Annotated in this window: 120 protein-coding genes, 4 pseudogenes and 1 riboswitch (2 of these 125 only partly in view); of the genes and pseudogenes, 66 read left to right on the forward strand and 58 right to left on the reverse strand. The window is 44.3% G+C overall.

From position 1 onward, the window contains the following. The 5 genes from LYZ37_RS17345 to LYZ37_RS17365 form a co-directional block, all read right to left on the reverse strand. Positions 1 to 740, reverse strand: the 5' portion of a protein-coding gene (locus LYZ37_RS17345; RefSeq protein WP_272788100.1) for a GGDEF domain-containing protein. It extends 370 nt beyond the left edge of the window; the window shows 740 of its 1110 coding nt (coding positions 1-740); it begins with the start codon at positions 738 to 740; its stop codon lies beyond the left edge, outside the window. Beyond that, positions 724 to 1206 (reverse strand): molybdopterin-dependent oxidoreductase, encoded by a 483-nt coding sequence (locus LYZ37_RS17350; RefSeq protein ID WP_272788101.1) that lies wholly within the window; start codon positions 1204 to 1206, stop codon positions 724 to 726. Before LYZ37_RS17350 ends, LYZ37_RS17345 begins: the two co-directional genes overlap by 17 nt. 160 nt (positions 1207 to 1366) lie before the next feature. Continuing rightward, a complete protein-coding gene (locus tag LYZ37_RS17355; RefSeq protein ID WP_272788102.1) occupies positions 1367 to 2737 on the reverse strand; it encodes a YjiH family protein in 1371 nt (456 codons plus the stop codon). A gap of 237 nt (positions 2738 to 2974) precedes the next feature. Then, the gene (locus tag LYZ37_RS17360; protein ID WP_272788103.1) at positions 2975 to 3640 is read right to left on the reverse strand and encodes a YoaK family protein; all 666 of its coding nucleotides are present in this window, start codon (positions 3638 to 3640) and stop codon (positions 2975 to 2977) included. Positions 3641 to 3742: 102 nt separating this feature from the next. Then, on the reverse strand, positions 3743 to 4150 hold the full coding sequence (locus tag LYZ37_RS17365; RefSeq protein WP_272788104.1) for a GFA family protein: 408 nt from the start codon (positions 4148 to 4150) through the stop codon (positions 3743 to 3745). A gap of 70 nt (positions 4151 to 4220) precedes the next feature. Between LYZ37_RS17365 and LYZ37_RS17370 the strand changes: the two genes are divergently transcribed. From LYZ37_RS17370 to ompW, 4 genes are all read left to right on the forward strand, one after another. Continuing rightward, the gene (locus LYZ37_RS17370) at positions 4221 to 4832 is read left to right on the forward strand and encodes a hypothetical protein (RefSeq protein ID WP_272788105.1); all 612 of its coding nucleotides are present in this window, start codon (positions 4221 to 4223) and stop codon (positions 4830 to 4832) included. A gap of 117 nt (positions 4833 to 4949) precedes the next feature. Then, positions 4950 to 5249: an isoamylase early set domain-containing protein gene (locus LYZ37_RS17375; protein ID WP_004745615.1), complete on the forward strand. Its 300-nt coding sequence runs from the start codon at positions 4950 to 4952 to the stop codon at positions 5247 to 5249. 204 nt (positions 5250 to 5453) lie between these two features. Continuing rightward, the gene (locus tag LYZ37_RS17380; protein WP_272788381.1) at positions 5454 to 6707 is read left to right on the forward strand and encodes a peptidoglycan DD-metalloendopeptidase family protein; all 1254 of its coding nucleotides are present in this window, start codon (positions 5454 to 5456) and stop codon (positions 6705 to 6707) included. Between the two features lie 237 nt (positions 6708 to 6944). Then, positions 6945 to 7589 carry an outer membrane protein OmpW gene (ompW, locus tag LYZ37_RS17385; protein ID WP_272788106.1) on the forward strand — a complete coding sequence of 215 codons (645 nt, stop codon included), beginning with the start codon at positions 6945 to 6947 and terminating at the stop codon, positions 7587 to 7589. A gap of 63 nt (positions 7590 to 7652) precedes the next feature. On the opposite strand, the gene ppsA is transcribed toward ompW, so the two are convergent. Then, positions 7653 to 10040, reverse strand: coding sequence for a phosphoenolpyruvate synthase (ppsA, locus tag LYZ37_RS17390; RefSeq protein ID WP_272788107.1), 2388 nt, complete (start codon positions 10038 to 10040; stop codon positions 7653 to 7655). Positions 10041 to 10196: 156 nt separating this feature from the next. Between ppsA and ppsR the strand changes: the two genes are divergently transcribed. Next, a complete protein-coding gene (gene ppsR / locus LYZ37_RS17395; RefSeq protein ID WP_272788108.1) occupies positions 10197 to 11030 on the forward strand; it encodes a posphoenolpyruvate synthetase regulatory kinase/phosphorylase PpsR in 834 nt (277 codons plus the stop codon). Positions 11031 to 11033: 3 nt separating this feature from the next. On the opposite strand, the gene LYZ37_RS17400 is transcribed toward ppsR, so the two are convergent. The 7 genes from LYZ37_RS17400 to LYZ37_RS17430 form a co-directional block, all read right to left on the reverse strand. After that, positions 11034 to 11771 (reverse strand): substrate-binding periplasmic protein, encoded by a 738-nt coding sequence (locus LYZ37_RS17400; RefSeq protein WP_272788109.1) that lies wholly within the window; start codon positions 11769 to 11771, stop codon positions 11034 to 11036. Between the two features lie 65 nt (positions 11772 to 11836). Then, positions 11837 to 12619, reverse strand: coding sequence for a heme ABC transporter ATP-binding protein (locus LYZ37_RS17405; RefSeq protein ID WP_272788110.1), 783 nt, complete (start codon positions 12617 to 12619; stop codon positions 11837 to 11839). After that, positions 12619 to 13656, reverse strand: a complete 1038-nt coding sequence (locus LYZ37_RS17410; RefSeq protein ID WP_272788111.1) for a FecCD family ABC transporter permease — start codon at positions 13654 to 13656, stop codon at positions 12619 to 12621. Before LYZ37_RS17410 ends, LYZ37_RS17405 begins: the two co-directional genes overlap by 1 nt. A 12-nt stretch (positions 13657 to 13668) precedes the next feature. After that, a complete protein-coding gene (locus LYZ37_RS17415; protein WP_272788112.1) occupies positions 13669 to 14514 on the reverse strand; it encodes a heme/hemin ABC transporter substrate-binding protein in 846 nt (281 codons plus the stop codon). 11 nt (positions 14515 to 14525) lie between these two features. Beyond that, positions 14526 to 14939, reverse strand: coding sequence for an ExbD/TolR family protein (locus tag LYZ37_RS17420; RefSeq protein ID WP_272788113.1), 414 nt, complete (start codon positions 14937 to 14939; stop codon positions 14526 to 14528). Then, entirely contained in the window at positions 14936 to 15637 is a 702-nt protein-coding gene (locus tag LYZ37_RS17425) for a MotA/TolQ/ExbB proton channel family protein (protein WP_272788114.1), read from the reverse strand. The genes LYZ37_RS17420 and LYZ37_RS17425 overlap by 4 nt, the downstream gene beginning before the upstream one ends. Continuing rightward, positions 15637 to 16389: an energy transducer TonB gene (locus LYZ37_RS17430; RefSeq protein ID WP_272788115.1), complete on the reverse strand. Its 753-nt coding sequence runs from the start codon at positions 16387 to 16389 to the stop codon at positions 15637 to 15639. Before LYZ37_RS17430 ends, LYZ37_RS17425 begins: the two co-directional genes overlap by 1 nt. Positions 16390 to 16559: 170 nt before the next feature. On the opposite strand from LYZ37_RS17430, the gene hutW reads away from it, so the two are divergent. The 4 genes from hutW (at position 16560) to LYZ37_RS17450 (ending at position 19616) form a co-directional block, all read left to right on the forward strand. Next, the gene (gene hutW, locus LYZ37_RS17435; protein WP_272788116.1) at positions 16560 to 17930 is read left to right on the forward strand and encodes a heme anaerobic degradation radical SAM methyltransferase ChuW/HutW; all 1371 of its coding nucleotides are present in this window, start codon (positions 16560 to 16562) and stop codon (positions 17928 to 17930) included. An 11-nt stretch (positions 17931 to 17941) separates the two neighbouring features. Further along, positions 17942 to 18445 carry a heme utilization cystosolic carrier protein HutX gene (hutX, locus tag LYZ37_RS17440; RefSeq protein ID WP_272788117.1) on the forward strand — a complete coding sequence of 168 codons (504 nt, stop codon included), beginning with the start codon at positions 17942 to 17944 and terminating at the stop codon, positions 18443 to 18445. Between the two features lie 34 nt (positions 18446 to 18479). Further along, entirely contained in the window at positions 18480 to 19010 is a 531-nt protein-coding gene (gene hutZ, locus LYZ37_RS17445; RefSeq protein ID WP_004745628.1) for a heme utilization protein HutZ, read from the forward strand. Positions 19011 to 19094: 84 nt separating this feature from the next. Further along, positions 19095 to 19616, forward strand: a complete 522-nt coding sequence (locus LYZ37_RS17450; protein WP_272788118.1) for an ATP:cob(I)alamin adenosyltransferase — start codon at positions 19095 to 19097, stop codon at positions 19614 to 19616. Between the two features lie 48 nt (positions 19617 to 19664). Here the strand turns inward: LYZ37_RS17450 and LYZ37_RS17455 are convergent, their stop codons facing one another. Together LYZ37_RS17455 and LYZ37_RS17460 are read right to left on the reverse strand one after the other, a co-directional pair. Further along, entirely contained in the window at positions 19665 to 20216 is a 552-nt protein-coding gene (locus tag LYZ37_RS17455) for a DUF924 family protein (protein WP_272788119.1), read from the reverse strand. Positions 20217 to 20220: 4 nt separating this feature from the next. Further along, entirely contained in the window at positions 20221 to 21648 is a 1428-nt protein-coding gene (locus tag LYZ37_RS17460; RefSeq protein ID WP_272788120.1) for an aminotransferase-like domain-containing protein, read from the reverse strand. A 99-nt stretch (positions 21649 to 21747) separates the two neighbouring features. Here LYZ37_RS17460 and LYZ37_RS17465 point away from each other — a divergent pair, with 99 nt between their 5' ends. The 3 genes from LYZ37_RS17465 (at position 21748) to LYZ37_RS17475 (ending at position 23857) form a co-directional block, all read left to right on the forward strand. Next, the gene (locus tag LYZ37_RS17465; protein ID WP_272788121.1) at positions 21748 to 22662 is read left to right on the forward strand and encodes a DMT family transporter; all 915 of its coding nucleotides are present in this window, start codon (positions 21748 to 21750) and stop codon (positions 22660 to 22662) included. A gap of 98 nt (positions 22663 to 22760) precedes the next feature. Further along, positions 22761 to 23006 carry a hypothetical protein gene (locus LYZ37_RS17470; RefSeq protein WP_069669160.1) on the forward strand — a complete coding sequence of 82 codons (246 nt, stop codon included), beginning with the start codon at positions 22761 to 22763 and terminating at the stop codon, positions 23004 to 23006. Between the two features lie 74 nt (positions 23007 to 23080). Next, complete coding sequence (locus tag LYZ37_RS17475) at positions 23081 to 23857, forward strand: substrate-binding periplasmic protein (RefSeq protein ID WP_272788122.1); 777 nt, start codon at positions 23081 to 23083, stop codon at positions 23855 to 23857. Between the two features lie 29 nt (positions 23858 to 23886). Here LYZ37_RS17475 and LYZ37_RS17480 read toward each other — a convergent pair whose 3' ends face one another. The 3 genes from LYZ37_RS17480 to LYZ37_RS17490 form a co-directional block, all read right to left on the reverse strand. Continuing rightward, positions 23887 to 24435, reverse strand: coding sequence for an MSHA operon transcriptional regulator (locus LYZ37_RS17480; RefSeq protein ID WP_171320750.1), 549 nt, complete (start codon positions 24433 to 24435; stop codon positions 23887 to 23889). Positions 24436 to 24720: 285 nt separating this feature from the next. Then, positions 24721 to 25287 carry a hypothetical protein gene (locus tag LYZ37_RS17485; RefSeq protein ID WP_272788382.1) on the reverse strand — a complete coding sequence of 189 codons (567 nt, stop codon included), beginning with the start codon at positions 25285 to 25287 and terminating at the stop codon, positions 24721 to 24723. Between the two features lie 159 nt (positions 25288 to 25446). Then, on the reverse strand, positions 25447 to 25740 hold the full coding sequence (locus tag LYZ37_RS17490; RefSeq protein ID WP_004748556.1) for a YfcZ/YiiS family protein: 294 nt from the start codon (positions 25738 to 25740) through the stop codon (positions 25447 to 25449). Positions 25741 to 26224: 484 nt separating this feature from the next. On the opposite strand from LYZ37_RS17490, the gene LYZ37_RS17495 reads away from it, so the two are divergent. After that, positions 26225 to 26686: a TetR/AcrR family transcriptional regulator gene (locus LYZ37_RS17495; protein ID WP_004748557.1), complete on the forward strand. Its 462-nt coding sequence runs from the start codon at positions 26225 to 26227 to the stop codon at positions 26684 to 26686. Positions 26687 to 26744: 58 nt separating this feature from the next. On the opposite strand, the gene LYZ37_RS17500 is transcribed toward LYZ37_RS17495, so the two are convergent. After that, positions 26745 to 28301, reverse strand: a complete 1557-nt coding sequence (locus tag LYZ37_RS17500) for a methyl-accepting chemotaxis protein (protein ID WP_272788123.1) — start codon at positions 28299 to 28301, stop codon at positions 26745 to 26747. A gap of 225 nt (positions 28302 to 28526) precedes the next feature. On the opposite strand from LYZ37_RS17500, the gene LYZ37_RS17505 reads away from it, so the two are divergent. From LYZ37_RS17505 to LYZ37_RS17600, 20 genes are all read left to right on the forward strand, one after another. After that, a complete protein-coding gene (locus LYZ37_RS17505) occupies positions 28527 to 29441 on the forward strand; it encodes a protoglobin domain-containing protein (RefSeq protein ID WP_272788124.1) in 915 nt (304 codons plus the stop codon). A gap of 19 nt (positions 29442 to 29460) precedes the next feature. Continuing rightward, positions 29461 to 29820 carry an STAS domain-containing protein gene (locus LYZ37_RS17510; RefSeq protein ID WP_272788125.1) on the forward strand — a complete coding sequence of 120 codons (360 nt, stop codon included), beginning with the start codon at positions 29461 to 29463 and terminating at the stop codon, positions 29818 to 29820. Next, positions 29813 to 30235 carry an anti-sigma regulatory factor gene (locus tag LYZ37_RS17515; protein WP_272788126.1) on the forward strand — a complete coding sequence of 141 codons (423 nt, stop codon included), beginning with the start codon at positions 29813 to 29815 and terminating at the stop codon, positions 30233 to 30235. The genes LYZ37_RS17510 and LYZ37_RS17515 overlap by 8 nt, the downstream gene beginning before the upstream one ends. 1 nt (position 30236) lies before the next feature. Further along, positions 30237 to 30821 (forward strand): SpoIIE family protein phosphatase, encoded by a 585-nt coding sequence (locus LYZ37_RS17520; protein WP_272788127.1) that lies wholly within the window; start codon positions 30237 to 30239, stop codon positions 30819 to 30821. Continuing rightward, complete coding sequence (locus LYZ37_RS17525) at positions 30814 to 33963, forward strand: hybrid sensor histidine kinase/response regulator (protein WP_272788128.1); 3150 nt, start codon at positions 30814 to 30816, stop codon at positions 33961 to 33963. The genes LYZ37_RS17520 and LYZ37_RS17525 overlap by 8 nt, the downstream gene beginning before the upstream one ends. After that, positions 33956 to 35086, forward strand: a complete 1131-nt coding sequence (locus tag LYZ37_RS17530) for a response regulator (RefSeq protein ID WP_272788129.1) — start codon at positions 33956 to 33958, stop codon at positions 35084 to 35086. The genes LYZ37_RS17525 and LYZ37_RS17530 overlap by 8 nt, the downstream gene beginning before the upstream one ends. 127 nt (positions 35087 to 35213) lie before the next feature. After that, on the forward strand, positions 35214 to 36218 hold the full coding sequence (locus LYZ37_RS17535) for a response regulator (protein WP_272788130.1): 1005 nt from the start codon (positions 35214 to 35216) through the stop codon (positions 36216 to 36218). Next, on the forward strand, positions 36218 to 36658 hold the full coding sequence (locus LYZ37_RS17540; RefSeq protein ID WP_272788131.1) for a PAS domain-containing protein: 441 nt from the start codon (positions 36218 to 36220) through the stop codon (positions 36656 to 36658). Before LYZ37_RS17535 ends, LYZ37_RS17540 begins: the two co-directional genes overlap by 1 nt. 85 nt (positions 36659 to 36743) lie before the next feature. Further along, positions 36744 to 38243, forward strand: a complete 1500-nt coding sequence (locus LYZ37_RS17545; RefSeq protein WP_272788132.1) for an NAD(P)H-hydrate dehydratase — start codon at positions 36744 to 36746, stop codon at positions 38241 to 38243. Positions 38244 to 38456: 213 nt separating this feature from the next. Beyond that, complete coding sequence (gene thrS, locus LYZ37_RS17550) at positions 38457 to 40385, forward strand: threonine--tRNA ligase (RefSeq protein ID WP_272788133.1); 1929 nt, start codon at positions 38457 to 38459, stop codon at positions 40383 to 40385. 3 nt (positions 40386 to 40388) lie between these two features. After that, entirely contained in the window at positions 40389 to 40940 is a 552-nt protein-coding gene (gene infC / locus LYZ37_RS17555; RefSeq protein WP_071881323.1) for a translation initiation factor IF-3, read from the forward strand. Positions 40941 to 41046: 106 nt separating this feature from the next. Next, the gene (gene rpmI, locus LYZ37_RS17560) at positions 41047 to 41241 is read left to right on the forward strand and encodes a 50S ribosomal protein L35 (protein WP_004411425.1); all 195 of its coding nucleotides are present in this window, start codon (positions 41047 to 41049) and stop codon (positions 41239 to 41241) included. A gap of 41 nt (positions 41242 to 41282) precedes the next feature. After that, positions 41283 to 41636 carry a 50S ribosomal protein L20 gene (gene rplT / locus LYZ37_RS17565; RefSeq protein ID WP_004401084.1) on the forward strand — a complete coding sequence of 118 codons (354 nt, stop codon included), beginning with the start codon at positions 41283 to 41285 and terminating at the stop codon, positions 41634 to 41636. Between the two features lie 211 nt (positions 41637 to 41847). Beyond that, on the forward strand, positions 41848 to 42312 hold the full coding sequence (locus tag LYZ37_RS17570) for a hypothetical protein (RefSeq protein ID WP_272788134.1): 465 nt from the start codon (positions 41848 to 41850) through the stop codon (positions 42310 to 42312). Positions 42313 to 42336: 24 nt separating this feature from the next. Continuing rightward, complete coding sequence (locus LYZ37_RS17575) at positions 42337 to 42711, forward strand: nuclear transport factor 2 family protein (RefSeq protein WP_272788135.1); 375 nt, start codon at positions 42337 to 42339, stop codon at positions 42709 to 42711. A gap of 61 nt (positions 42712 to 42772) precedes the next feature. Further along, entirely contained in the window at positions 42773 to 43264 is a 492-nt protein-coding gene (locus LYZ37_RS17580; RefSeq protein ID WP_272788136.1) for a GNAT family N-acetyltransferase, read from the forward strand. Between the two features lie 56 nt (positions 43265 to 43320). After that, positions 43321 to 43935: a class I SAM-dependent methyltransferase gene (locus LYZ37_RS17585; protein ID WP_272788137.1), complete on the forward strand. Its 615-nt coding sequence runs from the start codon at positions 43321 to 43323 to the stop codon at positions 43933 to 43935. Beyond that, on the forward strand, positions 43932 to 44378 hold the full coding sequence (locus LYZ37_RS17590) for a GNAT family N-acetyltransferase (protein ID WP_272788138.1): 447 nt from the start codon (positions 43932 to 43934) through the stop codon (positions 44376 to 44378). The genes LYZ37_RS17585 and LYZ37_RS17590 overlap by 4 nt, the downstream gene beginning before the upstream one ends. Before the next feature lie 24 nt (positions 44379 to 44402). Continuing rightward, entirely contained in the window at positions 44403 to 44885 is a 483-nt protein-coding gene (locus LYZ37_RS17595; RefSeq protein ID WP_272788139.1) for a YbaK/EbsC family protein, read from the forward strand. A gap of 31 nt (positions 44886 to 44916) precedes the next feature. Next, entirely contained in the window at positions 44917 to 45717 is an 801-nt protein-coding gene (locus LYZ37_RS17600) for a PhzF family phenazine biosynthesis protein (protein ID WP_272788140.1), read from the forward strand. A 22-nt stretch (positions 45718 to 45739) separates the two neighbouring features. Here LYZ37_RS17600 and LYZ37_RS17605 read toward each other — a convergent pair whose 3' ends face one another. Next, complete coding sequence (locus tag LYZ37_RS17605) at positions 45740 to 46633, reverse strand: cation diffusion facilitator family transporter (protein ID WP_272788141.1); 894 nt, start codon at positions 46631 to 46633, stop codon at positions 45740 to 45742. Between the two features lie 187 nt (positions 46634 to 46820). After that, complete coding sequence (locus LYZ37_RS17610) at positions 46821 to 47699, reverse strand: LysR family transcriptional regulator (RefSeq protein ID WP_272788142.1); 879 nt, start codon at positions 47697 to 47699, stop codon at positions 46821 to 46823. A gap of 144 nt (positions 47700 to 47843) precedes the next feature. On the opposite strand from LYZ37_RS17610, the gene LYZ37_RS17615 reads away from it, so the two are divergent. Next, positions 47844 to 48422: a class I SAM-dependent DNA methyltransferase gene (locus tag LYZ37_RS17615; RefSeq protein ID WP_272788143.1), complete on the forward strand. Its 579-nt coding sequence runs from the start codon at positions 47844 to 47846 to the stop codon at positions 48420 to 48422. Between the two features lie 62 nt (positions 48423 to 48484). On the opposite strand, the gene LYZ37_RS17620 is transcribed toward LYZ37_RS17615, so the two are convergent. Next, positions 48485 to 50485, reverse strand: a complete 2001-nt coding sequence (locus LYZ37_RS17620) for an acetoacetate--CoA ligase (RefSeq protein ID WP_272788144.1) — start codon at positions 50483 to 50485, stop codon at positions 48485 to 48487. A gap of 225 nt (positions 50486 to 50710) precedes the next feature. On the opposite strand from LYZ37_RS17620, the gene phhA reads away from it, so the two are divergent. Both phhA and LYZ37_RS17630 read left to right on the forward strand, forming a co-directional pair. Further along, the gene (gene phhA, locus LYZ37_RS17625; protein WP_272788145.1) at positions 50711 to 51502 is read left to right on the forward strand and encodes a phenylalanine 4-monooxygenase; all 792 of its coding nucleotides are present in this window, start codon (positions 50711 to 50713) and stop codon (positions 51500 to 51502) included. Next, positions 51495 to 51824: a 4a-hydroxytetrahydrobiopterin dehydratase gene (locus LYZ37_RS17630; protein ID WP_272788146.1), complete on the forward strand. Its 330-nt coding sequence runs from the start codon at positions 51495 to 51497 to the stop codon at positions 51822 to 51824. The genes phhA and LYZ37_RS17630 overlap by 8 nt, the downstream gene beginning before the upstream one ends. Positions 51825 to 51896: 72 nt before the next feature. Here LYZ37_RS17630 and LYZ37_RS17635 read toward each other — a convergent pair whose 3' ends face one another. Beyond that, positions 51897 to 52211: a hypothetical protein gene (locus tag LYZ37_RS17635; protein ID WP_272788147.1), complete on the reverse strand. Its 315-nt coding sequence runs from the start codon at positions 52209 to 52211 to the stop codon at positions 51897 to 51899. 137 nt (positions 52212 to 52348) lie between these two features. Further along, the gene (locus tag LYZ37_RS17640) at positions 52349 to 54676 is read right to left on the reverse strand and encodes a bifunctional diguanylate cyclase/phosphodiesterase (RefSeq protein ID WP_272788148.1); all 2328 of its coding nucleotides are present in this window, start codon (positions 54674 to 54676) and stop codon (positions 52349 to 52351) included. A 204-nt stretch (positions 54677 to 54880) separates the two neighbouring features. Further along, positions 54881 to 54946: riboswitch (Fluoride riboswitch) on the forward strand. A gap of 114 nt (positions 54947 to 55060) precedes the next feature. On the opposite strand from LYZ37_RS17640, the gene LYZ37_RS17645 reads away from it, so the two are divergent. Together LYZ37_RS17645 and LYZ37_RS17650 are read left to right on the forward strand one after the other, a co-directional pair. After that, entirely contained in the window at positions 55061 to 55753 is a 693-nt protein-coding gene (locus LYZ37_RS17645) for an iron-sulfur cluster assembly scaffold protein (RefSeq protein ID WP_272788149.1), read from the forward strand. 15 nt (positions 55754 to 55768) lie between these two features. Further along, positions 55769 to 56743, forward strand: a complete 975-nt coding sequence (locus tag LYZ37_RS17650; RefSeq protein WP_272788150.1) for a GGGtGRT protein — start codon at positions 55769 to 55771, stop codon at positions 56741 to 56743. A 13-nt stretch (positions 56744 to 56756) separates the two neighbouring features. On the opposite strand, the gene LYZ37_RS17655 is transcribed toward LYZ37_RS17650, so the two are convergent. Then, positions 56757 to 57323, reverse strand: coding sequence for a hypothetical protein (locus LYZ37_RS17655; protein WP_272788151.1), 567 nt, complete (start codon positions 57321 to 57323; stop codon positions 56757 to 56759). Between the two features lie 55 nt (positions 57324 to 57378). Between LYZ37_RS17655 and LYZ37_RS17660 the strand changes: the two genes are divergently transcribed. The 5 genes from LYZ37_RS17660 to LYZ37_RS17680 all read left to right on the forward strand — a co-directional run bounded on the left by LYZ37_RS17660 (position 57379) and on the right by LYZ37_RS17680 (position 63223). Then, positions 57379 to 58047 (forward strand): hypothetical protein, encoded by a 669-nt coding sequence (locus LYZ37_RS17660; protein WP_171320779.1) that lies wholly within the window; start codon positions 57379 to 57381, stop codon positions 58045 to 58047. Positions 58048 to 58146: 99 nt separating this feature from the next. Next, the gene (locus LYZ37_RS17665) at positions 58147 to 58629 is read left to right on the forward strand and encodes a hypothetical protein (protein ID WP_171320780.1); all 483 of its coding nucleotides are present in this window, start codon (positions 58147 to 58149) and stop codon (positions 58627 to 58629) included. Between the two features lie 79 nt (positions 58630 to 58708). Continuing rightward, positions 58709 to 60556 carry a protein translocase subunit SecD gene (secD, locus tag LYZ37_RS17670; protein ID WP_272788152.1) on the forward strand — a complete coding sequence of 616 codons (1848 nt, stop codon included), beginning with the start codon at positions 58709 to 58711 and terminating at the stop codon, positions 60554 to 60556. Positions 60557 to 60558: 2 nt separating this feature from the next. After that, positions 60559 to 61461 (forward strand): protein translocase subunit SecF, encoded by a 903-nt coding sequence (gene secF / locus LYZ37_RS17675; protein ID WP_004746032.1) that lies wholly within the window; start codon positions 60559 to 60561, stop codon positions 61459 to 61461. Between the two features lie 496 nt (positions 61462 to 61957). Beyond that, positions 61958 to 63223, forward strand: a complete 1266-nt coding sequence (locus tag LYZ37_RS17680; RefSeq protein WP_272788153.1) for a RidA family protein — start codon at positions 61958 to 61960, stop codon at positions 63221 to 63223. A gap of 231 nt (positions 63224 to 63454) precedes the next feature. Here LYZ37_RS17680 and LYZ37_RS17685 read toward each other — a convergent pair whose 3' ends face one another. Beyond that, positions 63455 to 63703 carry a hypothetical protein gene (locus LYZ37_RS17685; RefSeq protein ID WP_004746029.1) on the reverse strand — a complete coding sequence of 83 codons (249 nt, stop codon included), beginning with the start codon at positions 63701 to 63703 and terminating at the stop codon, positions 63455 to 63457. A 250-nt stretch (positions 63704 to 63953) separates the two neighbouring features. On the opposite strand from LYZ37_RS17685, the gene LYZ37_RS17690 reads away from it, so the two are divergent. The 8 genes from LYZ37_RS17690 (at position 63954) to LYZ37_RS17725 (ending at position 71094) form a co-directional block, all read left to right on the forward strand. Further along, complete coding sequence (locus tag LYZ37_RS17690; protein WP_272788154.1) at positions 63954 to 64598, forward strand: hypothetical protein; 645 nt, start codon at positions 63954 to 63956, stop codon at positions 64596 to 64598. Positions 64599 to 64607: 9 nt separating this feature from the next. Continuing rightward, positions 64608 to 65291 carry an ABC transporter ATP-binding protein gene (locus LYZ37_RS17695; RefSeq protein WP_272788155.1) on the forward strand — a complete coding sequence of 228 codons (684 nt, stop codon included), beginning with the start codon at positions 64608 to 64610 and terminating at the stop codon, positions 65289 to 65291. Then, positions 65279 to 66538, forward strand: coding sequence for an ABC transporter permease (locus LYZ37_RS17700; protein WP_272788156.1), 1260 nt, complete (start codon positions 65279 to 65281; stop codon positions 66536 to 66538). Before LYZ37_RS17695 ends, LYZ37_RS17700 begins: the two co-directional genes overlap by 13 nt. Continuing rightward, entirely contained in the window at positions 66531 to 67289 is a 759-nt protein-coding gene (locus LYZ37_RS17705) for an outer membrane lipoprotein-sorting protein (RefSeq protein WP_272788157.1), read from the forward strand. Before LYZ37_RS17700 ends, LYZ37_RS17705 begins: the two co-directional genes overlap by 8 nt. Then, the gene (locus LYZ37_RS17710; protein WP_272788158.1) at positions 67290 to 68558 is read left to right on the forward strand and encodes a hypothetical protein; all 1269 of its coding nucleotides are present in this window, start codon (positions 67290 to 67292) and stop codon (positions 68556 to 68558) included. Continuing rightward, complete coding sequence (locus tag LYZ37_RS17715) at positions 68558 to 69592, forward strand: sensor histidine kinase (RefSeq protein WP_272788159.1); 1035 nt, start codon at positions 68558 to 68560, stop codon at positions 69590 to 69592. Before LYZ37_RS17710 ends, LYZ37_RS17715 begins: the two co-directional genes overlap by 1 nt. Positions 69593 to 69605: 13 nt before the next feature. Then, entirely contained in the window at positions 69606 to 70391 is a 786-nt protein-coding gene (locus LYZ37_RS17720; protein WP_272788160.1) for a LytR/AlgR family response regulator transcription factor, read from the forward strand. A 91-nt stretch (positions 70392 to 70482) separates the two neighbouring features. After that, positions 70483 to 71094 carry a DsbA family protein gene (locus tag LYZ37_RS17725; RefSeq protein ID WP_272788161.1) on the forward strand — a complete coding sequence of 204 codons (612 nt, stop codon included), beginning with the start codon at positions 70483 to 70485 and terminating at the stop codon, positions 71092 to 71094. Between the two features lie 60 nt (positions 71095 to 71154). On the opposite strand, the pseudogene LYZ37_RS17730 reads toward LYZ37_RS17725, so the two are convergent. From LYZ37_RS17730 to LYZ37_RS17760, 7 genes and pseudogenes are all read right to left on the reverse strand, one after another. Continuing rightward, positions 71155 to 71376: pseudogene (locus LYZ37_RS17730) on the reverse strand (transposase); the annotation flags it as partial. A gap of 54 nt (positions 71377 to 71430) precedes the next feature. Then, positions 71431 to 72036 (reverse strand): annotated as a pseudogene (locus LYZ37_RS17735) (IS3 family transposase); the annotation flags it as partial. Then, the gene (locus LYZ37_RS17740; RefSeq protein ID WP_336314497.1) at positions 71994 to 72353 is read right to left on the reverse strand and encodes a helix-turn-helix domain-containing protein; all 360 of its coding nucleotides are present in this window, start codon (positions 72351 to 72353) and stop codon (positions 71994 to 71996) included. The gene LYZ37_RS17740 and the pseudogene LYZ37_RS17735, both read right to left, overlap by 43 nt. Further along, complete coding sequence (locus tag LYZ37_RS17745; RefSeq protein WP_272788163.1) at positions 72313 to 72492, reverse strand: transposase; 180 nt, start codon at positions 72490 to 72492, stop codon at positions 72313 to 72315. The genes LYZ37_RS17740 and LYZ37_RS17745 overlap by 41 nt, the downstream gene beginning before the upstream one ends. 85 nt (positions 72493 to 72577) lie before the next feature. After that, positions 72578 to 73060, reverse strand: a pseudogene (locus LYZ37_RS17750) (extracellular solute-binding protein); the annotation flags it as partial. Between the two features lie 186 nt (positions 73061 to 73246). Next, positions 73247 to 75096 (reverse strand): annotated as a pseudogene (gene malZ, locus LYZ37_RS17755) (maltodextrin glucosidase). Position 75097: 1 nt separating this feature from the next. After that, positions 75098 to 76888 carry an alpha-amylase family glycosyl hydrolase gene (locus LYZ37_RS17760; protein ID WP_272788164.1) on the reverse strand — a complete coding sequence of 597 codons (1791 nt, stop codon included), beginning with the start codon at positions 76886 to 76888 and terminating at the stop codon, positions 75098 to 75100. A 433-nt stretch (positions 76889 to 77321) separates the two neighbouring features. On the opposite strand from LYZ37_RS17760, the gene LYZ37_RS17765 reads away from it, so the two are divergent. Beyond that, positions 77322 to 77516, forward strand: a complete 195-nt coding sequence (locus tag LYZ37_RS17765) for a hypothetical protein (protein WP_004749433.1) — start codon at positions 77322 to 77324, stop codon at positions 77514 to 77516. A gap of 48 nt (positions 77517 to 77564) precedes the next feature. On the opposite strand, the gene dgcA is transcribed toward LYZ37_RS17765, so the two are convergent. The 3 genes from dgcA to LYZ37_RS17780 form a co-directional block, all read right to left on the reverse strand. Further along, positions 77565 to 78533 carry an N-acetyl-D-Glu racemase DgcA gene (dgcA, locus tag LYZ37_RS17770; RefSeq protein ID WP_272788165.1) on the reverse strand — a complete coding sequence of 323 codons (969 nt, stop codon included), beginning with the start codon at positions 78531 to 78533 and terminating at the stop codon, positions 77565 to 77567. Between the two features lie 11 nt (positions 78534 to 78544). Then, positions 78545 to 79549, reverse strand: a complete 1005-nt coding sequence (gene dgcN, locus LYZ37_RS17775) for an N-acetyltransferase DgcN (RefSeq protein ID WP_272788166.1) — start codon at positions 79547 to 79549, stop codon at positions 78545 to 78547. Between the two features lie 96 nt (positions 79550 to 79645). Further along, positions 79646 to 80512, reverse strand: a complete 867-nt coding sequence (locus LYZ37_RS17780) for a LysR family transcriptional regulator (protein WP_272788167.1) — start codon at positions 80510 to 80512, stop codon at positions 79646 to 79648. Between the two features lie 156 nt (positions 80513 to 80668). On the opposite strand from LYZ37_RS17780, the gene yegD reads away from it, so the two are divergent. Then, on the forward strand, positions 80669 to 82021 hold the full coding sequence (gene yegD / locus LYZ37_RS17785; RefSeq protein WP_272788168.1) for a molecular chaperone: 1353 nt from the start codon (positions 80669 to 80671) through the stop codon (positions 82019 to 82021). Between the two features lie 221 nt (positions 82022 to 82242). Beyond that, complete coding sequence (locus LYZ37_RS17790) at positions 82243 to 84153, forward strand: methyl-accepting chemotaxis protein (protein ID WP_272788169.1); 1911 nt, start codon at positions 82243 to 82245, stop codon at positions 84151 to 84153. Positions 84154 to 84203: 50 nt separating this feature from the next. On the opposite strand, the gene LYZ37_RS17795 is transcribed toward LYZ37_RS17790, so the two are convergent. Continuing rightward, on the reverse strand, positions 84204 to 84845 hold the full coding sequence (locus tag LYZ37_RS17795; RefSeq protein WP_272788170.1) for a helix-turn-helix domain-containing protein: 642 nt from the start codon (positions 84843 to 84845) through the stop codon (positions 84204 to 84206). 331 nt (positions 84846 to 85176) lie between these two features. On the opposite strand from LYZ37_RS17795, the gene LYZ37_RS17800 reads away from it, so the two are divergent. Beyond that, on the forward strand, positions 85177 to 86088 hold the full coding sequence (locus LYZ37_RS17800) for a cation transporter (protein WP_272788171.1): 912 nt from the start codon (positions 85177 to 85179) through the stop codon (positions 86086 to 86088). A 22-nt stretch (positions 86089 to 86110) separates the two neighbouring features. On the opposite strand, the gene LYZ37_RS17805 is transcribed toward LYZ37_RS17800, so the two are convergent. Continuing rightward, the gene (locus LYZ37_RS17805; RefSeq protein ID WP_272788172.1) at positions 86111 to 87316 is read right to left on the reverse strand and encodes an MFS transporter; all 1206 of its coding nucleotides are present in this window, start codon (positions 87314 to 87316) and stop codon (positions 86111 to 86113) included. A gap of 97 nt (positions 87317 to 87413) precedes the next feature. Between LYZ37_RS17805 and soxR the strand changes: the two genes are divergently transcribed. Further along, positions 87414 to 87878 carry a redox-sensitive transcriptional activator SoxR gene (gene soxR, locus LYZ37_RS17810; protein ID WP_272788173.1) on the forward strand — a complete coding sequence of 155 codons (465 nt, stop codon included), beginning with the start codon at positions 87414 to 87416 and terminating at the stop codon, positions 87876 to 87878. Here soxR and LYZ37_RS17815 read toward each other — a convergent pair. Next, the gene (locus tag LYZ37_RS17815) at positions 87852 to 88727 is read right to left on the reverse strand and encodes an AEC family transporter (protein WP_272788174.1); all 876 of its coding nucleotides are present in this window, start codon (positions 88725 to 88727) and stop codon (positions 87852 to 87854) included. The genes soxR and LYZ37_RS17815 overlap by 27 nt on opposite strands. 194 nt (positions 88728 to 88921) lie before the next feature. Here LYZ37_RS17815 and LYZ37_RS17820 point away from each other — a divergent pair, with 194 nt between their 5' ends. Next, positions 88922 to 89422: a fasciclin domain-containing protein gene (locus tag LYZ37_RS17820; RefSeq protein WP_272788175.1), complete on the forward strand. Its 501-nt coding sequence runs from the start codon at positions 88922 to 88924 to the stop codon at positions 89420 to 89422. 85 nt (positions 89423 to 89507) lie between these two features. After that, positions 89508 to 90200: a flavin reductase family protein gene (locus LYZ37_RS17825; protein ID WP_272788176.1), complete on the forward strand. Its 693-nt coding sequence runs from the start codon at positions 89508 to 89510 to the stop codon at positions 90198 to 90200. A 38-nt stretch (positions 90201 to 90238) separates the two neighbouring features. Here LYZ37_RS17825 and LYZ37_RS17830 read toward each other — a convergent pair whose 3' ends face one another. After that, positions 90239 to 90724: a peptide-methionine (S)-S-oxide reductase gene (locus tag LYZ37_RS17830; RefSeq protein WP_272788177.1), complete on the reverse strand. Its 486-nt coding sequence runs from the start codon at positions 90722 to 90724 to the stop codon at positions 90239 to 90241. A gap of 279 nt (positions 90725 to 91003) precedes the next feature. Between LYZ37_RS17830 and LYZ37_RS17835 the strand changes: the two genes are divergently transcribed. Then, positions 91004 to 91654 (forward strand): Qnr family pentapeptide repeat protein, encoded by a 651-nt coding sequence (locus LYZ37_RS17835; protein ID WP_272788178.1) that lies wholly within the window; start codon positions 91004 to 91006, stop codon positions 91652 to 91654. Positions 91655 to 91723: 69 nt separating this feature from the next. On the opposite strand, the gene LYZ37_RS17840 is transcribed toward LYZ37_RS17835, so the two are convergent. The 15 genes from LYZ37_RS17840 to LYZ37_RS17910 form a co-directional block, all read right to left on the reverse strand. Further along, a complete protein-coding gene (locus LYZ37_RS17840) occupies positions 91724 to 92527 on the reverse strand; it encodes a nickel/cobalt transporter (RefSeq protein ID WP_272788179.1) in 804 nt (267 codons plus the stop codon). Next, positions 92520 to 93131 (reverse strand): DUF1007 family protein, encoded by a 612-nt coding sequence (locus tag LYZ37_RS17845; protein ID WP_272788180.1) that lies wholly within the window; start codon positions 93129 to 93131, stop codon positions 92520 to 92522. The genes LYZ37_RS17840 and LYZ37_RS17845 overlap by 8 nt, the downstream gene beginning before the upstream one ends. A gap of 51 nt (positions 93132 to 93182) precedes the next feature. After that, the gene (locus LYZ37_RS17850) at positions 93183 to 94064 is read right to left on the reverse strand and encodes a zinc ABC transporter substrate-binding protein (RefSeq protein WP_420794637.1); all 882 of its coding nucleotides are present in this window, start codon (positions 94062 to 94064) and stop codon (positions 93183 to 93185) included. Between the two features lie 183 nt (positions 94065 to 94247). Beyond that, positions 94248 to 94781 (reverse strand): type IV pilin protein, encoded by a 534-nt coding sequence (locus LYZ37_RS17855; protein WP_272788182.1) that lies wholly within the window; start codon positions 94779 to 94781, stop codon positions 94248 to 94250. Between the two features lie 75 nt (positions 94782 to 94856). Continuing rightward, a complete protein-coding gene (locus LYZ37_RS17860; RefSeq protein ID WP_272788183.1) occupies positions 94857 to 95486 on the reverse strand; it encodes a disulfide bond formation protein DsbA in 630 nt (209 codons plus the stop codon). A gap of 86 nt (positions 95487 to 95572) precedes the next feature. Beyond that, the gene (locus LYZ37_RS17865; protein ID WP_272788184.1) at positions 95573 to 96616 is read right to left on the reverse strand and encodes a YadA-like family protein; all 1044 of its coding nucleotides are present in this window, start codon (positions 96614 to 96616) and stop codon (positions 95573 to 95575) included. Between the two features lie 84 nt (positions 96617 to 96700). Next, positions 96701 to 97552 (reverse strand): hypothetical protein, encoded by an 852-nt coding sequence (locus LYZ37_RS17870; protein ID WP_272788185.1) that lies wholly within the window; start codon positions 97550 to 97552, stop codon positions 96701 to 96703. Between the two features lie 586 nt (positions 97553 to 98138). Next, complete coding sequence (locus LYZ37_RS17875) at positions 98139 to 98687, reverse strand: hypothetical protein (RefSeq protein WP_272788186.1); 549 nt, start codon at positions 98685 to 98687, stop codon at positions 98139 to 98141. 153 nt (positions 98688 to 98840) lie between these two features. Further along, positions 98841 to 99146, reverse strand: coding sequence for a hypothetical protein (locus LYZ37_RS17880; protein WP_272788187.1), 306 nt, complete (start codon positions 99144 to 99146; stop codon positions 98841 to 98843). Beyond that, on the reverse strand, positions 99146 to 99616 hold the full coding sequence (locus LYZ37_RS17885; protein ID WP_272788188.1) for a hypothetical protein: 471 nt from the start codon (positions 99614 to 99616) through the stop codon (positions 99146 to 99148). The genes LYZ37_RS17880 and LYZ37_RS17885 overlap by 1 nt, the downstream gene beginning before the upstream one ends. Positions 99617 to 99650: 34 nt before the next feature. Next, the gene (locus LYZ37_RS17890; protein ID WP_272788189.1) at positions 99651 to 99887 is read right to left on the reverse strand and encodes a hypothetical protein; all 237 of its coding nucleotides are present in this window, start codon (positions 99885 to 99887) and stop codon (positions 99651 to 99653) included. Then, positions 99881 to 100297: a hypothetical protein gene (locus LYZ37_RS17895; protein WP_272788190.1), complete on the reverse strand. Its 417-nt coding sequence runs from the start codon at positions 100295 to 100297 to the stop codon at positions 99881 to 99883. The genes LYZ37_RS17890 and LYZ37_RS17895 overlap by 7 nt, the downstream gene beginning before the upstream one ends. A gap of 14 nt (positions 100298 to 100311) precedes the next feature. Continuing rightward, entirely contained in the window at positions 100312 to 100476 is a 165-nt protein-coding gene (locus tag LYZ37_RS17900) for a hypothetical protein (RefSeq protein ID WP_272788191.1), read from the reverse strand. 348 nt (positions 100477 to 100824) lie between these two features. Continuing rightward, positions 100825 to 101823, reverse strand: a complete 999-nt coding sequence (gene cydB, locus LYZ37_RS17905) for a cytochrome d ubiquinol oxidase subunit II (RefSeq protein WP_272788192.1) — start codon at positions 101821 to 101823, stop codon at positions 100825 to 100827. A gap of 9 nt (positions 101824 to 101832) precedes the next feature. Next, a complete protein-coding gene (locus LYZ37_RS17910; RefSeq protein ID WP_272788193.1) occupies positions 101833 to 103221 on the reverse strand; it encodes a cytochrome ubiquinol oxidase subunit I in 1389 nt (462 codons plus the stop codon). 134 nt (positions 103222 to 103355) lie between these two features. Between LYZ37_RS17910 and LYZ37_RS17915 the strand changes: the two genes are divergently transcribed. Both LYZ37_RS17915 and LYZ37_RS17920 read left to right on the forward strand, forming a co-directional pair. Beyond that, complete coding sequence (locus LYZ37_RS17915) at positions 103356 to 104597, forward strand: NADH:ubiquinone reductase (Na(+)-transporting) subunit B (RefSeq protein WP_272788194.1); 1242 nt, start codon at positions 103356 to 103358, stop codon at positions 104595 to 104597. Next, positions 104587 to 104727 (forward strand): DUF2256 domain-containing protein, encoded by a 141-nt coding sequence (locus LYZ37_RS17920; protein ID WP_420794638.1) that lies wholly within the window; start codon positions 104587 to 104589, stop codon positions 104725 to 104727. The genes LYZ37_RS17915 and LYZ37_RS17920 overlap by 11 nt, the downstream gene beginning before the upstream one ends. A 14-nt stretch (positions 104728 to 104741) precedes the next feature. Here the strand turns inward: LYZ37_RS17920 and LYZ37_RS17925 are convergent, their stop codons facing one another. Beyond that, positions 104742 to 105449, reverse strand: a complete 708-nt coding sequence (locus tag LYZ37_RS17925) for an SDR family oxidoreductase (RefSeq protein WP_272788195.1) — start codon at positions 105447 to 105449, stop codon at positions 104742 to 104744. Positions 105450 to 105707: 258 nt separating this feature from the next. On the opposite strand from LYZ37_RS17925, the gene LYZ37_RS17930 reads away from it, so the two are divergent. The 3 genes from LYZ37_RS17930 to LYZ37_RS17940 all read left to right on the forward strand — a co-directional run bounded on the left by LYZ37_RS17930 (position 105708) and on the right by LYZ37_RS17940 (position 108827). After that, positions 105708 to 106706 carry an ABC transporter substrate-binding protein gene (locus tag LYZ37_RS17930; protein WP_272788196.1) on the forward strand — a complete coding sequence of 333 codons (999 nt, stop codon included), beginning with the start codon at positions 105708 to 105710 and terminating at the stop codon, positions 106704 to 106706. Positions 106707 to 106709: 3 nt separating this feature from the next. Beyond that, positions 106710 to 108080: a diguanylate cyclase domain-containing protein gene (locus LYZ37_RS17935; protein WP_272788197.1), complete on the forward strand. Its 1371-nt coding sequence runs from the start codon at positions 106710 to 106712 to the stop codon at positions 108078 to 108080. 138 nt (positions 108081 to 108218) lie between these two features. Next, entirely contained in the window at positions 108219 to 108827 is a 609-nt protein-coding gene (locus LYZ37_RS17940; RefSeq protein WP_171320830.1) for a YitT family protein, read from the forward strand. Between the two features lie 50 nt (positions 108828 to 108877). On the opposite strand, the gene LYZ37_RS17945 is transcribed toward LYZ37_RS17940, so the two are convergent. Both LYZ37_RS17945 and LYZ37_RS17950 read right to left on the reverse strand, forming a co-directional pair. Then, positions 108878 to 109384: a flavodoxin family protein gene (locus tag LYZ37_RS17945; RefSeq protein WP_272788198.1), complete on the reverse strand. Its 507-nt coding sequence runs from the start codon at positions 109382 to 109384 to the stop codon at positions 108878 to 108880. Positions 109385 to 109479: 95 nt separating this feature from the next. Further along, positions 109480 to 109953: an HAD family hydrolase gene (locus LYZ37_RS17950; protein ID WP_272788199.1), complete on the reverse strand. Its 474-nt coding sequence runs from the start codon at positions 109951 to 109953 to the stop codon at positions 109480 to 109482. 320 nt (positions 109954 to 110273) lie between these two features. Between LYZ37_RS17950 and LYZ37_RS17955 the strand changes: the two genes are divergently transcribed. Beyond that, positions 110274 to 111419, forward strand: coding sequence for an efflux RND transporter periplasmic adaptor subunit (locus LYZ37_RS17955; RefSeq protein WP_272788200.1), 1146 nt, complete (start codon positions 110274 to 110276; stop codon positions 111417 to 111419). A 9-nt stretch (positions 111420 to 111428) separates the two neighbouring features. After that, on the forward strand, positions 111429 to 113446 hold the 5' portion of the coding sequence (locus tag LYZ37_RS17960; protein ID WP_272788201.1) for an efflux RND transporter permease subunit. 1108 nt of this gene lie beyond the right edge of the window; 2018 of the gene's 3126 nt are visible here — the first part of the coding sequence; it begins with the start codon at positions 111429 to 111431; its stop codon lies beyond the right edge, outside the window.

Raw genomic sequence — 113446 nt, forward strand, 5'->3', positions numbered from 1 at the left:
AGGTCAAGCAAGAACAAGTGAAACGGTTGATCCGACGCGATTTTTCGCCTTAGATCCGTAAACAGCGCGAGTCGGTTGGGAATGCCGGTTAGTGAGTCAGTTAAAGATTGCTGTTTATGATACTCCGTTTCCTTGTGCAGTATATAGGTGGCAAGAGCAACACAGATTATCAATAAAAATAGCGAGGCGAGTTGCATCTGGTGTAACTCGCTTGCTGCGGTTTGTTGGTGTTCATAGAGCGGGCTTTTAACCCGAAAGTTGGTGTTTACATAACGAATCATCGACCGATATATATGATCAAATTCTTGACCGAGTAATTGAGCTTGTTGCTTGGTTTGAAGTTGCTCAAGTTTAGGCTCAAGAGATTGAAATTGCGTAAACAAACTGGTGAAAAAAGCCCGTGCCCCTGGCAAAGCGACAAAGGAGTCTGCTTCATTGCTTGTAAGGAGTAAATCGAAACGCGACCAAGTTAACTCGTACTTTAACAGCACCTTATCGTGATAGTTTTGGTCATCAGCGGCAAAAGGAGTAATGGTATTTAATTCAGTAAACTCTTTAGTGAGTTGCAATAAGAACCATGTTGCTTGGTTTTGCTGCTCGCTGTACGACTGTGCATGTTGTCGAGTACCCGCAAGAAAATGGAGATTGGCGATGATCAATACAACGCAGAGCACAAGCAGCAGGTATTTTGCAAACTTCAATAAAGAAAAAGGGTCGTTCTCGCTAGTTAGTTTCCACATCTTGTTTTCTATGTACCATTATCTCGTCGATTTGCCATACCATCTGTGAATGAAAAACGGCGTTATCGATCTCTGGGTTCTCATCTAAGTTAAAGACCAACCAATACGGGCCTTTATTTCGAACCTTCATATTTTTGTCATTCATTTTATAGGCAACAATGGGTTGATATTTCAGAATGTCCTCAATTTGGGAGCTTGCTGCATAATCGTTGAGGGCGATAAAAGAGACAGAGAATGCATCGTCTATTGAGAGGTAGTTCAATAGTTCAGATACTTTAAACCCGGTGTACTTATTCGTATTGGCATACCAAGGAAGCTTGGTGGTAAATGAGCTTGCAGAGAGTTTAGTTGTAACGTCAGTATGTGATAGATGAACGACTTGCTCTTCGCCGACTCGAACTACCAATTGTGAAGAGGTAGCTTGAAAACTGAGTAAAAGTGATACGAATACTAGTGTCCACCTCATAAGCACTCCTTGCGAGTATGGCTATTATGTAATGTATCATTAATTATATGATGAGATGATTATTAAGGGAATTTTAATTCCTTGAGGACATGATAACTAACCACAAAGTGGTAATTAATAGCTAATAAAAAAGCCCCCGAAGGGGCTTAGTCACTCTATTTTAGAATATGAGATGCGCAACGCCCGCAATCACTGGCAGGGTAATTAAGGTACGCAAGATAAATATTGCGAACAGCTCAAAGATATTGACTGGGATGCGGCTACCTAGAAGCAGAGCACCAACCTCAGACATGTAGATAAGCTGGGTTACCGACATAGCTGCAATCACAAAGCGGGTCATTTCGTTATCAATTGACGCCGCTAAAATGGCTGGAATAAACATATCCGCAAAGCCAACCACGATGGTTTCAGATGCCGCCGCCGCTTCAGGCACGCCAAGCAGTTCAAGGAATGGGATGAAAGGCTGGCCGAGAATGCTGAAAATAGACGTGTATTCTGCAATCACAAGCGCAATCGTACCTAATCCCATCACTACTGGGAGCACGCCAAACACCATGTCGACGGCGTTACGTACACCTTCGCCAAATACACCTTTAACCGATTTCACCTGAGCGGCTTTTTTCAGTGCTAGATCCAGACCCCAAGAGAAAGCGGTATGGCCTTGAGGAATCGCATCGGCATCTTTAGCAGGCTCAGAACCATCAATAAATGTGTTCTTCTTAAAGCTCAATGGAGGAAGGCGTGGAATGATGATCGCCGCAACCAAGCCAGCCAAACAAATCGCACCATAGAACGGCAGGAACAGATGCTCCAACTCAACTTGCGCGATTACAACAAGGCTGAAAGTAATCGATACCGCAGAGAAGGTAGTACCAACGACGGCCGCTTCACGCTGGGTATAGAATTTGTTTTCGTACTGCTTACTTGTCAGAAGGATACCGACAGAACCATCACCTAACCATGAAGCCATACAGTCAATGGCGCTGCGTCCTGGTAAGTTGAACACTGGACGCATGATTTTACTCAGCAAAGTACCAAACAGTTCCAGTAGACCAAAGTTCAGTAGAAGTGGCAGCAACAAACCCGCGAAGATGAATACAGAGAATAACGTCGGTAGCAGTCCTTCTAGCACTAAACCACCGGTATTTTCTTCCCATACCGCATTCGGACCGACTTGGAAGAAAGTCATAACAACGGCTGCACCACCAATCAATCGTACCGCTAACCACAGTGGGCTTGGATTGAACAATCCGTTTAAGAATTCGCTATTAGCAATAAAAGTCGGCGTTTTGATACGACATAAGGCAGACGCAATGGCCATAAAGGCGATGATCGCTGTCACCATGCCTACTAGGTGGTCGCCAAAAATCGCTTGGATAGATTTCGCTAGTACTGCGACAGGGATAGTAATATCACCTTCGTAGCTGATCGGAGCCATAAAAAGGAACAAACCGATCAAAGAAGGGATAAAGAACATCCAAAAGTTGCCTTTAGTTTTTGGTTGTTCTGTTGATTGAGCGCTATTTTGCATACGTTTCTCGGGTTACAACTAGATAAATAGTATAGCCACAGGGTGGCATAGTTATTCACTAAACGTCCATATATTATCAAATTGGCGCAAGATTAATGGCTTTTATGCATCCTTGCAATACTATTCAATAAATATCGCTAAATATTCAAGATAAAGCGTTGGGTATTTATCATTTAGTGGTTAAATGTGTCGAGAATGTTAAATTGTTTGTTTGTCTGTTTCAAGTTTAGTGGCACATTATCTGTGTGCGCTACGGTTTGATAAGAAGCGCCAGTAGGTGATCGCAAGTAGGAAGGCTAAAGCTACAGGCAGCAGCAATGCGGCTATTGAGTAGATAGAAAATACCTTGGCGCCAACGATACCACCGAATAAAAATCCGCAGAAAATAAACATAAACAGTTTGGCTTTACGATAGTCAAAGCTTTCTCCCCGTAACTTTGCCCCGATCATTAATCCAAGATCAGTAATGATTCCTGTCATATGCGTAGTGCGAACAATAGCTCCACTAAATGTCGTGATCATGGCGTTTTGTAATCCACAAGCCGCAGAAGCTAAGTACTGCCCGGCAAGGTAGTTGTTATCAAGCAGCCAATAAGCGCCAAGCAACAAAAAGCCTTCAACGCACAAGGCAATACCATATCGGCGGCCCAACTTCAGTGCTGTACTTTCTATAAACAACCCACTGAGAATCGCACCAAATAGGAAGCTAAACAGGATTAGAAATAGATGACCGGTTTGCGCATTGAGGGCTTCGATTGACGTGCCTAAGAGAGTGACTGTGCCGGATATATGTGAAACGGCTTGGTGCTGGAAGCCGAGTAGACCAATTGCGTTTACGGTGCCAGCGAGTAAAGCGAGTAGAAAAGCGCCATATTCTACCCAGCGAGGGAGTTTGGTGATCAAAGTTGACTCCTTAGATTAGGGCGCAATTATAGAGCGAGTATGCAGAGTTCGGTAGGAGAAAAATGCGGAGAACATTGATCCGAAACAATGAGTCGAGAAGATCTAATCGTAGTGCTCCATTTGGCAATCAAATTTGACCCAACCATGTTTCCTCTCTTCATAAACTGAAAAGCTTGGTGAGGGTAAGTCATGTTCGTTAAATACGCCTACGGGCACAACAATAGCATCAGGTGCCGCTTGCAGTCGGAGCAACATCGTTGTGCTGCATTTAGGGCAAAACGAATAGGTCACTTCATTGCCAGAATCACTTATCCTGGTGTACTCAATCAACTCGCCGCTAAAAGAAACTTGCTGTTTTTCGAATCGCGCTTGTACGCCAAAGACACTGCCCGTTCTTTTTTGACACTCAAAGCAGTGACAAACTGAAGTACGAGAGGGTTCTCCTCGACAAACTAAGCTAACTTGGCCGCAGCTACAATCTGCGATTCGAACTTTCTTCTGATGTTCCATTTTAACTCCTAATAGTGTCCTGCTAACATGGAGGCGAATAACGTATCGCTTTTATAAGACCTTAACTCACATGAAAAAACGCATTTTACCTGTCCCACTTATCCTTTTGATTCCAATCGTATTGCTAATCATAGTCGCTGTGGCAGGGATTTATCGGTTCAGTCTTACTGATGAAGAAATATTAGCCAAATTTCCTAACCAAGTCTCTCAGTCAGATCGAGTAATGCAAAGCCTGTTTTCGATTAAAACGGTCAACCCTTGGACGATTAGAATCCCAGAAAGTAGTGCCTTTACATTTATAGATGATATGGAGCAACCACAGATTGTTAAAGGTACCTACGAAGACGGGGCTGAGCGTGGTGAGGTGTCGATAGATACTCGCTTTATCACGCAGGTAAATGAGACCACCTACGTGTCGCCATTAGTAGTAAGTAACCAAGGTTCAGGTGTTTTTCACTACTTAATCGTGTCTAAATACGATGACTTTAGGCAGCGCATGGTGACAAAAGGCTCTGCATTTTTGGGAGATAGAGTTCGAATCAAAGATATTTCTGCCATTGAAAATCAAGTGACGGTGAAACTCTTACAACGTGATGAACATCAAGCAATGTCAGAAGAACCTTCTCAATTAACCACTATACTTTTCAAGGTAACTGAGCAAGATAGCTTAGCAAAGCAATAGGTTTAAAGACCCAAGTTATCCGCATTGAATTCAGTATTGAGTATGTGTGATAGATTGCTTATGATTTGACCTAACAAGTTATGAGATGGAAATTAATTGTCGTTAACGGAGTAAACTATGATCAATAAACGTTTTTTCAAAACGAAAAATGAAGTTGAAGTTACCTTTGAGCTTGCAGCGGAAGAAGTAGGTCAATCTGTCGCTATCGTTGCTGATTTTTTGGATTGGCAGCCAACGGAAATGAAAAAAGTGGCAAAATCGAAGTCATACAAGTTTAAGACTCGTTTGCCAAAAGACAGTCAGTTCGAATTTAGGTATTTGGTAGATAAAGAAAAATGGATCAATGATCCAAACGCAGACCAATATCGACCGAATGGGTTTGGTGAAGATAACGGCCTAGTGTCGACTTATCAGTAACAGCGATAACTTTAGAAGTAACTGCTAATTTAGACCAATAAAGGCGCAATCTGCGCCTTTTTTAGTTTAAATCTGACATTTCGAAGGTGACAACTTCTAGATAAATTCGTAACCTTATGCCTTTGTTTATATCAGGTAATAGGTCAAATTGTGCTAACTAGAAGTTTGAAGACCCGCTTCCAACAGCTGTCTAGACCAAAAAAAATGATGGTGGTGAGTTTACCTCTCTTAGCTGCAGTCGCGATATCTAGCGCACCTAAGCATGATAAGTACCATCGCACTATTGATCTTTCTCTCCCTGAATCTTCTCTTGTATCCGATTTCTTACTCGACAATGAAGTTGTACGTGACGTCCCTGACTACGAATACGTAATCCAATCTGGCGATAACCTAAGCACCATCTTTGATCAGTTAGGTTTTGGTTATAGCGAGCTCATGAAGATCATGGAAACCGATCTTAACTTCCTTGCTTTAGATACTCTTAAACCTGGAAACACATTGAGGTTCTGGCGTAACGAAGAGACGGGCAATTTGAGCAAAATGGAGCTTGAATTTAGCTTAGTTGAACGCGCGGTCTATAGCCGACTCGATGACGGTAGCTATGAGTTTGCCGATGTTAAAATCCCCGGGGTGTGGAAATCCTTCCCTATGGTTGGGGAAATTAATGGCAGCTTCTCCCAGTCAGTTAATGCACTTGGCTTAGGAAAGAGTGAAATCGAACAAGTTGTCAGCTTATTAAAAGATAAGATCAATTTTGCCCGAGATTTGCGTTCGGGCGATAAGTTTGAAGTGGTTCAGTCACGCCAGTTTGTTGGAGAGCAGCTTACCGGTAATCGAGAGCTTCAGGCGATTAAAATCTATAATCGTGGACGAGTTCTTTCCGCTTATCTCCATAGTGATGGTCAGTATTACGATTACAATGGTGATAGCTTACAACGGGCTTTCCAACGTAAACCGGTTAATGGTCGATACCGTCTAAGCTCCAACTTTAATCCAACTCGTAAGCACCCGGTAACTGGGCGCGTTTCACCACACAATGGTACAGACTGGGCAACTCCAACTGGCACGCCGATTGTCTCTACGGGTGATGGGGTAGTGATCATGACGCGTAAACACCCTTACGCTGGTAACTACGTAGTGATCCAACATGGAAGTCGCTACAAAACGCGTTACCTTCACTTGAGTAAGATTTTGGTACGTAAAGGTCAGAAGATTTCTCGCGGACAGCGCATTGGTTTATCAGGTGCAACCGGGCGTGTCACTGGCCCTCATATTCACTATGAGTTGATTGACCGTGGCAGACCTGTCAATGCAATGAAAGCCAATATCCCAATGGCAAGTTCAGTGCCGAAGAAGCAGATGGCATCATTCCAGTCTCATCGAGATGAAATGGATAAGATGCTTAAGCAAAGGGAAATCGAACTCGCTAAGCAACCAAATAGTGCGAGTACCAGTTAAGTTTAAAGCTCCTTCGGGAGCTTTTTTAGTGGGTGATGAACATAAAAGTTGCATTACATAAATGTCATCAATGTTACATCTTTTAGTGATCGTCTCGATAAAAAAGTAACTGCATACTCAATAATTTTCACAAATTGATTTCCCTCAATTTTGTATGGTTTTTATGTGCTACTTTGCGACGCAAATAACAATGATTCCTTCAATCAATAAAACAAAACCCTACAAAAGGAAATCAAAATGAAAAAAACACTTTTAAGCCTAACTGTTCTAGCAACACTCGCTTCAGCAAACGCGTTTGCTCATAAAGAGGGTGACTTTATTCTTCGTGTAGGCGCAGCCACTGTTTCGCCTAACGACAGCAGTGGTGCTGTGCTAGACAACCCTGCGCTTAAATTCTCGGTTAACTCAGACACTCAGTTGGGCTTAACATTAGGCTACATGTTCACAGACAACATTAGCTTTGAAGTGTTAGCTGCAACGCCGTTCTCGCACAATATTTCTGTAAATGGTGTTGGTGAGTTGGCAGAAACTAAGCACTTACCACCAACATTTATGGTTCAATACTATTTCGGCGAGTCGAACAGTAAGTTCCGCCCTTATCTAGGTGCCGGTATTAACTACACTGTGTTCTTCAGTGAAGAACTAAATAGCAAAGCGAAAAATGATGTTGGCCTGAGCGACCTATCTCTAAAAGACTCATGGGGCTTAGCGGCTAATGTGGGCCTGGACTACTCATTAAACGAAGATTGGTTCTTAAATGCTTCAGTTTGGTATGCAGATATCGATACAACTGCTTCATATAAAGCTGGCGGCAAGCAGTACTCAACTAAAGTAGAAATCGACCCTTGGGTATTTATGATTGGCGGTGGCTACAAGTTTTAAACTCGCTTAAACCACAAAGTAAAAAGGCTTCCAATTGGAAGCCTTTCTTCATATCAAGCAAGCTTATTTGCTTACGTTACCTAACTTCAACCAAGTATCGATAACCGTATCAGGGTTGAGTGAAACAGAGCTAATGCCCTGAGCCATCAGCCATTCCGCTAGGTCGTCATGATCCGATGGACCTTGTCCACAGATGCCGACGTATTTACCCGCTTTGGTTGCCGCATCGATGGCCATTTGAAGCATGGCCTTCACCGCTGGGTTACGCTCGTCAAATAGATGTGCAACATCACCTGAGTCACGGTCAAGACCAAGCGTAAGCTGAGTCATGTCGTTTGAACCAATAGAGAAGCCATCAAAGTATTTTAGGAACTCATCAGCGAGTACCGCATTCGATGGTAATTCGCACATCATAATCACTTTCAAGCCTTGGTCGCCACGGCGTAGGTCAAACTTAGCTAGAAGGTCGATAACCGATGCGGCTTCGCTTGGTGTACGAACGAATGGGATCATGATCTCGACGTTTTTCAGACCCATCTCATTGCGAACGCGTTTAATTGCCTGTGTTTCAAGCTCAAAACAGTCTTCAAACACTGGTGAGATATAACGCGATGCACCACGGAAACCTAGCATCGGGTTCTCTTCGTGCGGTTCAAAGCTCTTACCACCAACTAGATTGCTGTACTCGTTAGACTTAAAATCTGACATACGAACAATCACACGCTTTGGCCAGAATGCAGCACCAATCGTGGCAATACCTTCTGTTAGCTTACTCACGTAGAAATCGATAGGGTCTTTGTAGCCACGAATACGCTGACTGATTTCGGCTTTTAGCTCGTCACTTTGTTCGTCAAAGTTCAATAGTGCTTTCGGGTGAATACCAATCATCTTGTTGATGATGAACTCTAAGCGCGCAAGGCCTACACCTTCGTTAGGAAGTTGTGCGAAATCGAAGGCGCGATCTGGGTTACCTACGTTCATCATCACTTTAGTTGGTAGCAATGGCAGCTCGTCGACTGAAGAGCGCTTAACTTCAAACTCAAGTTCACCTTGATAAACGTAACCAGTTTCACCTTCAGCACAAGAGACTGTCACGGTAGCGCCATCTTGAAGGCTAGTCGTTGCAGTGCCACAACCTACGATCGCTGGGATGCCAAGTTCGCGGGCGATGATTGCAGCATGACAAGTACGACCGCCTCGGTTAGTCACAATCGCAGAAGCCTTCTTCATCACAGGTTCCCAGTCTGGATCTGTCATGTCTGTGACAAGCACATCACCATCTTGAACCAAAGACATTTGGTCTAGCGAGTCTACTAAACGGACTGGGCCAGAACCAATGCGTTGACCGATTGCTCGACCTTCAACAAGCACGTCAGCCTTATTGTTTAGCTCATAGCGCTCAATAACATTTTGCTCGCTTTGAGAACATACGGTCTCTGGACGTGCTTGAACAATGTACAGTTTGCCGTCAATGCCATCTTTGGCCCACTCAATATCCATAGGACGTTGGTAGTGCTTCTCGATGATCATTGCTTGCTTCGCTAGCTCTTTGATCTCTTCATCGTTTAAAGAGAACGCTTGGCGCTCTTGTTCTGAGGTATCGATGATGTCTACCTGTTTGCCAATTTCTTGGTTGGTTGAGTAGATCATTTTGATCAGTTTAGAACCAAAGGTTTTCTTAACGATTGGGTAATGACCCGCTTCAAGCATTGGCTTGTGGACATAAAACTCGTCAGGGTTAACCGCACCTTGAACAACCATTTCGCCAAGGCCCCAAGAAGAAGTAATAAATACAACTTGGTCGAAGCCTGACTCAGTATCTAGGGTGAACATAACACCTGAAGACGCTTTGTCTGAGCGAACCATGCGTTGAATGCCCGCTGAAAGCGAGATTCCGCGGTGGTCGAAACCTTGGTGAACACGGTACGAAATCGCACGGTCGTTAAACAGTGATGCGTAAACGTGTTTTGTTGCTTCAAGGACAGCATCGATACCTTTCACATTAAGGAAAGTCTCTTGCTGACCAGCGAAAGAAGCGTCTGGTAAGTCTTCAGCGGTGGCTGATGAACGAACAGCAACTGAAAGCTCATCATTACCGCCAATAAGTTCTTGGTAGTTTTCACGTATATCCTGCTCTAGATCAGCAGGGAAGGGGGCTTCTAAAACCCATTGACGGATGGTAGCACCTGTCTTACGCAGAGCGTCTACATCATCAACGTCCAGTTCATCCAGCAATTGGTGAATGCGATCATCCAGTCCTTCAAAATCTAGGAACTGGTTAAACGCGTAGGAAGTGGTCGCAAAACCGTTGGGTACTGAAACGCCAGCATTGGATAGGTTAGAAACCATTTCACCAAGTGAGGCATTCTTACCGCCGACTTTGTCGACATCTTCCATGGATAGGCCATCGAACCAGAGGGTGTTCTTTTGCATGTCTTTCTCCAGAAACATTGCAGCTTTGTAGGGATTGGGCAAACGATTACGTAAAAGCTTAAAAAAATTCACAAGGAATTTTCAAAGCTGTGGGGGCCGTAACAGCAACCCGGGTTTTATTGTCGATATTATGGCTACTATCCTACTCAAAAGAATTTTAAAGTTTAAAAAAAAATGCAAATTGATATTCAAAGTCGTGATGTATTCTATGTTTCTGACGGAACGGCTATAACATGTGAAACATTAGGGCACGTTGTTCTGGGTCAATTCCCGTTTAAAGCTAATGAGAAAACCTTTCCTTTCATTGAAAGCGAAGACAAATTATCTGACCTGATAAAAGAAATTGAAACTTCATACCAAAGAAGTGGCATAAAACCGTTGGTGTTTTTCTCCATCGTTATTCCTGAGTTTCGTCAGCGCTTGCTAGATTCGAACTCATATGGCTACGACGTGTTAGAGAGTATTGTTCAGAAAGTACAAGATGATATTCAGATGCAGCCGAAACCGAAGTTGCAGCGTTCGCGCAGTGTAGGACGCGATTCTGATAAGTACTTTGACCGAATCGCCGCGATTGAATATACCTTGGCGCATGATGATGGAATTACCCTAAAGGGGCTGGAAGAGGCGGACATCATCTTACTGGGGGTTTCTCGAAGTGGTAAGACACCTACCAGCTTATATATGGCGATGCAGTTTGGTTTACGCGTGGTCAATTATCCATTTATCGATGACGACTTGAAGCGCATGAGGCTATTGCCCGAGTTTGAGATTCATCGTCACAAGCTATTTGGATTAACTATTAATCCAGAGAGATTGACAGAAATACGCGAAAACCGATTAGCCGGTAGTGAATACGCTAGTAACGAACAATGTTTACACGAGCTGCAAACGGTAGAGTCTTTGTTCCGCCGTGAGGCGATTCCTTATATCAATACCTCTTCTCTATCGGTCGAAGAGATCTCGACTAGGGTGCTAGAGAAAACAGGGCTAAGAAGAAGACTTTTATAGCGATTACTCTCGTTGTCGAATAGTGCGAAGGTGTTGATCTAAATACTGTTTTAGCTCATGCCTTTGCTCTAATTTACGTGATATAAGCATGTAGAACTTGTGTGGTTTCATTTCAGGAACGGCGACAGAAACTAACTCATCCGTTATTAGGTCTATCCCCCACATCTCTTTAATTGCGTATAGGATTTCCTCCCAGTTGAGGTAGATATCGCATTCGCCTTGCTTTACCTTTTCTATACATTCATTTATAGAGTTTCCTACACGTTTTATATCTCCTAACCCAAAGTCGGAGTAATTGTAACCATGATTTCCGCAGACTTTGAACTGGGTAAGCTCCTGGACATCAGAGATTCTCAAACCGTCAGGAAAACGTGTTTTGGAATAGACATAGTGAGGCGTAATGGAGTAGTACCAATCTGTGTAAAGATAGTCTTTATTTCTCTGCTCATTAAAAGAGGCACTAAGGGCTAAGTCGAATTCCCCATTTTTTGCCCCGCGTAGGCATCGTGACCAAGAGGTCATGGTGATATCGTAGCTTAAACCTTGCTGGGTAAAGACTTCTTCCAATATGTCGACATCATAGCCTCGTGCTTTGTCGTTCAGTACATAGGTATAAGGCGGCCAGTCGATGGCATCTCCACAGACACGGATATGAGGAAGGTTATCTTGAGGGGCAGCGAGTCCCCCAAAACTGAGTAACAAGCTAACAACAATAATCAAAGGGCCAGTGATCCGAACCATCTTATAGCGCCTCTCAAGCACGATAACTTGAGTATAGCCAAGGTTCTCTGACCCTTCTAAATTACCTAAGCGGCTGGATAAATGAGAGGGAAGTCGAGCGTAGGGTGCGGTGCAACAATGGAGTCATAACCGTAAACACGTTTAATCATCTCCGGTTGCAGAGCTTTCCACGGCGCGTCATCGCAAACTAACTTGCCATCATGAAGCACGATTAATCGATCTGAGTATTGAGCGGCTAAGTTCAAATCATGCAGCACGACAATAATGGCAGTATCGTGTTCATCGGCTAATTTGCGCGCAATCTTCAACGTATTGTGCTGGTGGGCTAAGTCTAACGCGGAGGTTGGCTCATCAAGCATTAAGATCTTATTTTCGCCTGCCTGATCAAGCTGAACAAGAACGCGAGCCAAATGAAGACGCTGTTTCTCACCGCCAGACAGTGATGGGTACAAACGGTCACTTAAGTGAGTGACGTCCGTCATCTCCATATACTTATTCGCGAGCTTTTGTGCAGACTTGTTTGGCACATTTAAAGGAATCGCCCCAAGCTCAACCACTTCATGGGCAAGAAATGGGAAACTCAATGTACTGTGTTGTGGCAGCATTCCGAGGTGCTTAGCCAAGTCCGCTGTTTTCCATTGCTCTCGCGGCTGGTTGAAATAGTGAATGTTACAGCGTGACGGTATTTCTCCGCAAAGCAGTTTAAGCAATGTACTTTTGCCTGCACCATTAGGACCTAGAAGTGTAGTGACTTCTCCGGCTCGAATATCGACATTAATATCATCCAGTACCTTGCGAGCGCCGAACTTCATGGAAATATGCTTACCTGATAAAACGACTTTACTCATCAGATGATTTTTCCTTTTTGCTTGAAGAGTAGATAGATGAAGAAAGGCGCACCGATGAGTGCTGTAACAATACCTACAGGCAACTCTGCAGGAGCGACGGCAACACGAGAGAACATATCGGCAAACGTAAGCAATAAAGCGCCCATCAGTGCCGAGATTGGTAATAGGGTTCGGTGATCTGGGCCCGATAGCATTCTACCTAAGTGAGGGATGACCAAGCCGATAAAGCCAATCATGCCAGAAACACTCACAGTGACACCAACGCCAACAGCGGTTAACAGAATCAGCTGACGCTTCAAGCGCTGTACAGGAATGCCCAGATGGTTGGCTTCCGCTTCGCCTAGCAAAAGAGCGTTCAGTGACATCGCCTTACGCACAAATATGATCATCAATAAAACCAGCGTGATCGCACATAAGATGATGCTGGTCCAATTTGCACCTGCTAACGAGCCCATTGACCAGAGGGATAAGTCGCGCAGCATTTGGTCATCAGCTCTAAAGTTCATGTAACCGATTCCCGCACCCGATAGAGCACTAATCGCCACACCGGCTAACAGCATGATAGTCACAGACGTGCCCATCTTGCTTGTGCCTAACTTATAGACAAGAACAGTCGTCAATGCACCACCAAGAAAGGCGAATATAGGCACAGCGGCTAAGTTCATAAATTGAGGGTATTGTTCGCTAAGGTCAGCAAACAGAACGATAGCTAACGCAGCCCCTAATGATGCACCTGCTGAGACACCGATAATACCGGGTTCAGCAAGGGGGTTGCGAAACAAACCTTGCATCACAGTGCCACAGATAGCGAGTATTGCGCCTACCAACATGCATAAGATAGTGCGTGGAAAGCGTATTTCATGGATAACCAAATTCACATGTGGGGCTAACTGTTCTGAACGAAACATAAGGCTTTGGACACTTTCCCAAAAGCCAATGTTCATAGGGCCAACAGTGACGGAACTGATCGCAGTAACAACCAAGGCAATACCATATATGGCAACAGCAGCGCTAAGCGGCAGACGGCGTAAAAGCATAGTAGTGACTCGTTATTTCAGAAGCTGGCCTAAGCGCTCAGCTTCAGACAGGCTTTTTAGTCCAAGTCCGCCGACTAATGCGTGACCATCAATTTGAATAAATTGCTTGTTCTGTCCTGCTGGAGTTGCCGCGAGCATTGGCATTTTCTTCAATATTTCGTCAGCACCACCCAGTTTGTTATAGCTTCGCCCGCTGACCAAAATAATGTCTGGCTGCATTTCGACCATAGCTTCGGTAGAAAGCGGTTTGTATGAACTTAACTGGCTAGCGGCTGGGTTAACACCACCTGCGAGTTCAATAATCGCGTTAGGGGTGGTATCGCGTCCGGCGACGTTGGCAGGTCTTCCTTCGTGGATAAGTAGGAACAGCACTTTCTTCGCTGATTTTTGCCGAGATTTGTTCTTTTCTAAACTAGCAATCTGCTCGGTTACTTGCTTTTTCAACTCGCTTGCTTGCTGCTCTGCTTGAGTGAGTGCGGCGATTTCATCAATACGTTCAAGAAGACCTTCTGGAGTCGGTTTTGTATTGACGATATCAACTTCAACACCTGCTGAGCGAAGCTGGCTGAGAGCCGTCTCTGGCCCCATCTCATCCGAGCCAATCAAGCGATTTGGGCCGAGAGCTAAAAGACCTTCTGCTGATAAACGTCGGTGATAACCTATTTTCGGCAGCTGCAATGATCCTGGTAGTTCGCTAGTTACGTCAACTGCGACCAGCTTCTCCTGCTGATTTAAAGCGATAAGCAATTCTGTAACGGCACTTCCTGCACTGACAATTCTTTCGCTTGCGATTGATGTTGAAGCCATTAACGATAAAGAAAGGGCGGTTACGGTTTTTATAAGGGCTTTTTTATACATGTTGAACTCGATTATTTAGTTTCTTCCGTGAGTAGCTGTGTCGCTTGAATACCGTTTTCTTGCAAAAAGGCGAGCAACTTCACTAGGTGTTGAACTTCGGCTGTTTTATCTGCACCTATCACGATGGGCTGTTTGTTAGATTTATATTCTTCCAGTAAAGCTAGGGTGAAATTCTCCCAGTCTATGTATTCTTTTCCATCAATTGCCCAGTGAGGTTCTGCCTCCAAGATATTGACGGTTAGAGATTTAGTATCCACCTCTGACACTACTTGCGAGTCAGTAGTCGGCAGGTCAACTTCAAGTGAGTCGAGCTTTACTGCCGCGGTGAGCATCAAAAACACCATGACGATAAAAATAATATCGAGCAGAGGCGTAAGATCAGGGGTCAAGCCGAAGCGATTTTCTTCCTGCTTAACCTTGATCATGAACTCGCCTCAGTGGTTAAGTTCGCGGAGGGCTTTATTGTGGTCAAAGCGTTATCTGGTGAGACATGTTGAAGGCTAATACCTTCCAACCATAGGTTTACGTAGTTAAGAGTGTGCTCTAATTTCGCCATGACTTTATCGGCCCACAAGCCGAGAAGTTGGGCTCCGGCAATCGCAGGTAGTGCAATAAGAAGACCTGCGGCTGTGGTTCTCATTGCCAAGCCAAGTCCGTCGGCTAGGTCATTAGGGGTAATGTTGCCGGTCGAGGCCGCGACGCCTTTAAACATCTCTATCAGACCTAACACTGTTCCCAGTAAGCCAATCAGTGGGCTAATCACCCCAATCAGAGTCAGGAGTCTCAATCCTGAATTAAGCTGGTGGCGTTTTTCTTGTAACCACATACCTGCTGCGTCTTCACGCAGAGCTTTAGAAAATGAGTGGTGAGCAAGCAGCATGGCTACACCTTTGTAGAGCAAAGGTCGGCGAGGTGATAGTTTTTCTGCCAACGCCTCGATTTGATGGCTGTCAGTTGGGCTAATCTGCTTTAGTTCGCTACGAATGGCTCGTTTGCCAACACCTAGGCTAATCATGACTTGAAAAAGACGCTCGGCAATAATCATTAATGTGAGTGCTGAGCAGATGATCAATGGCCAAGCCATAAGACCTAATTGTTGTTGCAATTGTTGTAATTGTTCCATTATCGATCCAACTTAAAACGAACAGGGATTTGAACACGATGAGCCATTTTTTGCCCATCGACAGAGTGGGGTGAGAATCGCCACTTCTTGATTGCTGCGAGTGCTGATTTATCAAGCATGTCAGTGCCTGAAGATGAGATAAGGACTTGTTTAACTTGTTTGCCATCCTCATCTAGCCAAATTTCATAAAGGGCGATGCCTTCAATGCCGCGTTTTCTCGCCAATCGCGGATACTTGGGAGCAGAAGGACGAGTGAGAAACGATGGCCTAGTGACCATTACAGGTTGAGAGCTTGCCCCTTGATTAACCAGCTCTGGCTGGGCTTTTGATTCGTGTTGCTTAGGCGCTTGCTTTTTTTCAACGACCTTTTGCGCGGGTTTCTCTTTTGGTTGGTTAGCCACAGGTTGTTTTTTAGGTACAGGTTTCGCTTTGGTGACCTTTTTTTCTACCTTGGGCTTTTTCTTGACGACTTTTTTTTCGACTGGTTTAGGTTGTTTTATGACCTTTTGGGGCTCAGGCGGAGTCACTTGTTCTTTAGTCGGTTCTGGTTCAGCTTTTGGCTGTGACTGTGTTACCGGTTGTTCTACTGGTGTGGCAGGCGGCGTCGCGACTGCTTTAAAATTAATCGACACAGAACTTGATTGTGCCCCGGCAGGCATTGCAAAGGCTTTTGGCTCTTGTGCAACGAACACGAACGCAGCGTGGATAGCTAACGAAATGCTACCTGCAATGGTGTATCGCTTGACGTTCACTTGAGTTCTCCATGATTCATATCGGTGACCAGACGGATTAGAATTATTACCTACAATGCAAATAAGATCAATTATCAATTGCATTATCATTAGCGCCAATTTATGATCGTTTCCAGTTTTTAAGAATTTAGCGTGAGGCTAGAGCTGACAAGCGCTGAGAGATTTATGAAATGCTAGATATTTATAAATTTGATGAATCAATTTTGGCGACAGATACGCCAGATCCACTTCGCTTTGCTTTTGCCAAAAAGTCCTCCCCTCATGCAGGAGGTATGGCAGCCCCTTTATTGCCTGAGCAGAAAGCCGAAGTATTAAATAGACTCTATGCCTCACAAGGGGAAAAAAATGATAAGCGCTGCTTATACATTCACATTCCTTTTTGTCGAGTTCGCTGTACCTTTTGTAACTTTTTCCAAAATGCTGCTAGCCGAAAGCTTGTTGATGACTATTTCGAAGCCTTGATGGTTGAAATTAAGCACAAAGCAGCAATGCCTTGGACCCAATCTGGAACCTTCCATGCGGTTTATATTGGTGGGGGGACGCCCACCGATCTGTCGGCGGAGCAAATCGAGCGATTGGGTAAAGCCGTTCGAGCGCATTTCCCTCTATCGACTGATTGTGAGATCACTCTAGAAGGAGGAATTAACCGCTTTAGTGATGAAACATTTGAGCGCGCTTTAGAGGGTGGTTTTAACCGGTTTTCATTTGGTATTCAGAGCTTCAATACGCAGGTTCGACGCAGTGCGAAACGTCTCGATGATCGAGAAGCAGTACTGGAACGTGTGAGCTCCTTAAGTGCCACTGATCAAGCGCCAATAATTTTAGACTTACTCTATGGCTTACCTTACCAAACCTTAGAGGTGTTTGAGCAAGATCTGAACGACTTTATGGCGACAGGTGCTCACGGGTTAGATTTATACCAGTTAGTGGTTGGTGGTAACGCTCCAATGTTGAATCTAGTCGAGAAAGGAAAGATCCCCGCACCAGCAACGACACCTGACAAAGCATCAATGTACCAGCTAGGTTCAGAATTCATGCGAAAGCATCACATGCGACAGCTAAGCGTTAACCATTGGGCTAGAGATAACCGTGAACGCAGCCAGTACAACTCGTTAGCAAAAACCTATGCTGAGGTATTACCTATTGGCTGCGGGGCAGGCGGCAACATCGGTGGCTACGGTATGATGAACCATCGAACACTAGAAACCTACATGATAGCTATGAAATCTGGTGACTCATTAGTCGCGATGATGACTAAGCAGCACGCATTGGAACCGATTTTTTCTGTCCTGAAATCAGGTTTTGACCGCGGTGTATTATCGCGGGCAGCAATGCCTAAATTTTTAGGACTATCCTCATTTGATTTCTTATTACCTTTATTCCACAACTGGCAAGAAAAAGGGCTAGTTCAAATTGAAGGCGATTATCTCTCATTAACTTTGGCTGGGCAATTTTGGGCAGTAAGCCTCGCTCAAGCTTGTATTCAAGTACTACAGCCAACGTATCAAGAAAAAAACGCGCTCGAATCAGTCGCGATGTAAATGGAAAAACTATGGAAGCACTAAAACAGCAGGTTGCTCAGCTTATCGAGCAAGAACCCACTCTACTACCCGCAGCAATTGCTGAGAAACTCAATGTCTCTGAGTTTGAAGCGGTAGCGGCCTTACCTGAAGAAATGATTGCTTTGGTGGATGGAGAACAAGCTCAGCATATCTTAGAGAGCTTAGTTGGATTCGGCCCTGTTACTACAATTGTTCATTCTTTTGGTTCAATCTTTGAAGTAAAAGCACCGTTTCCTAAAGGAAAAGTTGCTCGTGGTTACTATAACTTGATGGGACGTGAAGGCGAACTACACGGCCATCTGAAGATAGATAATGTTAAGAACATTGCTTTAGTGAGTAAACCTTTCATGGGTAGAGAAAGCCACTACTTTGGTTTCTTCTGTGAAGCGGGAAACAACATATTTAAGATCTACCTAGGTCGTAATGAAAAGCGTGAATTGATTGAATCGCAGGTAGCGACATTCAAACAATGGCAGCAAGAGTTTAAAAAGTAATTCAGAATAATAAGAGAAAGTTAGGAGCCTCAACATGGATCAACAAGTTAAACAAGAACGCCTTCAAGGACGTCTAGAACCGGAAATTAAAGAGTTTCGCCAAGAGCGACGTACTCTGCAACTGGCGACAGTCGACGAAAACGGACGTCCAAACGTAAGCTATGCACCATATGTGCAAAACCAAGATGGCTATTTTGTTCTTATTTCTGAAATCGCTCGTCATGCGCGTAACCTGCAGGTAAACCCAAATGTTTCGATCATGATGATTGAAGACGAAGACACCTCTAAGCAGCTATTTGCTCGTAAGCGTTTAACGTTTGATGCAGTCGCTTCTGTCGTAGAGCGTGATACTGAGCAGTGGACTCAAGTTGTGGCACAAATGCAGGGGCGTTTCGGTGAAATCATCGACGGTCTAAGCCAGTTGCAAGACTTCGTTCTATTCAACCTTAAAGCCGACAAAGGTCTGTTTGTAAAAGGTTTTGGTCAAGCATATCAAGTGTCAGGTGATGATTTAGTAGATTTTGTTCACCTAGAAGAAGGGCATAAAAAGGTATCAAACGCTTAAATTTGTTTTAAGTTTTAGAGCCTAGTAAGCTAATTCTATTCAAAGGAGCCACATTGGCTCCTTTATTTTTGCTAAGGATTTATTATGCGCCCTGTAAGTAAAGAGCATGGAGAGATCTGCTACCCGTTTATCTATGAAGATAGCCCAGTGTGTGATTTTGAAATTGCCGCCGATGAACTGTGTAGTCGAATCGGTCTCGTGTTAACGATGGAATTAGACGCATTGTGCCGCGATATTTTAAGCCGCGTGCAGCCGAACGTTTATCACTTGAATGGTTCCGTTCGAGGTAAATTAGCGATTGATGAGCAGCAACTCCAAGAGCTCTATCAAGACTATAACCTGTTGCGAGATAACTTAGATGGCGGTTTTCGAGGTTTTGTCCTTCCCGGCGGTCATCCTATTTCTGCAGAGCTCCATCTATGCCGAACTCAGGCGAAGAAAATAGTCCGCGCCTTGGTTGCGGTTGAACATTCAGGTAAAAAGTCTCCAGCGCCAATTCTATTCCGCTACGCTAACTTACTCGCTAACGTGATGTATACATTGGCTTCTTACACCAATTTGCTTCATGAAGTGGATGAAGTCGAGTTTGTTAGCCGCAGTTACTAAACCTGCATTATAAAGGTAAGAGTAGGGGGTTAAACTGCCCCCACATTGTTAGAAGCTAGAGCCAGGCTGTGTAAGGAACTCTGTTTCTTCAGGAGTGCTAGATCGTCCAAGAATGTCATTGCGATGTGGATAACGTCCAAATCTGTCAATAATCACCTTATGCTTCAGTTCAAACTCATAATTGCTTTCCATTCCCGCCACGTTAAACAGCTCAACCGCTTGCTGATGGATGATCGCTGACTCGCTGTGCATAAACGGCATATAGAGAAAGCTTCTTTGCTTGGTTTCTAACTCTTGATCTAGCCCTAGTGAAATCGCCTCTTGTGCGAGGGCGAGCGCCAAAGGATCTTGGGCAAAGGCCTTAGGAGTGTTGCGATAGATATTGCGAGAAAACTGGTCTAACACAATGATTTCAGCGAGTCGTCCTTGGCTAGAGTCTCTCCACGTGAACAGTTCACTCTGGGCGGCACTTTTAAGTAAATCACCAAAACGAGATGTGATTGTCTTATCTAACTCTGAGCTGCTGACAAACCAGTCTTTTGGCTCTAACTCGTTAAACCAAAAATTCAGAACGTCTGTTGCATTGGGAAGTGTACTCATAATTCTATCCTTGTGATGAGGTTAGTTGATGATGGATAAGAGTGGTGAGCTTTTCAACCCCAAGTTTCCAATCTGGGTTCGATAAAAAGTTGGAGCAGCTAAAGCGGATGCAATGAGAGTATTGCCCTGAGGTATCAAAAATGGTACCGGGTAAAATGCTGATTCCTAGTGATTTTGTTTGCTGATACAAAGCACTACTATCGAAACCATTGGGTAACGCGAGCCAGAGTAAAAACGAACCTTGCGGCAAGAGTAGTTTAAACTTACCGTTTAAACTCGGGTACTGGTTGAGGCTACTGCTTAGCTTTTGGTAAAACAGCTTAGTGTTATTTTGGTACAAGCGCTGCATGCGTTGCACGTGCTGCCGGTACTTGCCAGAACCGAGGAATTCAGCTACGGCAGATTGCATTAGATTCAGGCTGCCCATGTTGTCACACATGAGGAATTTTTCTATTTTCGCTTGATATTGCCCTGCCAGAATCCAGCCGATGCGCAAGCGGGAATCAAGCATCTTAGAAAGCGAATTTACATAGATAACCCGATCTTGCGTATCAAGGGTTTTCAGTGGCGGGATCCCATCATCAAATGCAAGTGCACCAAAAACATCATCCTCAATGATGGGAATAGAGCCTGTTACTTCAAGCAATTTCAAACGGTTGTCTAAAGGCATTCTCGCCCCGGTCGGATTGGTAAAGTTGGGAGTGACAAGCAGTGCTTTCACATCCCAGTTATCTAGTGCATCTTGCAGTGATTGAGTATCGATACCAGTACGCGGGCAGCTTGGAATCTCGACCACTTTGAGCCCTAAGGACTCCATCAAAAGTAAGTTACCAAAGTAACAAGGTGACTCAACCGCAATGATGTCACCTGTCTTGGTCAAAGCGCGAAGCGCTAAACTGATTGCCTGTTGGGCACCATGAGTAATAGCGATCTCATTTTTGCCTGCATTCACACCCAGATCTTGGCTAATCTTGGTCAGGTGTTTGAGCAATAGCTCGTTGCCCGGAGGCAGTTGATAGTGGCTTGGGGTATGGCTTTGACGTCGACTATGGCGACCTATTTCTGCATAAAGACTTTTGATCGCAGGCGTATCAATATTTGGGTGAGCAGAGCCTGTCGCTAAGAGCTCCTGTTGGTGTGAGTAAGTAAGGATCTCTTTGCAAACCGAAAGCAAATCAACGTTATTGGGCGCATGTGCCATTGGCGCTTGTGAGGTGCGAGCAGACACGCGATAACCCGATTTAGGTACCGTATAAATCATTCCTTGAGCTTCCAGCTCTTGATAAGCACGAATGACGGTGTTTTTGCTTACAGTTAACGTATCGCTCAGTGCTCGAATTGAAGGGAGTTTATCTTCATCTGCTAACAAGCCTGCATCAATCTTCTGCCTGATGTATTGTTCAACCATCAGATACTTATTACTCGCATTCATTAATCTGTACCCAATAAATAATCCAAATCTGTATCTTTAAGCTTTTTCTGTACCTATTAAAGTAAACCTATATTAGCGATTAGATCCAGAGGAAAGTTCATGTTAGTTCGGCTCATCCCATTTGTGTTTGTAGTTCTTTGGGCTTCAGGCTTTGTTGGTGCAAGGTTTGGGCTTCAGTATGCCGAGCCTGCGACATTGCTTTCTTTGCGCATGGTGTTGAATGTCGCCTTGTTCGCGGTTTTGATTGTGTTCTTACGCCGCCGCTTGCCGACAGGTAAAGCTTTGCTGCATTGCGCCGTGGTAGGGGTGCTTATTCACGGTTTCTATCTTGGTGGCACCTACCTTGCCATTGATCTAGGAATGCCCGCAGGGTTGAGTTCACTGCTAGTAGGTTTACAGCCAATACTGACAGCGCTGATATTAGTCGTTTTCGTAGGGCAGTCATTTAAAGCCTCTCAATGGTTGGGGCTGGCGCTCGGCTTTGTCGGGATAAGTCTTGTTTTGATGGGTAAAGTAGATTGGCAATCTGAAACGCATAAGACAGCGGCGATCATCCTTTGTTTGATCTCTTTGGTCGGCATTACTGTTGGGACTCTGTATCAGAAAAAGTTCTGCCAAGGCGTCGATATGGTGGGCAGTGCGGCGGTTCAGTATTTTGCCGCGAGCCTGCTGTTTATCCCCTATGCGGCGAGTTTTGAATCCATGCAAGTCGATTGGAGTTTACCGTTTGTTCTTACCATGATTTGGCTGGTGGTGGTTCTGTCATGTATTGCGATTCTGCTGCTGCTTTATATGGTAGAGCATGGGGCGGCATCCAGTGTGGCTTCTGTTTTTTACCTAGTGCCGCCAACAACGGCTGTCCAAGCTTGGTTGATGTTTGGCGAATCTTTCGACGGGCTAGGTGTGCTTGGTTTTGCCTTTGCGGCGCTTGCGGTTTACTTGGTTGCCAAAGCGCCGGAGTTTAGATTGTTTAAGCGAAGAAAAGATAAACTCACTCATCCACACTCTTTATAGGTATTGGCAAATATGGTGAGGGATCTATAATCCCGCTCCTTATTGTTGTTTGAGCTTTTTGTGTGAAAGAAAGTAGAAAACCAGATCGAGTCGCCGCAATGAAAGGCATTATTGAGCAGGTAAAAAATACCTTACCTCTTTATGCGCCAGAAACGTTTGTGTGTGGCACTAAAGGTAATTGCGTCGGTTGTCCAAAGAAATTGTTAGAAATGGTCGACTCTGAGCTGAGTTATTGGGAGTCTGCGATAGATAGAGGCATCACTCCACAGTTCGATGAGATTCGTCGATTTGGTAAAATGTGCTCAAGTGTTAAGCGCGGCTTAAGTCGAAACGGTCTAATTTAATTGAATCTCCCCCTTTAGAACTGGTCATCTCTAGACTAACTTTAGTATTAGATGGCAATTAGGGGGAGAACATTGTGATTCACAACATCTCTGTTTACCACTTGCTTGTGGCGCTTGCTGTTTGGTTGTTATCTCCAAGCGTATTGAGCAACGACAAAGATTTACGAGAAGTCTCGTTTTATACCGAGGCTTACCCGCCTGCCAATTTTCTCAAAGACGATCAGATTACTGGGTATGCAGTTGAGATACTAATGGAAGCTAGTGCCTTGGTTGAAGAACCTGTAACTCAATCTCAGATGACGTTGCAGCCATGGGCGAGATCTTACCGTACAGTACTTACCCATGAAAATTCTATTCTATTTTCAACGACTCGCTCCGAGCATCGTGAAAAGTTATTCCAGTGGGTCGGACCAATTGTCGATATAAAAGTCGTTGTTTTGGCGAGGAAAGATTCGAATATACAAATCGATAATCCGTTAGACATGGCGAAGTACCGTATTGGAGTGATTCGAGATGATATCGGGGAGCAAAGCCTGTTAGAACTGGGTATACCAAGAGACTCGATGCAAGAGGCCTCTTATGTCACCGTTTTGGCTGAACAACTAATGAAAAAGCGTATCGATCTGCTTGTCTATGCTGACCGTGCTGCTTATTGGTGGTCGCGTCAAGCTGGGGTAGACCCAAGCATATTTGAAGCTGTTTATGTCGTTAAAGAAGGGGACTTGTATTTTGCTGTCAATCGCAATACAGATAAGGCGATCGTCAACAAGCTTCAGAAAGGTTTAGACATGCTTAAGAAGAAAGATGCTTCAGGGCATAGCCGCTATCAAGCTATTTTGGACAAATACTAAAAAGGACAGCTTGAGCTGCCCTAACTAGCTTAGACTTTGGCTTTTTTGACAAAGTATGGATTGTCGAACTTTTTAGGGTTTCCCAATTCAGAAACCACCAATTTGTTCCATAACTGAATATCAAACTCACCTTTCTCTATCGAAGGGTACAGTGTCTCTGCTTCTTCAAGAGCGAAGCGGATGAACTGCTTCTTCTTAATCTGATTGTACTTACGCGCCACACGATTATGCTTTGAAATCCACTCTTGCTTAAACGCAATCAAGCCTGGTTCTGCTTCTTCTAGCGGTAATCTCGATAAGTAAATACGCTTGTATGATACCTTACGATCCATCATGGTGCGCATTGCTGTTTGAATGTACTTACCATGATTGGTAATCGAGATATCGTTATTATCGAAAAGTTGGACACTCCAACCCGACGGAAAAAAGTTAGGCTTTCGGTACTGCTTGTTCCTAACTTCGATTGCTTGGTGCATGACAAGATCAGAAGTGCCATTGAACGTCTGCTGCCATTTGCCTATTCGGATCTGTACAGCCGTTGGCAATCGATAAATATTGGTGAATTTATCTTGTTCCATATTAGGTACACTATTATACGTCTATGAATATGAAGACGGGAAAAAGGCGAACACGCGGAGCGCCTTAGACATTGCTTGTTTTTTATTCTGCCACAGTGTAATGACTAGCGCGTGTGCAATCTAGTGGATTGAGTCAATAATAAGTCAGAACTGTGGCGGCTTACTTTAGCGTTAGATTATACATGATAACGACTGGCTGTGCGATATGTGAGCGATAACAGTTGTATCAATTCATTAAGCATAGCCACTATAGCTTAAACAATACCCAGTAAAGTGTATCTACTACTATGGGGCTACTGCGCCACCTAAGGTTAAGTTTGTCGGCCATTTCGAAATACGGTTACCACCCAGAAAGATATTGCCTTTAACTGTCATGGTATCGGGGAAAGAGGTAATCTTCGAGCCGCCGATATAAAGATTGCCATCGATGGTGATTCCTTCTGGGAGTGTTTCAAGCGGAGTGCGTATTACGCTGAGATCGCCTTTTACGCGCAATCTCGGCGGTAACGAGGTGAGGGGAGTATCTGTTAGATTGATATAGCCACCGACTTTGACACCAGAAGGCCATCTTGCGATCTGGGAGCCAAGTAGGTTGGCATAACCTTTAATGGTTACCCCTTTATCTATCTTACTTAGGCTGCAGTTGGTCGCAGTCAGGCTGCCCTGAATGTCGACGCCTTTGGGAATTCGTTTAATCGAGGTTTTAGCAATGTTTAGGTTACCTTTCACCACCAAACCACTGGGCAGTTCGGTATAGGGTTTATTGCGCAAATCCAAGTTACCATAATTGTCTAGGTGGTTAAGTATGCGAAACTGATCTAAAGCAACAGCATGAGTATTCAGAGAAAACATGACTAACAAGATTGAAAACAGAATACGCAGCATAGTCGAACGAGTTTGAAAGAGTGATACCTAATATTAAGTCTAGGCTTAAATAGTGCAACGATATTGGCCACTAGAAACAAAAAAACGGGCTGAATAGCCCGTTTTAGATAAAAATCAAATAGTTGATTATCGCGCTAGAGAGCGTGTTTTCAGTTCAAAGATAAGCTTTTCAGCACTCACTTCAAACTTAAAACGAGCCGTTAACTCAGTCGACTCTTCAGTGATAGGAGACACTTCAAATTCAACAGCTGCACAAACTTGCTTGGCTAACTCAACATACTTATCCAGTTCTGCTTGTAGTAGCGTTTGGCCAGCTGCAAAGATAGTTACTTCAGCAACATCATCACCTTCTTTAATGATGAAACCCATTTCGCCTGCACAGCCACATGCTTCGCATACTTGTTCTGGTTCGGTGCTCATCTCAAATCAATCCTCTTACAAATAATAGGGCTATATTAACCAGTAATTAGATCTGAATCCATAAAAAGGACTCTGCTAACTTTAGAGAAAATAACAGTATGATCTATTGTTTGCTGAAATTTTGCGCAACTATAAACACGCCGAATTGGTCGTCTCTAAGTGTGATTTAGATCAATAAATTACGAAAATTCATGTCATTCTCATGTCAGAATGCTATTCAGTTAGTTGTAAGCTCTAACAAATTGTAAGATTATCGGTCGCTCAATATTATATAAACAAAAAGATAACGTCCTTTGATTTCATAAATATCATCAATGATTATTTGTGGAAAATTAGCTTGCATTACACAACAATTAGATGAGCCGTATGGTTTAATTGTGGTTTGGTCTTTTACGTTGATAGATGACGTACGATACTAAAACGGAAGTTAGTGACATTGGACGTCAATAATTAAAGACGGATATACAGAGAGAAGAGCCTAAACATGCCAAAGCGTAGTAAAGAAGATACTGAGATCACCATCCAGAAGATAATGGATGCGGTAGTAGACCAACTATTACGACTCGGTTACGACAAGATGTCGTATACGACACTAAGCCAACAGACAGGCGTATCAAGAACAGGTATTAGTCACCATTTTCCAAAGAAAACCGACTTCACTGCTGCACTGGACGGTCGCATTTTTAAAATGTTTGTCGAACACGTTGATTTCGAAAACGGACTGGACGCATTTTCATCTAGCTGGGTTGCTGCGCTAGATAACGAAGAGTTTCGTGCGATCCTACGTCTACTATTCCACCACATTGTGACTTCTCAAAGCACACACGAGTTTGCCAGCAATGGTATCGAGCGCCTTTACAAGGTTTGTGAAGAGAAGCTTGGCGAGGGTAGTGCAAAAGAACTTGAGTGGCTAATTGGTCGTTCACTGATTCGAATGGCGCAATAGCCAAAAATTAAAAGCCTTCTTCGGAAGGCTTTTTTGATTCTTGCGGCGCTAAGTCTGTCTATAGCTTTCTAAATTGGGTCACAAGCTTTCCTTGCGAGTCTAAATTGTCAACCAGCCCTTCACACTCATCTTTCGTGTCACTCGCCAGCACATTGGTTGCAGCACATACATCACTGATTGACTGAACGCTTGAGTTCATCTCATCGGTTACTCTCGCCATCTCTTCAATCGCGGTCGCGATTTGATTGTTTCGATCTGAAATATCCGTGACTTGATGAAGAAGGGCATCCAGTTTGTCCCCAGAGGTATTGGCGCAATCGACACAAATATCTGAAAGCTGATTACCTTCATTCATGGCCTGAACGGCTTTTTCAGTGCTAGCTTGAATAAGTTTGATGATGTTCTGGATCTCTTCTGTTGACTCATGGCTTCGCTGTGCCAGTTGGCGAACCTCATCTGCCACTACGGCAAAGCCTCGGCCTTGTTCGCCCGCGCGTGCTGCCTCAATCGCGGCATTGAGTGCTAACAAATTGGTTTGCTCAGCCACACCTTGGATAACAATCAAGACTTCACCAATGGTGCGCCCATGTTCAACCAATTGTTGGATAACCTCAGAAGCAACGCCTAGCTGTTTGGAAAGTTCATTGATGGAGTCAATCGTCTGAGTTACGGAAGCTCTACCTTCATTCGCTGCGGTTCCCGCTTGTTCGGTGACGTCGGAAGCACTTTGCGCATTTTGCGCAATCTCATTGGCGGTAGAGTGCATTTCATTGATGGCAGCGGCAACTTGCTCGGTCTCTGAGGTTTGACCAACCAAATTCTCTGCCGTTGTTTCACAGTTTCTCGCCGAAGAGCTCGCAGCTTTAGATATCTGCTGATTGGAGTCTTGAATACGTCCAACAATAGAGTTGATTTCTGATTGACGCATTTTGAGGGCGAGTTGTATTTCCGAAATGTCATCGACACGTTTGTTATAGACAAGTTCCATCAGTGGGTTATCAAATATTTTGCGTGCTTGTGTTGAAAGTGTTTCTAAACGCCTTGTCTGTGTATATGCAGTGATCGTACTCAACACAAAAAATGTCCAGATTGCAGCCAATGGAGAATACGCAGCGATAAAACTTGTCAGAAGGGCTATCAAAAGCATGACGGCAGACATACGCTGCCACAACCGTGTACGTGGAAGCTTGAGCTGTAGGGGTGTTTTACCTTGATTGAGCTGTGCGTATATTTTTTCGGCGTTTTTCACATGCTGTCGGTTCGGGGCTAAACGAACGGATTGATACTCTACGGTTTTGCCATTTTCTTTAATCGGAGAGGCAAAGGCATCTACCCAATAGTGGTCTCCATTTTTGCAGCGATTTTTCACCAAGCCCATCCAAGAGTTACCTTGTTTTAAATAACCCCACATGTTCTCGAAAGCTGCTGGTGGCATGTCTGGATGGCGGACGATGTTATGTGGTTGACCCACTAACTCATCTAATGTGTAACCGGCAACTTCGCAAAAATCTTGACTAGCATAGGTGATATGGCTGCTTGGTTTGGTTATAGAGAGTAGGTTGTATTCTGGTGGATATGTGACTTCCCTTTGAGTTACGGGTTGGTTTACGCGCATAAGGTACCCCTATTACTTCCTTGACTAAAACGATTTCTAACGACCGAGTTCCATTCAGTATATGAACAAATTGAATACTTGACCTAATTACTGAGATTTACCCTGCTTTTGATTCTTTTGTTATTTGTCACGTCAATTATCTGGTCTAAGCTTAATTGCATAATCAATTATTAAGACTTTAGTTGAAGCTTTCCTAGAGCGACGAATAAAGGTGAGGAAGCAAGGATGTCAAACAATAAGTCAGTCGGTTCATACACAAGTGCGGACAGCTTACTCAAGTTGCATGATTTAACAGAGGCAGACTTGGCGCTTATCCGAAAGTTCGGTGATCTCATGTTGCCTAAGTTACATGAGTATGTAGGTCACTTTTATGACTGGCTGGAAAATCAACCCGAATATATTCAGTTCTTTGCGGACGATAAAAAGTTAAAACGAGTTCAGAGTGCGCAAATTGAATACTGGAGTACGTTTTTCAAAGCCAAGGTCGACGACGAATACGTTAAACAGCGTCGTGATGTCGGAGAGGTACACGCCCGTGTCGGTTTGCCCCTACCTACCTACTTCGCAGGTATGAATATCTCGATGGTTATTTTCACTAAAAGGATGTACGACGGAAGTTTATACAGTGACGAGTACAGTTCACTGGTGACCGCTTTTACCAAGCTGCTTCATTTAGATACCACCATCGTAGTGGATACCTATTCACGCCTAATTAATCGCCGCATCGCCGAGCAGAGCGAAGCGCTTTTGGCTATGTCTACGCCAGTGACCATGGTGTGGCAAGATATCTTGATGTTGCCCATTGTCGGCATTATTGATTCCAAACGCGCGCAAGACATTATGTCGGCAGTGCTCAACAAAATATCGGAACACCGAGCCAAAATCTTCATTATGGATATCTCAGGCGTTGCCGTTGTTGATACCGCTGTTGCCAATCATTTTATCAAGATAACCAAAGCGACCAAACTGATGGGCTGTGATTGCTTAGTGTCGGGTGTATCACCGTCCATTGCCCAAACCATGGTTCAGCTTGGAATCAACGTTGGTGAGGTACAAACCAACGCGACCTTAAGAGATGCACTAGAAAATGCGTTTGAAATGATGGGGTTAAATGTACAGGCACTAAAAGCACTCTCTTAGCTTGAGGCTTAGCATAATAATGAAGAAGTCAATCTCCATAAGTCAGCTACAAAATGTTCTTGTCGCAACAATTCAAGTCGATTTGAGCGATGAGATCTTAGATGACTTTCGCCTTCATTTATTAGAAAAAGTCGGCAGCCATTCGATCAGTGGTGTGCTGATTGACTTATCAGAAGTGAAAACATTAGACAGAGCTGATTTCGATAAGCTGTTTACCATCGTAAAAACGGTACAAGTGATGGGCAGGCGTTGCCTGTTTGTTGGCATACGACCTGGTATCGCTATGGCATTGGTAAACATAGGCTATCAAACAGAGCAACTGCCTTGTGTTCAGAGTATCGATGATGGTTTACAACTGATAGGAGGCGTCAGTGATTGATACCAGAGCATTCGCGAAAGTGATAGAAACCCATCAAGTTAATTCAGAGTCAGATGTAATGGGTGTCGTCATGGCGGTGTACACCATAGCTCAGCAGCTTGGGTACAGTGCGCCAATTGTCAGCGAGCTGGCGACTTCTGTTTCTGAGCTTGCTACCAACATTGTGAAATACGCGGGAGAAGGCGAGGTGTCTATTCATCATGTTGAAACCTCGTTAAATATAGGATTGAAAGTTATCGCTTCTGATTCAGGGGACGGGATTAGCGATTTAACAAATGCGTTGAAGGACAACTATTCGACTGGGCAATCACTCGGGCTAGGGCTTCCAGGTGTGGTGAGAATGATGGACGATTTTGACATTCAGTCATCACCTGAGCAAGGAACAGTGGTGACCATTACTAAGTGGAAAAGTTAGTATGGGATTTCAATACAGCATTAAGTGCGTCCCATATCGAGATGAACCGGAAGCCGGGGATGGTTTCCATATCTGTGAGCTAGAAAACGGGCTGTTGGTCACTATTATCGATGTTTTAGGTCATGGAGTAAAAGCGGCCCAACTGGCTCGACAAATAGAAGAATTTCTTAATGATTTCGCTAGCGCTGATATTGATTGGACGATGCGCCAAACCCATCAATTCCTAGTAGGAAGTTTAGGCGCAGCGATGACAATAGTTTTTTTCGAACCCACCAAGTTAAAAGGTTATGGCTTGGGTGTTGGCAATACTCTTATTCGTCATCTTGGAGACAAAGCAACGAGTTTTCATGCACAAGCGGGGATTGTCGGTGAGACACTTCCCAATCTAAGGCAATTTGAATTCGAATTTTCTGAAGATTCGACATTCCTCTTGACCACCGATGGCGTCAAAGAGAACATTTCCCAAGCTGAGTTAGATCATGCCAATGGAAAGGCCTTGGATTACATCTCCTCTTATTTTATTGAGTCGTTCAGTAAACCTTTTGATGATGCGACCGCGATTGTTGTGAGGTTCACTCATGACTAATCAATATCACCTAACCGTTGCCAATAGTGACGTTTCTAGAATTGCACTGCGAAGAAAAATCGCGTCGATATTAGATGTTATTGGCTGCCAACACTTTGAACGCGACCAATTGCTAATGCTTGGTAGCGAAATCCCAAGATATCTCTATACGCTGACAGACAAAGTTGAATTGATAGCGGCAGTAGATGATGAATTGCTGATGTTCGAATGGCGTTGTCCTGAACTGTCAACAGCTATTCCCCATTTAGCCGTTCCTATACTCGATGTCCAGATCTTAAAACAGAGTTTAATCTGGCGAATACGATTAGGGGGCTCGCTTACTGCCCCGCAACATACCGCCATAGCAAACATACTTGGAGAAAAGTCACGAGATGAGTTGCTGGAAGAATTGCAACTGAAAAACCTAGCCTTAGCCGAGCATCAACAAGGTTTAGAGGCTGAAATTGAGCGCCGAACCAAAGACCTAAAAGCCTCTGAGGCCCTGTCGAGTACCATTATAGATGGTGCACCGTCGAGCGTGGTGATCATTGACGTACACCAGAAAATCATTATGTGGAACAAAACGGCACATGAGACTTACGGTTTTACTTCACAAGAGGTAAGCGGCAAGAACTTATGCGAGTTACTTCAAATTGAGTTGCCTGAAGAGTTAGAAGAGGTGCTCAGTGGCGAGCTTTCTATTGACGATCAAGAAAAGGTCAGTGGCGGGTTCTTTGAGGTTGAGACGTTCACCAAAGATGGAAGAATGATTCCAATTGATTTGGGTATCAGCATTTTTTGGTTTGATGACCAGTGCTGCGCCGCGATGTTTCTTCGTGATGTGACGTCGAGAAAGTTAGTCGAAGAAGAGCTTACCGTTGCACGGGCGAAAGCAGAGGAAGCCGTAGAAGTAAAATCCATGTTCTTAGCCAATATGAGCCATGAAATTCGCACGCCAATGAACGCGATTATTGGAATGTCTCACCTTGCTTTAAAAACGGACCTTTCACCTAAGCAACACGATTATTTGTCTAAGATCCATAACTCGGCTTCTCTATTGCTCGGTATCATCAACGACATCCTCGACTTCAGCAAAATCGAAGCCGGCAAACTCAGCATAGAAGAGATCGACTTTTATCTCGATGATGTTCTACATAATGTATCTATGGTTACGGGGCAAAAAGCGTTTGAAAAAGGGCTAGAGCTGTTATTTAAGGTTTCTAAAGATGTACCTAAAGTGATCAAAGGCGATCCACTTCGCTTGGGGCAAATTATCATTAACTTGGTGAACAACGCGGTTAAGTTTACAGAGCAAGGCGAGATAGCTGTCAGTGTGACTATTCGTCCGGAATCAGAACATCGAGTCTTCCTATGTTTAGAGGTTCAGGATACTGGGATTGGTATGTCTCAGGAACAAGTTGATAAGCTGTTTAATGCGTTTACCCAAGCGGACGGTTCGACGACGCGTCGTTATGGGGGAACCGGACTGGGTCTATCTATCTGTCGAAGACTTGTGGAATTGATGGGGGGAGACATTCGAGTCGACAGCACGCCAGATAAGGGCAGTTGTTTTTCTTTTAATGTCTTAGTGGGATACGAAGAATCAAATCAAAATAAATGCTTAGTGGTTCCAGACACGCTCCAATCAGTAAAAGCGCTAGCGGTAGATGATAATGAACATGCTTTGCTTATTATGGAGGACTTGCTAGACATTCTGCCTAACAAGCCAGTCATGGTCTCAAGTGGGCACAAAGCACTACACGAGCTTGAGCAAGCCTCAGCGGCTGGAGAGCCCTATAACCTAGTGTTCATGGATTGGAAGATGCCTGAAATGAGTGGCATCGAAGCCACTAAGCGGATCCGACAACAAATCAAACCGCAACATCAACCCAAAATGGTCATTGTGACCGCTTATGACAAAGATGACATATCCAATGAGCTAGACGATTTAGATATTGCCGGATTTTTATCGAAACCAATAGGGCAGTCATTTCTCTTCGATCTGTTAATGGATTTGTTCTCGCCAAATGGTTCATCGTCAAGCGCTCGTCATAAGTCAAAGACAGAAAAAGACGGCAGTATGTTTAACGGATTGAATGCGCTGCTCGTTGAAGACAATGAGATCAATCAGCAAATAGCGGTTGAGCTGATGGAAGACAAAGCGATTCATGTCACGGTGGCAAACAATGGCTTAGAAGCATTACAAATCTTAGAAAAAAACAGCGATGCCTTTGACATAATCTTTATGGATCTGCAAATGCCAGTTATGGATGGTTACGAGGCAAGTCGCCAAATTCGGTCCAACGAGTTATACGACGCCATTCCACTGGTTGCCATGACTGCGCATGCGATGATTGAAGAGAGAGAAAGGTGTTTAAGTTTAGGTATGAATGAGCATGTATCTAAACCGATTGATCCTGATGCCCTTTACTCGACGATAAAGCGCTGTTGTGTAGACAAGTTGGACATGAATGACGCTAGGCAGCAGTTTGTTGTTTTAGAGCAAGAGAGTGACAGTTCTGAAACGACGAGCTACTCGATTCATGATATTGAGTTGCTTGACGCTAAGAGTGGGTTAATGCGTGTCGCGGGGAATGAAGTCTTGTATCAAAGATTGCTCTCTCAGCTTGTTGATAAAGAACATGATTTCTGCAAACGCTTAGACATAGCACTTGAAAAGCAAGAGTACTCCCATGCGAAACTCTTGGTACATACACTTAAAGGCTCGGCAGGCAACTTAGGCGCAACGCGATTATCTGATATTGCAGCGCGACTAGAGTCACAACTAGGCAATGGTGAACCTACACAGGAATTTGACAATTTAGTTGATGAGCTAAAAGCACATTTAGAACCGTTCTTTATGGCGGTATGTAAAGGGTTAGGTCGGCCTTATCCTACTGAAGTTAAAGAGAATTTAGATGACGAGAGTGTTGCGTTGATCGCTCGCCTTGATATGCTACTCAATGAATTTGACTCCAGTGCTATCGACTTTCTTGACGAGCACTACATACGACTCAATACTTTACTAGAGTCGGAGAACTTCGAAGCCTGCTGCCGGAACATTCATGATTGTGATTTTCTTGCCGCAAGTAAGGCGTTGAAAAAGGCAATCAGTATCTATCCATTAGATATTGAGAAAGTGTTTGGAGAGTCAAGTGGCTGATTCGGTATCAAGTGTACTTGTTGTTGATGACAACGCTGAAAATCGGGTGCTTTTAAGTAGCCTACTTAAGCCGCACCACAAAGTCATTGTGGCTACAAGTGGCCAACAAGCCTTGGCTATCTGCGAAAATCACTCCCCAGACATTGTTCTGTTAGATATCATGATGCCTGAAATGGATGGCTATGAAGTCTGCGAGCGCCTCAAAGCCAACCCGAAAACCCAGCACATTCCGGTTATCTTCCTTACCGCTAAAACTCAGATAGAAGATGAGCAACGGGGTTTCGAAGTTGGAGCTGTCGATTATATCCTTAAGCCGATCAGTCCACCGACTTTGTTGTCGCGCATCAACACGCATCTCAAGCTACGTTTCACGATGGAAGAGCTGTCTGAGCAGAACGAAAGCTTGGAACAACGGGTGAAAAAACGCACCCGAGAGTTAGAAATGCTGCAAGATGCGACAATTGGTGCAATGGCTTCATTAGCGGAAACTCGGGATAACGAGACGGGTAACCATATTCGACGAACACAAAACTACGTGAAGCTACTTGCAGAACAGTTATTGTTGAATGGGCATTATCAAGATGAGTTGAATGCAGAGTCGATAGAGTTACTTTATAAATCCGCACCACTGCATGATATTGGTAAAGTTGGTATTCCAGATAGTGTTCTGCTGAAGCCAGGAAAATTAACCGATGAAGAGTTTCATTTGATGAAGTTTCACACCACGCTTGGCCGGGCAGTGTTGCTTACAGTTGAAGATTCCATCGATTTCCAGTGTGACTTTCTTCAGATAGCGAAAGAAATCGCCTACAGTCACCAAGAAAAGTGGGATGGCAGCGGTTATCCGGAAGGTTTATCAGGCTATGATATTCCTTTGAGTGCGCGGCTTATGGCGGTTGCTGATGTCTATGATGCGCTAATTTCAGAGCGCGTATATAAACCGGCTTTTTCCCATGAGAAAGCGGTAGGAATTATAGCTGACGGCTCAGGTAGCCACTTCGAACCCTTGATGGTCGATACCTTCTTAGCAATAGAAGAAAAATTCAGAGAGATTGCGTCAACGTTTCGCGATGAAGGATTTGACGAGGACTCATTCAATCAAAAAGCGAGTGGTGAAGAGTAAGCCTAATGTTGGTCTAGTGGTCTTACCTACTGTTTACTCAAAAGAAATTTGCCGCCTAGCGTACCGGGTGTGCAAACCTTCTGTTACACTCAAATAATAAACTACATAAATAGGAGTAGGTGTACGCATGTCTTATCCGGTACTTATATGCGATGACTCCGCTTTGGCGAGAAAGCAAATGGCTCGCTCACTGCCTGCTTCGCTAAATGCTGATATTACCTTTGCTGTCCATGGATTGGATGCTTTAGAGCAGCTAGAACAAAATGAATTCAAGTTGATGTTCTTGGATTTAACCATGCCAGAGTTGGATGGTTTTGGTACGTTGGAAGAGATTGGTAACCGAGGTATTGATATACCAGTGGTGGTAGTCTCAGGCGATATTCAACCTAAAGCCAAAGAACGAGTGATGACGCTAGGCGCAAAGGCGTTCATCCAAAAACCTATCGATAAAGATATATTAAATCAGGTGCTCAAAGAGCTCGTTGAGCCGCCAACTCAACCACGAATTATCACACCTGTTTCTGTTGAACTGCCTATACTTCGTCGCCGCGACATTTATATGGAAGTGGCGAACGTGTCTATCGGTCAAGCGGCTGACGCGTTGGCAAGACACTTTGATGTGTTTGTCCATTTACCTCTACCAAATGTGAACATACTAGAAGTTAGTGAACTTCATATGGCTTTGCGAGATCTGGCGGAAAACGATCAAGTTTCAGGGGTGTGCCAAGGGTTTAGCGGAGAAGGTATAGCAGGTGAAGCGCTGGTACTTTTGAGCGACTCCAGTGTCAGCGACCTTAAGAAACTAATGAAAGTGCCGGCCGATAGTGAAGAGCTTGAAGAATTAGAGCTTTTAATGGATGTCTCTAACATCCTAGTCGGCTCCTTCCTGAATGGTTTAGGTAAGCAAGCTGAGGTACGTTTCTTCCAGAGTTCACCAGTTTTATTAGGTCAACATATCTCTATTGATTCGGTGATTTCCTCAACCACAGGTGTTTTCAAGAAAACTATGACGTTTGAAGTCAGTTACAACATTGATGGAACGTCGATACGTTGTGATTTACTGTTTATGTTTGTCGATGAGTCGTTACCACTTCTCGATAATAAACTTTCGTACCTAATGGAGGACTTCTAATGTTATCTCTTCCAGCTGAATTTGAGCAGTTCCACTGGATGGTGGATATGGTGCAGAATGTAGACTTAGGCTTAGTGGTTCTCGATACTGACCACAACGTCCAAGTTTGGAATGGATTTATGACTCATCACAGTGGCATTCAAGCACATGATGCGATCGGAAAGTCGCTGTTTGAGCTGTTTCCTGAAATCCCTCAGGAGTGGTTTAAGTTAAAAACCAAACCTGTTTATGATTTGGGCTGCCGTAGTTTCATTACTTGGCAGCAGCGTCCTTACTTGTTTAAGTGTCGTAATGTTCGTCCTGTGACTCAACAAGCCGACTTTATGTACCAGAACATCACGCTTAACCCGATGCGTACACCGACGGGGGAGATTCGTTCTCTGTTCCTCTCTATACAAGATGCGACCGCTGAGGCGCTTGTCTCCAAGAAGCAAAAATAGAAAGTAATAATCTGTAATCAACGCCAAGGAAATCCTTGGCGTTGTTGTTTATGCTCTAAATATCTTCCTATAATCCGTCGAATATATGAACTCAACACTTCCTCTTGAGCTTTACACAGGTCAACAAGTCAAGCACGGTGAACAGCAAGCCGCTAAACTCGCTGGCGTCGAAATGTATACGCTCATGCTTCGGGCTGGGCTGGCAACTTATCAAGTGATGAGAGATAAGTTTCCCCATGCAAAGCACATCTTGATCATGGCTGGAACGGGAAACAATGGCGGAGATGGCTTTGTCGTCGCCAAACTAGCCAAATCAGATGGATTAGATGTTTCTCTTCATCTATTCGGTGATGAGACCAAAATATCTGGCGATGCGGCTAAAGCCAAACAAGAGTGGATGGAGTGCGGTGGAAAGATTCAATCATTCGATTCGTTGGATTGGTCGAAAAACAGCGCGGATGTGTTGATTGATGGACTATTGGGCACTGGGCTTACGGGAGAAGTCAGGAAACTCCTTCAAGACCTAATCGCAAAGATCAACGACAGCCAAGTTCCGGTTGTTGCGATAGATACACCTTCCGGTTTGTGTACCGACACAGGCCAAATCTTGGGAAAAGCAATCGTTGCTAAACACACGGTAACGTTTATTGGCGTAAAACAGGGATTAACAACCGCACAAGCGAGAGCCTATACAGGTGAGCTTCACTACGCGGGCTTAGGCGTCGAGAGTGAGTTTAGGCAGTGCGTCGAAGTCAGTAGCCGATTTATCGATGCGGATCAATTTCGCTTAGCGATGCCACCCCGTATCGCGACTGCCCACAAAGGACACAATGGACGTTTGCTATGCCTAGGCGGCAATCAAGGTTATGCAGGAGCGATTCGTCTATGCGCAACCGCGGGAGCGCGAAGTGGGGCTGGCCTGATTCGTACATTATGTCACCCAAGTTCGGCGTTGCCACTGCAGGTTGCCTGCCCAGAAGTAATGACGTTAGGGTGGAGCGGTGAAGCTGATGCTCTGAAGGAAGGGGTAGATTTTGCTGATGTCATTGCTGTGGGACCAGGGCTTGGTACTGACAACTGGGCACAAGATATGTTCTTAGCAGCTAGCCGAGTAGAAAAACCAAAAGTTGTCGATGCGGATGGTCTCAATCTGTTGGCGCAGCAACCCAAGGTCGATGATTTACGAATTATCACACCCCACCCAGGTGAAGCAGCGCGTCTTCTGAAGTGCAGTGTCACAGACATCGAACAAGACTGCTTTCAAGCAGTAAGAAATTTGCATAAAAAATACGGTGGTATCATCGTCTTAAAAGGTGCAGGAACCTTAATCTTTGACGGTGCTGAAATCTCAATTTGTCAGGCCGGAAACGCAGGAATGGCAACTGGCGGTATGGGGGATGTGTTAACAGGGATTATCGCTGCCTTGGTTGCTCGGGGAATGTCATTGCCTAATGCAGCCAAGTTCGGCGTACTATTACACAGTGTTGCCGCCGACCAAATTGCCATGCACAAAGGACAAATCGGTATGCTCGCGAGCGATGTGATTGATGAGGCGCGAAGCGTGCTTAATCACTGGCTGGCTTGAATGATTTTTGAACTTTTCTTAATCAATTCTGTGACTTCGATTGTTATTTCACACTAATTCGTTACAATACGCGTTCGTTCCTGAGTTGTGCATCCGTATTTGCGCAGAAAAAGGAAAAGAACTCTCGTCTTTACTCCTTGAATTCTAAGTTAAAGACACGTTTTAAATTGCATGTGTTGCTTGGTGTGCAACACCACTGTAAAGGACAGTTAAATGCCTATTATTACTCTTCCTGACGGCAGTCAGCGTCAATTTGACAACCCTGTTTCTACTCTTGATGTCGCACAATCTATCGGTCCTGGTCTTGCTAAAGCAACCATCGCGGGTCGTGTAGATGGTAACCGTGTTGATGCTTGTGATCTTATCGAACAAGATGCAAGCCTAGAAATCATCACAGTTAAAGATGAAGTAGATGGTCTAGAAATCGTTCGCCACTCTTGTGCTCACCTACTTGGTCACGCGATCAAGCAGCTTTTCCCTGAAGCGAAAATGGCGATTGGTCCAACTATCGATAGTGGTTTCTACTACGATATCGACCTTGAGCACTCTCTAACGCAAGAAGATCTAGAAAAGATTGAAAAGCGTATGAAAGAGCTTGCTAAGACCAAATACCAAGTCATCAAGAAAAAGGTTAGCTGGCAGGAAGCTCGCGATGCATTTGAAGATCGCGGTGAAACATACAAGATGGAAATCCTAGACGAGAACGTTTCTCGTGATGATCGTCCAGGTCTTTACCATCATGAAGAATACATCGATATGTGTCGTGGTCCACACGTACCACATATGGGTTTCTGTCAGCACTTCACGCTACTGAACGTAGCAGGTGCTTACTGGCGTGGTAACAGTGACAACAAGATGCTACAACGTATCTACGGTACTGCTTTCCATGACAAAAAAGCGCTTAAAGCGCACCTTACTCGCTTAGAAGAAGCAGCGAAGCGTGACCACCGTAAAATCGGTAAACAGTTAGATCTGTTCCACATGCAGCAAGAAGCACCGGGTATGGTGTTCTGGCATCATAATGGTTGGTCTATCTTCCGTGACCTAGAAGTGTTCGTACGTCAAAAACTGACCGAGTACGATTACCAAGAAGTGAAAGGTCCGTTAATGATGGATCGCGTTCTTTGGGAGCGCTCTGGTCACTGGGATAAATACGCAGATGCGATGTTCACAACTTCTTCTGAGAACCGTGAATACGCGATTAAACCGATGAACTGTCCAGGTCACGTACAGATCTTTAACCAAGGTCTGAAATCTTACCGTGATCTACCGCTACGTATGGCAGAGTTTGGCTCTTGTCACCGTAACGAGCCATCGGGTGCACTACACGGCATTATGCGTGTACGTGGCTTCACACAGGACGATGCACACATCTTCTGTACTGAAAGCCAGATCCAAGACGAAGTAACGGGTTGTATCAAGATGGTTTACGATACATACCAAACATTCGGCTTCTCTAACATCGTGGTTAAGCTATCTACTCGCCCTGAAAAGCGTGTAGGTTCAGATGAGATCTGGGACCAATCTGAAGAAGCACTTAAGCTATCTCTAGAATCAATGGATATTCCATACGAGATTCAAGAAGGCGAAGGCGCGTTCTATGGTCCTAAGATTGAATTTACGCTTTACGATTGTCTAGATCGTGCATGGCAGTGTGGTACAGTTCAGCTAGACTTCAACCTACCGGGTCGTCTAGGTGCTACTTACGTGGATGAAAATAACGAGCGCCAAGTGCCAGTTATGATTCACCGTGCTATTCTAGGTTCACTAGAGCGTTTCATCGGTATTTTGATCGAAGAATACTACGGCTTCTTCCCAACTTGGTTATCGCCAGAGCAGGCTGTAATCATGAATATTACTGATAAGCAGTCAGATTATGTTCAGGAAGTGGCACAAAAACTACAAAAATGTGGAATTAGAGCTAAAGCGGACTTGAGAAATGAGAAGATAGGCTTTAAAATCCGCGAACATACTTTGAAGCGTGTACCGTATATGCTTGTTTGTGGCGACCAAGAAATGGAAGCTGGTGAAATTGCAGTACGTACTCGTAAAGGCAAAGATCTTGGCAAGTTTAAAGTGGATGACTTTATCTCATACATCCAAGACGAGATCTCAAGCCGTAAGCTCAATCTGGAGGAATAAACTATTAAAGGCGGAAGACGCGGCCAAGTACCGGCCAAACAAAATGCTCATCGTTTAAACGGTGAAATTCGTGGCGTTCGTGAAGTTCGTTTAACTGGCGCTGATGGTGAATCAGTTGGTGTTGTTTCTATCCAAGAAGCAGTAGCAGCAGCTGAAGAAGCAGGTATGGATCTGGTAGAAATCAGTCCAAACGCTGAGCCACCAGTATGTCGTGTAATGGACTACGGTAAATTCCTCTTTGAGAAGAGCAAATCTGCTAAAGAGCAGAAGAAAAAGCAAAAACAGGTCCAGATTAAGGAAGTAAAATTCCGTCCTGGAACTGATATTGGAGACTATCAGGTAAAACTACGCAACCTGACGCGTTTCCTTGAAGAAGGCAACAAAGTGAAGGTAACAATTCGCTTCCGTGGCCGAGAAATGGCACACCAAGAGATCGGTGTTGACGTTCTAAATCGTCTTAAGGAAGACACTGTTGATTTAGCAGTAGTGGAATCTTTCCCTAAGAAGATCGAAGGTCGTCAGATGATCATGGTTCTTGCCCCTAAAAAGAAGTAATTAACGGCTTTGCAAGTAAGAAAACTCAGCTGCCGTAAGGTGGCTGGGTTTTGTTCGCCCTAATTACTATTGTTTAAAACAACTCAACAATGCGGAGTTATTCATCATGCCTAAGATGAAAACCAACAAAGGTGCTGCTAAGCGTTTTAAGAAAACTGCTGGTGGTATTAAGTTTAAGCACGCTACTAAACGTCACATCCTGACTAAGCGTACTACTAAGAACAAGCGTCAGCTTCGTCCAAATGCAATCCTTCCTAAGTGTGAAGTGGCTGCAGTTGCTCGTATGCTACCATACGCATAATTCTTTTTAGTTTATTAATCGTTTAGTTTAGGAGAAGCATAATGCCTCGCGTAAAACGTGGTGTACAAGCTCGTGCACGTCATAAGAAAGTTCTAAAACAAGCTAAAGGTTACTACGGTGCACGTTCACGTGTTTACCGCGTAGCTTTCCAAGCAGTTACTAAAGCTGGTCAATACGCTTACCGTGACCGTCGCAACAAGAAACGTCAATTCCGTCAACTATGGATTGCACGTATCAACGCTGCATCTCGTCAGAATGGTCTATCTTACAGCCGTTTCATCAACGGTCTTAAGAAAGCATCTATCGAGATCGACCGTAAGATCCTTGCTGACATCGCGGTATTCGACAAAGCTGCATTCGCAGTTCTAGTTGAAAAAGCGAAAGCTGCTCTTTAATTAGAGTTAGTTTTTAGGATTAAGAAAAGGAGAGCTTCGGCTCTCCTTTTTGTATCTAGATTTTGCGCTTTGCGCATTTATCCACTCAAATTCGATTAACCAATCATTCATCGTCACTCCACCTATTGCAAACCTACTGAAATCACTTAATATTTTGCATTCAACCTATTATGCATCTATGACAATAGGCTATATGAACAGTGAGGGTAGTATGCGGGCAAAGGAAGCATTTGAAGCGGCGAGTAGTGCAGAGAAAGTCGCGAGCTCGTTGTATAAATGGATTGCAGGTAATCGCGGACTGAAACGAACGGTTGCTGTGGAACTGCAAGAAAACATCGAGCTTATTCGTTTGTATGTTGAGACGCGCTCGGGGTATGAAGATCTCATTCCACAAATTAAAGAATCAGCCTATCGAAACGCATTGCAGCAAGGGTTTAACTTTAACTCACTCAATCGCTCCAAAATAGATGCAGCCAGCACTAAAGGAATCAAACAGCTTGAGCGCTACCATGGGTGGGAGACTCAGCAAGTGATTGAAAGCATTTACGCCAAGATTTCAGCAATTAAAGCCGCCATCACTATCAAAGATAATGCCAAGCCATTACGATTAGGGGTTCGATTACACAACATCTTCAAGCTTCTTGTGATGCTCTCTAATCACATTGGTCAAAAGTAAAGCAGCCGAACGAGGGGATAGGAAATGGATATTCTGATTGAACAAGAAAAAGCGCTACATCAGTTTTCAGTTCGGAAAGACAAAGCTGAAAGAGAACGACTAATTCATCCGACATTTCGTGAAGTAGGGAAATCGGGTACTAGTTTTGATTTTGAGACGATCAGTGAAATGATGGAGGCTGAAGAACCTTCTCAAGTTATCATCCATTCACAGGATTATGAATGCATTCAACTCGAACCTTCCGTTCAGCTTCTTCTGTATAAATCAGCATTAATCTCTGCGGATGGCGAAATTAGTAGCTATGCCAAACGGTCATCGATTTGGGCATTCACCGGATGTAACTGGCAACTGAAATATCATCAAGGGACACCTTGCCCTGCATTTGAAATTGATTCTTAGGTTTATCTCTTAGCTCAATCGAGTGTAGGATGAATAGCGAGCTATTGGTCAAGGAGGACAAATGGAACTAAGACAAGTGCAGCTCTCAGATGCTCAATGGATTGCGGATATCTACAATCATTACATCGCCACGACGGCTATCTCATTCGAAGAAGAGTCAGTTTCTATAGAAGAGATGAAGGTGAGGATTGATGCCGTTCTCTCTGCAGAGCTACCTTGGATTGTGCTCGAAGAGGCGGGCCAACCCCTAGGGTATGCTTATGCGGCTAAGTGGAAACCTCGCAGTGCTTATCGCTATACGGTTGAACCATCTATTTATCTATCTAGTGATGCGAAAGGCAGAGGGGCGGGGCAAAAGCTCTATACTGCTCTGATTGCTCAATTACGTGAACTCGGCATTAAAAACGCGATAGGAACTATTGCGCTGCCAAACCCGTCTAGTGTGGCATTACATGAGAAGATGGGGTTTAGAAAAGTTGGTGAGTTTGCCAATATTGGATTCAAGTTTGAACAACATATCTCCGTAGGTTATTGGCAGTTAGAGCTTAACTAAGTTGTGCTAAGAAATCACGAGAGTCGTGACAAATAAAGGAAACGGTAGAAACCGACATGAAGCCAGAACAAATAGGCAAGGCATACGACCAAATTACTCACATTTGGCAAGGTGAACAGTTCAACTTAGAGAATGGTATTGAGCAACACAAGCGTGCCATTTCGTTTACGGAGAAACGCGGAAAAGCTCTAGATATTGGCTGTGGTTGTACCGGACGATTTATTGAATTGTTATCGAGCGAAGGGTTCACTCCGTCAGGTATGGACGTATCAAGTGAGATGCTGGCGCTAGCCAAAGAGAAACACCCACAGGTTGAGTTTATCAACGCCGATATTTGTCAGTACGAATTTGATGAAAAATACGACTTCATTACCGCTTGGGACAGTATTTGGCATATTCCTTTAGATCAACAGCGCCATGTTATGACCAAGATTGTCGATAGTCTCAATATCGGCGGTCTCTTCATCTTCTCATTTGGCGGTACAAGTGAAGAGGGCTTTCACACCAATAGCTTTATGGGGCCAGAAGTCTATTACTCGTCACTCGGAACCAATGGCTTTTTAAGTTTGTTTATTGAGCTAGGCTGTATGGTTCGACATCTCGAATTTGACCAATACCCAGAGCTTCATACTTATTTGATTGTCGAAAAGCTTTCTAAGAGTAAGCCATGATATTTAAAGAAACTTTGCCAACAAAGGTACCGATGGATTTATTGCTTGAGGCTGATCCCAGTGAGAAAAGCATTGCAACGTATCTTAGTGAGTCTTGGTGCTTTGTCGCTTTAAAGAACAAGAGAATGGTCGCTGCATGTGTAGTAAAGCCATTAAGCGGCGTACTTGCAGAAATCTTTAATGTTTCAGTGCTACCAGAATGTCAGCAGAAAGGTATCGGTTCGAAGCTACTTAGGTATGCGCTCGCTGAGCTAAGCAATAAAGGTGTCAAGCGAGTCGAGTTAGGGACGGGAACGTTTGGTTATCAACTGACTTATTATCAAAGGCTAGGTTTTAGAGTCGATAGCGTGGTTAAAGATCACTTTGTAGATAACTACGCTGAAGCTATTTTTGAGTCTGGCATTCAACATAAGGATATGTTGAGGTTATACATACAGTTATAAGAACAAACAATAAGAGGGAACACTATGTCAACGGAACTGAAAGCTTCATCCATCAAAGTTCAGGATTTTTTATCAAGTCGTGGCCATGATTTCGTGATTCAGCAAATGCCTGCCTCAACTCGCACTGCAGTAGAGGCGGCTGATGCGATTGGTTGTGGTGTCGCTCAAATCGCCAAATCGCTCATTTTTAAAAATGGTCAAACGGGCGAGGCAGTACTGATTGTTGCCTCAGGCACCAATATGGTTTGTGCAGACAAAATAAAGCAGCAAACGGGTATCTCACTTGAAAAAGCCAATGCAGCATTTGTGCGCGAGAAGGTTGGCTATGCGATTGGCGGCGTACCTCCCGTCGCTCACACCGCAAAAGTGCAAACTCTGCTCGATCAGGATTTGAAGCAATACGGTGAGATTTGGGCAGCAGCGGGAACGCCGAATACGGTGTTTAGATTAAAAGCCGCAGATCTTGACAGTTTAACAGGCGGCCAGTGGCTAGATGTAGCCAAGTAATCCAACCGCAATTTACGTTGAAGAATTAGCTATGGAACTAGAGATTTATCAAGTCGACTCTTTTACCTCTCAGCCTTTTACAGGGAACCCTGCTGGCGTTTGTATTACTCAAGAGCCGCTCGAAGAGTCGCTGATGTATTCGATTGCTGAAGAAATGGCGGTCTCAGAGACAGCGTTTCTCACATTGAGTAACATGCAACTGAGATGGTTTACGCCCAAAGTTGAGGTGGCACTATGCGGTCACGGTACCCTCGCTGTTGCCCATATTCTCGCGCAAAAGGGCGCACTCTCAGTAGGGGAGAGCGTCGCCTTTAATACACTGTCAGGGCAACTAACGGCCAAACTTAATCACAACAGTATTGAACTTGATTTTCCAATTGCGACATTGATTGGCAGTGAAGAAGCTGATAACTCCTTGCTGTTTGAAGCTTTAGGATTGAGTCCAAATCAAATTGAAGCCACAAGGCAGTTTGATGATAAAGTACTGGTACACGTACCCGATTTACAAATACTGGAGCAGTTGAAGCCGAACTTTGATGCCATGAAGCAACTGAAAGGTCGTGGAGTGATTGTCACTGCGTTGAGCAATAATGCAGAGGTTGATTTTGTGTCTCGTTATTTTGCGCCTTGGGTAGGCGTCAACGAAGACCCCGTCACAGGCTCTGCTCATTGCGCTTTAGCCGCTTACTGGCAACAGGCGTTAGGTAAAAATAGCTTTAATGCTTACCAAGCCTCTCCTCGGGGTGGGCATATTGGCTTAGAGATAGAAGGTCAGCGAGTGAAGTTAAGCGGTACCGCTTGCACTACCATTTCAGGCGTGCTGCATCTGTAACGCGATACAGCTTAACTCGTTTTTAGCTGGCAATATTCATGGTTAGGTTAAGGTCTAACGAAAGCTTCGACAGTTTATCTTTTAACACTCGGCGGGTTTTATCCAGTTCCGCCACTTCAACTTGTTGACCTTTTGAGTGAACGTCAAGATTAACCCTCAACTCGCGGCCGACCTTAGTGACGGCCGCCACTTTTAGTTGCTGAGACACTTGTTTATCTAATGCAGAGACTTCTTTGTCTACTGCGTTACAAATGGCTTCGTCAGGTTTCATCATCAGCAGCTCGCGCAGTGCGCCCATCAACATATCAAACGGCACCTTGATGAAGTAAAAAGACATAAGAATCATCATCATTGGGTCGGCATAAACGGCATACTTTGCAAATGGCGAAATGGACACTAACCAAGCGGTTACAAAGCCTAACGTGACAGCGACACTTAATAGGGTATCCATTTGCCACTGTTTGCTTTCTGCTTCAATAAGCCCAGAAGAAAAGCGTTTTGATTTGTTGGCGATATACCACCAAGCATAGCCACAACCTAATACGTTCACGACGCCAAACAGAGTCGCAATGCCCGCGTCAACCTCACGTCCGCCAGTAAACATAGCCGTCACTGCAGAGTAAAGAGAAACGCTGACAATCGCGAGGATGACACTGCCTTTTACAGCAATGACAACGGGCTCTAGCACTGCTTTACCAAATGGGAATTGACGCTTCGAAGGGCGCTCAATAAAGCGCGAGACAGCCAGCGACAATAAAGTTAACAGCAAACTGACCAGAGAATAAACGCCGTCAAAGACAATAACCAGTGAACCTACAAGCAAGCCGAGTACGAGACCTGCGCCAGCAAAGCCCGATGCGAGCAACGCCGAGAAGGTGAGTATTCGTTTTTCGTTTAAGCTTGTCCTAGCACACATAATGTTATCTCTTGTTTATCTACACTTACAGTGTTCTCAAAACCAGCGCATTTAACAAACATTATATGAGTTTTTGGTATGGTGTATTTTTAACCTCTCTTGGTTATTCTATATAATTCAATGAGATAGGTGTGAAATTTGCTGTCACTATTTTTGACGCTCACTGATGGTTTGTTTGTGTGTCAGGCTAAAAATCAAACAGATACTCGTTTAACTTGTCAGCCAACCAAGACATTCCGGGGTGCTCAGCCATGCCTGCTGCGGTAAACATGCAGTAGTCTTCCTGAGTTAAACCATAGGTATGCTTAATCACCGCAAGCTCTTGTTTACGTAACAGATTACGAATCAGAGGTTCTGGTAGAACGCCCCACGCTTCTTCTTCAAGAATCGTATTGAGCATATACTCAAAGCTTGAGAAGCCGATATAGCGTAAAGAAAACGGCTGAAGCTCTGGATTGTCTTTCTCATTGAGATAGACCATGACCGCCTGCATTGCGTTACGCAGTTCATCATCGGATACACGACGTAATTGCGCCAACGGATTGCTGGTTCGGCATACCGACATCAAGCGAATTTTTCCGAGCGGCTGGAAGGTGACGAGAGGATCATCGATGCGCTCATAATCGACGCCGAAAGCAAAATCAACCTGAGAAGTCGCGACGAGATTAGCAAGGTCACCACTAGAGGCGAGCACAATATTGAACGTTGTTGCTGGAAAGTGGTTATTGAGCCTATGAGAGAGGTCATGCCATAGATCATCGGGCAGTGAATCGTCACGGGCAATCCAAACTTCAGCGTTGAACTCTCCGGAAACTTGAGCGCAGGTTTGGCGAATACGCGACGCTGTCACCAGCAAATTCTGACTATCTTTATAAATCGCTTTACCTGCTTCGGAAAGTACTAAATTGTTACCGCTACGAACGAATAGCTCAACATCGAGATCTTTTTCCAATGCTTTGATTGCCATACTTAATTTAGTGCGGTTGCATTCAAGTTGGCGAGCGGCCTCCGAAACAGAGCCAGTATCTGCGACGGTGCAAAAAGCTTCGATCTGAGATAAGTTCATCTTTTGTACAATTTGATTAGCTTGAAATCGATATTATATTAATCCTAGGCAATTGTCTGTTTTCAGCATTGAAATGCTATGAATTTCATGCAGTTTTGATACTCTTGAGCGATGCCAAGTGAATGTAGTAACAGGGAGATCATGATGGCTAATAGTTGGGACGATGTCGCAGCAAACTGGGATGCGGAAAACGCAACCAATGATTACGCAGATAAGGCGTTTGAGTCGCTACAGAAAGTTGTCGATTTTAAAGGAATGCACATTCTGGACTTTGGCTGTGGTACCGGTTTGTTGAGTCAACGGATGTCGCCAGTCGCTAAAGACATTGTCGCGCTAGACAGCTCGGAAGCGATGATCGAACAGCTAGACATGAAAGAGCTTGCCAATGTCGAGCCAGTAGTCGATATCCTCAGTCGTGGACTTGTCGCAATGCACCCAGCATTTAGAGCACAGTTTGATTTGGTTGTTGCCTCGTCGGTATGCAGCTTTTTACCAAGCTACTCTGATACTGCAGATATTATCTTCAGTTTGCTCGATGAAGGCAGTTACTTTGTCCATTGGGATTGGTTGTCAGATAAAGACGAAGTTGGCGGTATGACCATCACGCATGCGCAGCAAGTATTATCCAGTGTCGGTTTCAGTGAAGTTGTTGTAACGACGCCATTCGATATTGAAACGCCAGATGGAACGCTAAAGGTACTGATGGCCGTGGCTAAAAAGTAATAGCCTAAAAGTGATAGCTTAAAGAGATTGAAGAAGCCCGACGATGACGTCGGGCTTTTTGTTTAGACAACAGGATGACCTTGGAACTTCTCGACTTCATCCAAAACCCAAGGGTTAGCGATAGCGCCTTTGTTTTTTATCTCTTCACCATGTAAGACTTGTTTTACCGCAAGCTCGACCAGTTTGCCTGATTTCGTTTTTGGTATTTCAGTCAATGTATAGATTTCTGAAGGTACATGACGCGGAGAACACTGTGCCCGCAGCGTTTGCTTAATCGTGCTTTCGAGCTCCTTACTAAGCGTCTGTTGTGGGTTCAGTTGGACAAAAAGCACGATCTTTTCATCTCCTTCGACGCGCCGTCCTACTGCGATAGAGTCTTGAATTTCAGAAAGTTGATTCACCTTCTGATAAATCTCAGCGGTACCAATTCTCACCCCGCCTGGGTTGAGTGTGGTGTCGCTTCGCCCATAGAAAATCATGCCATTTCGCGCGGTCATTTCAACATCGTCACCATGGTGCCAAGTGTTTTCATATTTGTCCCAGTAGGCGCTGTGATAGCGTTCACCGTCATCGTGCCAAAAGCCTAGAGGTTGATTAGGAAAACTGTTGCGACAAACCAGTTCACCTCGCTCTGCAATCACTTCTTTTCCTGAGTCATTGAACACGGCAACATCCATGCCTAGCCCAGCACCCTGACACTCTCCACGATAAACTGGCGAAATAGGGTTGCCTAACACGAAGCAGCCACAGATATCCGTTCCTCCGGAGATGGAAGCCAAATGAAGATCCACTTTGATGTTGGCATACACATAGTCAAACTGTTCGGGGTACAAGACAGAGCCTGTGGAACACAAGGTTCGTAGGGAGTCCAACGAATAGTGACTACTTGGATTAAACTGGGACTTTTCAAGCGCTTCCAAATATTTAGCTGACGTGCCAAATAAGGTCGCTTGCGCATCTTCGCACAGTTGCCACAAAGCATTTGGGTTTGGGTACATAGGGCTGCCGTCATAAATGACCAAACTGGCACCACTAGCCAATGCTGACACATGCCAGTTCCACATCATCCAGCCACAGGTTGTGTAATAGAAAACGCGATCTTTAGGTTGAACATCACAGTGAAGTTGATGTTCTTTGAGGTGGTTTAGAATTGTTCCGCCAACTGAGTGAACAATACATTTTGGTTTGCCCGTTGTGCCTGAAGAGTAGAGAACAAACAGCGGATCATTGAAACTGATCCTTTGATAGCGCATTCCCCGTGGCAGGAAACTGGCTAAAATGGCTTCCCAGTCTGAGAACGAATCGCTAAGACCTTGGTTGCTTGGTTGTTGCTGCAAGTAGTCAATCTGACAAGTATTCACTAAGCTCGGCATAGCATCGACAATTTGCCGATTTTTCTCTTCCATATGAAAAGTTTTGCCGTTGAAGTCGTAACCATTGCAGCAAAACAGTACCTTTGGCTGAACTTGACCAAAGCGCTCAATAACACTTTCTGCACCGAAGTCAGGGGAGGTTGACGTCCATATCGCACCTAGGCTTGTCGTCGCTAACATGGCGATAACGGTTTCTGGCATGTGCGGCAAGTACCCAGCAACGACATCCCCTTTTTCGACGCCATTGTGTTTTAACCATTGCTGAAGAATAGACACCTGATCACACAACTCTTGCCAAGAGAGTTTTCGGCAATCTCCCCGCTCATTTTTAAACCAGATAGCGATGTCGTCAGGTGCTTGAAACGCGTAGGCAAGGAGGTTTTCTGCATAATTGAGTTGCGATTGAGGGAACCAAATGGTGTCTCGACTAGGGCTAAATGTTCCCCATTTGGCTAATCCTTCACCTAAGATACAGTCGCCTTTGTAACCAATAACATCACAAAATTGCCAGACTTCTAACCAGAAATCTTTTTTGCACTCAACTGACCAGCGATGTAAGTCAGAGTAGTTTTCTATCGCATCTCCCTGAATATTAATGTGTTTTATGAATTGATCTAGATTTGATGATTCTATACGCTCGCGACTAGGCGCCCAGATCGGGGAAGGGAAGCGCTGCTCTGAGTTAGACATGACATCCTCGTCTTTTTGTTCTCCGTTATCCAGATAAGCTTTGATTAAAATATAGGCAAAGTCAAACAAGTGGGGTGACTTCAGCTCCATGAAAAATAAGCAAAAAGCTGTCAAATGTAAAAATTATGTTACAGGAAAGGGTGGCGATAGAGTTGGCTCGGAAAATTGTCACCGTCTTAGCATGGCGATAGGCTTAATGTAACGGATTTGTTAACGGAGCTAGGTATGGCACAGTATCATTCTAAACCTGTGAATGAGCACGGGATTGTGGAGTGGAGCCGGGAAGAGAATGAGGTTTGGCGCGATTTGGTTGAGCGTCAACTTCACTTGGTAAAGCAAAGAGCGTGTAAAGAGTATTTGGCAGGACTCGAACTGCTTGATTTGCCAATTGATAGAGCTCCGCAGATTGTTGATATCAATCGAGTATTAAAGGAATCGACGGGTTGGCAGGTGGAGCCTGTCCCAGCACTGATCAACTTTGACCGATTTTTTGCGCTGCTTGCAGATAAGAAATTTCCGGTGGCGACATTTCTGCGAACTCGTGAAGAGTTTGATTACCTTCAAGAGCCGGACTTTTTCCACGAAATCTTTGGTCATTGCGCTATGTTGACCAACCCCGAATTTGCCCAGTTTACTCAGACGTATGGCCTTCTCGGCCGCAATGCGAGTGACAAAGAGCGAGTCTATTTGGCGCGTTTATACTGGTTCACGGTCGAATTTGGACTGGTTAAAGAAGGCGAGCAAACTAAGATCTATGGTGGTGGTATCTTGTCTTCACCAGGTGAAACGCTATACGCATTAGATGATCCTAAGGCACAGCGAGTAGAGTTTGATATCCACACCGTATTTAGAACGCCTTACCGGATAGATATTATGCAACCAGAATATTTTGTTCTGGATAACATTCAGCAATTATACAAACTAAGTAAATTGGATTTAATGTTCCATGTTAAGCAAGCCATGCAGGCTGGATTATTACCCCCATTATTTGAACCAAAGGAAGTGACACATGCTTGATGAATTACGTTGTGAGTCTTGTACCAGTAGCGCAGTGGCGTTAGGCGCAGAAGAGAGAAGGTTACTCCTTACAGAGCTAGAAGACTGGCAGATGCTAGAGCGCGATGGTATTCCTCAACTGGAAAAAGTCTATAAGTTTAAGAACTATAAACTTGCATGGGCGTTTGCTAACAAAGTGTCCGAGCTTGCTGAAGAAGAGTTTCATCACCCATCGATACTTCTTGAGTGGGGGAAAGTCACGGTAACTTGGTGGAGTCACTCCATTAAAGGGCTGCATCAAAATGATTTTATCTGTGCCGCTAAGTGCGACCGCTTAGACTAGCCCAACAAAACCTAGAAACAACAAAGCCTGAGGAGTGAATTCTCAGGCTTCGTATTTTGGGGCTACCCAAATTTAAAATGAAGGAAGGTAGCGCTGCTCGCGAATGACATCGCCGTTCTCATCAATAATTTCGAATGTAAACGTGCGGCCGTTATCCAATAGGTTCGCCGCCATAAACGTACCTTTTGCTCCCGTTGTAAAGTAATGTGTTCCATTGCCCTTAACTTTTACTTTTACGTCGCTTACCGGCACGCCATTTTCAGTTACGGTGACAACAGCTTGGTTCTCAATAGTCTTGATTCGGATTGATTGATCCTCTGCTGGCATAGCAAATGCGACTGTTGAAGTTAGGGCGGTAAGTGCGATTGCTTTTAGTACTGTTTTCATCATGAATTCCTCTCAACTCTTGGCTGTAGTTAATTTTGTAAACTGCGTCTTGTGCGCTTGAGAGAAATAATATGTGTGAATTGAATCACAAAAAATAATATAAATTTGTTATTCATATTCGAAATTTTCGAACAAGGCTAAGCGGTCGCTTTGGTCTGGTTATCAAGGACTTTCTCTATGCCACACACGGTAAGAGGCTTAGACTTTAAGTATCCTTGGATTAAGTTACAACGATGCTGGGTTAAGAAAGCGAGTTGCTCTGGGGTTTCTACGCCTTCGGCGACAACTTCAAGATCGATGGTATGCGCCATATTGATGATCGCCTGACAAAGGCTATCGGCATTATGCTGACCAAGCGCAATGCGGCTGACGAAGCTGCGATCGACTTTGACCACGTCAACAGGGTAATCGTTGAGCACCGAGAGTGAAGAGTAGCCTGTGCCGAAGTCATCCAAGTAAAGGGTTACACCGAGATCTTTGATACGCTGAAGTTGGCTAGCGTTGCACTCGTCCGCTAGAAGCATAGATTCTGTTATCTCTATACCGATGAGATGGGCTGGAAAAGAGTGACTTTCAAGTAAATGCGCTAACGTATGGTAGATATGCTCCGACTCAAACTGCTTCGCAGACACATTAATATTAAACCGAGGTACATTGTTGCCTTGCCGCGTGATCCATAATCGCTCAAGAATCTTGCAGCACTCTTTCGCTACCCAATCACCAATTGGGATAATCTGCCCTGTCTCTTCTGCCACCGGGATAAAGTCTTGGGGAGAGATAAACCCTAGCTTAGGGTGATTCCATCTAAGTAGAGACTCAAATCCGACAACCGTATCACTGCTTGTTTCATAGATAGGTTGATAGACCAAAGACAACTGCTTGAATGCGAGTGCACCCGTCAGCTCTTGCTCTAAAGTAAAGCGTTTCTTAGCCTGATTAAACATCTGGTCATGGAAGAAGACAACCTTCTCATTGGAAGAGCCTTTAGCCTTATACATCGCAGTATCTGCCTCACGCAGAATGCCGGCTATGGTCTGTTTAGGGTCAGTGACCACTGAAATACCAATGCTCGCGCCTATGTGACAAGACTGACCATCAATAGTGTAGGGCAGACTTAGCACCTTAGCGTAACGATGACATATGTGAGTCAGTGCGCCACGTGAGGTTAATCGAGGTAAGCAGATGATGAACTCGTCACCGCCAAAGCGAAAACTCATATCGTCGTCGCGGCAATGGCGAGTTAATCGAGATGCCACTTCCTTGAGTAATTTGTCGCCATGGAGGTGACCCATAGAGTCGTTGATGACCTTAAATCGATCTAAGTCGATAAAGAGTATCGAGAAACCATCAGATGACCCTTTTTGTAAATACCTAAGCTGTTTATCGATTTCTAGATTGAGTGCAGTTCGATTGTTTAACCCAGTTAGGTTATCTTTGACCGCTTGAATAGCAAGAGATCGGGTTTTCTCTTCGATCAGTTGATCAGAGACTTTCAATCGGGTGGCATAGAAGTTTGCGGCTATTGAAACAGAACCCGTTAAAAGGAAAATTAACAGTACTGAAGCTGTACTATACAAAGCAGTACTGCCACTGCTATCCATCTTTGAGATCGAAATGGTCCACTCCTGATTGAATAGCGGCACACGTACAGTTTGGTCAAGGGAAACGAGCCGTGCGGTTAGACCATCTTCTGTAAGCTTGGTGTTGATATGAGACTCAAAGGCAAGTTCATGGTTTGGTTGAACATAGACTTCAATCTCGGTTGTGGCTGAGTTCACTTCTCGTTGCCATATCTCACCAAGTAGTTCATGGAAAACAACCTTAGCGACAATAAACCCTTCAAGCTTTCCACCGGTAGAGAACTTAGGTAAGACCAAGTTTGCAGCAAGTTGACCTTCTTCTACAAAATCGGCAACACCGACACGATTAGAGGTTATAGCACGAGACATCGCGCTAACCAGTTGAGTGTCACTCTCTAATCGAAAGCCAAGGTCATCACTCCCTTCAAACGAGGAGGATAAGTAGTAAACAGGAGCAGTTTGGTTACTGAGAAACCATGTTTTGTCTTCATTGGTTGATAACGGTGGAGTGAGCTCGAAACCTAGAAAGCCGTTTTGCTGGGCAGTTTGTTTAAACTCATCAATTTGGTCGATGGATACAGTAGGTGCCCAAATCACAGATTGAACACTGGGTAGCAGTGAAGATTGCTCGGAAAAGTAAGCTTCAAACTGTTTAGGTGTCGGCTTATTGCCATTAGACAAGAATGCTCTTGTTGAATAGAGCAACCTTTCAATCGAGTTAAGTGATTGTTGAAGGGTCTGTACCTGATTGTTTAACTGCCCAGTAAGTTGGCTATTGAGCTTTTGTGTTTCGTAATGATGAACGATTAAGTAGCTGCCTCCAGCGAGACTTAGACCGATAATCCAGATCAGAAGAAAATGTTTAAGTGACAGAGCAAGTTTCAAGGCAGAGTCAGAGGTAATCCGTTACACATACCTAAATGGTAACTGCAATTAACATTAATGCAAATGATAATTGATAACAAACAAGATCAACAGTACAAGTAATTGTTACATTTGGTTTAATTGGTCTGCTTATATAAATTGGGTTGATTATAATTTTTCACTCTAAATAAAGGATTGCATCAAAGTGTGATGTGGATCTATTCTGTTTCTCAAGGTGATGGGGTTCCACCTACTTAACCGCCAATTCTGGCTGATGACTCCTACAGATACGAAAACAGGTGATGCTGTTGTGAATAAACCACTCGCTAAGGGGTCGGTTTGACGTTCTGTAGAGAAGTTATACCTTCACACCTCACTTGTTTTCCTAACGACTAGGAAAACGCCATGCAATACTCTTCTGAAATTCAATCTATGTGCCCAATTCAACGTGGGGACTTACATCCATCTGCACCCATTCCAGTGGAAGGGTTAATGGTGCGGCCAAAAGATATTATCGCCATTTCTGGTTTAAGCCACGGTGTTGGCGCTTGTGCTCCCCAGCAAGGGGCCGCTAAACTCACTTTGAATGTTAAGCAAGGCATCATCGAAGAAGCGCTGATTGAGACTATAGGCTGCTCTGGAATGACTCACTCTGCGTCTATGGCGGCTGAAATACTGACCGGAAAAACCATCCTAGAGGCGCTAAATACCGATCTGGTCTGTGACGCGATTAATGTCGCGATGCGTGAACTATTCCTCCAATTTGTTTATGGGCGTACTCAGTCTGCATTTTCTGAAGGCGGGTTAGAAATTGGCGCTGCGTTGGAAGATCTCGGTAAAGCGCAGAGAAGTCAGGTTGGGACAAGTTACTCAACCATGGCGAAAGGAGTGAGATACATGGAACTTGCTGAAGGCTATGTAACCAAGCTTGCGCTCGATGAGAATGATGAAGTCATCGGATATCAGTACCTTAATCTTGGAAAAATGATGGCAAACATTGAGAGTGGAGTGGAGGCTGAAAGCGCAATGCTCGACGCGAGTGGAACGTATGGACGTTTCGATGAAGCTGTCAAAACGATCAATCCGCGTAACGCTTAATCAGAGGGCTTAATCATGAATACTTCGACAACTCAATTACTTAATCACATGAACTTTTCTACTCTGGAAGAGGCGCATAATTACTGTCTGACTTTCGGAATTGACCCTAAGCAAGTAGTGCTTGAAACTCAGCCGATTGCATTTGATAACGCTTGTGATGCGTATACCTTAGGGACTGCACTGGCGCTGTTTCGTCACTCAGAAAATGCGGAGCAGGCAGCGCTAGCCATTGGTGAAGGGCTGCAAGCGTTTACCAAAGAGGGTAGCGTTGCCCAGCAAAGACAAGTAGGTCTTGGGCACGGCGCTTTGGCTGCTCGACTGCTCAATGAGCAAACGCAGTGCTTTGCATTTCTCGCCGGCCATGAGTCTTTTGCTGCAGCGGAAGGCGCGATTAAGATTGCTCTCAATGCTAATAAGTCGAGAAGCACACCTCTTAAAGTGATCTTGAATGGGCTCGGTAAGGATGCGGCCTACTTAATCGCCAGAATCAACGGATTTACCTATGTAAGAACCGAGTTCGACTACCAAACAGGGGAGCTGGTGGAGGTTGAGAGAAGACGTTTCTCTCAGGGTGCGCGGGGTGAGATTCTTTGTTATGGCGCTGATGATGTCAGAGAGGGCGTTGCGATCATGCACCGTGAATCGGTAGACGTCAGTATCACGGGCAATTCGACTAACCCTACACGATTTCAGCATCCAGTCGCCGGTATCTACAAATCTGAGTGTCATGCTCAGGGCAAAGCGTATTTTTCGGTTGCCTCTGGTGGCGGTACTGGACGAACGCTACACCCAGATAATGTTGCGGCAGGACCAGCAAGTTACGGAATGACGGATACTATGGGGAGAATGCACGCAGATGCCCAGTTTGCAGGAAGCTCTTCAGTACCAGCCCATGTGGCAATGATGGGGTTCATCGGTATGGGGAACAATCCTATGGTAGGCGCATCCGTGGCACTCGCAGTGGCGGTGGAACAGCAACTTCATCACTAAGGTAAAACCAGGATTAATTCTGAGGCTTTGGTTTGGCGTTTTCCAGAGCCTCAATTTCTTTTCTATAGCGCCCTTCAAGTATGGTCAGTTTACTGGTCAAGGATTCAATATCTTTCTTTATTGCTTGATTAACCTGTGAGTACTGCCAGCCGCTAATAACATTAGATTGACTACCTGATTGTTTGCAATGTTTACTGATCGATAACCAACGCTTTTCCATCGCGTTCGCTTGATTGACTAATGGGTCAAGTAACCGTTTCTCTTCATTTATCCTGCTTATCACAACAGCGGAAGCCTCCGCTTGGGTTTGCATATGCCGATGAAAGGTGTGATTGTCGCTTTGCCACAGCCCTTGCAGTTCATCGGCGGTGAACTCCTGATATAAGAAAGGCTGGGCTTGGTGTATCTGGAGAAACTGATTGAATCGAGTCGCGTGAAAGTTATATTTCTGATCCAACTCTTGCTGAAGTTTGAGGGCACGATTCCAAGATTCCGCGTCGCAGTGCGCACTATTTACCCCATAAGGTAAAGTGATCAGCAATGCTGCCGCTATAGTTGTATTAATACTGTGCCATTTCATTATGATGGTTATGGTGTTTGCAACCTCATAAGTATAGGAAAAGAATCAAGGCGATATGAAAAAGGTCATTATGCTTCTCCTGCTGCTCGTCGGTATAGGCTGTGCTGCGGGTGGTTACTACATCTTCTATTACAAACCTCAGCAAGACGCGTTAGCGATGGAAGGGGTAGAGGAAGAAGAGCCAATGACACCAATTCTTCTGGTTGAGGAGGAAGAAGAAGTCGAGCCACCGCCGCCGATTACCGACTACTATGTTAGCCCTCCCAAACTGGGTGTGCGCGAAGCGCCAGATTACTCCGCGTTTGTGGAAAATGTGGTCTATCGTGGTGACAAGCTGCATATCTTAGAAAAACGCGATGGCTGGGGAAGAATATCGCCTTACTATGTGTATGAAGAAGGTGGGCCTGAAGTTGCAGAATGGGTACCAATGGAAGCACTTTTGGAAGTGGCTCCAACCATTACCAAGCAAGAGAGAGTAGAAACCGTAACTACTTATATTGAAGATTCTGATGATTTTAAACAGCATTTCGAAATGTTCATTAAGACAACAGATAACCTGCTAAAAGAAGGGACGTGTGTACCGGAGGATTTTGAAGAAACTCAAGGTTGGATACGTTCGGTGACGTTTGAAGATATTGATGCCTACTTTGTGTACTGCGGTGGCTTGAAGCAAGCCAATAAGATCTATTTGGATGTTCAAACGGGTAAGATTTTCTATCGTTAAAACCCACCAAATTTGAAATGTTAGCTTTTAGATTATTTTAGTTGTCTGTTGCCAAGGTTAGATCTACTATCACGCTGTTGACTACTATCAGGTTCATCAATGCTTCAACGAATCGTTTCATATATCTGGCTTTTTACACTTGCGATGGCATTGCCAACGCAGGCGTTTGCCTATGTATTGCAAGCTGAAAATGAAGCATCTGCACGCCTTAACTATCGCGCGAACGCTTTACTGCCCCTCTCAAATAGTGACTTCCAAGCTCTATTTGATGAAGTAAAGCAAGAGCCTCAATCAGAACCTGTTACCAAAGCCGATTTTTCGCAAGATTGGCTAGCCATCATCAATGCTAATCGCTGGCTGAATGTCACTCGCTACCTTGATGATGGAGAGTCCTCTTCAAACATTGATTTACCAAGCTTTGAACCTGCGGCGATAGCGCTATTTAGGTTGTATAAACTTCCTAAAATAGAATCAGGTTTAGGCGTTACATCACGCTACAATTCCCCTTACCGCATTTCTGGTTGGAAAGAGACCAACGCGCTTTACGTGGCGCTCAACGGTCAGTATTCCGTTATTTCATAACTTACATACCGAAGCTATAGCCTTCACCGTTTATTCCTAGGCACAGATCTATCTGTACCCAGCTAAGTTAAGAAATATTATGAAAAAAAATCCTATAAAGCAGGCGAAATCCGCACGCCTGATGAACCACTATTCTGCATGGAAATATGTGGTTCTTATCGCAACAGTGGTAATGCTGACCCTTAGCGCCATTCCAACTTGGTATGGTGAGAAACCTTCCATTCAGGTGACAACGTCACATGTTGACTCAAACAACATTGTCAATAATGTGACTGAACTCAACCGCTATCTCGATCAACGCGACATCCAAGTGAACGAAATCGAGCAGGTTGGTAACAAAACAACGCTCGTGTTTGAAAACGAAACGGAGCAAACTCAAGCACGTCAGGCGCTAGATAAGCTATTAGGGAAAGAAGACTCGATTACCTTTTCTTATGTCTCCATCGCGCCTAAGTGGCTAGGTGATATGGGCTTTAGTCCTATCAAGCTAGGTTTGGACTTACGTGGTGGTGTTCAGTTTTTACTCATTGTTGATATTGACAAGGCATTTGAAGACCAACGCAACAGCTTAGTTGATGAAGTGAGAGACTTCTTGCGTCAGGAAAGACTGCGCGGCATACAAATTTCTGCGGTTGGTTCTGAAGCCTTTGATGTTAAGACTGACACTGACAATGCGCTGGCTCAAGTGAATACTTTCCTTAAGCAGAACTACCCGAACTGGGATGTGAAGCGCCATTCGGATTATCTTGCGGTTAAGCCAACGCCAGAGAGTAAATCTGAGTTCCAGTCGGTCACAATCAAGCAAAACTTAAAGATCATGCGTGATCGCATTGAAGAGTTGGGCATTACAGAAGCACTAGTTCAACGTCAAGGCGAACACAGCATTCGTATTGAGTTACCCGGTGTGCAAGACCCTTCATTGGCGAAGAACGTTATAGGCGCAACGGCGACTTTAGCGTTCCATGAATCACGTACTCCTTCAGAGGGTAAAGCTTACGGCGACGTTGTTTTGAAAGACAATGACGGTCGTGATGTGACTCTAGCAAAACGTCCAGTTCTGACTGGTGAGCACATTATTAATGCGCGTGCTGGCATTGATAAAATGGGATTCTCTGAGGTAAACATCTCCCTTGATCATGCTGGTGGCAAAATCATGAGTGATTTCTCAGGGGGTCATATCGGCAAACCAATGGCAACTGTGTATCGCGAATATACGACTAACGCTAAGGGTGAAACTGAACGTAGCGAGCGAGTCATCAGTGTTGCAACCATTCAATCTCAACTAGGCAGTCAGTTCCGCATCACAGGTGCAGGCTCAATGGAAGACGCACAGAACCTTGCGCTGTTGCTTCGCGCTGGCTCGTTGACCGCACCAGTGACGATTGTTGAAGAGCGCACTATTGGCGCTTCATTGGGTGCTGAAAACATTCAAAATGGCTTTGCCGCTCTTGCGCTTGGTTTAGCGATGACATTGACCTTTATGGCGCTTTGGTATCGCCGATTAGGCTGGGTCGCTAACGTTGCATTAATGGTTAACATGGTGAGCTTACTTGGTTTGATTGCACTTCTACCTGGTGCCGTTCTGACTCTACCTGGTATCGCTGGTTTAGTTTTAACGGTCGGTATGGCGGTAGACACCAACGTACTGATATTCGAGCGTATCAAGGACAAACTCGCTGAAGGGCGTACATTCGCTCAGTCGATTGACCTTGGGTTTGATAGTGCTTTGAGCACGATTCTTGACGCCAACATTACAACCATGATCACTGCGGTCGTTCTTTACTCGATTGGTAATGGTCCAATTCAAGGCTTTGCCTTAACTCTAGGTTTGGGTCTATTGACCAGTATGTTCAGTGGTGTGTTCGCATCACGCGCAATCATCAATTTGGTATGGGGACGCGATGTACGTCGCGATGTGAGGGTATAACCATGGTTGAATTTTTTAAACAGCATATTCGTCGAGTTCGCTACATTACCAACTTTGTATCGTTCGCGTTAATGGTCATCTCACTTGTTGCGTTGGGGATGAATGGCTTAAACATGGGGCTCGACTTTACTGGCGGTATGGTCACTGAAGTCAAAGTAGACAACAATGTTACCCATGAACAACTTGTTGATGCCCTGCAACCAGAACTAGGTCAGTTCACTAATGTGACTCACTCAGATCAAGATGGTCGATGGGTCATTCGCTATCCAATTCCTGAGCAAGGCGAACAGTCAGCGGACCTAGTTAAAACACTCTCGCCGATCTCCCACCAAGTGGATGTGATCAGCAATAGCATGGTCGGCTCTCAAGTAGGGCAAGACTTAGTCGATCAAGGTGGCTTAGCACTGATGATCTCTATGATGTGTATCTTAGGTTATCTGTGTTTCCGCTTTGAGTGGCGATTGGCAAGCGGCTCTTTGTTAGCATTGGTCCACGATGTGGTGCTTGTGTTGGGTTTTTTCGCTGCAACACAGATGGAGTTTAACCTGACCGTGTTTGCTGCGATACTGGCGATTCTTGGTTACTCGCTTAATGACTCGATAATCATTGCCGACCGAATTCGTGAGTTGTTGATCGCTAAACAGTCATTGCCAACCGAAGAGATTAACGACCAAGCCGTTATGGCGACCTTCTCGCGAACTATGGTGACTTCGGGTACCACGTTGATGACAGTATCGGCATTGTGGATTATGGGCGGCAGCGCGCTGCAAGGTTTCGCTATTGCTATGTTCATCGGTATTCTGTCAGGTACCTGGTCTTCGATCTCCATGGGTACGGTGCTGCCAGAATGGCTAAAACTTGAGCCCAAGCACTACCTTCCTGTCGAGATTGACAACGCGCCATAAAGCGGTGAGTTAAACGAAAGGCCCTGAACGATACGTCTCAGGGCCTTTTTGTTTCTAGCGATATCATCTAGCGTTAAGCTTGTTTTGGCTGCCTTTTAACGACACCTAGAATAATTTATGCACTCACAGAGAGATAAATCGCAGTGGTTAGAATGAATTGGCATGACTTTGCCCAGATTCTTGTGAAGCGGCTATCAGATCTGATCGAAACAAAACTCAGAGAACAAATTTCCCAATGATTATGTATTCACTATTCTGGGAAAATTACATTATTTAATGAGTGCGAGTTTAAACAAGTAATAAAAATCTGGATATTTAATCTGGTAGTGACTAAATATCCTTGTTTTCGCCAGCTTATAGTAAAAGTAGTTCTTGATTCTAGTCACAATTAACAGCAAATAATTCACTTACTATCATGTCACTTTAATTCCAATAACTAAAAACTAACCCAAGATAAAATAACTATCTAGCGTGAAATAGAAGGATAAAAATCGACATGAGTGGCGCAATCATTAAAGTTTCAAGAAACACCGAAAATGCACCTGTTTCTGAGCTGTCTACGCAAAGCGTAGCATTCTCTCACTACAATAATATCTCTGCGCAGTTACCTCTAGACTCTGCTACTGGGCAGATTGTTGTAGGTGATGTAAAAGAGCAAGCGAAACAGTGTTTAAACAATATTAAGGCGATTGTTGAAAGTATTGATCACGTCATGGACGACGTTGTACGTATTAATGTTCACCTAAAGAACATTGCAGACATGGAAGCAGTGGACGAAGTATACGCGGCTTTCTTCCCGAACCTCATTCCAACCCGTACCACTGTGGCTGTGAATGCACTACCACACGGTGATGCTTTGGTTCAAATGGACGCGCTAATTTCAAATGGCGAAGGTACAGCACCTCAAGAGCCTTGTGCGCTTATCAAGCTATCAAGAAACACTGAGCAAGCACCCGTCAGTGCAGTATCTACACAAACCGTTGCATTCTCGCACTACAACAATATCTCAGCTCAGCTGCCAATTGATGCGGAAACAGGCAAGCTAATTGAAGGTGGCGTTCAAGAGCAGACGGCTCAATGTTTGAAGAACATCAAAGCTATCATGGAAAGCATTGATGTCCCATTTGATGACATTGTGAAAGTAAACGTGTATCTGAAAGATCTAGCGGATATGAAAGAGGTCGATACGGCATACACGACTTTCTTCCCAGATTCGTCTATCGCACGCACTGTCGGCTACATGCCAGCGCGTACTTTTGTTTCTGTGGCAGACCTTCCTATGGGTGCGAAAGTTCAGTTAGATGCCGTCGTTTCTCACGGTGATGGTACGCCACCACAAGAAGTGGAAGATAGACACGGTATCGTGATTCGCGCACATAACACAGAAAATGCACCAGTGAGCCCACTTCATTCTCAGACAGTGGCATTTTCTCACTACAACCACATTGCAGCGCAACTGCCAATGAAAGCAGGCACGAGCCAATTGGTTGCTGGTGGAGCAAAAGAGCAGGCTCAACAATGTCTCGATAACATTAAAGCGATTGTTGAAAGCATCAATCACGTGATGGACGATATTGTTAAAGTTAATATTCAACTGCGCGATATGGCTGATCTAGAAGCGGTTAATGAAGTATACAAGACCTACTTTGAACGTGAACTGCCAGCGCGTACTGTTGTCGGTGTCGCTGAAATCGCAATGGATGCACTAGTACAGATTGACGTGGTTGTTTCGAATGGCGAAGGCACACCGCCAAACGCATAATATCAATAAATTTTAAATAATGGGAAGAGGCTGACTAATTTAGTTAGCCTCTTTTTGTTTATAATAACTGGATAACTGGATAACTGGATAACTGGATAACTGGATAACTGGATAATTATCCGAAATATTGGATAGTGTTTGTTTTAGTTATTGTGTTTGTAAAATATAAATGTATTTTCGTTAAAATAAAGCCTGCACATAGGCAGGCTTACTATACATTTAGGTATTATATTAGTGAGGGCGTTTAGGTCCATTGCGAACCAAGTCTTGTCCAGTCTGGAATACTTCCTCTGTTACCCAACGACCTAACACAAGTTGGTGTTTATCATCTAATACTGCAACAAATCGGCGCCCATCACTGTTGTTGGTTGCGAGTACTACGCCAGCTGCATTGCTCAGCCCAAGTACGCCACTCTCTACAGCCACTAGGAAAGCCTCTAGTTCAGTTAAGTCTGCGATAATTCTGTCGTCATTAATCATTGGTCTATCTCGTTACATTTCTTACTTATAGCCAAGCATTTAGTAAAAAGCAGTGGCTCAATTATTGGCGCTACTCTAACGATCATAGTGTGAAAAATCTATAGCTGCACTCCGTTAGCGTTTAGGGATTACCCATTTAATCCACTTTACGACCGTTTACTCCCGATTTCTTCCATTCGTCGCATAGCGCTGCCGACTTTTTCTGACGCGGTTATTCTTTCATCATCAAAACAGGCAAGGGATTATTCAGATGAAAACAGTAACGTTAGCGAGCTTATTCAGTATTGGGTTAGTTGTTGCGACACAAGTCGTCGCGGCACCGAGTGAGGAGCTGATTGCTCAATACAATCTTGCAGCAGAAGGTGATGAAGACAAGGTGGAAGTTGTTCATCAGCAGTTAGAGACTCAAATTGCTACCGATGGCGCTGACCCATTGAGTTTGGTGTATCTAGGAAGCACTCAGACTCTTATGGGGCGAGATGCGTTTATGCCGTGGAACAAAATGAAGTACACAGAGCAAGGACTGGCGACCATCAGTAAAGGTTTGGATCTTCTAAGCAGCCAAGCTACACCGTTAGAACAACAAGAATACCGTCAAGGACTGCCTGAATCGTTACTTGCAAGATCAATCGCGGGTGCAACGTTTACTTCGTTACCGGATATGTTCAATCACTTTGAGCGCGGCTATGACCTGTTTCTCGACTTGTTAGCCGATGAGTCGTTCAAGAAACAGCACTATGATGCCATCTCTTGGGTTTATATCTACGCCATTCAAGCGGCACTTCGAGCAGAGGATAAACCTCAAGCTAAGCAGTGGGTCTCTGAAATGCAAGCAAGAAACCCGAATCACCCTATGACAGTTCAAGCTAAAGCGATTTTAGATTCCGCAGCTTAAGGAGGCGTTATGATTGAGTTTAAGCAGATTAATAAAACCTATCGAATTGGCCAACAGCAGGTACATGCCTTAAATCAGGTCAGTGGTGTGATTAGCAAAGGCGAAATGGTGGCGCTATGTGGGCCATCGGGCTCGGGCAAGAGTACGCTCCTCAACATATTAGGCTTACTGGATATGGACTACCAAGGTTCCATTGAGTTATCTGGTCTTGCTTACCCACGAGAAGCTATTAAGGCGGCTCACATGCGCCGCAACCAACTTGGCTTCGTGTTTCAAAAGTTTAACTTAATCCCTGTTATGACTGCGTGGGAAAATGTCGCTTATCCATTGATGTTAAATGGCTTCTCTTTGCAAGAGCAAAAGCAAAAAGCGTTTGAAATCTTGGATAAAGTTGGCCTTAAAGAGTTTGCCAAGCATCGCCCAGACAACCTTTCGGGAGGGCAACAGCAGCGAGTTGCTATCGCTAGAGCCCTAGTACATAAACCGCAAATGGTGATTGCAGATGAGCCTACCGCAAGCTTAGACAGCCATACTGCCTCGGTAGTCATCGAACTGATGAAAGGGTTAGGGCACGAGTTGGGTACCACTTTTATTGTTGCGACACACGACCCTCGTATGGCACTGCAATGTGACCGAAGCATTGACCTTTTAGACGGTACTATCAACAAGGAGCCAATGAAATGGGCAAGCTAATTCCACCATCATGGCGTATCGCGTTTCTTAACCTTCAGAGAAATAAACGTCGTAGTGTGCTATCTGTACTGATCATAGCGATTGCTATCTTTGCTCTAACTTCAGCAGGTGGCTTTGGACTTTACACTTATGATTCTTTGAAAGAGTCGACGGCAAGAGACACAGGCCATTTGACTATCAGCCAGCCTGACTTCTTCGAAAAAGATGAAGAGATGCCACTGGCAAATGGTCTGTCAGATGGCACTCAAATCACCCAGCAGTTGATTGCCAACGATAAAGTGCGTAGCGTTCAGCCTAGAATCGAGTTTACCGGACTTGTCTCTAACGGGAGTAAATCGACCATCTTTGTCGGCACTGGTGTCAATGAGCGCGAGTTTGATATGAAAGGGCCGTTTTTGGATGTCCGTCAAGGTAAAACGCTGTCGAGCATTCAATCTTCTCGCTACGACCCAAGTGAGCCAGAAGTCATGCTTGGCGTCGATTTAGCGCGCAACCTAAATGTTAGCATTGGTGACTGGGTCACATTGCTCGCAACAACCAGCGATGGCGCGCTAAATGCCTATGACTACAAAGTGCGCGGCATCTATTCAACGGGTGTGCCAGAACTGGATAAGCGCCAGCTCTACATTCATATCAAGTCTGCTCAGGAGCTATTAGGTAGTGACAAGGTCAGCACATTATCCGTGTTCCTATTTGATACTGAGCAAACAATGCCGATGAAGCTTTGGGTTGAGCAGCAGCTGGCAGACATGTCTCTCGCTGAGCCAGTTGAAGTGACGCCATGGCAAGAGCGCGCATTCTTTTATACCAAAGTTAAAGACCTGTATGACCGAATTTTCGGCATTATGGGCGCGGTAATGGCGTTGGTGGTATTTGTCGCACTGTTTAACACTATGACGATGTCGGTCACTGAACGCACACGAGAAATTGGCACCTTGTCGGCACTAGGCACTTACCCGAGAGAGATTGTGTCTGGCTTTGTGCGTGAATCTGCCTTACTGGCTCTGATTGGCTCGTTCATTGGAGGCGTCATCAGCCTGTTAGTTAGTCTATTGCTTATGGTTGTGGATGTGCAAATGCCACCCCCACCGGGCCGAACAGAAGGTTACCCACTCAATATCTACTTTTCACCAGAACTACTCTCTATGACAGCCGTGGGCGTGTTGCTCATATGTGTTGTAGCAGCATGGTTATCTGCATCGAAAGGGGTTAAGAAGCCAATTACGGAGGCGTTGATTTATGTTTAGTTTGATTAAGAAGATAGTTGTAGCGTCAGTGCTTATTGCCAGTACTTCGAGTGTAATGGCGAAAGATGTCGCGACCATGGTTAAGAATGCCGATCAGTACCGCCTTGATACTGATGCCGCCAAAGTGGTGTCACTGGTCAGTCTGTTTGAAAACGGAGAGTTGGATAAAACGCGTGAGTACAATGTTTACACTCGTCCAAATCGAGTGTCTTTAGTGCTGTTTAAATCCCAAGTTGAAGCAGGGCAAAAAATGCTGATGCTAGGAGACAACTACTGGCTAGTGATGCCGAAAAGCCGCCGTCCAATCCGCATTACACCAATGCAGAAGCTATTGGGTGAGGCGTCAGTCGGGGATATCTCAACCCTGACTTGGAGCGAAGATTACCATGCAACGTTTGTAAAACCCGAACAATTGGATGTAAACGGTGATTCGTTACTGGTTAATCACCTACGTTTAAGAGCGACGACCAAAGGGGCAAGTTATTCGAAAATTGAATTGTGGTTAGATGAAAGCAATGATTTCCCAATCAAAGCTGATCTTTATCTGCGCTCGGGTAAGCTCGCGAAACAAGCCTGGTTTACCCAAGGTGAACGTGATGGTTTGCAGCGAGTTGTTGCTATGACGCTACTTGACCAAATCCAGCCTGCGAAAAAGACCGTGATTGAATATCAGCAAATCACGCCAGTGGAACTAGAAGACAAATACTACAACCCTGCCTATTTAACGCGTAATGCGTTGTCGGAGTTATAAATGAAACATTGCCTTGCATTAACTTGCTTATTGGTATTTTCAACGTCTGTTGTAGCGGACGAAGTGAGCTTTGACTGGGATTACACACTCAGTGCTAGCACCGCGCAGCATCGAGATACCGTTTTGCTAGGTAAGTCGAGCGACAGCAGTAGCGAAACGGTAGATGCGCTTATCGACTTACAACTAGAAGGCTATGGATTCACGGGCTTGATAGCGGCAAAAGGCAATCAAATCTACAGCTCAGATTCGTCTGAGTCATATGATGGCGAGTTGATAATCCAAGAGTTGTTTTGGCAAGGTAGTACAGAGTTTTTTAAAGCTCCAATTGATTTAACGTTAGGTAAAGTGCGCCTCGATTGGGGGGTAGGTTACGGCTATCGTCCACTCGATGTATTTAAACCTTACCGAAGAAACCCTGTTGGTATTCAAGTTGAAGAAGGAACCGGCGTCGCGATGGCGTCTTACTTTGACATGTCAGGTGAGTGGAGCCTTGTTTACAGCGACTCTTCATGGACGCAACAAGAAGGTAGCCAGTTAGAAGAGGCCTCTGAGCAGCAAGGTATTGGTCTAAGGCGATATGTTCTGTCGGGAGACAGTGAATGGCAAGGATTGGCTTACTATGATGACATTCGCCAAGGTTTACTCGGCGGTTCATTTGTGACTGTTCTCAATGATGCTTGGTCACTGCATAGCTCTGCACTCTATCAACGTAAATACTTAAGCTATATCCAAGGCGAAAATCATCACCCCGTCACCTTGGCGGAGCAAACCGACGCTGTTCAAGCGCTGGTCGGGCTTAACTGGGCAAATGCAGTCGGCAACAACATCATCTTAGAGTATTGGTATGACAGTCGCAGCTGGAGTCAAAGTGAATGGAATAACGCATTCGAGCGCGTGGCTTTTTTATCGAACGATCAATCACTTAAGCCGTTGGCTTCATCGTATGCACAAGGGTTAAATAATGCGAACTTGGTGCAACACAATGTGATGTTTCATTGGTCTTTAGACTCTTCAAGTTGGAGCCAGTGGTCTTGGTCAAATGAGTTTTTGTGGCTAAACAAACTGACTCCGACGTTTGATCTTCTTTATTCCCCGCAAGATCAGGGAGTGATAGCGACTCAGTGGTTGGATTATCGGGTGTATGACTCAGGCTCTGCGTCATTTTCAGCGGAACTTGCTGCGCGTTTTATGACGGGGGACAGCGAGTCTGTGTATGCAAATTTATCAGACAAGCGTATGATTTTTATTAATCTCAGAGGAAGGTTTTAATGACGGAATCGACAAACTACGCAGCAAATGCATTTAAAAGTTTTGCCTATACCACGATCTTTTGCGCAGTGATTGCTTTTGTCACTCAATCTATTTGGCCAAGTGCCTACCTAGAGCATCTGGCGATAAGTTTAGGCTATGGTTACAGCTCGGTTGTGAGCTCATTGGTGATCAGCCGCCTGTGGCCGCAGCTGTCTAATCAAGTGGTTACCGGGTTGTCGATAGTGGGCGCTATGGTTTTTGGTACGCTGAATGCCTACTGGTGGTTAAATAGTTACGAAAAGTTCTCTGATATCAGCCAACTTAAACCAGTAGCAATTCTTGGTTTTATCTTCTCAGCAACATGCTTTTTCTACTTTTACACGCATGAGCAAAAACTTCTAGCGCAAAAGGAGTTAGAAACAGCTAGGCGTATTCAATCAGAACAAGAGAAAGCGTTAGTCAAAAGCCAACTTCGTCAACTGCAAAGCCAAATTGAACCGCATTTTCTATTTAATACCCTTGCTAACGTCAATGCGTTAATTAGTCATGACCCAAAAGCCGCGCAGCATATGTTAGGGAAACTGACGGATTTGCTAAGAGGAACGCTACAAAACAGCCGTAAAGAGACTTCGACTTTAAAAGCAGAATTAGAGTTGGTTGATGCCTACTTAGCGATCCAGAAAATCCGTCTTGATGAACGCTTAAACTATCAGATCACCAGCTCAATCAATGAAGAGGTATTGTTTGCTCCTTTACTGTTGCAACCTTTGGTTGAAAATGCGATTCAGCATGGTATTGAACCAAAAGTCGATGGGGGCGAAATCTCTATCGAAATCTCGCAAAAAGAACAGTTTATGGTTATCGAAGTCGAGGATTCTGGTGTAGGGTTTGCTAATGCGCCAAACAGCAGTGGTAATGGCATTGGGTTGGAAAACACCAAAGAGAGAATTGCTGCGCTTTATGACAACCAAGCGAGCTTGAAAATCAAGCAATCTGCCTCTGGTGGTGTGTTGGCGGTGATTCAAATTCCGTTCAATCAATTGACCTCGTAATAGGAAGGGTTTAATGACAATCAAGGAAGTTAGCGCCGTCATTGCCGATGATGAGCCATTGTTGAGACATCACCTTAACAAAATGCTGGCTGAGGTTTGGCCACAATTAGAAATTGTAGGACAGGCTAAAAACGGTCAAGAAGCACTGGAAATGATTGAACAATTTGAGCCTGATATTGTATTTCTTGATATCAAAATGCCACAGCTTGATGGCATGTCGGCAGCAAAAGCTCTCACTAAGATGGATTGCCCAACCCAAGTCGTGTTTATTACTGCTTATGATGAGTACGCGCTACAGGCGTTTGAAGCCAACGCAATTGATTACTTGCTAAAGCCATTATCCGAGCAGCGCCTAGAGCAATGTGTTGTGAAGATAAAGCAGCGAATTGAGAGCGTAACTACACCTACTCCGCCAGATATGGCGGCGCTACTTGCACAAATTCAACAGCTTGGTCATCAATCAGCGCCAAGCTATCTAAATTGGGTAAGGGCAAGCAAAGGGGAAGATATTCACCTCATCTCCATTATAGATGTGCTCTATTTCAAGGCGGAAGATAAGTATGTTTCGGTGTTCACCCAAGAAGAAGGTAAAATGGTCGAGTACCTGATTAGAACCTCGTTAAAAGAGTTGCTCCAGCAACTCGACCCAGACAACTTTTGGCAGATCCACCGCTCTACGATAGTTAATGTCTCCGCTGTTGAGAAAGTGAAGAAAGTTATTACCGGTAAAATGGTCGTCGTAATTGGTGATGCTAAGCTCCCAGTTAGCCGGGCAATGCAAAGCCAGTTTACTAAGTGATCCGGTTATAAATTTACTCATGGCCTTGTAGTGCAAATTTATCATCAAGAGTTATGCTTAAAGCTATCAATAATATGCTGGAGCGATGTAAATGGCTGACAATAAACTTTACTATGTTTATGACCCTATGTGTTCATGGTGTTGGGGGTACAAGCCAGTCTGGCAGCAGATTTGCCAGATATTAGAGGGCAAAATTGATATTCAATATGTAGTTGGCGGCTTAGCGCCAGATTCTGATCAACCCATGCCGAAAGAGATGCAACAGCAAATTGCCTCGTACTGGAAAAGAATCGAAGACTTTCTTGGTACCCAGTTTAATTATGATTTCTGGAACAAAAACATCCCAAGACGTTCTACTTACCCTGCCTGTCGCGCAGTGTTAGCTGCTCGTAAGCAAAGTGCTGAAAAGCAGATGCTGACCGCAATTCAAACTGCGTATTACCTTGAGGCGAGAAACCCGAGTGACAGCGATGTGCTTATCGATCTTGCTGACAGCATTGGTTTAGATTTAGAACGATTTGAGTCCGACTTTGGCTCGGTCACCTTGAACGAGGAGTTCATGCGCGAGTTGGATTTTGCTCGCAGCATTGGGGGTAATAGCTTCCCGTCGTTATTCGTTCAAACGGCTGAAGGACTAGTCGAACTTCAAGTGGATTACCAATCAGCGCAAACCACTATTAGCCAGATTGAACAATTGATTTAGGCTTGCGATGCAAAAAACACCGGGTTAATTGAAGTGACCCCATAAAGTTGGACATTTCTGTTAAGCGGCTTGTAAGGCCTGATTTCGATATTCCGTCGGAGTCAGGCCTTTTAGTTTCACCTTGATGCGTTTTGTATTGTAGTACTCGATGTACTCGTCAATACGTGCGATTAAGTCATCGGCATCTTCAAAGTGCTGATTATGGTACATTTCTGTTTTCAGCAAGGCAAAGAAGTTCTCCGCTACTGCGTTATCTAAGCAATTTCCTTTTCGCGACATGCTTTGAGTTAGTCCCCGCTCAGCGAGAGTTTTCTGATATGTCCTATGCCTATATTGCTATCCTTGGTCGCTATGGACTATTGGCTTCGCGTCTTTGGCTAAGGTCGCTACTGCCTCTGTCAGCATGTCAGTGACCAGAGGTAAGCAGGCATTTTTCGCAACCTTATAAGCCACGACTTCCTGCGTAAACAGATCAACGATGGGTGATAGGTACACCTTCTGCTGTTGAACTTTAAACTCAGTAACATCAGTTACCCATTTTTCATCAGGCTTCGTTGCATTGAAGTCGCGTTTAAGTACATTTGGTGCGGTTGTCCCTGCTTCTCCTTTGTGAGAGTTGTACCGTTTAGGTCTGACCGTTGATTTCAAGCCAAGTGACCTCATCAGACGCTGAACTGTCTTATGATTAAGTAGGACGGGCTGTTTTCTTAACTCTAAGTGAATGCGACGATAGCCATATCTCCCTTTATGGTCGTGGTATATTTTTTCAATCAACTTCTTCTCATCTTGATAGCTATCGGCAGCGTTGTTCGACTGCGCATGATAGTAGAAGCTACTTCTTGCTAGCTTAAGCGCATGCAAAAGGTGTTTCTTTAGATATTGGTTTTTAAGAGCTAGAACTACTTTCGTTTTTTCTTGGTTCGACGATGCTTCTCTTGTTCTAGCTCCTCTAACTTTTTTAGGACAGCATTCTCTGCTCGCAAGTACGCTAACTCCTCTCTGAGCTCTTCGAGTGTTTTCTCGTCATCGTGCTTGTTTTTAATAAAAGGGTGATTACTCATTGCGGGTCGTCCTCTGCTACGTTCAAGCCCCAGGAAGCCATCTCTTTCGTACAGTTTGAGCCAAACAGCGAGTGTGCCAGAGGAGGAAAAGTTTAAAACCGCACTAGTGTGACTGATAGACCAACCGTTCGTCCACATATGTTGTAAAGCTTGCAGTTTAGTTTGAGCATTCTTTGCAAAGAAAGGCCTGATAGCCATGAATATCGAATACTTGTGCCCAGTAACGTATTTGACGCGGTGGTATGGAATGAAGGCGAGAGAGCTCCTGACATGAACTCTCGCCTTGAAGGTATTGCTTAGCAATAGAGCATTTCAACGCTCGGCTGTATTTGGACATAAAAAGACCCCCAATAATTGGTGTCCAACTATTGGGGGTCACTTCATAATTGGTGTCCAACTATTGGGGGTCACTTCAGTTCTACCATGTCTTTTTGGATAGCCGCGAGCTCTTCCCATGTTTTTGGTGGCTCAGGCAATAAGTCTTTGTTGTAGATAAGCGAAGGTGTCTCAATGGCGATTGGGTAACCCATAATCTTGCCGTTAACCGTGACCGCATCCCAACTGAAATCGATGAGTTTGTTTTTAAATTCTTGGCTAGGGTTGAGCTCCTTTAGCAGCCCAGCCTCTACATAGCCACCGAATCGGTCATGGGCCCAAATGATTATATCTGGCCCCATTCCTTTCGCGGCAACTTTTTCAAATCGTTCTTCTAAAGACTCAGGGTGCTGAACAATGACTTTGACCCCAGTATCTTGTTCAAACTGTTTACCAATTTCAGCTAAACCTTCATAGCTTTTATCACCGTTGATCCAAATTGTGATTTCACCTTCGGTCATTGCCACAACCGGGTTAGAAGCCAATACGGCCAGAGTACAAATAGAAAGAGGTTTCAGGAACTTGTTCATCACTATCAATCCATGTCATTAACTTTAAGACTAAGCTACCTCTCATCGAGTTAATGAGAAAATAGATTATCGAGAGTTAAGTATAGGAAAAAGCTATATCAAACGGTGAAGGTGTGCTTGTGTTCAAAGAAAACGGCGCATCAGAGAAAATGCGCCGTTGGTTTTATTCTTGATAGTGTGAAGTTTTTACTCCTCTTTTAATAGCAGCAGTGCCGAGCGAGGTGGCATTGAAAGATTCAATAGCCCGTTTGAGGCGTAGGATACCTCGCCACATAGTTGCCCATTGAAAGTGCCTGAGTGTATATCAGCCCGCCAGACTGGTAGTTTGCGATGGACTGTTTTCTCGCTTAAGTTGAATGCGCAGAGCAAGGTATTACCGTCTAGTTTACGTGCAAAAACAAAGCAGTCATCATCGTGACGGACGGGAATATAGTCACCTTTTTGGAGAGCAGGATTGGCTTTTCTAAGAGCAATCAACTGCTTAAACCATTCAAGATACTCGGAGTTATCTACCCGCTCCCAAGGCATTGTACGGCGATTGTCAGGGTCATGGCTCCCCACCATACCGAGTTCTGTACCATAGTAGACGCATGGCGTACCAACGTAACTAAACAGCAGCACACTTGCTAGCTTAAATAGGCGAGTGTCATGTTTAACGAGTTCAAGGAAGCGCGCCGTGTCATGGCTGTCTAGCTGGTTTAACTGGGCTAGTTGGTTGTGCCAAGGCAGTTTAGCTCGCGCTTCGGCTTGCCAGTCGATAAACTCCCCGATATTGATATCGATAGGGTCAAAGGCAATATCGAGTTTGGCTAACAAAGCTCTTACAGGATGGGCAAAGCCGTAGTAGTTCATCGCGCCATCTTCTTGGTCGCCTTGCAACCACTGTGTCGCTTCAAAGAAGTGCTCTCCCAGTACATAGCAATCTGGATTCACTTGCTTGGCTGAATCTCTGAATGCTTTGACATAGTGGGCATTATTCGTCGCGCCTTCGCCCTCACCAAGCATATGGATTACATCAAAGCGCCACGCATCGATTTGATAGGGTGGCTTTAACCAGTGTTTGATGACAGCTTCATCATTGGCGTAGATATAGTCTTTCACCTGCTGGTTTTCAAAGTTCAGCACGGGGAGTGATTGAATTCCCTTCCAGCCGACGTAGTCTTGGCTATCACCATTGAAGAAATAGTAACCCCGATAAGGAGAATCCGGTGATTGATAAGCACCAAGGCTATCTTGTAACCCTTGTAGGTTAAACCACGGATGCTCTGTTGACGTATGGTTAAACACCGCATCGAGCATGATCTTCATCTTTCTATCACGCAGCTGATGACAGAGGCTAGCAAAGTGCTCATTGCTGCCTAAGTGCGGATCAACTTGCAGGTAATCAGAGGTATCGTATTTGTGGTTACTAGGCGCGGTGAAAATTGGGTTTAAGTAGAGCGCAGTAACCCCTAGATTTTGCAAATAGTCGAGCTTACTTTCAACGCCGTATAAGTCTCCACCGTAGAACTCGCAACCCGCGTTTCCGCCTTCGGTATCTACGGGTTCACCCCATTGCTTAGTCACGACCGATTTTGTCCCGCCGGAGACTAAGTATTCACCCTGTTTAACGCTGATTTCAGGTTTGCCATTACAGAAACGGTCAGGGAAGATCTGATAAAAACCTGCTCTTGTACCCAACTCGGTGGTTGCTGCTGTGCATTGTATTTAAAGTGAGTCTCTTTTGGTGAAACTCGCTTTGAGACTCCCTTGCCATAAAGCCAGTACTGCCCGCACTCAGTCAAAAGCTTGAAAGTGTAGTGCGTGACATCTCGATCACTGTTGAGTGGGAAACTCGCTTGCCAGTAAGTTAAGTGTTCTGTAGTTTTACTCAACGTCATCTCAACCAGATATTCTTCATTATCTGGCTCGTGGCGTAGCAAGACTTTGGTGAAGTTGACGGCTTTCTCGGTTGCTAAGGTGACGGTGAGTTTATTGTCTTCGCGTGTTAGCCAGTCAGCAGATTGTCCGTGATAGATAAATCGTAGTGACTTCATCTTAACCTCTCAACTGCTTGAGATGATCTAAACATAGGAAATGGGTTGCCAATGGAGCAAGATCTATTTCGATGCTTGCGCCGTTTTCGTCTACTTTTAGGTGATATGTTTGCTGATTAAGTTTATCAACGAGAGGATATTGCCCACTGCTTAATTGCCATAACTGTACTAGGTTATCTGGGATAATGAGCTCGATCAGCTTTGATTGCTTGTCACTAAAATTAGTGGCGATGACGATGGCTTGCTCATCGTCGGAGCGAGCAAACGCATACAGTTTATCCTGCATATCCGCGAAGTTATCAAAATTGGCGGCGTATAAGTCATGGTACTCACCACATAGGGCTGAATGGTTTAATGTTAGGTTAAGCAGTGTGCTGTAGAAGTTTCTCAGTTCGAGTTCTGCTGGTGATAGCAGACCACCGTCAAAGCGTCCTTCATTCATCCAACGCTGGTGGGCAGGGACACCAATATAGTCAAAGATTGAAGTTCGTGATGGTTGACCAAACCCTGCCATTTCAGTGCCCGCTTCGCCAACTTCCTGACCAAAGTAAATCATGGTTGGTGAGGTGGATAAACATGCCGAGACCAACATAGCGGGCTTACCTTTTTCGCCACTGCCTGCAAACTCAGGGGAAGCCAAGCGCTGCTCGTCGTGGTTATCGAGGAAGTGGAGCATATGGTGCTCTATATCGCGCAGCTCATGCTGTATGCGTCCAATCTCTCTGGTCGAGCCCTTGTCTTGAATCACCTCTTTGAGTGAATCATACAGATCGACTTTGTCGTATAGATAGTCCATCTTGCCCAACTGAATATAGTCGCGATACAAGTCGGGTTGATAGACCTCCGCCATGAGGAACGCATCTGGATTAACGTGTTTAATCGACGAGTTCATAAAGCTCCAAAACTCGACAGGGACCATTTCTGCCATATCGTAACGGAAACCATCGACGCCTTGTTCAAGCCAATACAGGGCGATATCGCGGAACTTAGTCCAAGAGTCAGGTACTTGCTTATCTGACCAAAACTCAAAGTGTTCATTGGCAGATTTAAATCGGTATTCTTCGGGTAGCGTTGCAAAGTCTTTGCTGCCGTCGGGTTTTACCCCATAGCTAACTTTTACCGTTTCATACCAATCATCATGATTAGGTTTAGCAAGGCGCGACCCATTGCCTGTCCACTTTGCAGGAAACTCATGATATGGCTCGTCAAGGTCTGGATGTTTTTCACCACCAAGTGGCGGCTCCTCAAGCAGAGTATCGGGCAACTCAAACGCTTGATTGGGAATATAGTAGAAGTTGTTATCTTTGGCGTAAGCAAGGCTAGTGTCATCATGGGCACCAAAATCGCTGACGCCTTTTGGGTTGTTCAGCCCCTTGTAAACGCGTGCAACATGGTTGGGCACGATGTCGATGATGACCTTCATGCCCGCGTTATGCGTTCTTTCAATCAGCGCTGCAAACTCCTGGTTGCGCTCGCTAGGGTTGTCGGCTAAATCGGGATTGACCGAGTAGTAATCTTTGACTGCGTAAGGTGACCCAGCACGCCCTTTGACCACGCTTGGGTGATCATTGCTAATACCTATCTCACTGTAGTCACCAATAACAGCATGGTGGGGAACGCCCGTATACCAGATATGCGTGATACCGAGCTTTTTAATCTCCAATAATGCCTTATCAGTCAAATCGCTGAATTTCCCGACGCCATTTTGTTCAATCGTTCCCCATGGAATATTGGTTTGATTGGTGTTGCCAAATAGCCGAGTGAAGACTTGATAGATATTGAGTTTTTTCATTGTGTAGGGTAGCCAATTGTTGTTTTGTCTCAGGCTAAAACAAGCGAGGGAGAGTCAACTCATCCCTTTTAAAACTATAGGGGGCGTAGAAAAGGAAAGTGTGATTTTCGTTATAATATTGGTTGGTCTCTTACTTAAAGAGATTATCTATACAAGGGTTAATATTGATAAGCCATATTTTGTGGAAGGCGATATTATCCCTGCCTTTGTTTCAGTTAAATAAGTTAGTAATAGAGGTGAAAAATTGGGAAAAGCTCACAGAAATGGCATAAATGCGAGCTTTGATTCTGTGCAGTAGCTTTAGTTTTTGTCTTATATATCAAAGTGTAATGTTTGGTTAAGTAGTCTTTTCTGGTACGAAAGTTCACTTTGACACTTGGAGGAGGTTTCCTAAGCTTTATTTGAGTAAAACGTCAGAGGAAAGGAGAACACAATGGCGAAATTCCAACAGGACATCCCTAATCGCGTCACCGTATACCATGATGATATTGACCAAGAAAAAGCGTTAAAGAATGCGATGCTTCCTGAAAAACCAAGATACTTTAACGGCTCACCCACCTACGAAGCATCAAGCGTTGATGAATTCAAAACCAAGCTCAGTCAAATTGGCATGTCGCTCGACGTGTAACAACAAGTAGAATCACCAAGGCAGCCCCAATGGCTGCCTTTTCGTTGTTTACAATAAATGCAATTTACCATCACTGTATATCAACCCATTCTCCACATCTTGCCCCAGCAAAACAGGGCCATCTAGGTCGACGATTTCTACACGAGTCGCGATTGGCAATGCCGCTTTCATGGCTAAGGACGTGCCTAACATGCAGCCAACCATGACTCCAAAGCCAAGCGAGCGCGCTTGAGCTTCAAGTGCAAACGCTTCGGTGAGCCCGCCAGTTTTATCTAGCTTGATGTTGACCATTTCATAACAGCCTTTTAGTGAAAAGAGGTCTTGTTTGGTATGGCAGCTCTCGTCAGCGCAAAGCGGTATTGGATGATCAATGCCTTGCAATAACTCATCTTGACCCGCAGGAACAGGTTGCTCAATCATCGCGATATCATAGTGAGCGAGGCTATGGAACAGCGATTCTAACTCCATATCCTGCCAAGCTTCATTGGCATCAAGAATGATTTTGCAATTTGGCGCGGCTTGTCTTACTGCTTCAACTCTGTTTTCTATGTCTGATTCATCAAGTTTGACCTTGAGTAAAGTTGCCCCTTGTTGGGCATATTGGCGCGCTTGCTCTCCCATGGCTTCTGCACTGCCTATCGATACCGTCATTGCCGTTTCTATATCAGGGTTAACGTCGAAGTAAGGTGCGGGAAAGCCGAGTTCATCCATATCGCTTATTAGTGCCCACAATGCGCAGTCCAAGGCATTACGCGCTGCACCCGCAGGGAAGTTTTGCAATTGCAGCTTGGCTTGTACTGGGGTTAAGTGCTTCAGATTCACTTGCCAAGTTTCGATTTGCTCTAGGACAGATTCAACACTTTCGTTATAACGTGGGTAAGGAGTGCATTCACCGACTCCTTGCCAGTTCCCTAAGCGAATAGTCACTCTAACGACGTTACAGTGAGTTCGGGCACCACGAGAAATAACAAACGGAGTGGCAAGCTTAATTGAGTGAGCTTTGGCTTCAATGCGCATCTTAGCCACCTTTAAAGCTGAGCAATATGTTGAGCAATAGAATCAATACCAAAGCGAACCGGGTCTGTCACAGGTACCTTGAATTGCTCTTGCCAATCGGCGCATAAAGCGCGCGCTTCCTCTTCACTGATTGCTGAGGTGTTTAAGCTTATGCCAACAATCTGAACATTGGGGTTAGTGAGCTTCGCAGCGGCTAAGTTGGCTGACAGTGTCTCTTCGATTGAAGGGACAGGGCAATGAGGTAGATGGCGAATATGCGCTCGTCCGATTTCGTGACAAAGCACCAGAGCGTCTGCCTGAGCGCCATGAAGTAACCCGAGACTAACGCCAGCAAAAGAAGGGTTAAAAAGCGAGCCTTGGCCTTCGATAATATCCCACTCATGATCTGTAAAGTCAGGACTAATCGCTTCTACTGCACCTGAAATAAAATCTGCTACTACGGCATCGACTGAAATACCCGAACCCTCAATCAAAATGCCCGTTTGCCCAGTGGCCTTAAATCGCGCATCTACGGAGTACTTTTTGAGAGCCCTTTCAAGTGCTAGGGCAGTAAACATTTTGCCAACTGAGCAATCGGTGCCGATGGTTAAAAGGCGCTTACCGAGACGTTTCTTACCATTCCCGACTGCAAGTGACTGATCAAAGTGGCGTACATCGTGAAGTTGGCATCTGCCTTGTTCTTGGAGCAACTTTAACTGAGGAATATCGGATAGGCGGCTATGCATTCCAGACGCAATGTTGAAGCCCATTTCAGCTGCTTGAATTAACGTCTGTTGCCAACTCTTTGGGATAACGCCACCTGCATTGGCGGTGCCTATAACTAGGGTTTTGACGCCTTGCTCTTTCGCTTGTTGCAAGGATAACTCAGGTAAATCTAATGACACGGCTTCTTCGTTCAGCCTCAGTTGCCCCTTACAGGTTTCTGGGCGCCACAGGGCAATGCCACGGGCTGTTTTGGCTGCGATTGGATCAGTAACATCGCCAAGAAAGAGAAGGTAAGGTTGAGCAATTGACATAAGCATCCTTGTTATTGATTGTTTGCAATAACAAGACTTTATCTAGGTGCAGAATTTGTTTCGAATGCTTATCTATTTGTTGGATATAACGTTAGGTTATAGGCTGGCGTCAAGCTGTTCCACAAACCACTTGGCCGCGATCGATAATGGGTAGTGCTCTGCATGAAGTAGAGAAACAGAGACTCTAATGGCAGGTTCGAGCTGAGCGGTTTGCACCTTGTTCTGATAATGCTGCGCTGTCCATGGGTCTACGACCGCGTTACAGTTTCCATAAGTGACAAGCTCTGCGGCGGCGCTGTAGCTTCTTACTGAAATTTTAGAATGATAGCTGGCGTCTACCGCATGAATAGCTTGGTGAAGTCGCAACCCTAATGGATCGCGCGTATCTAGCCCAACTAAGGGGTATTCATTCTCTATAAGTTCTGAAAGTGAATAGCTAGCTTGAGCAGAACTCTTCAGTGGCGTTAATACCGTCATCTCTTCGTTTAGTAGCTCGCGCCTTACGATTGCTGGTGGCGTTTCGTCACCAAACCCAATCGCTAAATCTAGCTCATTTTTGATCAAAACATCGCATAACTCGTCGCGGTTACCAGTAGAAATTTCAACGGTATAATCGGTTTCGCGGCAAATTTTATCTACGATGGGGGCAAGTAAGATGGTAGCAAGAATCGGCGGAGCGCCAATCGTCAGGTGTTTTTCTCCTGCTTTGATTTTGTTGGTCAGGTTTCTAAATTGTCCTAGCTGTTGATAAACCTTTTCTGCTTCAGGTAACAGCAACTTGGCCTCTTTAGTTGGGATCAAACGCCCTTTAACGCGTTCAAATAGGGCAAAACCTAACTGCTGTTCGGTGTGAGATAAAACGCGGGTGACATTGGGTTGGGAAACAAAAAGCTGTTTTGCTGCGCCGGAAACAGTGCCTGTTTTCATTACTGCATAAAACACTTCAAGCTGTCTTAAATTCACCGCTGACGATCCCTTCGCTCATTTATCCTTCAATCACTTTAAATGAATTTAGGTATTTAAAAAAGAAGCCTTTTTCGCTATTGACCTGTCTACTAGTGTAGGTTTTACTATCCGGCTCGCCAAAATAAGGCTAAACAGTGAAGAGGTGCTGCCACTATGTTTATTGGATTTGATTATGGAACCGCGAATTGCTCAGTTGCAACGCTAGTCGATGGACAGGTGAAACAGATTCCTTTGGTTGGAGAGGATTTTTATATACCGTCAACCTTGTGTGCTCCAACGTCAGAAGTGGTGTCGGAATACCTATTTAGAATCCTAGGAATTAAGCCCTCTGATGCAGCCGGAGAACAGATGCTTCGTCGTGCGATTAAACTCAATGCCGAAGAAGGCCTGGATGTGCGCAGTGATGATGTTAAGTTTGGCCATGAAGCGCTCAACCTCTATTTAGAAGACCCTCAAGACGTTTACTACGTTAAATCGCCCAAATCGTTTTTAGGTGCAATGGGGCTGCGCGATATGCAGTTGTCATTTTTTGAGGATCTGGTGTGTGCCATGATGGCGAACATTCGCCAACGAACGGAGGCGGTTCTAGAGCAAGAGGTGACCCAAACCGTGATTGGTCGCCCGGTGAACTTTCTTGGTCGAGGTGGAGAAGAGTCTAACATTCAAGCCGAAGGTATCTTACGTCGTGCCGCTTTAAGGGCGGGCTTCAAAGATGTCGAGTTTCAGTTTGAACCTGTTGCCGCTGGGTTGGATTATGAAGCCTCATTAGAACAGGATAAAAATGTCTTGGTTGTCGATATTGGTGGTGGTACTACAGACTGCTCGTTCTTACGCATGGGGCCAACATGGGCGGGAAAACAAGATCGTAGGGATTCACTGTTAGCCCACTCTGGTCAAATGGTAGGTGGTAACGATCTAGATATTTTTACCGCGTTTAAGCAGTTTATGCCTGAGTTTGGTATGGGAACGCAAAATCTAGCAGGGTTAGAAGTGCCGACTACCCAATTTTGGAATCCTATTGCCATTAATGATGTTCAAGCACAGCGTAAGTTCTATGGTCATGATAATCGAAAACAGTTGCAACTACTGATTAAGGAAGCGCAGAACCCAGAAAAACTACGCCGACTATTCGAACTATATCAGGGCACACTGGGATATGCCGTCATCAGAGAAGCCGAGCAGACCAAAATTGCGTTGGGTGATGAAGAAAACTATCAAGCGCAAATTCAGTTGATTAATGAGTTGGTCTCTATTCCTGTCTTAAAATCGGATATGGAAGAGGCTATTTCAGTTCCGACTGAGAAGATTAAAGCGTTAGTCAAAGAAGCGATTAATCAAAGCGGCATTCAGCCCGATGTGGTCTATATGACAGGAGGCTCTGCTCGCTCACCGATCTTAAGAGGCGCAGTGAATGCGATATTGCCATCTACCCCTATTGTTAGCGGTAACTATTTTGGTTCAGTGACGGCTGGGCTAGCACGTTGGGCAAGCATTATCTATACGTAACTCACAGATTTATAACATGTATTTGCATATAGAGAGATCACAGTTTTGCTTGTTATTTATGTCTCATAATTGATTAACCTATTAGTAATTGAATTATTGCACCTAAGTTCTGGATTTTTGTCACAGAAATACCACAATTTAATTATATATTTAACATTGGCACTAAGTTTCACGTATTAGAAGCCACACATAAATAATGATTAAAATAAGGAATTGCTGTAATGAGGAATTTAGGTTTTAGAAGACTCTTACTTATCTCCATCATTGCTTTGGTTGTTTTTTCGGTCTCTATTTCAAGCTATGTTGCTTACGTTGAACAGAAAGAAACGCTGGTCGATTTAATTACGAGTAGTAACCAAGGGTATGTGGAAAGTGAAGCCGAGCAGATAGAGAATAAACTGAATGAGAAGGTGGCGGGTTTAGATAAACTCGGTAAACAATTCGAAAATGCACCTATTACCGGTACTGAACAGGACTTTATCAATCTCACTCACCTTATCGCTGGTGGAATGAATTTGAACAGTTCCGTCGTCGCGTTTACCAATGGTGACGCATACTGGAACCAAACGGCAAAGACTTGGCCAAATCATAAATACAACGGCGACGTGACAACCAGAAGTTGGTATCAGCTCGGACGCCAAAGCAGTTCAGCAGCGATGACAGAGCCATATTTGAGTAGCGATGGCGATACCTACTGGGTTTCGATTGTGCGTAAGACCATGAGTGGTATGATTTCGGTCGATATGCAGCTCGGCTTCCTAAACGAAATTGTAAAAAACGCCAATGAGATCCCCGGTGCCGTTGCCATGATCATTAACCATGACAATACGGTTTTGGCTTCTTCGGTTAAAGAAGTTGTTGCTGGGGAGAAGGCTGAGAAATACCCATGGCTTAGTGATGTCGCGAAACGAACCGTGGGCGTAAAGGAAGTAGTCTATGACGGGTTTATGGGTGACAAAGAGAAGCTTTTCTTCTCTCACCAAATCAACATCGCGGGCAACAGTTGGTACTTTGTTATTGGGCTAGAAAAAAGTGTCGTATTTGCTGATTTAGCCGCTGCTCGCCAAAGTGCAATCGTCACTGCAGCGATTGCGACGATCATTAGTGTGGTTTTATCTCTGTTGATAATGAATGTTCTCTATCGCCCAATCCTGATTCTCAAAGAGACCATTGTTAGCCTAAGCCAAGGGGATGGAGATTTAACGCAACGCATTGAAGTGAAGACCAATGACGATCTTGGACAGATTTCCGAGGGGGTCAATGCCTTTATTAACAACTTACAAAGCATGATGTTAGAAATTCGAGAGGTCACGGATCACCTGAATGAAAACGTTGATCGAATGAAAGATCAAAGCCAGCGTAATAGCGTCATTCTTCAAAACCATGTGCAAGAAACCGAGCAAGTCGTGACGGCAATTGAAGAGATGAACTCAACCGCAGAATCAATGGCGACGGATGCAGCAAACACTGCTCAGCTCACGCATAAAGCAAGTGAAGCGAGTGCGACATCAAAGAATACCGTCACACTGGCGCAAAACAATGTTCAGGACTTGGTTGATGATGTCAGTACGGCTTCTGAAAATGTAAATAACATGGCATCAGAAACCGATGGAATTAACACAATATTGGGCGTGATTGGTGATATCGCAGAGCAAACCAACTTGTTAGCGCTAAACGCTGCAATAGAGGCTGCCCGTGCAGGTGAGCAAGGTCGAGGCTTTGCGGTTGTTGCTGATGAGGTACGTAACCTAGCGAGCCGCACTAAAACCAGTACTGAAGAAATTGAAGCGGCGCTAGGAAGTCTGCTACGTGGTAGCCAGTCTGTTGTAGATTCGATGGACTCGACCAAACAGAAATGTGCACAAACTGCTGAAGGTGCAGGTGAGGTAGCAGAGAGCTTAGATGTAATGACTCAATTCGTTACCGATATCAATGACTTGAGCACTCAAATTGCAACGGCGGCTGAAGAGCAAAGTAGCGTGACTCAAGAGTTGAGCCGCAATATGTCAGCGATTAATGACATAGTTGGTGAGTTGGACAGTAATGGCCAACAGGCTCTTGAGGAAGCTCAGAATATCTCTGATATGAACCAGAAATTAACTGGAATAGTGGGTCGATTTAAACTCGATTAATAACAAAAAGAGGCACTGTAAAGTGCCTCTTCTCTATCCGTTGCTTGAGCTTAACGACGCGCCCAAACACCCCAACGAACCACACCAATAACTTCAATTTCACTTTCGTCAATCGTATTGATAGGGTTGCGATCTGTATCTTCACCGTACCATACGTGAACTTTGTCAGCGATCTTAACCAAGGTGAAAAAGTCTGGAGTCGGGTTATTACCGATACGCGCGAGGACAATATCATCGTTCGCCCACTCTTTCTCTTTAGTGATAAGAGCATAGCAGCTCCAATTTCTGGACATAGCGCCTGTTACTGGGTAGATGACACCGAAGCAATCGGCATATTCTTTTGCGACAGGCATTGTGTCTACAGGAGTCGCGTCTGCGGTAGTTAGATGTTTATGCACATCTGTACGCTTATAGATATTGATGGTCGCTGCTTCTGAATCAGATAACAGGTTGATTGTTTCTTTATCTGTTGATTTGTCACCTATACCAAAGCATAGCCAGTGTGGTTCGACTTCAAGAAAGCGAGCGATATCAGAAAGTTCTTCTAGACTTGGATAGGTGCGGTTACTTGATTTTGATAGATAGCGACCAATTGTTGCCTTACCTTTACCTATGCCTTGTGCCAGTGACGCGTTGTTCTCTCCACGCTCTTTCAAAAGAGCAATGATTCTGTCTTGGTAATTATCTTGCATCGATGGAAACCTTAACGGGTAAGTATTCTTCTCAAATATGAAACTACAGGAAAATATATGCTCTTTTTGAAAACCATGCAAGTCGTGATCTCTCAAATTTCCCGAGCAAGTTTCTGATTTGGGTGGATAATAATCAATAAATTGTATTTATTTCAAAAATGATTAACAGATTCTGCAACATACTAGTAGATAAGAGGTTATCAAAGTTTTGATTAAGGACAGCTGGCTTGTCCTAGAGAGGTTTTGTGTATTGCGGGTCGTGCAAGCCGTTATTAGAATGTCACTCTTTGGTTAACACACTAGACGAGTCGTTGTGGAAAAGGACAGTGGAATGAAAGATCAAATTGCTCAAACAGAGAAGCGCGCATTAAAGCTAGGAATAGCAGCGAACTTGGTGATGGCGTTTTCGGGTTGGGCAGCCTACAACTTGTCAGGCTCAGAGGCTTTGCTACTTGATGGCAATATGTCTTTTATTCTATTTCTGACGGCTATTGTGGCGTTAAAAATTACCCAAATAAAATCGTTACGTAGTGAAACCTATCCGTTTGGTTTATACGTAACAGAGGCGTTATATAGCCTAATGAAAGGCTTGTTGCTGCTAGGCGTTGTTATATCGGCAATCGTCAGTAACGGCTCAAAAATTGTCAGCTACTTAAATGGAGCGCAATTAACAACAATTAAAACCGGTGTGATTGTCTATTATGCGATTGCGATGGTGGCGATTTGTTGGGGGTTATCTGCGTTTTATTACTTTCAGAATAAGAAGATTGCTAACAGCAGCTCGATGCTTAAGGTCGATCAAAAATCTTCACTGATCGATGGCGTACTTTCTGCTTCGACCGGCGCTATTTTGGTTGTTATTGGCTACGTTCAAGTTGGCAGCCAGTTTGACTTCCTTCTTTATATTGGCGATGCGCTATTGGTTTTGATTTTGGCGTTACTGATGATTGGTCAGCCAATTGGCATTATTCGTGAGGCGTTTGTTGAACTTGCGGGTGGAAAACTGCAAAACGAACAGCAGCATCAAGAGATTTCAACTTTAGTGACAGATCATTTTGCTAATCAAGAAATAGAAAAGCTCAATATCAGCAAAACAGGATCTAGCTATCTGGTCGTGATTGGTGTGTCTTTGCAGCAGTTGCAGCAACACGATGAGGCATTATGGCGAGAGCAAAAAACGAAACTTACTCAAGTGCTGAGTAGTAAATATCCTTTTGTTGACGTAGAGGTGGTCGTTATCTAACGACCACTCGACAAGGAAGAGTTTAAGAGGCTAATAGTGGCTTCAACGAGTCGTTTTGATTGAGTCGAATCATCACACCGACGGCAACAAACATAACGGCGGCAGCCAGCATAAACCCATATTGAGTTGTGCCGTAGTGAGCCAGAGCTGCGATCACAACATAGCTGATGCTTTGCACCGAAGTTGAGAACATGGCTAGCCCTCCATCTACTCGACCACGTTGATTCACTTCAATAGTGTGATGCATCCAATTGGTACGTGCGATGCGATTTAATGCGTTAAAGAAGCCAAAAAACAGAGTAAATAGCAAGATATAGCCAGGATGTTGCGAGAGACTCATACCGACTAGGGTAAGTGCCACAACTGCCATAGAATACTGCATGGTTGTTTGGTGCGAGGTTAATGACAGCAGCTTGCTAAGTAATACACCAGTGAGCAGTGAACCTAAACCAAAAGTAATGTTATAGCCTGCATACCAATCACCAGAGACCTCATTTTCTGCAAACCAAATCGGAACCAATTTACCCAAAAAGGTCAGTATCGGATAGGAAAGGCAAGAGAGCATAATAAAAGCATAGAAGCGTGGTTGCTTAGCGAAAATATTCTTACTCTCTTTCATCTGCTCAAGAAACGGAACCTTGTGTGAGCTACGTAATTTTCTACGGTAGGGCGTTACGATATAACTAAGCGTTGCGATGCCCGAAGCGCTTGCCGCAAAAGCTGCGAACTCTAGCATTCCCCATGCTTGCAGTAATATGACGCCCAATGCACCCGCACCAAGAGTTGTGCCTTGCATAACGATCTCCTGCTTGCCTGAGATAGACGCGTATTCATGCAGATCGTAGTTTTCTTGAGTGAACGCATTATTAGTTGTCCAAGCTAAATTACTTGTTACCCAGAAAACAAGTTGTGCTGCGGCAAGTAACCAATGTGATCCGTCAGACAGCCAATAAGCAAAGAAGACAACCATAGCAGTTGCGGACTGAATCAATTGGACTAAAACCAGTAGTGATTTGCGCGAGTGTCTGTCGATCAAAGTAGAGAAAAACGGGGTAAGGACAAACGAGGTTGCGGTACAGGCGAGTGCGATTAGGGCGACAAAGGTGCCCATGTTTTCTGATTCAAGCATCACCCAAGGCAGGGCCATCATAAACAAGCCAGATGAAATACCATCAAAAAAGCGTCCGGAAAGATAAGGTAAGGTTCTGCTTTTTGCGAGTAGGTTCATTGAATTTTCCTTATGTATATTCGCCAACTTGGTGTTACTCTAAAACCTCAAGCTAACTTGAGGTAAAGCACTTTATTCAATTAATTTGGAGGCTTATATGGAAATGAGCGTAGGGGAAGTCGCAAAGCGTGCCGGAGTAAAAGTATCAGCACTGCATTTCTACGAACAAAAAGGTTTGATTCATAGTTGGCGCAATCAAGGCAACCAACGGCGCTATCATCGTAGTGTACTGAGAAGGATCGCAGTGATTAAAGCAGCACAGGAAGTCGGTTTAACGCTAGAGGAAATAGTTCACTCTCTTGATCAATTACCTAAGCATCAAGCACCAAATAGGCAGCAATGGGATCGCATGGCCTCAGGGTGGAAAGAGATGCTTGAGCACAGAATTTTGCAACTAAAAGCACTTCAAGATGATCTAGGGGGCTGCATTGGCTGCGGTTGTCTCTCGATGGAGTCTTGCGTGATTTACAATCCGCAAGACATTCGCGCAGAAACATTCAAAGGCAAAACTTTGCTGACCAATCCAGAGGAATGGTCACAGGGAGAGAGCGAATCCGAGTAGTAACGGCAGGGTTAAAATACTAAAGAAGTTGCCAAACAGAACCATTGAAGCCACCTTGGTGGGCTCTATTTGAAAGCGTTCAGCGAATAAGTAGTTCATCACGGCAGGTGGCAGCATGGTGAAAAGTACCATCATCTGTAATTGCATCGTTGGCAACGGAATAAAGAAGTAAATAACGGCGAAAGCAATCGCACCAGTAAACAGAGATTGCAATGTGCAAAGCAGACCAACCTTAAGGCCACTCATCCTCATATTACACATTTGAGCCCCTAAAGAGAGCAGCATCACTGGCACAGCCGCTTGCCCGAGCAAAACAGTTGCTTCATACAATGGTGACCAGACACCAATACCAGATAAATTGAGGATAAGCGCTGCGCTTGCGGCAAGAAAGATCGGCATTTTGATGATCTGTTTGAACGGATTCCCTTCACTGAGCAGCGCCAAACCAAGGCTAATGTGGATACAGGCAGAAACCACAAACAGTAAGACCGCAGAAGCGAGAGCAGTATCCCCAAACGTGTAAGTGAATAGTGGAATTGCCAAATTACCACTATTACGAAACATATGTGGTGGAGCCCAAGCTTTGTACCTCAGCTTAGACAGCTTACATACTGGAATCATTACCAGTCCCGGTAGCAGCACAGCAACGAGGGATGCAGTGAGCAAAGGCACTTGCTGAGTATCTAGCGGCATCGCAACCAGTGAAGAGAAGACTAGGGCAGGGGTAAAGGCATCCATGTTAATGCGATTGATCGGCTTGAAGTCGGGTTTTAACCAACGCCCAACAGAGTAGCCCACAGCCACTAATGCAAAAACTGGAAAAAGTATGCCTACGACTTGCTGAAACATGTCCTGCCCTGAACGTTTTAAATCCTAGTTGTCAAAGTAACTGATTTTTAGGTGATTAAACAGGTCAAGTGTGTAGTAATTTGATAAGTGCACGTCGTCGAAATGATCGATTTTGCCCAGCGGTGCGTAACAGGTTTCCGGAGCAGGACTATTGCTCAGTGAGGGTCACCCTCCCAATCATTAAGGAAGAAACTATGTTCAAATATTCGCTAATTATTTCGACCGCTCTTATCGCTCTTTTTACATTTGTGCTCCCTGCTCAGGCGCATGAACACGGTATGAAGAAAGCCGATATCGTAGACATAGCGGTTGAAAACGGCTCATTTAATACGTTGGTTGCTGCTGTTAAAGCTGCCGATCTTGTTACCGTGCTAAAAGGTAAAGGGCCTTTTACTGTGTTTGCTCCAACGGATGAGGCGTTTGCTAAGCTGCCCGAAGGGACTGTCGAATCTCTGCTAAAACCGGAAAACAAAGATAAACTCGTTGCAGTACTCACTTATCATGTAGTGCCAGGAAAAGTTATGGCAGCTGATGTCGTAAATCTCGAAAAAGCAACGACGGTGCAAGGTCAAGACATCACGATTAAAACAATGAATAACAAGGTAATGGTAGATAACGCCAATGTTGTTGCGACAGATGTGGTAGCGAGCAATGGTGTGATTCACGTTATTGACCAAGTGACTCTACCCAAGTAGCGCATTGTAACGAAATGGATAAGACAAAGCTTTAAGGGCTTTGTCTTGTCCATTTGTAGTATCGAATATAGACACAGTGAAACATATGAGAGAAGAGCTGCATATTACTCGCAAACAGTTTTCCCTTATGGAAGCGAGATATCGAGCAAAGCTAGTCAACAGCTTAACAGGTTTTAAAAGTGCCAATTTGATTGGAACTATTGATGACATGGGGAACGAAAACTTGGCGATTGTCAGTTCCGTATTTCATGTCGGCTCTAACCCACCTTTGATTGGTTTTATTAGTCGACCTAACTCGGTTGCGAGGCATACGTTAGAAAACATTTTAACAACTGAAGTTTTTACTATTAACTCAGTCGAAGCAGATATTGCCGCCATCGCACATCAAACTTCTGCTCGTTACGACAAGCAAGAATCAGAGTTTGAAGCAGTAGGGCTCACGCCATTTTTTGAAGATGGGTTTAGAGCCCCTTATGTATTTGAAAGCAGTTTGAAAATTGGCCTTAAGTTGACAGAGCATCACGTGATAGAAGCCAATAATACGGTATTAGTAGTTGGTGAAATTGAACAATGTCGATTTCCACAAACTGCGATTCAGCCAGACGGCTACGTCGATGCAGAGTCAATGGACATTGTGGCGATTAGCGGATTAGACAGTTACCATGTCACGCAAAGGCTTTATCGTCTCGACTATGCCAAGCCCGGTAAAAGTTTAAACCCGTTGTCGCTTTCTGGTCAGATAACACAATGGATCACTAACAAAGCTGAATTAGACTGAGCCTTGTTGAATGGTAGTTGAGTTAAGGGGTCGCCTCGTTAGAGCTTTCTATATTTTCTAAGAAGATCGATTGGTATATGACAGTAGTCATTGGGAAAGCGCGTCAATCTATCTTGGTGCTCTTCATCGCTTTTAACGTAATTGGTCAGTAGTTTGACCTCAACAGCAATTTTTTCGCTGTCTGGTCGATTGGCAATATAGTTCTTAGCCGCAATCAGATGAGCGTTGTTTTGGCTGTAGAATCCCGTGCGGTACTTTTCTCCAACGTCTTCTCCTTGCTGATTGACACTGTAAGGGTCAATTATTTCGAAAAGATAATCCATTAACTGTTCGACAGAAACCTTATCGGAATCAAATTGGGTGCGGACGCATTCTGCATAACCGTCATACTCGCTTGATGTTGTATTTGTGGTGCCGTTGGCTCGCCCTGCTTCGGTGCTCACCACGCCGGGCAAGTGTTTCATAAACTCTTGAACGCCCCATAAGCAGCCGCCAGCAATGTATATCTCTTCTAGCAAAATCATTATCCATTAAGTATTTGCGGTGATACTAGTACAGAATGCGTAGCTAATGAAGGACTAGGTTCCCCATAATGTTCGCGAGTTTCTATATGACTCTAAGTTGGTTCAAATTATTTTTTGCATAAGCACATAGGGTGAAATTGAAAAAGGCAGCTTAGAGTGCCAATTTGATGCCTTAAATTGGTGATTTGGAGGGGGTTTAAGTTGATGATTTTAAAGAAGTTGTTTTTGTGGAAAAACAATCACTTAGAGTGTTAGTCTTGCGTTCAACAAGGAGACACTATGATTACAAGCGACGCAATTTTTGAATTTGAAGACTTTAGTCACCAAGACTTACAAAACAGCCTTTTTGAGCGATGTCAGTTTATTAAATGTACCTTTGACAGAGCTGATTTGCGCGAAGCTAAGTTTGTCGACTGTCGTTTCATTGAACCACAGGCTTTGGAGTCTTGCAGCTTTCAGCATGCCAACTTAAAAGACGCGAGTTTTTCCAACTGTATGCTCGCCATGTGCCAGTTTACAGGCGCTGACTGCTTTGGAATTGAGCTACGTAAATGTGATTTGAAAGGTGCAAACTTCCAACGCGCTAACTTTGCCAATCATATTAGCCACAAAGCCTATTTCTGTTCCGCCTTCATTACAGGGTGTAATTTGATTTATGCCAATTTCGAAAGGGCATTGCTAGAGAAATGTGAACTGTTTGAGAATCGTTGGAATGGCGCCAACCTATTTGGTGCCAGTTTCCTTGGGTCAGATTTATCCAGTGGCGAGTTTAGCGCAGAACAGTGGGGGACTTTCAACATGGAACAGTGTGACTTAACCCACGTTGATTTAGAGGGGCTTAACTTACGTAGAGTGTCGATGACAGGAGTAAAAATTTGCGATTGGCAACAGGCTCAATTACTTGAGCCATTTGGCTTGATGGTGATTTAACGCTTAATTAAGCTGCTATATTAGTAATCTATAGGGCAGGTAGTAACATACCTGCCATGTCGTTTAGAGTTAAATCTGAATAAAGGTGGCGTACTGCTCGGTCGTGAGCAGCAAATAGCCGAAAAGGGCGACGAAGGCTCCACCGATAAGCTGGATCGCTTTAAAAGGGTGCTTTGAAGGGATCAGTTCAGCTATGGAATCTTTACCTTTAACCGCGAGGCAAGCGATAATACTGGTGGTAATCGCAGTGCCGATTGCCATCATAATTGCACTAATGATACCGACTCCGCGTAGCCCCACCATGTTCGAGAACAGCAAGATCATCACTGCACCAGTACATGGCCTCAAGCCCACTGCCGCAATAATGCCATATAGACCATGTTTGTTTACAAAAAGTGGTGCTTTGGAAGCGGCCTTAACCATAAGGACCACGCCAAGGCAAACAACACAGAAATAGCTAATTCGAATCGCCGATGCAATTGCACTATGCACTTCACGCATGGTGGCGGAGAACATTGCCAACATAAACTCGACAATAACAATCGCGACACAAGCTTGCAGCATAGCTGTCGTGACCGTTATGAACATTGCTTTTGAAACGGTGCCACGATTGGTAATAAGGTAGGAGCTAACTAAAACCTTGCCGTGTCCAGCACCTAGTGAATGCAGTATTCCATAGCAGAAGCTGACACCGATAAACCACAGCATGGCACCTTGCTTGTTTTCCTCAATATCATAAATAAGTTCAGCGAGTTCATGATTTAAGATGCGTTGCCATTGAATCGCTTTGACCATAATCACAGGCCAGTAAGTGACCAATAGATAAATAGAGGCTAGGGCTAAGCTGACGTATATAATTTTAGTTTTATTCATTGGTTTGGCAGTCTAAATAAACGGTTTGTGTAAAAAGCTGGCCGAGTGCATCATCTGGATCGGCATCAATTGGTAGTGCCATTGCGTAGGCCATTTGTTCTGGGGTTGGATCAGGTTTTTCTAACTTGATCTGGCACTTCATATTGGCATCTAAATGAATGGCATCAACACTATTCCAGCTCATATCCACGTAATAAGTCGGATCAAAAATCAGCAGTTTTAGCTCGTCACTATCAAGGGGTAATGGTTTAGCTAACGGCAAATCAAATCTTAGTGTGGCTTTGCCTCGTTTTAAGGTGAGTTCGGGATCAATCGCTTTACGATATTTAATAGGTTTTTCACCTTGGTAGAAGTAGGTAAAATAGTGGCTGCTTAACATATTCTCTGCGATAGAGTGAGCTAGCTGTTTGAGCATGTTTGGATCAGAGCGATCTTCACCATCGAGCATATAGGCGGTGGTCATGGCATCGAACTCCCACACCATATATAGGCCAGTTATCTCGTGTTGGTTGCCTTGAATATAGGTATTCATCTCTACCCAAGAATGTGGGTGAGCAACAGCTTGAGCACAGTAAATCAGCAATAAAAGGGCTGCATTTTTCATGATTACAACTTTTGATTGTCAAACAAAAGGCTGCGATCGCAGCCTTTAACGTTACTTTAAACAGCTCGTGAGGCTGTCCGAGATTGACTTAAGGAAAGCAAAGTAACTGCCCTTTTTCACCTCAATATCGCTACCCAATGGATCAAGAGAACCAATTTTCGCATTTGTACCGCGAACGGTAGATTCGATAACCGCTGGGGTAAACTGAGGCTCTGTGAATACACATTGAACATTCTTTTCGTTGATGGTGGTACGAATCTGATTGAGCTTTTTCGCGCCAGGTTTGCGCTCAGGGTCAACAGTAAAATGGCCAAGTTTCTTGGTTTTGAAGTAATCTTCAAAGTAACCATAAGCATCGTGAAAGACGTAATAACCATCGTTCTTAATTGGCTTGAGATCATAGTTGATTGCGGATGCCGTCACCATCAAGTTGTACTGAAACTTCTCAAGGTTATGCTGATAAGCGAAGGTCTTTTCAGGATTAAGTTGTACTAATCGCTCGGTAATTAAACGTGCGACTTGAATCGCTTGGCGAGGGCCGAGCCATACATGTGGATCAAAGGTACTGTGATGATGACCACAGCCGCACTTCTTACCAAACTTGCGTAACTCAACGGATTCTTGGTCTTGGATTTTTAAAGCATTATCAACGCCACTGATTGGTTTCACAAGGAAACTTTCTAAATCTTCGCCAAACCATACGACTAAATCACTCTGTTTAAGGCGGGTAAGATCAGAGGGTTTAAGTGCATAATCGTGCGGTGAAGCGTTGGCAGTTAACAGTGTGCTAGTGGTATCGCCCTCAACGATGATCTCATGAGCGATCATCTCGATCGGCTTAATGGTGGTCAAGACGCTAACCGCTTGCGCTTGCACAGAAGCGACCATCAATGCAGCGGTAGCCATTCGTTTAATCATTTTTGATCTTTCCAAACTTAAAAAAGGCGGCGTAATGCCGCCAAAGAGGGGTTAAAGGGTAATCCAGCGGTTTTGTGTCGCTAAGTGCGTAAACAGATTCTGATTAAGCTGGTAAGTAGAGAAGTTTTGAACATTCGTGCTGATAACTGTAAACATGGTTTCCTCGGAGTAAAGCGTGTACTTAAGTCAATCGGTGGGTTAACAACCGCTCTTAATCAATTCGAAGGTGTACTTTCCATTATCTGGCTCTTGAAACACTTTTATATGGCATCTATTGCCTTTCAGTGGATCACTTTCAGCATCCTGACCTGTTGGCTCTTTAAGCATAATGGCTGTTTCACGTTTTTGAGTGCCAGTATTAAAGGAATTGATTTCATCACTTTTGATATTGACGATAAATACATTGGTTAGATCAAGCACGCGTGCAAAGTTTGCTGCTTCGTTAATAATGTGACCGTAATTAACCCAAACCTTCTCGTCTTCTTTCTTCTCATCGTCATGCGTTTCAACTACGGTTTCAAACAGTTTCTTCTTATGGTCACCGTTAAGAAATGCCTTGCCATAAACCATAGAGTCTGCACCTAATAAGGCACCCTGAGTTGCTTGTAAGGTTGATAGTCGTGCTTCTTTGGTAACTTCCATATACTTCGGCAGTGCAGCTGCCGCTAAAATCCCTAATACGGCCACAACAACAACGAGTTCAATAAGAGTAAAACCTCTTGCTTGTTTCATTTGTATTCTCCGATTAGTGTTTGTTGGGAGTGACTGCGGTTTTGAGTCGCTCCATAGAATATTGATTGGTTGGGGTTAAACGCCGCTTAGCTCGATTAACAGTAACTCCAGCTCGGGTAAGCTCTTCAATGAGCCAAGGTTGATGCGCTTGTTGCCATTAACCACAATGGTTGGCGTTGCGTTGATGTAGTACTGCTTAGCAAGTTGGTCAAAGTTTTCGATATCCGCACGTACATCTTCACAGCCGTTACGAAAATCTGTTGCGTCACCACCGCAGCGCTCAATCAGGTCAGCTAAGTCTTCACGGTTGCGAGGAGCGGTACTAGGACGAACATGGATGCTTGAGATGAGCTCATTGACATAGTCGTGACCGATCTCTTGGCGATTAGCGGTCGCGATGCTTGCCTGAATATCTTTACCTAGTGGGCCGAAATCTACTGGCACGTCAATAAAGTTGATGCCAGCACGCTCAGACATAGTACGAATTGGGGTGTGCACAATGGCACAAGGGCGACAAAACGGCGTGTAGAAAATCTTTACTTGTGGTTCGCTAGTTGGCTGTTGGTCGAGAGTGACATAATGAACATTCTCTTCGAAGCTACCTGCATGCGCTTTTGAAGTATGTTTTGCAACAACAGAAAAAATCACTGCGATACAAAGAAGGTAAAAGCAAAGGGTGTTTTTAACTTGCTTAGATACTTTCATAAATGACCTCTTAGATAACAAAAAAGGCCCGTAGGCCCTTTGTTTAGGAAAAGAAGTGCCATCCATGGCACTTTAGCAGTTGCTCTTTACTTGAATGAGTAAGTTAGGCCAGCTGCAGCCATTGTGTCTTTGCTGCCTTTACCTTTGCGAGACTCAGCGTAGCCGAATGAACCTTTAGCCATCCACTGTTTCTCAGCACCGAATGCGTAACCAACACCTACTGCAACAGCTTTAGAACCGTTAAACTCAGCAACACCAGCACCAACACCTAGACCGCTGTGACCAAATTGCATTTGAGACATAGCACCAACCATTGCAGTACCGTTAGATACACGGCCTTCCATTGTGTCGATCTTGCTGTCTAGACGAGCCACTTCTTGCTTAAACTCAGCTTCAGCTTGACGAGCCCAGTCTTGCGCTGCTTTAACGTCTGTATCGTATTGTTTTGCAGCTCGCTCAACCTCTTCCGCTGCCTTTTTTACATCATCTTCAATGTGAATTGGTGGCACTGGTTTAACGTCATCAGGAGAAACGATTGCCTCACGCGCATTGCCATTTTTGTCTACGGCAATAACTTTGGAAGGTTCACCGTTAGCACCAACTTCAACTTGATAAGATGTCCCAGTTTTTGGATCAACAAATACACCCGAACCATCTTTGTTTACTTTGCCGACTTTGTTCTTACCTTGGTAAATACCGCCGTTAGCTTTAACGGTTAAACCATGTTCATCTACAGCAGCACGTGCGGCTTTAACCAAGTCATTTTTCATTACAGGTGAGGCTACTTTAGTTTTTTCCATTATGTCGTTTCCACGGAATGGGATTGTAGCTTCTCCTACTTTAGTAAGATTGCCATAGCGATCAAATTCAACAGCAACTTTCTTTCCTTTCATACCATCGTCAACAACTACCTCAAAACGGCTTTTACCACCTTCAGATTCACTAATGTCTTTGATTGTATGGATTGAGCCGTCCTCACCAATTACTGTTGCAGAACGCCCCCCTTCAATAACAGTAAAGTTGTCACGGATTTCTTTTTCAACCTGCTCCGCGTGAATCGGAGCGACTGCAGCCAAAGCCGCGCCAGAGAATAAAGAAGTTACTGTAAGAGCAAGAATTGTCTTTTTCATGATATTTCCAATAAATATTTGTACAAATGTTAGTGATTGAGCGTGAGGAGGATTTGCTCCCCACGCTAAATTTCAAAAATGGGATTAGAAGCTGTACTGAACGCCGATTTTGAATACGTTGTCGTTCTTGTACTTGCTTGACATGCTGTCTGAGTAAGTTTCACCGTCGCCAGAGATGGTTCCACTGCCTTTAAGGTGCGTACGTGCTTTGTAGGTGTACTGAGCGTATGGCTTAAGGTCGCCAAATGACGTGAGCACTGCTTTTAGCTCTAGCTCTTGGGCTTTAGCGGTTGTATCGCCGTTACCCGCTATCGCCGTTCCATTGAAGTCAGTTTTCAAGTAACCATCGATTTCGCCGCGCTTAACGATGTAGTTTGCTGATAGGTCTACTGTATCCATCACGTTGTAACCAACGGTTAGGTCAACACGGTGAACCTTAGACTTATGGCTGCCGTTACCATTCGTTTTGCCAGTGTTGTTGTATGCAGAGAACTCACCTTTGCCATCTGAAATTTCGTAGCGGTAACGCGCTGCTGTGTATAGGCCGTTATCGAATGTGTAACCGCCTTTGATGCCAAATTTGGCAATATTGCTGTCTTTGTAGGTTGCTTCGCCGTTTACACCGTCTACTGCTAGGTTGGCGTTGTACTTGTACTCTTTTGAGTAACCTGACGGCACGGTTAGGTCGAAAGATGGCATGATGAATGCGTTGCCCATCTCAACCTTGTAGTCCAAAGAGAATGTTGTCTCTTTGTGGCGTTTTAGGTTTTCAGCACTAACGATTTCAATACCACCTGCTAATCCGCCAATCACTTGATCGTGGAACTTAAGTGTCGTTTCTTTGTTGTTGCCATGCGAAGCTTCAAGATCGAAAGCTGCGCCTGAGAAAGAAGTTAATGCTGCTAATACTGCTGTTGCTACTGCTAGTTTTTTCATGTTTATACCTATGTAAATTTGATAATGAAAAAACCATCCTTGGGTGGCTCAATATTGGGATTTTCCAGTATTTCCGTTTCATTCCTGAGCTCGAAAGGAATAATACAGTGTTCGAATTCGTTTGTGAACCCTTAATTTGCAAAAATGATCAAAAAAATTAATTAACAATGGTCGTGAATAGTTTTACAAGCTTATTTTAATAAGTTGTAAATCAATTATGATTTTATTTGTGGGAGCGTGAGTACTATTGATGGTAGTGTTGAGTCATGGGTGGATGTCGTGAATTGTCAAATAAAATCAGAATTGAAATTTATGATCTGGAGAATAATCATAACTAGGGAGAGCAACGCTAAAGCATCTTTTGATTCTTTGCTGATATTCTGAGCAGTGGCTTTATGTTGGTGTATCGCCGCCATGTAGACCGTAAAAAATGGAAATAGAACGGTTGATACTTAGGCAAATTTACTGAAGCAGCTCTAACCATTTTTGCCACTCACTGGCCTTACAAACGCAAAAAAGGCTCAGAGGTGATGATCTCTGAGCCTTTTGGTAGGGTATTGGCAAATAGCTAGATAGCTACTCTCAATTATGATTTAGATTCAGTTTGCTCTAGATTCGCTTCACCGACGACAACAACATCACCGGTTTCTTCATCTAGGTATGCGCCGATTGGTTGAAGTTGCTCTTCCTCTGCAGGTGCGGTTTCTTGTTCACCTACAATAACCACTTCGCCAGTCTCTTCATCTAAGTAAGCGCCAACTGGCTGAGGTTCAGCGATAACGAATTCGTAACAGATCTTCGCGTCAAAAACACCAGCAAGTTTGTTAGACTCACCCGCAATTTTCCCAGGTTGGTTTTCCGCTAACCAATCGTTAGTTGCTCCGCGAAGTGGTGCTTCTTCTTTAGAACCAAAAATTCCTGAATTCTGATAACAAGCAAGCAGTTTGTTATCACTAAAGCGGTGTTTTGCAACTCTGTATTGATGGCCGTCCGGTGCGTTGTAGATCGCGTCATTTGAGGTTACGTCGTAGGTCACCAATTGACGAGCGCCTTGTACATCGTTGTAAATAGAGCAGCCGCCTAGAGTAGAAGCAGCGACAATAGCAACAAGCAAAGACTTAACAGTAGTTTTCATTTTCGATTCCTATTTATTTCGTATTAAAGGACGTGGAGCGACCTTAAATGTCGTGTTTTGCATCGATAAGGCATAAATGAAACCTTAGAGACGCAAATATGGATTAAATTCTGATAGTTATGAGCAGTTTATGTTGAGAGCTTGCTGCCTGGCTTAAAGGACAAGCTCCACCACTCGACCAATTTGGTATTTCATTTTGTCAGACTTGCGCTGTTGAAATAGATAGCGCTCGTTCGCCTGTTGCCAGCCTGAAGTGAGCAAGCAACTGGTATGATCCCCAGTTTCAGCTGACGCCTCTAAGCAGGCTTGGCTGATGGAATGACATTCACTATAATTTTGACTGATAGACTGGTTTACCTCGTGGTAATAGTCTGCGCAGGAGCTAAGGTATGAAGTGCTAACTGAAAAAACACAGCATCCGACGAGCGCACCGGTTAGTGCAGTAGAAAATACGTTCATTATCGATTCTCCGCCGCGATAGCTTGGCCGAGAGAAGTATTGCTAAACGCACTTAGCGAGTCGTTAATTAAACGAATGATGCCTGGTAGCAACAAACCGTCGCTGAGGTTTTCCTCAACTTTTTTGTTGATCAGACCCATAGTGATGTTGAGAAAGCGATAACCTTTTAGCTGTTCATCTTCCGTACCATGAGTAATCAGTCTGTTTCCAATTAGAGCATGGCTTAGGAGTATCTTTTCATTCTCACTCGCACCTTGAGTTTGTAGAGGCGTAAACTTAACCGCCTTCGCTCGTGTGTTGTGCGACTCAACCATAGCTTTTATCGCTTTAGCAAAATTGAGGCTGTGAGCTATACGGTGATGCTTCTTGTCATTGCCAAAGTGACGATCAAGCAGCTTTGCATTGTATCTACCCAACACGTGGTTGAGCCAAATTGAAGGAAATAGAGATTGAACAATTGAACTGATCATTTTTCACCTCGACGAACAATATTTAGCACATACACTATCTTTTACTATCAAGATATAAGCGCACACCTGTAGCTATGCCTTCTAGCAACTTATCCATGGCGACGACATCAATTTCGCCACCAGATAAATCACGTAAAGATCCATCGACTAGCTTTAATCCGTTCTTTCCTTGTTGGATTGTTAAAGGGATTCCCCAAATACCAGAAAATCTTTCTGCCTTAGCACGAACTGTTTTCAAACGGTGGGCATCAAGTTGAGTCACGGCTAGCATGCCTCTTGTGGTTTATTTGTTTTGGTCACTTCAGTTGCTTGAAGTGAGATTGATTTAGTCGGCATAAATAGCAATGCCAAACCAAGTAGCAAAGAGACAACACCAAATACGGCATGCATGGCGCTGCCAACTAACACAGTGCCTTGAATAGCAAGGCTTGAAGCAGTGCCAATTTTAAATGCGGCCTTCAACCTTGCACTGACGATCGCAAAGCTAGCAATCATGCACATGCTGTAAGGAACCAAGAGCAAAGTAAATGCTGCCATATGGGATCTTGGAGTAACAAAGTTTACAGTGGCTAACACAATCAATTGGCAAACCAGGAGGTTAAGTGCCATTAGGCCAAGGTATTGTCGACGATTTAAGGTTGCATTTTTAAACGTAAACACCGACTTAACTAGCTGTTTCATTGTTGTTTCCATTCCTACTTTGTTACGTGAACTGATTTACCTTGAATCCCGCGTGGTGCAGTCGTTGCGGTAATCAACTCAGAGAGTGATGAAACGTCATGAAGCTTAACTTGTTCTGTCATATTTGAAACAGGTGTAACGTTAAACAGGGCTAAAACGGCAAGAGTGATAATTTTCATACTTGTGTAATCCTGTGAATCACATTTACCAGATTGGCAAATGTTTTGTGTTAATGTTTCATTGGGTGGCTTGTATCTACATGTTAGTTTCAATAATGACTATTAATGTCATGTTAATGTCAAAGATAATCATATGTGAAATGTTTTAATGGATTAAAGACGATTGTGGTGAATTGAATTGTTTTACATAGGAAAGTCTAGGACTTAACCTATTTGCCTAACACTTTGATTTTTGTTGGATTCATGTTCCAAGAACAAGGCGAACGAATAAAGAGAACAGAGTAAGTACTGAAATGCTGAGTAACCATATAATCACAAACCAGATTATTCTAGATGTTTTGTTGCTCATTAATGATACCCCTCTCCATGCTTCAATCGTCCTCTAAATACCCAGTAAGAATACGCGCTATAGACGATAATCATTGGTACTAAAAAGACGGCGCCAGCTAATAAGAAGTTGAGGCTTGAGTCTGGGGCCGCGGCATCATAATAAGTCAGCGAAAAGGGAATCAAATAAGGGAAGGTGCTAATTCCAAACCCAACTCCAGATATCACAAACAAACCGATACCGAATAGGTAAGCTTTAAGCCCTTTATGTTGCATGAGAGAAGCAAAAAGTTGCCAGATGAAGCCCGCAGCACAGATTGGTATCAACAGGAACACCAGTGTTTTGGGAAATGAAAACCATCTTTCAAAAATGAGTTCATTTATAAATGGAAGCCATATGCTCACAGCCACGATACTTGTTGTCATTATTAAGCCACATCGTTTGGCTATATTGTAGTAGCGGGTCGTGAGGTCTTTGGGCATCTTAATAATAAGCCAGCATGCTCCAAGTAGTGAGTATGCGGAGAGTAAAGCGAAAGCACAAAATAAGCTGAAAGGGGTCAGCCAATCAAACCAACTGCCACTAAAAGATCTTCCCTCGATATCAATACCCTGAAGAAGAGCTCCTAGCATGACTCCCTGCATTAAGGTTGCGAGTAGGGATCCAATAAAAAACGCACCATCCCAGAGAAACTTGCCCCGTTTGGTCCTGAACCGGTATTCAAAGGAAACCCCTCTAAGAATTAGCCCCAACAGCATAAGGATGAGTGGCGCGTAAAGCGCAGGCATAACAACCGCATACGCAAGTGGAAACACCGCAAAAAGACCACCACCACCGAGTACAAGCCATGTTTCATTGCCATCCCACACTGGCGCAATACTGTTCATCATTAAATCTCGTTCGTTTTCACTATGAGCACCAGGAAACAAAATCCCAATGCCTAGGTCGAAACCGTCGAGAATGACGTAGATAAGTACAGCAAAGCTGATCAGTCCGTACCAAATCAAGGCGATATCCATAAGACTTTCCTAGGTTAAGTGATTGGAGTGGGAAACAGGGGAGGATTCAGTACCATCTGGTAGTCGACTGTCGAGCGGCTGTTCATACTTAGTAGGCGATTTACGCATCAATCTTATTAGATAGAAGAAGCCTGCTCCAAAGATAATAAAGTACACAATGACAAATGCCGTTAAAGAGATGCTAATTGCTGCTGCGTTTATGGGAGATGCGGATTCAGAAGTGGTCAATAACCCGTAGACAGTGTAAGGTTGGCGGCCAACTTCAGTCGTTATCCATCCGGCTAGGACGGCTATGAAGCCAGCAGGGCCGAAATGTACGCATAATTTGTGGAACCAAGTAGCCTTGAAAAGCTGGTTTTTTGCACGTAACCAAAGACTTAAAACGCCAATTATTAGCATGCCAAAACCAATGGCGACCATCACTCTGAAACTCCAGAATACTATTTGCACAGGAGGGTGATCGCCTTCAGGAAATGCATCTAGACCTTTCACTTCGCCATCCCAGTCATGTGTGAGAATGAAGCTACCCAACTTTGGTATCTCAACAGAGAAGTCCACTTGTTTGGTACTATCGTTTGGGATTCCAAACAGTATCAAAGGAGCGCCTTTATGGCTTTGATAGTGTCCCTCCATTGCAGCTATTTTCGCTGGTTGATGCTTAAGGGTGTTAAGACCATGCACATCACCAGCAACGATTTGCAGAGGGGTAACAATGGCTGCCATCCACATCGCCATAGAGAACATAGTTCTTGCTAATGGGTTGTGAGGTGCTTTGAGAAGGTGATATGCCCCAACAGCCGCCACGACGAAAGCGGTAGTTAAGTACGCTGCGAGCAACATGTGAACGAGTCGGTAGGGAAAAGAGGGATTAAAGACGATGTCAAACCAACTTTCAGGAATGAATTGACCAACCTCGTTGATCGAATAGCCAGCGGGCGTTTGCATCCAGCTATTTACGGAAAGGATCCAAAATGCAGAGAGAAAAGTCCCGAATGCGACGATACAAGTAGAGGCAAAGTGAAGTGTTTTACCCACTCTCTCCATGCCAAATAACATCACGCCTAGAAAGCCCGCTTCTAGGAAAAATGCAGTGAATACCTCGTAACCCATCAATGGACCAAGTATAGGGCCGGTTTTGTCCGCAAATACGCTCCAATTGGTGCCAAACTGATAGCTAAGAACGATCCCACTCACGACTCCCATACCAAAACTTATCGCAAAAATCTTTAACCAGTACTTGTACAGTTGGATAAATTTGTTGTCGTTGGTTTTCAACCAAAGTCCTTCTAAAACAGCTAGGTAGCTTGCTAAACCTATAGTAAAGGCAGGAAAAATAATGTGGAAGGAGACGGTAAAAGCAAACTGGAATCTGGCTAGGTCTACGGCAAGTGAGTCCATAATTTTCTCCTCTGTATGCTCTCTTGCTTACGCTCAATCGTCAAGCCCAGTTCAAATAACGATCAACTAATTTTGTTCTCCTTGCTGATGAAGTGCGTAGGAATAGGAGTAACAATGAAGACAAAGGTGTACTCATGAGTTTTAAAAGCCGTTTAGATAAGTTGGCACCTAATTTTGAAGCAGGTGGAAAGTACGAAAAAATGTATCCACTGTACGAGGCGGTCGCGACTATTTTCTATACACCTGGTTTGGTGAATAAGGGCCAAACCCACGTCCGTGACAGCATCGATCTGAAGCGCATCATGATTATGGTTTGGTTAGCGACATTTCCGGCCATGTTTTGGGGGATGTACAATATCGGTAACCAATCCTCTATAGCGTTGCTAGCAAGCTACTCCTCTGAAGAGTTAGTCAACATAGTTGACGAGAATTGGCGTCTTGCTTTGGCTTTTGGCACAGCCGAAGGGATAATGGGTGCTACTTGGTGGAGCAAGCTACTACTTGGTGCAAGCTACTTTTTTCCTATTTACGCCACAGTGTTTGTTGTGGGTGGTTTTTGGGAAGTTCTCTTTGCAATTGTCAGGAAACATGAAGTTAATGAAGGCTTTTTTGTAAGCTCAGTTCTCTTTTCTCTTATCTTGCCTCCTACGATACCGCTGTGGCAGGCCGCTTTAGGTATAACGTTTGGTATTGTCGTTGCCAAAGAAATTTTTGGTGGGACTGGGCGTAATTTTCTGAACCCTGCACTCGCTGGTAGAGCATTTCTGTATTTTGCCTACCCAGGCAACATGTCGGGTGGGTTGGTTTGGGTCGCAGCAGATGGTTACACCGGTGCAACCCCTTTAAGTCAGTGGTATGAGCAAGGGAACGCTGGACTAATCAATAACGCAACGGGCGAGCCTCTTGTGTGGCTAGATGCGTTTATAGGGAACCTACCAGGCTCGATAGGAGAAGGTTCAACGCTTCTTATAGCCATCGCGGGGATAATACTTATCGGCATGAGGATCGCTTCGTGGAGGATTGTTGCGGGGGTGATCGTGGGACTAGTTATTACTTCAGTTCTTTTAAATTTCATTGGGTCGGACACCAACCCAATGTTTTCTATGCCCTTCTACTGGCATTTTGTTTTGGGTGGTGTGGCATTTGGTACTTTCTTTATGGCGACTGACCCCGTTTCTGCTGCCTTTACCAATAAGGCTAAGTGGGCATATGGAATACTTATTGGTGTCATGACTATCGGTATCCGTGTGCTTAATCCTGCTTATCCTGAGGGGATTATGTTAGCCATTTTGTTTGCTAATTTATTTGCTCCTCTGTTCGATTTCATGGTGAAAGAGGCTGCGATAAAAAGGAGGAATCAACGTCGTGCCTCATAAGATTAAGAAACAGGATTTACCTGAAAAGGTTTGTACTGTTTGCAATCGACACTTTGCTTGGAGAAAAAAGTGGGCAAAGTGCTGGCACGACGTAAAGTACTGTTCAGAACGTTGTAGAAAGAGTAGATAAAGCTAAATTGATGATTACCACGGTATTGCTTCTCCTGAATAATCGTAAAAGTTACCGCTGTCATCGATGCTTTTCGACTCAATGATATCTATCAAATCCTTCGCGACCTTTTCTGGGCTAAACAGCTTTCCTTTTGGTACGTTTGCTTGAAATGGTAGAGACAGTTCTGTGTCTGTTGTACCAGGGTGAAGCGATAACACTGTTGCTTTTGGGAGCGTCCGTTTCCATTCTACTGATAATGTTTTGATTAGCATGTTGAGTGCCGCTTTGGAGCTTCTATAGCTATACCATCCCCCTAAGTGGTTATCAGATATACTGCCGACTCTCGCAGATAAGGTTGCAAACTTGGGAAATTCACTTGATTTGAGTTTGGCTGAGAAGTATTTAGCGAGAAGCAATGTTGGCAGCGTATTGATAGCGATATTTTCTAAGAAAAACTCACCGGAGACGGAATGGAGGTTTTTTTCAGGCCCTTGGTGCTCATTGTGGAGAAAACCAACGCAGTTAATAATCCAATCTAAGTGGTCAATCCTGCTGGCAAGGCGCTCGATAGACTCTTCTTCATGAATATCCAACTGGTGCCAATAGACTTGATTGCTCCTGTGTCTGTTGTTTGAGCGAAAATAGGTGCCATGTATTTCCGTATTCTCATATCTAAATAAACACTCATTTACTAAAGCGGCTCCAATGCCACCGCTCGCACCCACTATTAGTACTTTCATTGTGTTTGTCCTGTGAAACTCATTTAGTTGACTAATACGTTGCAAAATTCTTAGGACATCAACAATCAAACAGAGAAATACACATGTTTCTTAACTAAGAATTTGATGGTTTATTCGCCTGTTTATGTGATCAAAGGCAAATATTGAGTCCATTTGTGCATGATCTTGAAGGAAATGTGAGTAGTGGGTGCAAATTTCAATATTCATAGACTAAATTTATATGTGCTGGGTTTCTTATAGGGGCAAGGTGTATCTAGAATGCCGGTTTTAAAAAGTAAAAAATTGGCGCTTGGTGTATCTGTGTTAGTGCTATGCACTGTGGTTGCGGGCGTGATTATTGGGATGAAGGTAGATAAAAAGACCTCGTCTTCTCACATCAAAATAGGGGTGTCCTTAACACCTTCCTCGTCGCCATTCCTAATCGCTGAGCAGCTTGGCTTGTTCAAACATTTTGGCCTAGATGCCACACTATTCCCTTGTTCAAGTGGAGCGGCTTGTACTCAGCTAATGCTGGATCAAAGCGTCGATTATGCTATCGCTTCTGAATCGGTCGTGATGTTCCAAAGTTTTGAACGAGACGATCTCACTCTGCTTGCGAGTTTTGTTGAATCTGATAACGACCTCAAACTTCTCACGCTTACCCCTGTTAATATACGTAGCGTTGCCGACCTTGATGGTAAGCGGGTAGGGATTGTAAAAGGCACCGCCAGTGAGTTTTACTTTGATTCTGTGCTTATCAGTAATAGTGCTCAGGAGATCGAAGTAGAAAAAATTTACCTACAGCCTCATGAACTTGTGCCTGCACTTCTTTCTTACCGTGTTGAAGCAATATCCGCGTGGGAGCCGATGGGGTTTGAAGCCAATTTATTGTCTGTCTCTGAAGTGTCCAATTTAGGTACAAAAGGTGTGTATCAACTTTCCTTTAACCTCATTACACGGTCACCATATCTTGAATTCGTCGGAGATGAGCCAGTTCGATTACTACGAGCACTGGATATGGCTAACGAGTGGATTAACTCCAACCCTGACAAAGCGCTAAGTATCATTTCACAAAGATTGGATATACCCCTTAACCAAATCGAATGGTCTTGGGATGATTATTTGTTTCGCTTATCTTTGGGTAACTCGCTACTTTCTAACCTTCAGCTTCAGTCTCGCTGGGCAATTGAAAATGGCTTTGTTGAGGATACACCGCCTGACTTCCGTCAAATTTTGTATTCCTATCCATACCAACAAGCCGTGGCGTTGAGGGATTAAGCGATGTTGGACTCACTGTTTAAAAAGATGTTCATCTTATCGACAACCACCATGATTCTAACTTTGTTTATTGTGGTCTCTTTCTTCAAGATTAATGAACAGCAAAAGGTCACCAAAGTCGAGCTTGATCAAATCATCGACTTACAGCTGTGTGTCGATTTGCTCAGAAGCCAATTGTGGGTGTTTAAACAGTTCGGTGATGGCTCTAGTCTTAACCAAGTAGAGGTGGCGCAAGCGGAGCTTTCAACCAAACTCACTGCCTACAAAGGGAGTAATATCCAACTCGACAATCTTCAACGGATGAACCACAGCTTGCATACACTTTTGATTAGAGAGAAGCAGCTTTATTTTGTTGGGGCTGAGGGCAATGCAGATGATGCTGCTTCTATTCTAAATGCAAGGAACCTTCTCCATTCTCGCTACAACATGATTGTGCAAAACATGACGGAGGAATTGGCATACGTTCATCGATTAGTGGTTAAAAGAAATGCTTCTTCGCTAGAAAACGTCATGTCGACTGCGGCGGCGTGGTTGATTCTGTGTTCGATTTTGGTGAGTGTCACGGCATGGTTAATCCTGTTCCGCTTTAAATCAGGGGCTGAAGCGATGAAAGCAGCGATTCTGAATCTGGCGCAAGGCCGATTAGATACCAAAGTCGAAGCAGTGAAGATGGACAGTGAGTTTCGTGTGATCGCGAATTTCTTTAACCAGATGACGGTCTCTTTGTGTCACTCGACAGTAACCAAGCAAGAGCTTGAAGAAGAGATCATTCGACAAACCAAACAGCTCAAGCATAAGCAAGAACAACTGCTGTTTTTATCTGAGCATGATCCACTCACGAATTTAATGAATAGAAGAGCCTTCGATAAACAACTAGAACAGTCAATTGTTAGGGCCAAGCGAACAGGACATAAATTCGCGCTACTGTTTATCGATTTAGATGACTTTAAAAACGTCAATGATAATTATGGTCACGATGCAGGTGATTACGTGTTGGTTAAAATTGCTGAGCGCCTGTCAGATTGCGTTCGAGAGTCTGACATTGTAGGAAGACTGGGGGGCGATGAGTTTGTGGTTTGCCTCGATTTGCTTAAAGATTTGGAAGGTGTTCCTGGGAAAATCGCTCAAATTGGGGAAGTGATTAAATCTCCAATCGTTTTTGCTGGCCATTCATTGAGTGTGGGTTCGAGCATCGGGATTGCCTGCTTCCCAGAGCAGGGGACAACCAAAGATGAGCTAATCTGCATTGCCGATAAAGCCATGTATGTTCAGAAAGAATGTAAGGATCAAGTGCAGGCAGAGCAAGAAGAAAAATCGGACTCACAAAAGACGCAAAACGTGGTAAAGCTATTTGCGCAAGGTAACAAACAATAGCTCAGTGTAAAATAGGATTAACACCTTCAAAATATGTGATTTGTCACTAATTCTAGACTTCTTTATCAATAATCGACATTTTATGCAGGTTTGATTCACGCCTCTTTTGTGAATCGTAAAGGGATAGGAAGTCTAAGAATGGATAAAGAACATAGTATGCGCGAGAACTTACTCGCGTTAACTCTAGGTAGTGCCTTAGTATCTTTAGGTGTTATCTTTTTCAATAAAGTCGGTCTGTTAACTGGCGGTACAGCTGGTTTAGCGATCTTTTTAACTAAAGTCAGTGATTTTAGCTTCGGTCAGGTGTTCTTCGCACTAAACTTACCGTTTTATCTCCTCTCAATCACTCGTATGGGCTGGCGCTTTACACTCAATACTTTTATTGCAGTAACGATAGTTTCATTCGCCGTTGACCATTTGCATCATGTGATTGAAATTGCACGTATTGACCCGTTTTATGCAGCCTTACTCGGTGGTGGCATGATAGGCATAGGTATGCTAGTCATATTCCGCCATAAAATGAGTCTCGGTGGTTTCAATATTCTTGCGCTGTTCTTACAAGAGCGATTTGGGATTCGTGCCGGAAAAGTACAGATGGCGCTCGACTGCTCCATCGTTGTCATGTCGCTGTTTATTGTCGATATCTCATTGATTCTACTCTCAGTGGTGGGAGCAATCGCAACCAACTTGATACTGGCTATGAACCACAAGCCAGGGCGGTATCAACCTCAGGCAACCACGGTTTAAAGCTGCCAATCAACGAAATAGGCTTAGCAACTCGCTAAGCCTTTCATTTTCTACCTATTGTTCAACGCTTGGTTAAACAGCGAAACCTCTTTGGAATCTATTGAGTATCCGCTATTACAGGCTGCGTGTAGCGTTGCCGCGTATTCAATATTAAAGTAGCGAAAGAGTCCTTCAAAGAAGCTGTGAAAAGTCGGGCAGATCGCCTGTTTACCTGAACTGGTGAGTACAAAACCACGCTTAGATTCTAATGCTCTTGCTTTAGGTTTTAGCTCTGCAACATCTAACAGCTCGGTCATTCTATCAATCAGCGCCTTCATAGGGGCTGTTACCGAGTACCAGTAGATGGGTGACGCAAAGATAATATTGTCTGATTCAAGCATCTTTTCAACAAGCGGATAAAAGTCATCGACTGGATAGCGGTTTTCGTAACGATAGGGTGTGATAGTGAGCAAATCAATATCGACAACCTCGACTGTATGATCTGCTGCTATGTGTTCAATTGTTTTGGCAGTATTGCCTTGTTTGTTCGCGCTAGAGAAGAGTACTAATGTCTTCATTTATAAGTCCTTTTCATTGTCATCGAGATTCGATTAAAGGACTATAAAACCTCAACCATAGTTGAGGTAAAGCACTCTTTACTTTTTACTTATCACTAGTTAGCTGCTAACAATTTTGATAGACGCGAAACACTGTTAATGCCTTCTGGCACTTGGGTGCGTTGAGGGTTGTAGTAAATCGCCTGCAGACCTGCTTCAAGCGCTGGGTAAATATCCTTATCTAAGTTGTCTCCAACCATAGTGACTTGTGAAGCACTGTCTCCGAGAGATTCGAGTATTGCTTGGTAAAACTCAGGGCTGTTTTTCTCAAGAGCTAAGTTCGCTTTACAGAAATAGCCATTGATATACGGGTCTAACCCGACACGTTCAAACGCTTGCTGAATTTCAGACTCGGTAGATTCTTGCGCACTGGTTGCAACGTAGATGGTGTGATTTTTACTCAGCGCTTTAAGTGTTTCTTCGGCTTCTTCAACGGCTTCGACTTGAGGCCAAAGATACATTTTTCCTTTTTGCTCAGCGAAGTCGACCATGAGGGTATCCCCCCAATCGAACAGATAGACATGGCTCATCCTAAGCCTCCTATTAGGTTAATTGGTTTATCAAAATTCATTCTAACCTTACCAAGGTAAATTTCACCACTAATTGCTTATATTTACCATGTGAATAATATCTGTGTGAATGGTGTCTGATTAAGTGATTGTTTTATAGGGATATCCATGTTGGCATTTGATTTGCTCATACAGGTGATATTATAAAAATGAATGAGAATTTAAGTTAGGTATCATCTGTTTTTATAAAATTAGTAGGTTAGCTGGATAGTTTCGAATTAATTGGTGTCGAAGCACTATCCGCACGTATAAATAACGATAATAGAAAACGAGGATTTCTAATGACGACTAAGCCGTTACGTTGGTTGCTACCTTTTATCATCTTAGGTGGTGCTTATGCTGGTTATTCAACAATAGCCTCTAGTGCGCCTGAAACTCTAGAAAGTAAACCTCCCAAGGCACCTCCAATCGTGAAAGTCTCGAAGGTTGCGTCGAGCGATCACAAAGTAGTAATTACTAGCCACGGAGAGCTACAACCCGTTGAAGTTACGCAGCTTTCTGCTCAAGTGTCCGGTGAGGTGGTTAGCTGGCACCCTAACTTTGTCGTCGGCGGAATTGTTAAGCGGGGCGAAGTGCTGTTTCGTATCGAGAGTGATAACTATCAAGCGGCAGTGCTCCAAGCTGAGGCGCAATTAGCGAGTGCTAGAGCGGCGTTAATCGAGGAGAAAGCAAAGGCTGAAGTAGCGAAACGTCAGGCTAAAAATCTGCCACAAAAACAAGTGACAGATCTGTACTTACGTAAACCTCAGCTACTTAGTGCTGATGCGCAGGTGAAGTCAGCCTTAGCAGCGCTTAAACGTGCAAATCGCGATCTTGAAAACTGCAAGGTGGTCGCTCCCTATGATGCGTTAGTAGTGGCGAAAGATATTGGTGTGGGGCAATTCATCTCAGCGGGTGCTCACGTTGCGACGCTTAACAATGTAGAAGCAGGAGAAATTCACATTCCTATCGCAGGGTTTGACAGTGCGTTCCTACCACAAGATTACGCAGGTATCCCGGCACAAATCATCCAGCGAGGCATCAATAACATTCGCCGTGAAGGCAAGATCGACCGTGATTTAGGCGTGGTGGATAGCAGCACTCGGATGATTAACATGGTCGTCAGAGTTGATAATCCTTATGCAATTGATAGTGACCAAGCACCAATGAAGTTTGGTTCTTATGTCGAGGTTCAATTTGCGGGTAAAGAGTTAAAGCATATCTATCGCCTTCCTCAGGAGCTGGTCAACAATCAACAGGTATGGGTCGTCAATGAACAAAACCAACTTGAGCCACGCGTAGTCAATGTCTTGCGGGCAGAAAAAGAGTTCATGCTGATCAATCAAGGCTTAAGTGATGATGACCAAATCGTATTGACTGTGCCTGAGTATCCGCAAAAAGGGCTGCAAGTCGAAGTCGCGGTTCAAGACAGTTCATCGGATAGGTAGAGGCGAGTCATGGAAGAGAACAAACAGAAAGGTTTGATCGCCTATTTTGCCAATAACTCTGTCGCGGCGAATTTGCTCATGGCCTTTATATTGATCATTGGTACGGTCAGCTTCTTCTTTATCCAGCGACAGATGTTCCCCAATATTGAAGTGAACTACATCAATGTCAGTGCTCAGTATCCGGGGGCTTCACCGCAAGAGATTGAAGAAAGTATCCTGATTAAGTTAGAAGAGTCGCTCAAAGATGTTACGGGCATTAAAAAAGCCGTGTCTAGCGCTTATCGAGGCAGTGGCAACATTGAGCTAGAAATCGGTGTTGATGAAGATATTGATACTGTGCTTGATAAAGTGAAACAGAAGGTCGATTCGACCTCTAATTTCCCAGACGCAATGGAGCCGATTCAAGTTTACCAATATGAATGGCGACAAGATGTTATTGAGATGGCGTTAGTTGGTGATAGAACCCTGCTTGAACTTAAGCCTATCGCCAAACAAATAGAAGATGAGCTTCTTCAGCTGAATAATGTTGCTCTAGTAGAGCTCGGTGCTCCGGAGTATGAAATTGCTGTTGAAATAGAGCCTAGAGTTCTTCAAAAGTATAGCCTGACACTCAACGATGTCAGCAATGCAATCAAGCGTTACTCAGCGAACTACTCTGCTGGTGAAGTGAGAACCAATGCCGGAATGATCTCGGTTCGAATAGAGAACCAGTATTACAAAGGCGAGGAATTCAGAGCCATTCCAGTCAAGATTGGCGCAAATGGCGGTAAGGTATTGTTGCAAGATATCGCAACGATCAAAGATGGATTTACGGAAGACGATCGATACTTCCGTTACTCTGGCCAAAACGCAATGTATCTCTCGGTTAAAGCAACCAAAGACCAAAATATGGTGACCGTTGCTGAGTCCGTCAAAGCTTACATCGAGCAGAAAAACCAAACTTTGCCGTCTGACTTAAAAATCAAAACACTGGTCGATATGACCTATTACCTTAACGCTCGCCTCGATATGATGCTCAAGAACCTATTGCAAGGTGCAGTCTTGGTTGCACTCATGCTAAGTCTGTTCTTGCGCGTTAAGCTTGCCATGTGGGTGATGATAGGGCTTCCGGTTTGTTTCTTGGGTGCGGTGATGATGATGCCTGCCATTGGCGTGAGCATTAACATCATTTCTTTGTTCGCATTTATCATGGTACTCGGTATTGTTGTTGATGATGCTATTGTCATAGGGGAGAGCGCCTACAGCGAAATTGAGAGAAGTGGAGGCGGTGTTGAAAACGTTGTTCGTGGCGTAAAACGTGTCGCGACGCCAGCAACGTTTGGTGTGCTTACGACTATGGCCGTGTTTGCACCATTTTTAATGTCAAAAGGTATAGAAAGTGCGTTCTTCTTTGGTATCGCTTCCATCGTGATTCTTTGCCTGTTCTTTAGTTTGATTGAGTCTAAGCTGATTTTGCCATCGCACTTGGCACACTCTAAGTTTAAGCCGATCAAAAAAGGCAGTTGGCGAGATAGATTCAACACGCGCTTTTTTGGTTTTATCAATGGACCTTATAAAAGGTTTGTAAAGTGGTGTACCCACTGGCGTTGGAGTGTGTTTGCCACCTTTATTGGCGTGTTAGCGATTACCATTGCTATGGTCATGGCTAGCTACGTCAGAATCGTACCATCACCTAAAGTACCTCATGACTTTCCAAGTATAAAGTTGGTCATGAATGACAATGTTTCCAGTGAGCAAACCATAGAGGCGCTGAAGTTAATTGAGTCGACAGTTCTAACTATTGATCAAGAGATAGAGCAAGAAACGGGTCAGAAGATGATTCGTGACATTCTTACGTTCAGTCAGGGGAGAAAAGAAGGTCGGCTTGTAATTCCGCTTGTCGATGAAGAACTCAGGCCATTTAACACCTTTGAGCTTGCAAGGCGCTGGCGCGAACGTATACCAAGTATTCCAGGGCTGAAAATGCTTAACGTGTCCGATAACGTTAATGATGACGAAAAGGGCGATGAATTCGGGTTCCTACTCTA

Origin of the sequence: Vibrio tubiashii (genome assembly GCF_028551255.1) — a bacterium.
In the GTDB taxonomy this organism is placed as follows: Bacteria; Pseudomonadota; Gammaproteobacteria; order Enterobacterales; family Vibrionaceae; genus Vibrio; species Vibrio tubiashii_B.

Coding starts and splice junctions, on each gene's coding strand:
- LYZ37_RS17350 (WP_272788101.1), bottom strand. CDS start 1,206: ATGAGGTGGACACTAGTATTCGTATCACTTTTACTCAGTTTTCAAGCT.
- LYZ37_RS17355 (WP_272788102.1), bottom strand. CDS start 2,737: ATGCAAAATAGCGCTCAATCAACAGAACAACCAAAAACTAAAGGCAAC.
- LYZ37_RS17365 (WP_272788104.1), bottom strand. CDS start 4,150: ATGGAACATCAGAAGAAAGTTCGAATCGCAGATTGTAGCTGCGGCCAA.
- LYZ37_RS17370 (WP_272788105.1), top strand. CDS start 4,221: ATGAAAAAACGCATTTTACCTGTCCCACTTATCCTTTTGATTCCAATC.
- LYZ37_RS17375 (WP_004745615.1), top strand. CDS start 4,950: ATGATCAATAAACGTTTTTTCAAAACGAAAAATGAAGTTGAAGTTACC.
- LYZ37_RS17380 (WP_272788381.1), top strand. CDS start 5,454: ATGATGGTGGTGAGTTTACCTCTCTTAGCTGCAGTCGCGATATCTAGC.
- ompW (WP_272788106.1), top strand. CDS start 6,945: ATGAAAAAAACACTTTTAAGCCTAACTGTTCTAGCAACACTCGCTTCA.
- ppsA (WP_272788107.1), bottom strand. CDS start 10,040: ATGTTTCTGGAGAAAGACATGCAAAAGAACACCCTCTGGTTCGATGGC.
- ppsR (WP_272788108.1), top strand. CDS start 10,197: ATGCAAATTGATATTCAAAGTCGTGATGTATTCTATGTTTCTGACGGA.
- LYZ37_RS17400 (WP_272788109.1), bottom strand. CDS start 11,771: ATGGTTCGGATCACTGGCCCTTTGATTATTGTTGTTAGCTTGTTACTC.
- LYZ37_RS17405 (WP_272788110.1), bottom strand. CDS start 12,619: ATGAGTAAAGTCGTTTTATCAGGTAAGCATATTTCCATGAAGTTCGGC.
- LYZ37_RS17410 (WP_272788111.1), bottom strand. CDS start 13,656: ATGCTTTTACGCCGTCTGCCGCTTAGCGCTGCTGTTGCCATATATGGT.
- LYZ37_RS17415 (WP_272788112.1), bottom strand. CDS start 14,514: ATGTATAAAAAAGCCCTTATAAAAACCGTAACCGCCCTTTCTTTATCG.
- LYZ37_RS17420 (WP_272788113.1), bottom strand. CDS start 14,939: ATGATCAAGGTTAAGCAGGAAGAAAATCGCTTCGGCTTGACCCCTGAT.
- LYZ37_RS17425 (WP_272788114.1), bottom strand. CDS start 15,637: ATGGAACAATTACAACAATTGCAACAACAATTAGGTCTTATGGCTTGG.
- hutW (WP_272788116.1), top strand. CDS start 16,560: ATGCTAGATATTTATAAATTTGATGAATCAATTTTGGCGACAGATACG.
- hutX (WP_272788117.1), top strand. CDS start 17,942: ATGGAAGCACTAAAACAGCAGGTTGCTCAGCTTATCGAGCAAGAACCC.
- hutZ (WP_004745628.1), top strand. CDS start 18,480: ATGGATCAACAAGTTAAACAAGAACGCCTTCAAGGACGTCTAGAACCG.
- LYZ37_RS17450 (WP_272788118.1), top strand. CDS start 19,095: ATGCGCCCTGTAAGTAAAGAGCATGGAGAGATCTGCTACCCGTTTATC.
- LYZ37_RS17455 (WP_272788119.1), bottom strand. CDS start 20,216: ATGAGTACACTTCCCAATGCAACAGACGTTCTGAATTTTTGGTTTAAC.
- LYZ37_RS17460 (WP_272788120.1), bottom strand. CDS start 21,648: ATGAATGCGAGTAATAAGTATCTGATGGTTGAACAATACATCAGGCAG.
- LYZ37_RS17465 (WP_272788121.1), top strand. CDS start 21,748: ATGTTAGTTCGGCTCATCCCATTTGTGTTTGTAGTTCTTTGGGCTTCA.
- LYZ37_RS17470 (WP_069669160.1), top strand. CDS start 22,761: ATGAAAGGCATTATTGAGCAGGTAAAAAATACCTTACCTCTTTATGCG.
- LYZ37_RS17480 (WP_171320750.1), bottom strand. CDS start 24,435: ATGGAACAAGATAAATTCACCAATATTTATCGATTGCCAACGGCTGTA.
- LYZ37_RS17485 (WP_272788382.1), bottom strand. CDS start 25,287: ATGTTTTCTCTGAATACTCATGCTGTTGCTTTAGATCAGTTTCGCATA.
- LYZ37_RS17490 (WP_004748556.1), bottom strand. CDS start 25,740: ATGAGCACCGAACCAGAACAAGTATGCGAAGCATGTGGCTGTGCAGGC.
- LYZ37_RS17495 (WP_004748557.1), top strand. CDS start 26,225: ATGCCAAAGCGTAGTAAAGAAGATACTGAGATCACCATCCAGAAGATA.
- LYZ37_RS17500 (WP_272788123.1), bottom strand. CDS start 28,301: ATGCGCGTAAACCAACCCGTAACTCAAAGGGAAGTCACATATCCACCA.
- LYZ37_RS17505 (WP_272788124.1), top strand. CDS start 28,527: ATGTCAAACAATAAGTCAGTCGGTTCATACACAAGTGCGGACAGCTTA.
- LYZ37_RS17510 (WP_272788125.1), top strand. CDS start 29,461: ATGAAGAAGTCAATCTCCATAAGTCAGCTACAAAATGTTCTTGTCGCA.
- LYZ37_RS17520 (WP_272788127.1), top strand. CDS start 30,237: ATGGGATTTCAATACAGCATTAAGTGCGTCCCATATCGAGATGAACCG.
- LYZ37_RS17525 (WP_272788128.1), top strand. CDS start 30,814: ATGACTAATCAATATCACCTAACCGTTGCCAATAGTGACGTTTCTAGA.
- LYZ37_RS17535 (WP_272788130.1), top strand. CDS start 35,214: ATGTCTTATCCGGTACTTATATGCGATGACTCCGCTTTGGCGAGAAAG.
- LYZ37_RS17540 (WP_272788131.1), top strand. CDS start 36,218: ATGTTATCTCTTCCAGCTGAATTTGAGCAGTTCCACTGGATGGTGGAT.
- LYZ37_RS17545 (WP_272788132.1), top strand. CDS start 36,744: ATGAACTCAACACTTCCTCTTGAGCTTTACACAGGTCAACAAGTCAAG.
- thrS (WP_272788133.1), top strand. CDS start 38,457: ATGCCTATTATTACTCTTCCTGACGGCAGTCAGCGTCAATTTGACAAC.
- rpmI (WP_004411425.1), top strand. CDS start 41,047: ATGCCTAAGATGAAAACCAACAAAGGTGCTGCTAAGCGTTTTAAGAAA.
- rplT (WP_004401084.1), top strand. CDS start 41,283: ATGCCTCGCGTAAAACGTGGTGTACAAGCTCGTGCACGTCATAAGAAA.
- LYZ37_RS17570 (WP_272788134.1), top strand. CDS start 41,848: ATGCGGGCAAAGGAAGCATTTGAAGCGGCGAGTAGTGCAGAGAAAGTC.
- LYZ37_RS17575 (WP_272788135.1), top strand. CDS start 42,337: ATGGATATTCTGATTGAACAAGAAAAAGCGCTACATCAGTTTTCAGTT.
- LYZ37_RS17580 (WP_272788136.1), top strand. CDS start 42,773: ATGGAACTAAGACAAGTGCAGCTCTCAGATGCTCAATGGATTGCGGAT.
- LYZ37_RS17585 (WP_272788137.1), top strand. CDS start 43,321: ATGAAGCCAGAACAAATAGGCAAGGCATACGACCAAATTACTCACATT.
- LYZ37_RS17590 (WP_272788138.1), top strand. CDS start 43,932: ATGATATTTAAAGAAACTTTGCCAACAAAGGTACCGATGGATTTATTG.
- LYZ37_RS17595 (WP_272788139.1), top strand. CDS start 44,403: ATGTCAACGGAACTGAAAGCTTCATCCATCAAAGTTCAGGATTTTTTA.
- LYZ37_RS17600 (WP_272788140.1), top strand. CDS start 44,917: ATGGAACTAGAGATTTATCAAGTCGACTCTTTTACCTCTCAGCCTTTT.
- LYZ37_RS17605 (WP_272788141.1), bottom strand. CDS start 46,633: ATGTGTGCTAGGACAAGCTTAAACGAAAAACGAATACTCACCTTCTCG.
- LYZ37_RS17610 (WP_272788142.1), bottom strand. CDS start 47,699: ATGAACTTATCTCAGATCGAAGCTTTTTGCACCGTCGCAGATACTGGC.
- LYZ37_RS17615 (WP_272788143.1), top strand. CDS start 47,844: ATGGCTAATAGTTGGGACGATGTCGCAGCAAACTGGGATGCGGAAAAC.
- LYZ37_RS17620 (WP_272788144.1), bottom strand. CDS start 50,485: ATGTCTAACTCAGAGCAGCGCTTCCCTTCCCCGATCTGGGCGCCTAGT.
- phhA (WP_272788145.1), top strand. CDS start 50,711: ATGGCACAGTATCATTCTAAACCTGTGAATGAGCACGGGATTGTGGAG.
- LYZ37_RS17630 (WP_272788146.1), top strand. CDS start 51,495: ATGCTTGATGAATTACGTTGTGAGTCTTGTACCAGTAGCGCAGTGGCG.
- LYZ37_RS17635 (WP_272788147.1), bottom strand. CDS start 52,211: ATGAAAACAGTACTAAAAGCAATCGCACTTACCGCCCTAACTTCAACA.
- LYZ37_RS17645 (WP_272788149.1), top strand. CDS start 55,061: ATGCAATACTCTTCTGAAATTCAATCTATGTGCCCAATTCAACGTGGG.
- LYZ37_RS17650 (WP_272788150.1), top strand. CDS start 55,769: ATGAATACTTCGACAACTCAATTACTTAATCACATGAACTTTTCTACT.
- LYZ37_RS17655 (WP_272788151.1), bottom strand. CDS start 57,323: ATGAAATGGCACAGTATTAATACAACTATAGCGGCAGCATTGCTGATC.
- LYZ37_RS17660 (WP_171320779.1), top strand. CDS start 57,379: ATGAAAAAGGTCATTATGCTTCTCCTGCTGCTCGTCGGTATAGGCTGT.
- LYZ37_RS17665 (WP_171320780.1), top strand. CDS start 58,147: ATGCTTCAACGAATCGTTTCATATATCTGGCTTTTTACACTTGCGATG.
- secD (WP_272788152.1), top strand. CDS start 58,709: ATGAAAAAAAATCCTATAAAGCAGGCGAAATCCGCACGCCTGATGAAC.
- secF (WP_004746032.1), top strand. CDS start 60,559: ATGGTTGAATTTTTTAAACAGCATATTCGTCGAGTTCGCTACATTACC.
- LYZ37_RS17680 (WP_272788153.1), top strand. CDS start 61,958: ATGAGTGGCGCAATCATTAAAGTTTCAAGAAACACCGAAAATGCACCT.
- LYZ37_RS17685 (WP_004746029.1), bottom strand. CDS start 63,703: ATGATTAATGACGACAGAATTATCGCAGACTTAACTGAACTAGAGGCT.
- LYZ37_RS17690 (WP_272788154.1), top strand. CDS start 63,954: ATGAAAACAGTAACGTTAGCGAGCTTATTCAGTATTGGGTTAGTTGTT.
- LYZ37_RS17695 (WP_272788155.1), top strand. CDS start 64,608: ATGATTGAGTTTAAGCAGATTAATAAAACCTATCGAATTGGCCAACAG.
- LYZ37_RS17700 (WP_272788156.1), top strand. CDS start 65,279: ATGGGCAAGCTAATTCCACCATCATGGCGTATCGCGTTTCTTAACCTT.
- LYZ37_RS17705 (WP_272788157.1), top strand. CDS start 66,531: ATGTTTAGTTTGATTAAGAAGATAGTTGTAGCGTCAGTGCTTATTGCC.
- LYZ37_RS17710 (WP_272788158.1), top strand. CDS start 67,290: ATGAAACATTGCCTTGCATTAACTTGCTTATTGGTATTTTCAACGTCT.
- LYZ37_RS17715 (WP_272788159.1), top strand. CDS start 68,558: ATGACGGAATCGACAAACTACGCAGCAAATGCATTTAAAAGTTTTGCC.
- LYZ37_RS17720 (WP_272788160.1), top strand. CDS start 69,606: ATGACAATCAAGGAAGTTAGCGCCGTCATTGCCGATGATGAGCCATTG.
- LYZ37_RS17725 (WP_272788161.1), top strand. CDS start 70,483: ATGGCTGACAATAAACTTTACTATGTTTATGACCCTATGTGTTCATGG.
- LYZ37_RS17740 (WP_336314497.1), bottom strand. CDS start 72,353: ATGGCTATCAGGCCTTTCTTTGCAAAGAATGCTCAAACTAAACTGCAA.
- LYZ37_RS17745 (WP_272788163.1), bottom strand. CDS start 72,492: ATGTCCAAATACAGCCGAGCGTTGAAATGCTCTATTGCTAAGCAATAC.
- LYZ37_RS17760 (WP_272788164.1), bottom strand. CDS start 76,888: ATGAAAAAACTCAATATCTATCAAGTCTTCACTCGGCTATTTGGCAAC.
- LYZ37_RS17765 (WP_004749433.1), top strand. CDS start 77,322: ATGGCGAAATTCCAACAGGACATCCCTAATCGCGTCACCGTATACCAT.
- dgcA (WP_272788165.1), bottom strand. CDS start 78,533: ATGCGCATTGAAGCCAAAGCTCACTCAATTAAGCTTGCCACTCCGTTT.
- dgcN (WP_272788166.1), bottom strand. CDS start 79,549: ATGTCAATTGCTCAACCTTACCTTCTCTTTCTTGGCGATGTTACTGAT.
- yegD (WP_272788168.1), top strand. CDS start 80,669: ATGTTTATTGGATTTGATTATGGAACCGCGAATTGCTCAGTTGCAACG.
- LYZ37_RS17790 (WP_272788169.1), top strand. CDS start 82,243: ATGAGGAATTTAGGTTTTAGAAGACTCTTACTTATCTCCATCATTGCT.
- LYZ37_RS17795 (WP_272788170.1), bottom strand. CDS start 84,845: ATGCAAGATAATTACCAAGACAGAATCATTGCTCTTTTGAAAGAGCGT.
- LYZ37_RS17800 (WP_272788171.1), top strand. CDS start 85,177: ATGAAAGATCAAATTGCTCAAACAGAGAAGCGCGCATTAAAGCTAGGA.
- LYZ37_RS17805 (WP_272788172.1), bottom strand. CDS start 87,316: ATGAACCTACTCGCAAAAAGCAGAACCTTACCTTATCTTTCCGGACGC.
- soxR (WP_272788173.1), top strand. CDS start 87,414: ATGGAAATGAGCGTAGGGGAAGTCGCAAAGCGTGCCGGAGTAAAAGTA.
- LYZ37_RS17815 (WP_272788174.1), bottom strand. CDS start 88,727: ATGTTTCAGCAAGTCGTAGGCATACTTTTTCCAGTTTTTGCATTAGTG.
- LYZ37_RS17820 (WP_272788175.1), top strand. CDS start 88,922: ATGTTCAAATATTCGCTAATTATTTCGACCGCTCTTATCGCTCTTTTT.
- LYZ37_RS17825 (WP_272788176.1), top strand. CDS start 89,508: ATGAGAGAAGAGCTGCATATTACTCGCAAACAGTTTTCCCTTATGGAA.
- LYZ37_RS17830 (WP_272788177.1), bottom strand. CDS start 90,724: ATGATTTTGCTAGAAGAGATATACATTGCTGGCGGCTGCTTATGGGGC.
- LYZ37_RS17835 (WP_272788178.1), top strand. CDS start 91,004: ATGATTACAAGCGACGCAATTTTTGAATTTGAAGACTTTAGTCACCAA.
- LYZ37_RS17840 (WP_272788179.1), bottom strand. CDS start 92,527: ATGAATAAAACTAAAATTATATACGTCAGCTTAGCCCTAGCCTCTATT.
- LYZ37_RS17845 (WP_272788180.1), bottom strand. CDS start 93,131: ATGAAAAATGCAGCCCTTTTATTGCTGATTTACTGTGCTCAAGCTGTT.
- LYZ37_RS17855 (WP_272788182.1), bottom strand. CDS start 94,781: ATGAAACAAGCAAGAGGTTTTACTCTTATTGAACTCGTTGTTGTTGTG.
- LYZ37_RS17860 (WP_272788183.1), bottom strand. CDS start 95,486: ATGAAAGTATCTAAGCAAGTTAAAAACACCCTTTGCTTTTACCTTCTT.
- LYZ37_RS17865 (WP_272788184.1), bottom strand. CDS start 96,616: ATGAAAAAGACAATTCTTGCTCTTACAGTAACTTCTTTATTCTCTGGC.
- LYZ37_RS17870 (WP_272788185.1), bottom strand. CDS start 97,552: ATGAAAAAACTAGCAGTAGCAACAGCAGTATTAGCAGCATTAACTTCT.
- LYZ37_RS17875 (WP_272788186.1), bottom strand. CDS start 98,687: ATGAAAACTACTGTTAAGTCTTTGCTTGTTGCTATTGTCGCTGCTTCT.
- LYZ37_RS17880 (WP_272788187.1), bottom strand. CDS start 99,146: ATGAACGTATTTTCTACTGCACTAACCGGTGCGCTCGTCGGATGCTGT.
- LYZ37_RS17885 (WP_272788188.1), bottom strand. CDS start 99,616: ATGATCAGTTCAATTGTTCAATCTCTATTTCCTTCAATTTGGCTCAAC.
- LYZ37_RS17890 (WP_272788189.1), bottom strand. CDS start 99,887: ATGCTAGCCGTGACTCAACTTGATGCCCACCGTTTGAAAACAGTTCGT.
- LYZ37_RS17895 (WP_272788190.1), bottom strand. CDS start 100,297: ATGAAACAGCTAGTTAAGTCGGTGTTTACGTTTAAAAATGCAACCTTA.
- LYZ37_RS17900 (WP_272788191.1), bottom strand. CDS start 100,476: ATGAAAATTATCACTCTTGCCGTTTTAGCCCTGTTTAACGTTACACCT.
- cydB (WP_272788192.1), bottom strand. CDS start 101,823: ATGGATATCGCCTTGATTTGGTACGGACTGATCAGCTTTGCTGTACTT.
- LYZ37_RS17910 (WP_272788193.1), bottom strand. CDS start 103,221: ATGGACTCACTTGCCGTAGACCTAGCCAGATTCCAGTTTGCTTTTACC.
- LYZ37_RS17915 (WP_272788194.1), top strand. CDS start 103,356: ATGAGTTTTAAAAGCCGTTTAGATAAGTTGGCACCTAATTTTGAAGCA.
- LYZ37_RS17925 (WP_272788195.1), bottom strand. CDS start 105,449: ATGAAAGTACTAATAGTGGGTGCGAGCGGTGGCATTGGAGCCGCTTTA.
- LYZ37_RS17930 (WP_272788196.1), top strand. CDS start 105,708: ATGCCGGTTTTAAAAAGTAAAAAATTGGCGCTTGGTGTATCTGTGTTA.
- LYZ37_RS17935 (WP_272788197.1), top strand. CDS start 106,710: ATGTTGGACTCACTGTTTAAAAAGATGTTCATCTTATCGACAACCACC.
- LYZ37_RS17940 (WP_171320830.1), top strand. CDS start 108,219: ATGGATAAAGAACATAGTATGCGCGAGAACTTACTCGCGTTAACTCTA.
- LYZ37_RS17945 (WP_272788198.1), bottom strand. CDS start 109,384: ATGAAGACATTAGTACTCTTCTCTAGCGCGAACAAACAAGGCAATACT.
- LYZ37_RS17950 (WP_272788199.1), bottom strand. CDS start 109,953: ATGAGCCATGTCTATCTGTTCGATTGGGGGGATACCCTCATGGTCGAC.
- LYZ37_RS17955 (WP_272788200.1), top strand. CDS start 110,274: ATGACGACTAAGCCGTTACGTTGGTTGCTACCTTTTATCATCTTAGGT.